Raw genomic sequence first — 115343 nt, forward strand, 5'->3', positions numbered from 1 at the left:
GCGGATCAGATCCTCGCGGCGACCGACGTTCTGGCCGAGCGCTCGCGCAAGCTGGGCGGCCTGACCTTGCGTTCCGTCGGCGAGATCGCTCGCCATCAGCGCCTGCTCGACAACGACGCCGAATTCGTCACGCCCCGCGACATGCTCGCCGAACTGGCCGAGGATAATCGTCGGCTGGCGGGCTTCATGCGCGGCGCCCATGAGCTTTGCGCCGAATATGGCGACGTCGCTTCGACCAGCGTGCTGGAGGTCTTCATCGACGAGGCCGAGCGTCGCGCCTGGTTCCTCTTCGAAACGACGCGCTCCAACGAAGCCTGAAGCGCCCCCACTAGGAACGGCTCTCGCAAGAACGGCTTGCCTTGACGGCTGAAATCCTGAGACTCGCCCCTTCTTCCCGAAGGGGCGGGTTTTTCACATGAGGAGCGGCGGATGGCGGGCGTTTTGGGAACGGCGGCGCTGTGGATCGCCGCAGGGCTCGGGGCGCTCTGGACGGGGCTCGCGGTCTGGCATCAGATCGCGGCGCCTTGGCGCTGGCTGGCGCTCGCGGGATTGATTCTGGCGCTGATCCTGCTGCTGAGGCTCAACGCCGCGCGTCCGGCTCTGGCTTGGGGCGGGCTGCTGACGGCGGCGCTCGGCGTCGGGCTGTGGTGGGGCTCGATCCGCCCGAGCAATCAAGGCGACTGGCGGCCGGAGGTGGCGCGTCTGGCGCGGGTCGAGGTCGAGGGCGCGCGGGCGACGATCCATAACCTGCGGAATTTCACATGGCGCGCGCCGAACGATTTCGACGAGGCTTGGGAGACCCGCAGCTATGACCTCGATCAGCTGACGTCGGCGGATTTCATCAGTTCGGTCTGGGGGAATCCGGCCATCGCCCACACCTTCCTCAGCTTCGGATTCGCCGACGGATCGCGCGTCGCCTTCTCCGCCGAGGTGCGGCGCAAGAAGGGACAGATCTTTCGCGGAGTGGACGGCGCCTTCAAGCGCTTCGAATTGGCGCTGGTGGCGGCGACCGAGGAGGACGTGATCCGCCTGCGCACCCATGCCCGGAGCGAAGAGGTTTCGATCTATCCTTTGCGGGTCTCGCAAGAGCAGATGCGGGCGATGTTCCTCGCTTATCTCGGGCTGGCGGAGGAGCTGGCCGAGAAGCCGCGCTTTTATCATACGCTGCTGACCAACTGCACCACCGAGATCTTTCGTCTGGCGCGGATCGTGGCGCCGGGCATTCCGCGCGATTGGCGGATTCTCGTCTCGGGCCATGTGGCGGATTACCTCCATGACCATGGGATGATCGACCCGGCCCGGCCCATGGCGGAGATCCGGGCCGAAGCCGCGATCAACGCGCGGGCGCTCGCGGCGCCTCCGGAGGCGGATTTCTCGGCCGCCATCCGGGCGCCGATCCGGGGGGCGCCTTAGCTCTCCGCCGGGTTCACCAGTTTGATGTCGGCTTTGGCGGCCCAGAGCCCCATATCCTCGCGGCGCAGGGCGCAGGCCATCATGTCGGGGAATTTATCCGGCGTGCAGGCGAAGACCGGAGCCCCCAAAGCCGCCACCTGAGCCGCCATGTTCGGATCATAGCCCGGACGCCCCGTGTCGGTCAGAGCCAGCAACACGATCACGTTGATTCCCAGCCCGATCATCCGCGAGAGCCTTGCGAGCAGCTCCTTGGAGTTCCCGCCCTCATAAAGATCCGTGATGAGGATGAAATGGGATTTGGTCGGGCGCTCGATGCGCTCGGCGCAATAGGCCACCGCGTGATTGATGTCCGTGCCGCCGCCCAATTGCACCCCAAAGAGCACCTCCACCGGATCCGAAAGCATCTCCGTCAGATCAAGAATCGCGGTGTCGAAGCAAACCAGCTTGGTGCGCACCACCGGCAGCGAGGCCATCACCGCCGCGAAGATCGAGGCGTAGACCACCGAACTCGCCATGGAGCCTGATTGATCCACGCAAAGCGTCACCTCGTCGAGATCCACCAGCCTTTTCTGACGCCGCTGGAAGCCGATCAGAGTCTCGGGCACGATGGATTTATATGCGGTCTGATAATGCCGCAGATTGGCGCGGATGGTGCGGTCCCAATCGATGTCGGCGTGGCGCGGACGACGCGTCTTGCGCGAGCGGTCCACGGCGCCCCGAATGGCGTCGGCCACGCGGCGCTCAAGGCGCTCCATCAGCTGCTCGACCACCTTGCCGATCACCTCGCGGGCGACGGTCTTGGTCTTTTCGGGCATCACCCCGCGCATCGAGACCAGATCCGCCACGAGATTCACGTCGGCCTCGACCGTGGCGAGGAACTCCGGCTCGAGCAGCATGCTGCGCAGGCCCTTGCGCTCGAAGGCGTCGCGCTGGATGACCTGAACCACGGGCGTCGGGAAGTAATTGCGGATGTCGCCGAGCCAGCGCGCCACGCGGGGCGCCGAGCCTCCAAGCCCGGCCTTGCGGCGGCCGGTTCCTTTCTCCTCGCCGTCGTCGCTGTAAAGGGCGCTGAGGGCTTCGGAGAGGCGGCGGTCCTCCGCGCCGAGCTTCTCCTCCTCCAGACCCACGGCCAGACGCCAGCGGCGTTCACGGCGGGAATCGCCCAGATCCTCGGAATCAAGCGGCTGAAGATCTTCGGTCATGCGCCTTGTCCTCCGGAGAGAATCCCTAAGATCCGCGCTTCATGCTCAGGCCAGATCGCGGCGAGATCCGGCGCGGGCGCGAGTCCCGTCGGGCCGCTCGGACCCTTGCCGAAGAGCGCCGAGAACATCCTTCGGCGCTGCGCCGAATCCATATCCGAGAAGACGCGCCGCATCAGCGGCAGGCTTTCGACGAAGGCCTCTTCTTCGAGGCCCATCAGCCAACCGTCCACGGCGGCGCGCAGCGGCGCGTCATGGATGAGCCTTTGCGCGCCGCCCCCGAGGAAGAAGCCCTCGAAGAAGCCCGCCCCCCGCGCAGATCCACCCGGAGCCGATCCGCCCGGCGATAAAGCCGTCTCCAGCCGCCGCGCGGTCTCTTCGGCGTCGAGGATTCCCGCTTCGGAGAGGATCTGCGTCGCGGTTCCGGCGATGAGCGGCGTGGTCTCGGCGTGGTCGGCGGCCTCGCGCAGCGCCTTGAGCCAGATTTCGCGGGTTTCGGCGTCGATCTCCGCGAGCTTCAGAGCTTCTTCGGCGGCGCGCAGTCGGTCGCGGAAGTCGCGGGCGGCCTCGGAATCGAGATTCCGCGCCGAATAGGAAAGGCCCAGAGCCGCGCGCAGAGCCATGGCCCGCAAGAGCGTCTCCAGACGATCCGTCGCCAGCGCCCGCGCCCCGCCATAACGCAGAGCGTCGGCGAGGGGCGGCAGAGCCTTCATCAGCCCGAGGGCGTCGCCGGTCTCGGCGGCGCGGCGCTCCAGAACCTCGACGCCCCGCGCGGCGGCGGCGGGCGCCTGAATCACCAGAGCCTGCATCACCAGATCCGCGAGGTCGGAAAGATCCGTCGCCTCCTCGAAACGCTCCATGAGCCGCCCCGCGGCGGCCTCGGCGATGGTGGAGCCATAGGCCAGAGCCTCGACCAGACGCACCGCGAAATCCGGCTCCCAGCGCAGACGCCAGTTCTCGCGGAAGGTGCCCCGGCTTTTGCCCGCGCCCTCCAGACGCCCCCAAGGCGCGTCGAGGACGTTCAGCCGATGCAGAAGCGTCGAGCGGGCGAGGCCGTTCTCGCTGCGCAGATCCACCGGCAATTCGCGGTCCAGAGCCTCGGGCTTGAGCTTGAGCGCCTTTTGCTGGCGCTGAAGATCGGCGATCAGCGGCGTGAGCGGCGCGTCTCCGGGAATCTCGCCGACTTCGGCGCCGATGAGCAATTCCTCGGCGATGAGGCCCCATTGCTCGCCGCGCCCTTCGCAGAGGCAGGCCACGGCGGCCTCGCGCATCTCCTCGAAGCCGGGGGTGGGGCGCTCGCGTAGAGCCGCCAAGGCCGTCGACAGCCGCAGAGCCTCGATCACCGAAGCCGTGGAGATCACGCGCCCCTCCGCGCGCAAAGCCGCCGCGATCTTCGCGATCCATGCGGCGTCGGCCCGCCCCGGCGGCGATTCCCAAATATGTTTGAGCCAGCCCGGCGCCTCGACGCCCGCCGAATAGCCCCGGCTGAAGGCGAGGCGGGCGGAGCTCCAGGGCGCCCAGGCGGCGGCGGTCCTGCGTTTCGGAGCCTTCGGAATCAACGCCTTGTCGGTCTTCTGAGCAGAGGTCTCCAGCAGCGCCGGGACATGCCATGCGCCGCAGACCACCGCCACGGGCTTTCCCTCGGCCGCTTTGACCGCCTCGGCCATGGCGAGCCGCATATGGGCCTCGCGGGCGGCTTCATGGGCGTCGGGCGGCGGCGCGGCGGCGCGCAGGGCGCTCATGGCTTCGGCGATGGCCTCGAAGAGCGGGCCGGGGGCGGGATTCTGCTCAATCAGATCCTGCCACCAGCTTTCGCCGTCCTGATAGCCCGCCGCCTCGGCCAAGGCGCCGATGGGATCGCGGCGGAGCTTCAGGGCTTCCGGGTCAGGCTCGGTTTCGGCGGGCGCGGTCTCGTCGGCCTGAGCGGCGGGCGGCTCCTCGCTCGTTTCGGAGATTTCGGGAGGCGCCTCCGGAAAGCGCGCCGCCAGAGCCAAGGTCGAAGGCAGATCGATGAAGCGGACGGGAACGCCGCGTTTCAGCGCCCAGAGCGCCGCCTGATATTCCGGCGAGAACGTCGCGAAGGGCCAGAAGGCCGCCTGAGCCGGATCGGCCTCGTCATAGGCGAGCAGAGCCACCGGCGGAACCATCTCGGGCCGCGCCAGCATAGGCAGAAGCGGCGAGAGATCCGCAGGCCCCTCGATCAGCACCTCGACGGGCTGAAGCGCCTCCAGCGCGCGCAGCAGATCCCGCGCGCAGCCCGGCCCGTGATGGCGCACGCCGAAGACATGCGCGCCGCCCGACGTCTTGCTTTTCGCCTCCTCCGCCATGGCGTCAGGCCAGCCGCGAGAGGGCTTTGTAATAGGCGGAATCCGCAGGGCGCTTGCGGAGGACGGTCTCCAGATATTCCGAGAGGACGATCTTATCCTGCAACGGATCCTTGACGATGGCGCCGATCAGATTGGCCCCGAGGCTCTCCGCGTCGAGCTTGCCGTCGTTGAAATAGGCCGCCTGAGCCAGACCGCCCACCACCACGCCGATGGCCTCCGCCGTGGAGAGCGAGCCGGAGGGCGTCTTGAGGGTGGTCTTGCCGTCGGCGCTGCGTCCGTTGCGCAATTCTCGGAAGATCCCGACCACGCGGGCCACCTCCTCGGCGACGTTCTTGGGCGCGGGCAGCTCCAGCGCGGCGGCGCTTTCGCCCACGCGCTTGACGACGATGGCGATCTCCTGATCCAGATCGTCGGGCGGCGGCAGCACCACCACGTTGAAGCGCCGCTTCAGCGCCGAGGACATTTCATTGACGCCCTTGTCGCGGTCGTTGGCGGTGGCGATGACGTTGAAGCCGCGCGAGGCGTAAACCGCCGTATTGAGTTCGGGAATCGGGAGGGTCTTCTCCGAAAGCACCGTGATCAGGGTGTCCTGAACCTCGGAGCCCATGCGGGTGAGTTCTTCAATCCGGCAGAGCTTGCCCGTCTCCATGGCGCGCAGCAGCGGCGTCGGGGTGAGGGCCTCGCGGCTCGGGCCATGGGCCAGAAGCTGCGCGTAGTTCCAGCCGTAGCGGATTTGATTCTCGTCGGTTCCGGCGGTGCCCTGAATCACGAGGGTGGAATCTCCGGCGACGGCCGCCGCCAGATGCTCCGAGACCCATGACTTCGCCGTGCCCGGCGAGCCGATCAGCAAAAGCGCGCGATCCGTGGCGAGAGTGGCCACGGCGGTTTCGATCAGCTTGCGCTCGCCGACGTATTTCGCGCCGATGACGGTTCCGTCCGCCGCCTTGCCGCCGAGCAGATAGGTCACGACGGCTTTGGGCGTCAGGCGCCATCCGGCGGGACGCGGGCCGTCGTCTTTGGCGAGGGCCGCGAGTTCGGCGGCGTAGCCCTGTTCGGCGGGCAGACGAAGGGGATCGCTCACGGGTGGGCCTCCAGAAAATCGGCGTTCAAGTCGGCGTTGAGGGTGAGAAGGTCGAGGCGCGGATCAGCGGGCGAAAGGCCCATCCGCGCGAAGTCGTCGAGCGCCTCGCGGGCGCCCGCCTGATCGAACATGCCGCCCAGAATCCGCAAATGCTCGGGGAGCAGGTGGGGCGGGAGCTGGGTCAGGGGGCCCTGGCCTTTGAGTTCGGCGTCGAGCATCGCCACGCTCTGACGCCAGAGCCTGCTTTCGCGAACCAGAGCCATCGGCGCGCGGCCGATCCAGAGGCCCAGATTGCTCAGATGCTCGTCGAAGGAGAGTTGTCCGCGCTGAAACAGGACCGGCAGAAGCTCGAATTGTTCGGCTTCCGTAAGGCGCTCCATCATTTCGGGGACGAGATGAGTGGAGGTCTGGCGCTGATCCATGCCGAAGATCTCCGCGAGAAAAGCTTTGATCTCTTCGGGGCGGCCCTGCTCCAGCAGCAGCGGGCGGAAGAACGGGCCATACAGATGATCGTCATGGGGCCAAGCTTTGACGAGCTCCAGCCGCGAGCCGCCCGCCTTGGCGGCCAGCGCCTCCAGACCTGCGGCCTCGATGAGCGCGATGAAGCGCTCGCGGGCGGCCTCTTCGCGCTTCTTCTTGAAGGAGAGAGTCAAGGCGCGCTTGAGGATCCCCTTGCGCTCGGTCTTGACGAATTCCTCAAAAAGCTGAGCGGCGGCGGCCTCCGGCGTCGCCTCGGCGCGCATGTCCAGACGCGCGAGGAGGGCCGTCGCCAGTTGTTTGACGTTGGGCGCGCGGTCCTTCGCCTGAATTCCGGTGAGGAAGGCGCGATCCGCTTCGGAAAGCCCCTGACGCAGGAGATCCGCGAGATCCAGCCGGTCCTCGGCCTTGAGCGCGGGGAATTTCGCCTCCAGCAAGGCGAGGGCGGCGGCGGACTCCGCCCGACGCAGATCGGCGAAGGCGGTTCGGCGGCCCGCGCGGGTCCAGTCCTCCCAATTGGCGGCGCTCAGAGCCTCTTCGGGCGGGGGCGCATGGCCCGCCGCCCAATCGCGCCAAGGGGCGTAGACGGCGGGGATTTCGTCGTCGTTGGGGCCGGGCGTCCAGTCGAGCGGATGGGCGACGCGTCCGCGCGCGGCCAGAAAGCGCAGAAGCTGATGGCGGTCGCCGCCATAGCTCATGTCTTTGAGCAGCCGCCGAAAGCGCAGACGATGGGCCTCGGTGAGGAAGGGCAGGCTCAAAGCGGGCAGGGGGCGGCTCTCGGTCAGCGGGCCGGAGGGCAGAGGCCGGAAGCCGACCTCCAGCGCATGGCCCGCCAGAGCGATCAGCCGCAACTCCGCCTCGACGCCGCCCGGCGCGAGGGCTTCGGCCCAGCGGGCCGGGGCGGAGGCCAGCGCAGGCCCCGAGGCCCAAGCGCTCATCAATTCGCCTAAAGCGAAATCCGGTTGGCCGCTCACGAAACGCTCTCCCATTCCGGCGCGGCGGCCAGCATCTCCAGCCGCGCTCCGTTCCAGAGTCCGGCGGCGGCGGTCAGACGCAGGCCCATCAGCGGCTTCTCCGGAGCTTCGCTCAGAGGCAGAACCGCGCCGCCCTGCTCGGCCTTCCACCAGACGCGCCCGCGCGCGTCGGAGAGATAGCGGCCCGGCCCGAGCAGGATCGGCGAATCCAGAGTCCAAGGCGCCGCGAGCAGCCGCTCCGTCGCTTGAGTCAGCGGATCGGCGGGCGCTGCGGGCCATGAGGCGGGCGGCGGCTCCTTCGGATCGCGCTGCGAGATCACCGCGCGCAAGGGGCGTTTCGCGGGATAGAAGAGCATCTCGCCTTGAAAGCGGTCTCCGGCGGAGAAAGGCGCGCTGCGGCGTCCGGCGGAGGCGGGAAACACGTCCTGAAGCGCCGCGAAGCGCAAGGCCGGATCTTCGGCGGTGAGATTCAAAAACCAAGAGGTCTGCGCGATCAGCCCATCCTTGCGGGTCCGCGTGATCACCGCCAGAGCCTCCCAGACGCCGGAGGAGCGCGGCGCTTCGGCGGAGTCCAACAGCGAATCCCGAGTTTCGGCGGTCGCCATTTCTCGGCGCAGTTCGGGATCTTCCGGCGCCGCCTTCCAGGCCCGCGCGAGGAGCAGGAGCTTGCCCAATTCCTTCACCGCGCCTTCGAGCCGCTCCTCCGTCGGCAGAGCCATGAGCCGGGCGGGCGCTTCGTCGATGCGGCTGGCGAGGGCGGCGGCTTTGGCGTCGGCCATGCGGGCCGCGATGCGGCGGCAACGGCTTTGCGCGTCGTCGAGGAAGAGCGTCAGGCCGCCGCGGATCTGATCATGGATCCAGCCCTCCAATTCGGCGCAGGCGCCTTCCAGCGCGAGGCGGTTGGTCTCGGCGAGCTTGGCGGCGCGTTTGGCGGCGGCTTCGGCTTTGGCGAGGGCTTTCGGGTCGTTGGGATCAAGCTCCGGCTCGGCGGGGACGTCTTCGGCCGGCGCGACGGGCGCCGCCGAAATCGCCGCAGAACTCGCCGCAGGCTGAGGCGCGGCGGCGGGCGCTCCGCCCGAGCCCTTGCGGCGACGCCCGACCCAATCCGCGACCCAATCGGGCGGTTCGGCCTCGGCGAAGCCGGAATCTCCGGCGGCCTTCATGAGCATCAGCGCGATGGAGTGCTTGCAGGGGAATTTCCGCGAAGGACAGGAGCATTTCGCTCCGAGATCCGTCGTGTCCGCGACGACGCGATAGGGGTTCGCGCCCGATCCCTGACATTCGCCCCAAATGAGTCCGCTGGCGGCGTTTGAAGCGCGAAGCGGCCATTTGGCGGGTTTCACCAGCCCTTGCCCGGCCTTGAAGGAGGCGGGATCAGGGGCCGCCGACTGGATCGCTTGAGCGTCAAAGGCCATGCTCGCCCTCTTGTTGCGGAGAGACGAGCGGGAGAGTCCCGCAATCGGACGCTTTTGTCCAGCGGAGATTTGTGACCGTTGTTCATCAATTCTTGACCTTTCTTCATGAAGCCTGAATCCGGCTTCTGGGGCCTTGATCGACGAAGTCGGGCCGTTCGAATTCGAGAGGACGCGGCGGCCCCGGAAACCATGAGGCCGCCGCGCGGTTTCTTCAGAGATCAATAGCCGCGGGCGGCTCCGGCCGAGGCGCGGCTGTCGATGGCGCCGAAATATCCGGTCCCGTCGCCCGCCTCGATTTCAGCCAGACTCCGCCCTCCGACGAGGATGCCCGCCGCTTCGCCCCAGATGGGCCAATTGGCGTCCTCGCGCACGTCGTAGCCCATGCCGACGAGGATGCGCCGCGTGTCGGGCGAAAGCGCGTAGGGCTCCATGAAGACGCGGTCGGGCAGCCATTGATGATGGATGCGCGGCGCGTCCACGGCTTCTTGGATGTTCATCCCGAACTCCACCACGTTCAGAATGGCTTGCAGCGTGATGGTGATGATCCGCGAGCCGCCGGGGCTGCCGATCACCATGAAGAGCTCGCCGTCCTTCGAAACGATGGTCGGGCTCATGGAGGAGAGCGGCGATTTCCCCGGCTCCACGGCGTTGGCCTCGCCCTGCACCAGACCATAGAGGTTCGGCACCCCCGGCTTGACGGTGAAGTCGTCCATTTCATTGTTCATGAGGATTCCGGTCCCCGGCGCCACCACGCCCGCCCCGAAGGAGCCGTTGAGCGTATAGGTGACCGCCACGGCGTTTCCGGCCTCGTCCACGATGGAGTAATGGGTGGTTTCGGGGCTTTCGGCGGGGGCGGCCGTGAAGTCGGGCGGGGTCAGGTCGCTGGAGACTCCGGCGCGGTAAGGGTCGATGCGGCCCCGGATCTCGGCGGCGTAGCCCTTATCCAGCATGCGCTCCAGCGGGTTCTCGACGAAATCCGGATCGCCGAGATTGGCGTTGCGGTCGACGAAGGCGTGGCGCATGGCCTCGACCATCAGCCGCGTGGTCTCGGCGGAGCCTTGGCCGAAATAGGAGAGCGGATAGCCCTCCAGCACGTTGAGGATCTCGCAGATGATCACCCCGCCCGAGGAAGGCGGCGGCGAGGAGACGATTTCATAGCCGCGATAATCGCAGCGCACCGGCTCCAGCTCGCGGACGGCGTAATTTTTAAAATCCGCGCTGGTGAGGATTCCGCCGCCGGCCCTGCTGCCCGCCACGATCTTATCGGCGATGGGGCCCTGATAGAAGGCTTCCGCGCCGCCCTCGGAGATGGCTTGCAGCGTGTCGGCGAGGTCGGTCTGAATCAGCTTGTCGCCGGGCGCGAAGGGCTCGCCGCCCGCGCGGAAGAAGATCGCCTTGGCCGCCGGATCGCGCTGAAGATAGGAATCGACCTCCTCGATCATGGCCAGATCCGCCGCGTTCAGCGTGAAGCCCTCGCGCGCCAGCTTCACCGCCGGAGCCAGCAGAGCCTCGCGGCTCAGGGAGCCGTATTTTTCGCGGGCCTCCTCCAGCCCCATGACCGAACCGGGCGTTCCGACGGCGAGCCAGCCTTCGGTGCTGCGGCCCGGCGCGGGCTCGCCGGTTTCGTCGAGATACATGTCCTTCGTGGAGACGAGGGGAGCGCGTTCGCGGAAATCGAGGAAGGTGGAGGAGCCGTCCGCGAGGCGGATGGTCATGAAGCCGCCGCCGCCGAGATTCCCCGCCGTCGGATAGACCACCGCCAGCGCATAGCCCACGGCCACGGCGGCGTCGACGGCGTTGCCGCCCGCCTTGAGGATGTCCAGACCCACGTCCGAGGCGAGATGATGGGCCGTGACCACCATGCCCTTGCGGCCCTCGACGGGCGCGGGCGAGGCGGCGAAGGCGGAGCCTAAAGGCAGGCTCAGAAGCGCGGCGAGGGCCGCGCCGGAAAGCCGGAGGCGGCGCGGCTCCTCTGGATGCGGATGATGAAGCATGACGTTTTCTCCCCAGAGCATTCTCCAGCGAAGCCGGAAGGGCTTCGCGTCGTGAAAATGCGAACAGACGAAATCTGGAGCCTCCGACCGGTCTGAATCGACCGGGGAACGCTCCAGAGCGCGCCCTCGATGGAGCGCGCGATGCTTGGCGACGCTCCGGGAGCCTCGGAAGGCCCCTGCGCCGCAGGCGTCAGCATCGCGCGGCCTCCGGGCGGGCGCAAGCGGGAAGGGGAGATCTCAGCGCAGCGCCTCGACGGAGGATCTGCGATAGACGCGCCAGGCGGTCGGCAGGGCCATGAGCAGGGCGGCGGCGGCCAGCAACCCGACGCCTCCGACCTCGCGCCAGCCCGGTTGCGCGACGAAGGCGATTCCGGTCGCCCGGCCGATCGCCCCCGAAGCGAGGGCCGAGAGCCCCCAGCCCAGCGCCAGCCCCAGAACCGCCCCCGCGACCACCATGACCGCGACGTAAAGCCAGACGGTCAGCAGCACGAAGCCCGCCGGAGCCCCGAGCGCCCGCAGCATGGCGAAGCGCCTGCGCTGGAGGTCCAGCACGGCGAGCAATCCGGCGAGGATCGCCGCCGCCACCAGAATCTGCGCCGTCAGGATCAGAGCCGACATGATCCGCGTCGCGCCGCCCATGACCTCGTAGAGATCAAGCAGAGCCTCGGCGGGGAAAAAGGCCGTGGATTCCGCCGTCCGATAGCGCGCCCTCAGGCCATAGGCCGCCGGAACGCTCTCCGGGCGCATGACGATCGCCGGGACGCCCGGCAGACGCGCCGCGTCCCAAGGCGGGCCGATCCGCTCTGCGCCTGAGGCTTGGCCGTCGCCGAGGCCGTGGGTCGTCCAGACGTATTCCACCGGCACCACCACCGCCCGATCCCAAGGCGTGCCCGTGGGGCGCATCCGCCCCACCACCGCGATGGAGCCATGGGAATCGACATCCGCATGGTCATGGCCATGGTCTTCGTCGCCGTGCTCATGGTCATGGTCGTCGTGGTCTTCATAGGCGTCGGCGTCGAGACCCCCGCCGAGGCTGTCCGCGTCGCCATGGCGGATCTCCAGAGCGCCGCCCGGCCCGACCGCCACGAGAGCCCCGACCACCGCTTCCTCCTGCGCCGCGAAGAGCCGTCCCTCCGCCAATCCGCCGCTCAGATGCTCGACGAAGGCGGCGCTGGTCCCGATCACAGGAGAGCCCGCCGCCTGATCGCCGAAGGCCAGAGGCGCCGCGAAGACCGCGTCCGGATCGTTCAGAGCCTTGGCCGTCGCCTCGGGAGTCAGAAGCTCCACGGCGGAGGGCCGCAGAAAGACCGTCGAGAGCAGCAGATCCGTCCGGCCGCCCGGCGCGGCCACGATGAGGTCGAATTTATCCGCCGCCCGCGCCGAGCCTTGCCGCAAGGCGCGCTCCTGCGCCCCGACGGCCACGCCCAAGGCCGCCGCCAATGCGATCAGGCCGATGAAGAGCAGGACGGTGAAGGGATTGCGCGCGAGGCTCGCGCGAAGGATGGGAAAGGGATTCATGACAACTCCGCCTCCGCGCCGCGCCTCAGGGAAAGCCGCCGGTCCGCCAGAGCGATCAGCGCCGGATCATGGCTGGAGACGATCACCGTGCGGCCCTCTTCGTCGGCGAGGGCGCGCAGCCTGCGGGCGACCTCCGCGCCGGAGGCGGCGTCGAGGCTGGCGGTGGGCTCGTCGGCGAAGAGCGCGGCGGGCTGAGGCAGCAGCGCCCGCGCGAGCGCCACGCGCTGTTGTTCGCCGCGCGAGAGCAGGGCGGTGCGGCTGCGCGCGGGAACGCCGAGATCCTCCAGAAGCTCAAGGGCGCGTCCCCGCAGAGGCCGCGCCGAGAACCGCGAGAACCAGACCGTGGAGAGGACGTTCTCCAGCGGAGAGAGTTCGGGAATGAGGTGAAAGTCCTGAAACACGAAGCCCGCGCGCTCGCGGCGCCAGCGGTCGCGGGCGGATTCCGAGAGGGGCGCGAGATCCAGACCGTCCCAGAGAATCCGGCCCTGCGTCGGCTGAGCCAGCCCCGCCAGAAGATGCAGCAGCGTGGATTTCCCCGAGCCCGAAGGCCCGGTCAGCGCGAGCATTCCGCCGGGCTCGACATCCAGCTCAGGGAGGAGGAGCAAAGGATCTCCGGGCTTCAGATCATGGCGCAGATTCTGAACCGAAAGCGCGGCGCCCGAGGCGCTCCGGAGGGGAGGGCTCATAATTTCTCGTAGCGCGCGCCGCGCAGCCGGATGAAGCTCATGAAGCCGGTGTCGGGATCGGTCTCGAAGCCGGTCTCGAAGACGCCGGTCGCGCGGATGAGGTCGGTGTAGCGGATGGGCTCGACGGGGCGGTCGGTCAGAGCCAGCACGATGTCGTCCGGCCATTGGGCTTCCGTCTCGCAGAAGGGGCAGGTCGACATGGGCAATTTGGTCAGCACGAAGAAGTCGATCTCCGGCTTCAGCGGCGGGGCCATATAGCCGATCATCCGCACCTCCCGTCCCGCCAGAGCCTTGGCTTTTTCGGTCAGCTCGCGGCCCCGGACGTAGAGATCGCGGAATTTCAGAGCCTCGGGCGCGGCCCAGGCGGCGCGCGGCGTCAACAGAGGCGCAAGAAGCGGCGTTGTGGCGGCGGCGAGGAGCAGGCGGCGGGTCAGCATGGCGAAAGCCTCCAATCTCGGAAGAGTCGAAACGGAGAGGCCGCCGGGAGGAATCTCCCGGCGGCCCATGTTCAGCGGAAGGCGATCACGACGCAGGTCATTGGGCGGCGGCCTGACGGGCCAGAGCGGCGCGGGTCGCGAGGCCCGTGGCGTGCTCCATCACGTGATAGACGAGGTTCTGCTCGACCACGCCGTGGAAGAGATGCGCCCAAGGGCCCTGAGCGAAGATCACGACGTCGTCGCCGGCGTGGGTCTCGCTCTCGCCCAGCGGGATCAGAGCCTGCTGAAGGAAGTCGACGTCCGTGGTGTCGACGTCGGTCAGGTCGGCGCGGGGCTCGTCGAGCTTGGCGCCGGGGCCGTTCTGATAGCCGAGGGTGGTGTAGGGCTTGCCGTCGTCGGCCTTTCCGGCGATCCCGAGGATCGGGTTGCCGCGCGTCGGATAGCCCGCGATGCTGAACACATGGCTGTGGTCAGCGGTGAGGATCACCAGAGTCTCCGCGGGATCGATCTTCTCGAAGACCGCTTCGACGGCCTCGGCCACCGCGATGGTGTCGGTCAGGGCGCGGGCGGCGTTGCCCGCGTGATGGGCGTGGTCGACGCGGCCGCCCTCGACCATCAGCACGTAACCTTCCTCGTTTTTGTCGAGGAGGTCGATAGCCTTGACGGCCATTTCGGCCAGCGAGGGCTCGCCGCCGGCGTCTTTCGCGCGGTCGGCTTCATATTGCATGTGCGAGCGGTTGAAGAGGCCGAAGGCGCGGTTCACGTTCGCCGGGTCGATGGCGTCGAAGCCTTCCTTGTTCCAGACGTAAACGCCGTCGTTATGACGGGCGGTCCATTCGCCGACGAGGTCGCGGCCGTCCTTGCGCGATCCGGTGCGGCCCTCGTCCTCGGGATCGGGCTGATCCACGGTCAGGAAGTTGCCGCGGCCGCCGCCGAAGATCACTTCGAAGCCGTCGCCCGCGGGCCAGTCGACGAGCTGCGCGGCGATGTCCTTGCAGCCGCCCGCCACGGCCTCCTCAGGAAGGTTCGCGTCGTTCTCCCAGTCGCGCCCGGCCACTTTGGCGTAGGTCGCGGCGGGGGTGGCGTGGGTGATGCGCGCCGTGGAGACGACGCCCGTCGCGAGGCCCGCCTGTTCGGCGAGTTCGAAAAGGGTGGTGACTTCGGCGCCCTTCTGGCTGGCGCAGTCGTTCAGCTTGATGTCCTGAGTCACGCCGATGGTGCCGTTCACCGACTTCACGCCCGAAACCAGAGCCGTGGCGGTCGGCGCCGAGTCGGCCACCTGTGAATCATGGGTGTAGGTCTTGGAGAGGGCGGTGTAGGGGAGCAGGCGCTCGAAGGAGAGCACGTTCGACTCGCCGTCGACGCCGCGCAACTGGCCTTCATGAATGCGCGAGGCGGTGATGGTCGGCACCGAGAGGCCGTCCACCACGAACAGCACGACGTTCTTCGCGCGGGCGACGTTCGGCTGGCTGGCGATCTTTTCGGCCAGCTGCGCCTGACCGGCGACGTAATAGCTGTCGGCGGTTTGCTGCACGGCGCTTTGAGCGCTCGCGGCGGAGGCCAGCGCCAGCGACGAAGCGCCGAGCGTCAGCAGGGTGATGATGCGGTTCATGACGTCCCCCGGAAAGGCTGTTTTGGGATCGAACGGGCGCGAGGCTAGGCCGGGCCTGTAACCTCGGCATGTCGGTTTCATGACGAATCTGTTGCAATCCGCTGCGGCCGCGCTGAAAAGCTCGGGCGCGCGGCCGCATGGCGGCAAGAAAAATTTGCGCCGCAGCAAGAAATCCGGAGTGGCCGTCCTTTGGCGTGAAACCGTCACAGAACGAAGGTTACGAAAGCCGGAAGCGCAATCCTTATGAGAGGACGCCATGGACGCCAGACCGCGATTCTTCGCTTATATGACGGGCTCGGAGGAGTATCCGGCTCTCTTCGCCGACCTGTTCGTCGAGCCTTTTGGACGGGATGGACGCTTCTGGACCGCGACGGTCTGGATGCAGGGCAACGCTTCGGAGACGCCTGACTTTCTCTCCGGTCCTTGCTGGAGCGCGGAGGCGGCCCTTCATTTGGGAAAACGCTGGCTCGACCAGCGCGTCAAGGAATCGGGCGTCCGGGGCGGCCGTCTTGTGCGCGAAGAGCCGTCTTCCTCAGCTTCGGAGGCCGCGCCGGAAGAGCGAAGCGGCCCGGAGTCTCTGCGGCGCGTCGGCTGACGCGCCGTTTCGCGCCGCCTTCGTCCGGCGGCTGAACTCCGCGCCCTTTTGCGGAGGCGCCTTCTTCATCGGCTTGCGCCCGCCGCGCGTCCGGCGGGGAGCGCGGGCCGCTTCGTTCTTCCGGCGCACAGATCCGCCCAAATCCCCTTCGCCGAAGCGGCCGGAGCTTCCGTCCATGCGCAAGCCCAAGGCCGCGCCTGGGCATCGCTCAGAATCGGCGGTGAAAACCTATGCGAGGAGCGCGGATCGGCGTCGGCTGGCGTCCTTGGGATCGTAAGATTATGGTGACCCCGACAGGACTCGAACCTGTAGCCTATCCCTTAGGAGGGGATCGCTCTATCCTTTGAGCTACGGGGCCCCGCTGCGGCCCGGAACGAAAACCCTCGCGCCGCAGGCTCTCGTGGTAGCCGCTCCTCGCGCCGGACGCAACCCCGACGGCCTCAATCTTCGCGAGGGGCTTCATGAGACGATTCATGAGCGGCCTCCGGCGCCGCGCTGCGCAGCCGCTTGATCACCGCGCTCGCCGGCGCCAGAGCCACAGGCGCCGCCTCCGCAGGGCCGCGCGACGCCAGCCAGCCGCGCAGAGCCTCCAGACTCTGAGGCGTCAAATCGCCCATCGCGATGGCCGTGCCCCAGACCGCCGCGCGTCCCTCCGCCTCCTCCAGCCGCCCGACCATGGCCTCGGCTCCTGCGCCCTCGTCGAAGCGCAGGGCCACGTCGCCCGCCGGAGTCCCCATGCGCCGCGCCGCCGCGCCCGCCAGACTTTCGGGATGCGCCCGCGAATCGATGAACAAAGCGCCCGCCTTGCGGATCTCCGACATGGCGGCCTCCATCAGCTTGAGGTCGCGCGTGACCTGTTCGCCGCCCACGCCGAGCACGCCCACCGCCGAAGGCGCTTGTCCGAGCCGCCGCCGCAGACGCCGCAGATTCTCGTCGAGCGGCAGATTGGACATCAGCGCCCCGCCCGCCAGAACGCCCGGAGGATCGCGGTCGAAGGGCAGGGCGATCAGCCCCTCATGTCCGCCGCGCCGCAGGCCGGAGAGGCGCAGGTCGAGATTCTCCAGATGCGCCCCCACCGCGATGTTCAGAGGCCCTGGCAGGCGCATGGCCGCCGCCGTGAGCGAGGGGTCGCCGCCCTGATCCACGAGGATCACCGCCAGACTCGGGCGCGGGTCCGGTCCGAAGGGAACCGCGTTGCGGATCCAGAGCGCGTCCGGCGAGACGGGCGGAGCGGGGCGGTGAGGCGTTTCGGCGAGGGCGGCGGCCGGCGAGGGCGGCTTGATCGGGCTGCGGGCGGGCTCCGGCGCCCGTCCGTCGAGGACCAGAGCCCCGAGGGCGCCCGCTCCGAGGCCGAGGCTGATCAGCAGGGCGCCGAGCAGCGCCCAGGCGGGCGAGCGGGAGCGCTTGCGCCGTTTTGAACGCGGGGCCGCTTTGCCGGAGGGCTTGCGTGAGGCGCGCGCAGGGGCTTTTCGGGGAGGCTCGCCCGGAAGCTCGTCGACCGTCATTGCGCTTCCATCCCTTACCTGCGCGTCCTCGCGAGCCGGATGAAATCCGCCGCCGCGCTTGACGCCGAGCCCCCGCCTTCGCCATGTTGGGCCGCGCGCGCCGCTGCGCGCCTCTCGCCTTCAGGACGCCCGCCATGATCCTGCTGATCGATAATTACGACAGCTTTACTTACAATCTGGTTCACTATCTTGGAGAACTGGGAGCTGAGACCGACGTCCGGCGCAATGATTCGCTGAACGTCAACGAGGCGCTCGCGCTGGGGCCGAAGGCCATCGTCCTTTCGCCCGGTCCCTGCGATCCCGACGACGCGGGCATCTGCCTCGATCTGGTGAAGGCCGCCGCGCCTCATGTGCCGATCCTCGGGGTCTGCCTCGGACATGAAGCCATCGGGCAGGTCTACGGCGGCAAGATCGTGCGGGCGCCCTCGCCGATGCACGGCAAAGTCAGCCCGATCCGGCATAAGGGCGACCGGCTTTTCGAGGGATTGCCGCAGGATTTCCTCGCCACGCGCTATCACAGCCTGATCGTCGACCGCGAGAGCCTGCCCGAAGAGCTTGAAGTCACCGCCGAGACCGCCGACGGAATCGTCATGGCCGTCTCCCATAAGACCCATAACGTGCATGGGGTGCAGTTCCATCCCGAGAGCATCGCCTCCGAGCACGGCAAGGAGATCCTGATGAACTTCCTGCGCATGGCCAAAGCCCAATGAGCGCCGAGACTCCTTCGCCTGAGGCCCCGTCCCCTGAGACCATCGCCGAATTCCGCGCTCTGATCGCCAAGGCCGTCGAGGGCGAGCTGCCGCACGCCGACGCTCTGCGGGCTTTCGGCATCCTCATGTCGGGCGGCGCGACGCAATCTCAGGTGGGGGCCTTTCTGATGGCCCTCCGGATGCGCAGCGAGTCCTTCGACGAGATCGCCGCCGCCGCCCAGTCCATGCGCGAGCGCATGCTGCGGATTCAGGCGCCTGAGGGCGCCATCGACATCGTGGGCACCGGAGGAGACGGCCGCAAGACGCTGAACATCTCCACGGCGGCGGCCTTCATCGCGGCGGGCGCCGGGGTTCCGGTGGCCAAGCACGGCAATCGCGCGGTCTCCTCGATGTCGGGCGCCGCCGACGCTCTGAGCCTGCTCGGAATCGACCTCAACGCCAAGCCCGGGACCATCGAGCGCGCTTTGCGCGAAGCCCGGATCGGCTTCATGATGGCGCCCAACCATCACAGCGCCATGCGCCATGTGATGCCCGCGCGCCGCGAGATGGGCGTGCGCACCATCTTCAACATCCTCGGGCCTTTGACCAATCCGGCGGCGGTCAAGCGGCAGCTCAGCGGCAGCTTCTCGCCGCATCTGCTGCTCTCCATGGCCGAGACCTTGCGGAGCTTCGGCTCCGAACGCGCATGGCTGGTCCATGGCGGCGACGGCACGGACGAGATCTCCATCTCCGCCGACACCGAGGTCGTGGCGCTGGAGGAGGACGGCGAAATCCGCCGCTTCACGGTCTCGCCCGCCGAGGCCGGGTTGGATTCCCACAGCTTCCTCTCGATCCGGGGCGGCTCGCCCGCCGAGAACGCCGCCGCCCTCGAAGCCGTGCTGAAAGGCGCCCGCAACGCCTATCGCGACGCGGCTTTGCTCAATGCGGCGGCGGCTCTGCTGGTCGCCGGGAAGGCGCAGGATCTGCGCGAGGGCGCGGCGCTCGGGGCGAAAAGCCTCGATTCCGGCGCGGCTCTGGAGGCTCTGGAGGCGTTGCGGCGCATCGCTCCGGCTCCGGCGCCCGCCGCTTAGGCGGCATAAGCATATCTCGAATCCTCGCGAGCGCCGGAGGCGGCGCTCTGTTAAAACGCGTGAAACGAACCTTCGCGGAGGAAGATCATGAGCGGTTTCACCAGCCGGGGCCGAATCTACGACGACGTCACCCAGACCATCGGCGCCACGCCTCTGGTGCGCCTCGCGCGCTTCGCCGAGGCCAAGGGCGCCAAAGGCGAGATCCTCGCCAAGCTGGAGTTCTTCAATCCGCTGGCCAGCGTCAAGGACCGCATCGGCGTGGCGCTGATCGACGCGCTGGAGGCTTCGGGCAAGCTCAAGCCGGGCGGGACCATCATCGAGCCGACGTCCGGCAACACCGGCATAGCTCTGGCCTTCGTGGCGGCGGCGCGGGGCTATCAGCTGATCCTGACCATGCCCGAGAGCATGTCCCTCGAACGCCGCAAGATGCTGGCGCTGCTCGGCGCGCGGCTGGAGCTGACGCCCGCCAGCGCGGGCATGCGCGGCGCCATCGCGCGGGCTCAGGAGCTGGAGAGCGAGATCCCCGGCGCGGTGATCCCGCAGCAATTCGAGAATCCCGCCAATCCGGCGATCCATCAGGCCACCACCGCAGAAGAGATCCTCGCGGACACCGGCGGCGATTTCGCGGCCTTCGTCGCGGGCGTGGGCACGGCGGGCACCATCGCGGGAGTCGGCCATGCGCTGAAGGCCAAGGGCCATCCGGCGAAGGTGATCGCCGTCGAGCCCGCCGACAGCCCGGTGCTCTCGGGCGGACAGCCCGGCTCGCATAAGATTCAGGGCATCGGCGCGGGCTTCCAGCCGGCGAATTACGATCCCGCCGTGGTGGACGAGGTGATTCAGGTCGCCAACGACGCCGCTTTTGAAAACGCGCGGCTCGTGGCGCGTCTGGAGGGCGTGCCGGTGGGCATTTCGGCGGGCGGCGCGCTTTGGGCGGCTTCGCAGGTGGCCTCGCGGCCGGAATACGCCGGAAAGCGCGTGGTGGTCATCATCCCGAGCTTCGCGGAGCGCTATCTCTCCACGGCGTTGTTCGAGGGGATCGGCTGATCCTTCATGGCGTGGACCGAATCCGATCTGGAGCGTCATGCGCGACATCTGGTCCTGCCGGATCTCGGCGGGCCGGGGGTGGGGCGCATCCGGGCGGCGAAGGTTCTGATTTTAGGCGCGGGGGGCCTCGGCTCCCCGCTGGCCTATTATCTGGCGGCGGCGGGCGTGGGGCGCATCGGGCTGTGCGACGACGATCATGTGGACCTCAGCAATCTGCAACGCCAGATCCTGCATTTCACCGCCGACGTCGGGCGCTCCAAGCTGGAGAGCGCCGCCGAAAAGCTGACGGCCCTGAATCCGGGCGTCGAGATCGCGCTCCATCCCGAGCGCCTGACGGAGGCGAACGCCGAAGCGATCCTCCGCGGTTCTGATCTTCTCTGCGACGGAACCGATAATTTCGAAACCCGCGCCTTAGCGAACCGCACCGCCGCGCGGCTGAGGATTCCTTTGGTCTCGGCGGCGATGGAGCGCTGGTCCGGCCAGATTTCGGTCTATCGGCCATGGCTCGGCGGACCTTGCGCCGCCTGCGTCTTTCCGACTCCGACCGCGCCGGGGCTGGCGCCGGATTGCGCGACAGGGGGCGTTCTGGGGCCTTTGCCGGGAGTCATGGGCTCGCTCATGGCGGTGGAGGCTCTGAAGCTGCTCTCCGGCGCGGGCGAGCCTCTGGACGGGCGCATGCTGCTCTACGACGGACTCGACGCCCGCATGCGGGTGGTGGGGCTCGCCAAGCGCCCCGATTGCCCGGTTTGTTCGGGGCTGGGTTGAGCGAATCGATTCGCGCGGGAGGCCCGCCGATTCGGGAGCGCGGCGCGAATCAAAAGGCGGACTGAGGCAGGTGGTCCGTATACGTCGCCGATTCTCTCAGGATTCCGCCCCCTTGGCGTCAAGGAATCCTCCCTTGAAAGGGGCGGACGCCTTGCATTTCCTCCGGCGCGGGCGTTAGCTGAGGCCGCGCGGCGCTCATCGCGCGTTTCAGATTTCGGATCTCCGCTATGCCCGGCTCTTCAGGCGCTTCCGCGCCCGCCCGCGCGCATCCGCGCGCGGAGCTCACCCCGCAACTCGTCACCTCTCTGCGCGAAGGCTACCGACTCGGCGATCTGCGCGCCGACGCTCTGTCCGGCCTCACAGTGGCCATCGTGGCCTTGCCCTTGTCGATGGCGCTGGCCATCGCTTCGGGCCTTCCGCCGGAGAACGGGCTTTACGCCGCCATCGTGGGGGGCTTCCTCATTTCGGCGCTGGGCGGCAGCCGCTATCAGATCGGCGGCCCGGCGGGAGCCTTCATTCCGCTGGTGGCGACCTGCGTCGCGGAGCATGGCGTGGACGGCCTTTTGCTGGCCACGGGCATGGCGGGCGTCTTTCTGACGATCATGGGGCTTTTGCGCTGGGGCTCTTATGTGAAATTCGTGCCTTATCCGGTGACGGTGGGCTTCACGGCGGGAATCGCGGTGGCGATCTTCGCCACTCAGCTGAAGGAATTGCTCGGCCTGACGCTCGACGGCCCCGAGCCCGCTCATTTCCTGCCCAAACTCGGCGTGTTGTACGAGGCCCTCCCCACGGTGAGCTTCGGCGCGGTGATGATCTCGGCGGCGACCATCGGGATCATCCTTGCGGTGCGGCGCTGGCGTCCGGGCTGGCCGGCCTTTCTGATCGGGGTGGTCGGGGCGACGCTGCTGGCGCAGATTTCGCCTTTCGAGGTCGCGACCATCGGCAGCCGTTTCGGCGAGTTGTCCGGAGGTTTGCCCGCGCCGCGCCTGCCGGAGATCTCCTTCGCGGCCATGCGGGACGTGCTGCCCGAGGCTCTGACCTTCACCCTGCTCGGCGCCATCGAGTCGCTGCTCTCGGCGACGGTGGCCGACGCCATGACGGGGCGTCGCCATCGCTCGAACATGGAGCTGGTGGCTCAGGGCGTCGCGAATATGGCGGCGGCGGTCTTCGGCGCGATGACCGTCACGGGGACCATCGCCCGCACGGCGGCCAATGTGCGCTCAGGCGCGCGGACGCCCATATCCGGGATGCTGCATGCGGCCTTCCTGCTGGCGATGCTGGCTCTGGCGGCCTCATGGCTGGCCTATGCGCCTTTGGCGGCTCTGGGCGGCGTGCTGGCGGTGGTGGCCTGGAACATGGCCGAGAAGCATGAATTCTCGGCTTTGCTGCGCAGTTCGGGTTCGGACGCGACGGTGCTGCTGACGACCTTCTTCACGACGGTGGTCTTCGATCTGACTTGGGGCATCCTCGTCGGCTTCTCGCTGAGCGCGCTGTTGTTCCTGAACCGCATGGCGGAATCGGCGCAGGTGGAGTCGCGGCCTCTGGAGGAGGCGCCGGGCTATGATCCTGCGGAGCGGACTCATCCGGATTTGGTGGTGCACCGGATCACGGGGGCTTTTTTCTTCGGCTCGGCGCAGAGCGTCGGGACGGTTCTGGATCGGATGGGGGATCCGCGGCGGGCGGTGATCTACGACGTCTCGGCTCTGCGCGAGATGGATTCCAGCGCGGCGCACACCTTGGTCGAGGCGGCTCTGAAGGCGCAGCGACGGGGCAAAAGGGTGCTGGTGGCGGGAGCTTCCGCGGCGACTCAGCGGGCTTTGATGCGGGGCGGCCTCTCCTCCTCGGTCGCGAGCTACGCGCCGAGCGTGGAGGCTGCGGCGCGTCTGGCGCGTTCGGAGCTGGAGGAGGAATCCGCGGTCTCGCCGGATGAGAATTTAGGTTGAGGGGAAGAAGCTCCGCTTTGCTGTTGACAGCCTGCGGGGCGTCGCCTAAGAACGCGGCACGCAGCCGAAAGCCTTGCGACAGCGAGGCTCTGAGGCGAGCGCCGGAAGGGTGGCTGAGCGGTCAAAAGCAACGGACTGTAAATCCGTCGGGGTAACCCTACACAGGTTCGAATCCTGTCCCTTCCACCAAATTTCCTCTGCCCGACATTGGCTGAAGACGGAGATTTGGAGAGCGCGAAAATCGCTCCGCAGCGCGATATGAAGAATCGCTGAAAACGACGCCACACCGGAAGATTTTCACCTAACTCCGCTTCCGGCGCGCAAATCCGCAGATTTAGATTGCGGCCTTCCGAGTTTAGATTCGCCGCTTCCGAGTTCGATGGTTCTTCCTGTCGCGTCGCGGCCGCGCTCGCGGCGGGGCGCCTTTCGACGCCTCGCCGCGATCGCCTCTTACTTGAAGCGCTTGATCTCGCCGGATTTCAGACGGGCGAAATAGCTGACCATCTCCGCCTTCACCACCGGCATCAGAATATAAAGGCCGACGATGTTGACCAGACCCATCGCGAAGATCGCGGCGTCCGAGAAATCGACCACCGGCCCCAGATTCATCGCCGCGCCGATGATCACGAAGAGGCAGAAGAGCAGCTTGAAGCTGATCTCCTGAGCTTTCCCCTCGCCAAACATATAGGTCCAGGCCTTCAGCCCGTAATAGGACCAGGACAGCATCGTGGAGAAGGCGAAGAGAATCACCGCGACCGCCAAAACATAGGGGAACCAGGAGATCGTCGACCCAAAGGCCGCCGAGGTCAGCTGCACGCCTCCGGCGTCTCCGGTCGTCGCGATGCGGCCGAGTTCGGCGTTCCAGACATAGCGTCCGGTCTCAGGGTCGATTTGCAGCACGCCGGTGATGATGATCACGAGCGCGGTCATGGTGCAGATCACCACCGTGTCGATGAGAGGCTCCAGCAGAGAGACGAAGCCCTCGGTGATCGGCTCCTTGGTGCGCACGGCGGAATGGGCGATGGCCGCCGAGCCGACGCCCGCCTCGTTCGAGAAGGCCGCCCGGCGCAGACCCTGAATCAGCGCGCCGACCATGCCGCCCGCGATTCCGAGATCGGTGAAGGCGCCGGCGAAGATCTGGCCGAAGGCCCAGCCGATCTTGTCGTAGTTCATCAGCACGATGATCAGGCCCGCGCCGCAATACAGCACGCCCATGAAAGGCACGACCTTCTCAGTCACCTGAGCGATGGACTTCAGGCCGCCGACGATCACCGCGAAGACGATGGCGGCGAAGATCACGCCGGTGATCCAGCCCGGATAATCGCCGACGATTCCGGCGATCTGGGCGTGGGCCTGATTGGCCTGAAACATATTGCCCCCGCCGAGGGAGCCGAGCACGCAGAAGATCGAGAACATGATCGCCATGAATTTTCCGAAGCCGGCGTAGCCGCGTTCGGCCAGCCCCTTCTTCAGATAATACATAGGACCGCCCGACACCGTGCCGTCGGGATATTCATTGCGGTATTTCACGCCGAGGGTGCATTCGGTGAATTTCGAAGCCATCCCCAGAAATCCGGCGAGGATCATCCAGAAGGTGGCGCCCGGTCCGCCGATGGACATGGCCACCGCCACGCCGGCGATGTTGCCCAGACCCACCGTGCCGGACAGCGCCGTGGCCAGAGCCTGAAAATGGCTGACCTCTCCCGCATCCTTGGGATCGGAGTATTTCCCCGAGACGAGCGCCAGCGCATGGCCGAAGGCGCGGATCTGCACGAAGGAGAAGTAAAAGGTGAAAATCAGCGCGGCGCCCAGCAGCCACAGCACGATCCAGGGGAAATTCGTGCCGGGAATGGAGGAGAAGATGAAATTGACGAAGGGCGCGGTGAATTTCTCGGCGACGGCGTTCACGCGCGCGTCGAAACTATCGGTTTGAGCGGTCTGAGCGACGGCGGCGGTCGCTGCGAAGCTCGCCGCCATCGCGACAGGAAAGATGGTGATCCTCATGGATTCGGGCCCTTTCACGGAACGATGACGGTGGGGACCGGCGCGATCTGCGCCAGAGCCAGCGGAACGGAGCCGAAAATCCGCGCCGCGATGGAGCTCGACCCCGCGCGCCCGACGAAGATGAGGGCGGCGTTCGTCTCTTTGGCGATGTCGACGATCAATTCCGGCACCGAGCCGTATCGCAGCTCGGCTTGAGCTTCGAGGCCGGCGGCCCGCACCTTCTCCACCGCCGGAGCGAGGATCGCCTCCTGAGCGCGAGCCATCTCCTTTTTGCGGCGGGCGTGGCGTTCGGCCAGCTCCTCCTGAGTGAGAAACGCATAGGGCGACCATTCGAGGATATGCGCCAAGACGAGCTTGGCCCCTCCTCTTTGCGCCCGCGAGATCGCATAAGAGAGGACGCGGTCTGAATCCGCGCCCCCTTCATATGCGACGACGAAGGTCTCTTGCGTCATGTCGGATTTCCTTTCCTGACGGTCCCAGGCCTTTGGCCTGAGGGCTTTGACGCCGGTCCGGTCGAAAGGATTTCCGTCGAAACAGGAGCGTTCGAACAGACAGGCGATGTTGTCCGCAGTCGCGGAACCGTCACGATTGCGGAGACGGCTCCCAATGTCGACCTATATCTGGGGAATATTCGCAATGAGGGCGGAGAGCGCCATGCGCCGGAAAGAGCCGCGGCGTCTTGAGCAGGGTTCGCCGATTCCCTCCGGCGCCCGACAGGAACCCTCAGGAAGAAGCGGGCGCTTGCCTTGCGCCGAAATCTGGAGAATGGATCCGGGAAAGCGTCCGCATCTTTCGGACCGCGCTTCAGGAGGCCTCGACGCTCATGCGCCGGATCGCTCTTTTCGCTCTTTGCTGCGGCTTGCTCGCTCCCTCCTCCAGAGCCGAGGAGGCGAAGGGTCTCAGCGAGGAGGCTTTCGCCTATGTGGGCGGCGCGACCCTCTCCATGTTCTATCATGAACTCGGGCACGCCCTGATCGACACGATGGATCTGCCGCTTTACGGCCCCGAAGAGGACGCCGCCGACACGCTCGCGGCCGTGATGTCCCATATGATCTGGAACGAGGACGGCGCGCGGCGCAATGCGCGGGCCTTCGCGCAAAGCTGGCTGGCCTCCGCGGCCGAAAGCGAGGTCGGGCCTGAGGATTACGCGAACGCCCATGCGTTGGATCTTCAGCGCCATTACCGGCAAGTTTGTTTGTTCTACGGGGCCTCGCCCGAGACGCGCGCCGATTTCGCCGAGGAATTCGCCTTGCCGCCCGCCCGCGCCGAAAACTGCGAGGAGGAATATGCTCAGGCCGACCGCTCTTGGGGAGAGCTTCTGCGCGAGCGGGGCGAGGTCGAGGGCGAACGGCTGGTCTGGAGCGGCCCGACCGCGGATCTCACCAAGGATCCCATCGCCGCGCTTCTGGCGCAGGAGGTCGAGGATGTGAACGAGGTCTTCAGCCAGACCGAAGAAATCTCGGTTCGGATTCAGGCCTGCGGCGAAGCCAACGCCTTTTATAAGCCCGAGGAGAAGTCCGTCGTCATTTGCCGGGAGTTCGTCGATTATCTGACGGATCAGGCCGAGGAGATGGGGTTTTAGCGCGCTTCATGACGAGGGCGGTCGGAACAAGATCTCAGAGCGCCTCTAAGAACCGAACGAGCGCCTTCCGCTCGTCCTCGGTCAGATCCAGCGGGCGCAGATGCGGGGAGCTCGTCGAGGCCGGGCCGAGCAGATCGGCGCGCTCCTCCGGCAGGCTCCGCGCATGAGAGGCCCCGCCGCCTCCATCGTAGAAATTCACCACGCCGCGCAGATGCGGCATCAGGCCGTTATGCATATAAGGCCCCGTCTGCGCCGCATGGCGCAGACTCGGCGTGAGGAATTTTCCGGCGTCCTCCGGATCTCCCGTCGCCCCATAGCGCCCGAGATCCTCAAGGCCGCGCCCGATGAAGGACAGCCCAAGATTATGAAAGCGGCCGTCCGTCAGATCCGCTCCGAAATGGCAATTGGCGCAACGCGCCTTGGTGCGGAAAAGATGGAGCCCAAGGATCTCTTCATCCTCCAGCGCCTCCGACCGCCCGAGCAGGAAGCGATCGAAGCGGGTGGGGCGGTCCAGCCGCGCCTGAAACTCGGCCAAAGCGTCGAGCGTCTGCTCTAAAGCGATCTCCGACCCGCCATAGGCTGCGGCGAAGAGCGCCGGATAATCCGGCGCGGCGGCGAGGCGGCGGGGGATCTCCGAAAGATCGGCGTTGGCCATCTCATGCGGCGCGGTCAGAGGCTCCAGCGCCTGAGCTTCGAGGCTCTCCGCGCGCCCGTCCCAGAAAAGCCGCGCGCGCCGCGAGGAGACGAAGAGCGCGGGCGCGTTGCGTCGCCCCTCGGTTCGGCCATGTCCGAAGGAGCGCGGCAGGCCGTCGCCCCAGCCGAGCCGCCGATTATGGCAGGATTCGCAGGAGAAATGCCCCGAGCCCGACAAGGCGGGCTCGGCGAAGAGCCGCGCCCCGAGCGCGCCGCGCAGAGCCTCGGGGCTTCCCGCCTCGGGCGCCGGGGGCAGGTCCGGCGCCGCCAGCTCGACGAAGGCCACGCCCTCGTCGATCCAGGGCGCCGGCCAATCTTCAGAGGGCCCGGAATAGGCCCGGCGCAGATGGGCGGGATTCGTCGGATCGAAACGCAGCGCCTCGGCGACCCCCACGGCGAGAACCGCGCAGGCCCCCGCCGCCAGCCAGAGCCGCCAGAAGCCCGCAAGCCTCGTGATCAGAGGTTCCGCCTCGCCGCCGTCCATCTCCCGCCTTCACCACTCCACGGAGGTTCCCAGCCAGAGCGACCGCCCTTGAATCCAAGGATTGTCCTCCGTCGAGATCCGGTTTCCGGTCTCATTCAGCAGATTCGCGACGTGCAGATCGACATAGACGGGATTCCCCGCCACCTCCGCCACGCGCGCCCGGCCTGAGAAATTCAAAGTCACGACGGGCTTATAGTCGAATTCCTCATAGAGGTAATGCGGCTGAGAGCCATGGATGGGATTGACCCGGTTCGCTTCGTCTCCGGTGTAGCGGGCGCCCTTATAGCCGAAGATCACGTCGGCCGAGAGCCCCGCCTCAAGCGCGCCGTCCAGCCAGCTTGTGTTCAATTCGGCCGAAGCGCGCACGGGGATGTCGAAATTGCCGGTCACGACGTCGAATTCCGGGCGGGTGTAGGAGGCGTTCTGATACCAGAAGAACTCCTCGGGCGCGTCGATCCCGGCGCCGAAATAGCTTTCCGCCGAGATCTTGCGGTCGGCGAAGGCGGTCGAGAGCCCGAGGCCGATGCGGTCCATGCGCGGCATGAAGCTCGGCGCATCCCATTCGCGCTCATATTCCAGCGTATAGGAGCGATAGCTGCTTTCGCCGTCATTGGTGAGGCGGCGCTCGATGGAGCTGTCGCCCCGCACGCCCGCGAATTGATCGCGGCCCTGACGGTCGATCATGCGCGCGCGCCAGGTTCCGCCGGTGAAGTTCTCTTTGAAGACCAGACCGAGGCTCAGCTCGTCGGTGTAGGGCGTCTTGAGATCGCCCTGATTATAGCGATAGGGCGTGAGAACGATGGCCGTGGTCCAGTCGCCCACCACGTCGCCCGTCGCGGTCCGCCGCTGGTTCTCGCCGCGCGGCACGGCGTCGTGAATGGCGTAGGTGATGTAGTCGTCGCTGTAATAGCGATTGGCGCCGGCGGTGAAGGTCAGGCCCTCCAGCGGCTTCCACGTGCCGACGAGGCGCGGCGAGAAATCCAGATTGCGCAGATAATCGTTATAATCGGCGCGCAGGCCCGCGCGCAGGCCGAAGGCGCCCCATTCCTGAGAAAGCTCGGCGTAGGCGTCCGCCCGCGTCGCGTCGACCGAGACGTCGTAGGCGGGCTGGACGATGCGGATGTTGAAGAACTGATCGGAAAGGCAATCCTCGGCGCCCGCAGGGCAGACATAGCCGCCCGCCAGCCCCATCGGCCTTTGCGTCGTGACCGAATTGAAGACGAAGCCTTCGCCCTGACGATCCGCCTCGGTGCGCTCGACCGAGGCGCCGATCTTGAAATCGCCCGCCCAGACGTCGCCCTTCAGCTCGCCCGAGAGGGCGTAGCGGCGGTCTCCATAAGCGCGGTCGCCCATGCCGCCCTCGCGGCAGGAGACGAGCGATCCCGCAGAGAGGCGCGTGGGATCGCACCAATCCTTGAGCGCGGTGGTGGACCAGCCCGCCCGCGTCGCGCCGGTCCAGAGCGACATCACATTGCCGTCGCTGAGGTTTTCGGTCTTGTTGTCCTGAAGCGAGCCGCTGAGCTTGAAATCCAGCCCGCTGAGCGCCACGCCGCCGAGGCTCCGATCCGCCAATTCGCCCTGATAATAGGCCGAGAGGACTTTGCCGACGTTGGTCTGCTCGACCTCCAGATCGCGATAGAAATTAGAATCCCATTTCTGATCGTAATCGGACCAACTGCCGATCAGCCCGACCTCATGGCCGTTCGCCAGCTCATGCTCGACGCCGAGGCGGAAATAATCGCTCCGCGACCGGCTTTCGACGCGCTCGCGCACATATTGCGGATCTTTGTCTTTTTCGGTCTCGGCGCGGCGGGTGGAGTAGCCGAGCACCAGCCCGGTGTTCTCGGTGAGCGGGTGCGTCAGCTCCAGCGCGAGGTTTTGCTGAGACCATTCGGGCTTGGCGACCTCCAGAGGATTTTGTCCGTCCTCGGTGCCGAGTTTATATTGCGTCAGCGCGTCCGACCGGAAGGAGGCGGTGATCGAGCCGGAGGATTCCCGCTTCGGCGGCGTCAGCTCGTAATCGACCACGCCGCCCTGAAAGCCGCCATATTGCGCGGAGGCGTTGGAGTCGATCACGGTGGCGCGTTCGATGAAGCTCGCCGGGGGGAACTGGGTCTGCGAATGCAGGCCGTAGATCACGTAGATTCCCGGCTGTCCGGTCTCGCGTGAGAGGTCGTCGGCGCCGAAGGGATCTTCATTGCCGGTGATGGAGTTCACCGCCACGCCGTCGACGATGAAGCTGTTCTGATCGGTGCGGCCGCCCGAGATCGAAATCTCCTTGGGGCGCAGATTCAGCATGTCGTCTCCGTTCACGCCCGCGTCGACGGAGCTGTCTCCGGCGGTCTGCACCGTGGGCAGGGCGGTCAGAGCGGCGTTCGGATCTCCGCCGCCGTCGCCGCGCGTGCGCAGCGAGGTCGCGCCGATCACGGTGGTTCCGGTGTCGGCGGGGTCTTCGGTCTGGATCGTGGTCAGGTCGGAGCGGAATAATTCCTGAAGCAGGATCGGCTCCAGCAGAATCGGCTTTTGTCTGATCGGCTCGGCCGTCTGGGCCGGGGCGGAGATTGAAGTGAGAAACGTCGAGCATAAGAGGACGAACACGCCGCCGGCGTGCTTTGAAATTTGCGGAGCCACGATCCTGATCCTGAAAAGGGCGGCTGTGGCTGGCGCTTCGCTTGCTGATCCGCCGTGATGATTTCGATTCGCGAATAAGGATGATTTCAGGAGCCTGTCAAGGCGCTGGCCTCCGGTTTTCGCAGTGCGGAAACAAGACGTGGCTTCACGGCGACGCCGACGAATGCGGGTTTTCAGCCCCGAATTGAGGCGGGGCGATGAGACGGGCCGATGAGGAGGGCGCTTCAGGATCGGTCGAATGAGCCCGGCGATTTCCGGCGCCGCGCCGAGGGAGAAAATCGCGAGATCCTCGAAGCGCGCCGCCTCCGCCCGGTCGGCCGCGGAGCCGCGCGGGGGGATGAATTCCGCCCGCCAAGGCCGCACAGAGGAGCCCGCCGCACAGGAGCCGCCGCACAGGAGCCGCCCCCTTGCGGGTTCATTCGGCCGGGGTCATGAGATCCCGCATTCTGAAACGCTCCGCAGGCTCTGTCTTCATCGCGGCCGCCGTCCATGCTTTCCGCAACTCCGCCTCCACCTGACCTTTCGTCCGGTCGCGGCTTTCGTCCACGACGCTTCGCAACTCCGCCTCGAAATGCACGCGCTGGGTTCGTTCGGCGTTCAGAATCCGGGCGTAGTGGAGCCCTGCGCCGATGAACAACAGGGCGAGCAGGAAGGCGCCGAACGCCTCCCCTCCGGCGTCGCCGCCCAAGACGACCAGCGCGATCAGGACGGAGACGGCGAGCCCCGTCCAAACGGCCCGCCACCAGCGGCCGACGGCGTCTTGACGAGCCATGGCGCTCATCTTCGCCGCATCGCGGCCGACCGCCTGAAGGATTCCCCCCTCCAGCTCGCTCGCCTGCGACGCGGAGGCGGCTCCGCCGCCCCTCGCGGATCCGCGGAGAAGCGGAAGCGCGGCGACGGATAAGGCTTCCGTCATGGGCTGGACGCGCTCCTCGAAACCTTGGAGCATCCTGCCGGACAGAGCTTTCACTCCCCGCCCTGAGCCGAGAATCTGCGCATATTGGCCCGGCAAGGAGTAATGGAACGCGCCGTAAGCGGGAATGCTCGCATAGACCGGAGCGTAAGCCGCCTGAACCATCGCGTCGACGCGCTGCGCGATTTCGGCGTAGGCTTCGCCTTGGGCTTCCAGCCGCGCGGCGTCCCGTCGGGCGGATTCGCTTCGGGCTGCGGAGGCCGCTTCGGTTCGCCCGGCGGCGCTCGGGACGGCTGCGGTCCGGATCAGAACGCCCGCCTCCTGCGTTTTCTCCTACGAGGAGAGCAAAAGCCTTTCGGTGAGGGTCATCGCCTCGGCTTCATTGGGATTCGACCTCCCGACCGCCCAGATGGCCAAGGTCAGGATGAGCGCGACGGCGCATAAGACGACGGTTCTCATTCTCGCGGAAATCCTCGATCAGAAGCAGGTCACGTCGCGTGTTTGGGGCGCTTCTTGGGGCTTGCGGAGAGAGGAGGCTGGTCCGTCATCTCGCCCATCCGCATGCTGTTCGTGAGCCAGAGAGCGACGCCCGCTCCGCTGCGCGCGACCAGAAAGGCGATCAGGGTCTTTTCGGCGCAGAACAGAAAGACGATCCAATGGCCGCCCCATGTTTGTTCGGAAGCCTGCAGGACGAGCCAGAACTTGAGGATCTCCAGCGCGTAGAAAGGCGCGAGCAATTCGGCGACGAGCCCTTTGCGGTCCGGCAGCTCCAGAAAGCCGAGCGTGAGCGCCTCCTGCAGGCTGACGGCGCGGAACTCCCCCGCATAGGTGATGAGGTCGCGATTCATCCAATAGAGGAAGGGAATGGAGATCAGAGCCGTCAGGACGGGCCCGCACATCAGGCTGATCGCTCCCTGATAAGCGTCCTGCATATGGCGCGCGGCCCAGGCGAAAATCCACAGAGTGATCAGAGCCGAGGCGAAGGCGACGAGAATCAGCGCGAGGATCTCCATCCGGGAGGCGTTCACGGCCTGCCAGGCGAGGATGGGAACGGCGACGAGCATATAGAGCGTCGTGCGGATCCCGGCGCCCAGCCGACCTGTCATGAGGAGTTTTTCGCCGCTTTTATAGCCACATCCCTCTTTGAACATCTCCATCCATCTTTGTCGGGAGATCCGCGAATCCGGCGCGAAGAAGCTGATCCAGAGGAGCAAGCCCAGAGGGATTAAAGCGAAGAGGGAGAAATCAGTATACTGATAAACCAGACGCCAAATCAGCAGCGGCGCGAGGATGATCGGCACGGAGAGCGCAGCGGCCGCAAATCCTGAAGCCGGCGCTTCCTCTGAATTCGACATGACGGACGTGCATTCTGAACATTCTGAATCAGGCGCAGCAGACGCATTCGACATGGCGGGCTCACATGCTGGAGGTTGCGGATCCCGCGCAGATTGAACCGATAAAAGAAAAACAATTCTGAACGCCGTCTTCTGGAAATATTTGCGCGGCTCTGAACGACGACAGGAAATCATCAACCATTTCCCCATTCAAATGCGCGCGCCGAAGAAAAAACTCGCCTCGTGGGCCGGACGCGCGGGCGGGAGCGGGGCGCGGCGGATGAGGATGAAACCTGAGGCTTCATCGGAGAAGCCCGCCTTCCGGGGCGCCGTCCCAGCCCGCCGTTCAGGCCGCGAAGGCGATCTTTTCGGCGCGCGTTTGGGAGGCGAGGCCGCCCGCGCCTTTTGGGCGAGGCTCTGGCTTTCCGTCCTGCGTCCTGCGCTCCTCCGCCGCCCCGATGAACGCGTCAGAGGCGAGATTTCTTGAAAATCCCGCTTCCTGCGTCCATCCTCCCGGCTTCGGCGCGCCGTCTGCGCCGAGGTCGTCCCCGCATAACGGAGAAGATGGATGAGACCCGTCTCGAAGATCGGCGCATATCTTCCCGCGTTTCCCGAGCTCCAGCCCTTCAAGGCCGCGCCCCTGTCATGAAGCGCTTTCTGGAGGGCGAGGCCTTTGGCGGAATCCCGCCGAGGCCCGTCTCGCTTCCGGCGGTCGGCGGAGGCGGCTCCGCCTCCGCTTAAGGGAAGGGGGCGGGCGCTCCGCCTCCGATCCGAGTCAGAGAGAAACCCATGCAGAAGAAAAACAGGAGCTTCGCGGTCATCGGCCTCGGCGCTTTCGGGAGCACGGTCGCCGGAGAGCTGGCGAAATCCGGCCGTCAGGTGATCGGCGTGGATCTGGATGAAAGGCGGGTGGCGCAGATCGCCTCGCTGCTGCATTCGGCGGTGATCCTCGATTCCACCGACGAGGGCGCTCTGCGCGAGGCGGCCATAGATCAATATGACGCCGCTCTGGTCGCCATAGGCCACGACATTCAGGCCAGCATCCTGACCACGATGAATCTGCGGATGCTGGGCGTCAAAACCATCTGGGTGAAGGCGGCGAACAAGACCCATCACCGGATTCTCGTCAAGCTGGGCGCGGATCGGGTGATCCTGCCCGAGCAGGAGATGGGACGGCATATCGCCCAGATGCTGAACAACCCCATCGTTCAGGATTATGTGAGCCTCGGCAACGGCTACAGCTTGGTGAGCGTCGCGATTCCCGAGCGCCTGAAAGGGCGCACGCTGGGCGCTCTCGAAGTGGGCTCGACTCACGATCTGAAGATGCTCGGCCTGATGCGCGGCACGGAGTTTCATTCCTGCGAGGCGCCGGATCTGCGCCTTGAAACGGAGGATAAGCTGATCCTCCTCGGCAAAAGGCCGGAGCTGCGCCGCTTCGGCGACGCGCTCTGAAAGGCGAGGAGAGGCATGTCAGCCCGTCTTGAGAATGTGGCGCGCCGTCTCGCGCGCCTTCCGCCGCCTATGATGCTGGCTTCGCTCTACGCCGCGCTTATCCTGATCGGGGCCTTGCTGCTCAAAACGCCCCTTGCGCGGAATATTCCGCTGAGCTGGTCGGAGGTCTTCTTCACCGCCACCTCCGCCGTCACCGTGACCGGGCTTTCCGTCTTCGACGTGAGTTCCGGCCTCACGCTCTTCGGACAAGCGACGCTCGCCGTTCTGATTCAGCTGGGCGGGACCGGGTTGATGGTCTTCGCCGTGCTCATTCTCAATTCTCTGGGACTGCCTGTCGGCATCACCGGCCAGATTTATCTGCGCGAGGATCTCAATCAGCATTCGCTCGGCCAATTGGCGGCTCTGGTCCGGACGATCCTGAAGATCGTGCTGCTGTGCGAGGCGCTGGGCGCCGCCGTTCTGATGCTGAGCTTCGGGCTGGACTTCGGCTTTTGGCCGGGCCTTTGGCATGCGGTGTTTCATGCGGTTTCGGCCTTCAACAACGCGGGCTTCACGACCCTACCCCAAGGGCTGACGCCCTATATCGTTGATCCGGCGGTGAATCTCGCGATTCCTCTGCTGATCATCTTTGGCGGGATCGGCTATGTCGTGATTCAGGACGTGGCGCGTCAGCCGAACTGGCGCGCCTGGTCTCTGCATACGAAGATCATGCTCGTCGGAACGGCCGTCCTGCTGCCTTGGTCGGTGGGCATGTTCGCGATCCTCGAATGGACCAACCCCCTGACGCTCGGCGCTCTGGAGTCTCCGGCGGCGCGCTTGGTCGCCAGCTGGTTTCAGGGCGTCACGACGCGCACCGCGGGCTTCAACACGGTGGACGTCGCCGGAATGCACGACAGCACCTCGCTGATGATCATCTCTCTGATGCTGATCGGCGGCGGCCCGACCTCGACGGCGGGCGGCCTCAAGGTGACGACGATGGTGGTGATGGTCATCGCGACCGTGGCCTTCTTCCAACGACGCTCCCAATTGCACGCCTTCGGGCGCGGCATCGAGCTGGAGCAGGTTTTGAAGGTCATGGCTCTGACGGCCATTTCGCTGATGCTGGTGTTTCTCGGCGTGTTCGTGCTGACGATCTCCCATGACGGCCATTTTCTGGACGTCAGCTTCGAGGTGGCCAGCGCCTTCGGCACGGCGGGGCTGTCGCGCGGCTATACGGCGGAGTTGTCGGGCTTCGGGCGGATCGTGATCATGGCGATCATGTTCATCGGCAAGGTCGGCCCTCTGACGCTCGGATTTTTCCTCGCGACCCAGATTCCGCCGCGTCTGCGCTATCCGGCCGGCAAGATCCATCTCGGATAAGAAGCAGGCCCCGTTCTCCGGGGCCCGTCTGGGGATAAAGAAGCAGGCCCCGTTCTCCGGGGCCCGTCTGGGGATAAAGAAACAGGCCCCGTCTCCGGGGCCTGTCTGGTCTCAGAAGAGCGCGGTCAGGCGCTTAGTTCCAGATCTCCCGATCGACGCCTTTCGCGATTTCAGGATGCTCGGAGGCGCGGAATTTCGGCTCGACTCCGGCCTTGCGCTGCTCGAAATAATTGCGCGTCAGCGCCACGACGGTTCCCGAAAGCGCGAGGATGGCGATCAGGTTGATGGTGGCCATCAGCCCCATGGAGGCGTCGGCGAGGTTGAAGACCGTGGCCACCGCCTGAAGCGCGCCCCAGATCACCATGATCAGCACAAGCCCGCGCAGCGCCATGAGGCCGGTTTTATTGCCGATCCCGAGGAAGGACAGCGCCATTTCGGAATAGGCGTAATTGCCGATGATCGAGGTGAAGGCGAAGAAGAAGATCGCGATCGCGACGAAGATCGGGCCGACGGCGCCGACATGCTCGGCCAGAGAAGCCTGCGTCAGCTGCGTGCCGGTCAGCTCGCCCCCGGGCGCATAGACCCCCGCGAGCAGGATCATCAGCGCCGTGGCCGTGCAGACCAGAATCGTGTCGATGAAGACGCCGAAGGCCTGCACGAAGCCCTGACTGGAGGGATGATGCGGATTCGGCGTGGCGGCGGCGGCGATGTTGGGCGCGGATCCCATGCCCGCCTCGTTGGAGAAGAGCCCGCGCTTGACGCCGTTCAGCATGGCCGCCGCGACGCCTCCGGCGATTCCGCCCGCCGCCTCGGAGAGTCCGAAGGCGTTGGCGACGATGTGCCAGAGCATGCCCGGCACTTCGCCGATGTTCATGATCACGACGATGATCGCCATGAGCAGATAAAGCGCGGCCATGAAGGGCACGACGTAGGAGGCGACCGTGGCGATTTGCCGGATGCCTCCGAAGATGACGACGGCGGTCAGCGCGGCGAGCGCGAGTCCGGTCGCGATCTTGGGCAGGCCGAAGGCTCCTTCCATGGCGTCGGCGATGGAGTTGGCCTGAACCGCGTTGAAGACCAGCCCGAAAGACAGGATCAGACAGACGGAGAAGACTCCGCCCAGCCAGGGCATGCCCAGCCCGCGCGCGATGTAGAAGGCGGGGCCTCCGCGATAAACGGCTTCGGCGTCGCTGGAGTCCTTGACCTTGTAAAGCTGGGCCAGAGTGGATTCCGCATAAGCCGTCGCCATGCCGACGAAGGCCACGACCCACATCCAGAAGATGGCGCCCGGCCCGCCGAGCACCAGCGCGACGGCGACGCCTGCGATGTTGCCGGTTCCCACCCGCGAAGCGAGGCTGGTGCAGAGCGCCTGAAAGGGCGAAATTCCTTGTCGATCCGTCGCGGGGGCGGCGGTGATCGACCTGATCATCTCGCCGAAATGCACGACTTGCAGGAAGCGAAGCCGAATTGTGAAATAGATTCCGACGGCGATCAGCCCATAGATCAGGACGTAGCCCCAGAAGACATTATTCAGAAAGTCGATGATTGCGGTCATATTCCCTCTCTCGGTGGGTTCACCTCTAAACTGAGACCAGTTCCGGCCAAACCGATTTGATGACCTTTTTCCGCTTTCCGCAAGACGGCCCTGTCCAGAGAGGCCGCGCCGGGGAATCCGCGCTCGGCTCGATAGTTCATGGCCTTTCGCCTGCGCGCTGTTTGAGCGAAAGAGAGCAGACTCCGCAACTTCTCCGTTCCTGAGTTCGCCGCTCCTCCGCCGCGTCGACGGCGGAGCCGAAGCGGCCTCGCCGCCTTTTCGCCGAATCTTCGGCGATTTCACAAAATCCGACGCCGCCGCGCCCTGAGATGCGGATCTCCGCGATCTGCGGCCTTGGCGTCATCGCGAGGCGCCCACCCCGACATGTCCGAACCCTTGACGCTCCGCCTTGGCCTGCCCCTGATCGAGGCGGCCCAGAGCCAGAAGCATGTTCCCCTGAACGAATCCCTCACCCGCCTTGACGCTCTGCTTCATCTGGCGGTCTCCTCCCGCGCCGAGAACGCGCCCCCCGTCTCGCCCTCCGAGGGCGAACGCTGGATCGTCGGCCCCCTCCCGACCGGCGATTGGCTGGGCCATGCGGGCGAGATCGCGATCTTCCAGAACGGCGGCTGGGCTTTCGCCGCGCCGGTCGAGGGCATGATCGCCCGCATCTCCGCCGAGGAGGCCGCCTTCCTGCATGACGGCTCTGGCTGGACGCCTCTCGCTTCGGGCGGGGACGAACTCGCCCCGGCTCTCGCCTTGCTTCAGCCCCTGACCCCCGCCGCCGACCAGCTCGCCTATTACGACTCGGCTTCCTCCGCCGCTCTGACCATGCTTTCGGAGACGGGCCGCGAGATCATCGGCGCTTCCGACGGCCTTTCCGCCCGCGAATTCCTCGGTTTGGGGGCGGTCCAAAACGTCGAGTTCGGCGGCCTTGGCTTGGGCGGCTCCACGCCCGACGCGACGAACCGGCTGTCCGTCTCCTCGCCTGCGGTTTTGTTCACGCACGCGGGCGCGGGGGTTCAGGCCAAGCTGAATAAATCCGCCGCCGCCGAGACCGCGAGCCTTCTTTTTCAGAGCGACTGGTCCGGCCGCGCCGAGATGGGGTTGAACGGCTCCGACGACTGGAGCCTCAAAATCTCCGCCGACGGCTCTTCATGGGCGGAGGCGCTGAAAGTCTCGGCGGCGACCGGCTCCCTGACGCTCGCGCAGCCTCTCGGCGTGGCTCAGGGCGGCACGGGCGCGACCACGGCGGAGGCGGCGCGGACGAACCTCGGCGCTGCTGCGGGCATCCTGCGCCAAGGCTCGGCCACGCTGACGGCTCCGGCGAGCGACGGCTGGACGACGCCCATGCCGGGCTTCGCCATCGTCCCGCTCTCTCCGGCTCTGCCCTCGGCGGATTACGCCGTCCATCTCGACGTCGTCGGCGCGACCAATCCCGCCGCCCTCGGCGCGCTCGAAGTCTACGACAAGGCCGTCAACGGCTTCAAAATCCGCCAATCGGGCGGCGGCGGCGCGACCCTCCGCTGGACCCTCCATCACCTCTGAGGACCATATGAACATCATCGACATGAGCGCAGGCTCCGCGATCGCTTGGACCCTCGACGGGCTCCTCCTGACCTTCGCGGGCGGGCTGACCATCGACCTCGACGCCGAGACGCAGGACGTCGGGCGGATGCTCGACGTTTATCTCGACGCCTCCGGCGATCCGACGCTGGATGGCGGCGGCCTCTACGCCGCCATCCTGGTCCTTCTCCCGCGCTTCTACGCCAAGGGCGGCGAGGACGCCCCTTTCGAGCCTCTGCCGCCCAATCCGCGGAGCGCGACGCTCTATCTCTTTCCTCTCCGACGCGAGGCCGCGCAATGACCTTCGTCCTTTCGATTCCCGACGCCCTGCGCCAATCCGTCGAGGCCGCCACCGGCGGACGCAACACCGTCCTCTATGACGACAAGGGCCTCCCCTCGGTCATGGTCGTGGTCCCCGCCTTCAACGTCGAGGACGTCGACCCGGCGCTCGGAAGCGGCCTGCACCCGGCCTTCATCGTCAACGGCGTCGCCAAACGCGAAATCCTCATCGGCAAATACCCCGCCTCCATCCATGACGGGCGGGCGCTCTCCCTGCCGGGCATGGACCCCGCAACGGGCGTCAATTTCGAGACCGCCCGCGCCCGCTGCGCCGACAAAGGCCCCGGCTGGCACCTCATGACCAATGCGGAATGGGCCGCCGTCGCCCTCTGGAGCCATAAATACGGCCCCGAGACCAGAGGAAACGCCGATTACGGCCGCGACCACCTCGCCAAACATGAGACCGGCCGCCGACAGGACGGCGCCGCTCCGGGGGCGACCTCCGGCAACGCCCGCATCCTGACCGGCTCCGGCCCCGCGAGCTGGAGCCACGACGGGACGTCCGCCGGTATCGCCGATCTCGTCGGCAATGTGTGGGAGTGGCAAGGCGGGCTGCGCCTCCTCGACGGCGAAATCCAGATTCTCCCCAACAACGACGCCGCCGCGACGGGGGCCGACCATTCCGCCGCCTCGGCGCTCTGGCGGGCGATCCTGCCGGACGGATCTCTGGTCGCCCCCGGAACGGCGGGGACGCTGAAATACGACGCCTCAGGCGCAAGCGGCGCAGGCGCGCCGGTCCTCGCGACCGCCGTGACCAGCCAGAGCAACGGGAGCAGCTTCGCCAATCAGCAATACGCCGCCCTGACCGCGACGGCCTCCGTCCCGCCCCTCGTCAAGCTCCTCGGTCTTTATCCTCATACGGCGAGCATGACGCGCGGGAGGCTCTATATGCGCAATGCGGGCGAGCCTTTGCCTATCCGCGGAGGCTTCTGGAGCCTCGGCGGCTCCGCAGGGCTCTTCGCCCTTAATCTGATCAACACGCGCGCCCACGCAAGCCTGAGCATCGGCCTCCGCCCCGCCTTCGTCGCCTGAGCCGATCCTCCGCCCCGCCTTCGTCGCCTGAGCCGATCCTCCGCCTGAAACAAGCTCAGAGCTCTTCGGGGACCACCATGGGGGTTTGCGCGACGGGGTCGCGCAGAATCCGCGCCCTCATGCCGAAAGCGTCTTCGACATGCTCCGGAGTCAAGACCTCCTCCGGCGTCCCCTGCGCCACGAGCCTTCCCGGCGCGAGCAGGACCAGATGATCGGCGTGGCGGGCGGCGAGGTTGAGATCATGCAGCACCGCGATCAGGCTGCGCCCCGCCTCCCGCCGCAGCCGCGCCAGAAGCCGCAGGATCTCGATCTGATGCGGCAGATCGAGCCATGTCGTCGGCTCGTCGAGGAGCAGATGCTCCGTCTCCTGCGCCAGCGCCAGAGCGATCCAGACTCTTTGCCGCTGGCCGCCCGAAAGCTCGGAGAGCGGGCGCTCCGCGAATTCCGCGACTCCGGTCGCGCGCATGGCCTCGGCGCGGGCGGCCTCGTCGGCGGGGCTCCAGCCGGAGAGCAGTCCCCGCCAGGGCGCCCGGCCCCGCGCCACCAGATCCGCGACCGCGATTCCCTCCGGCGCGAGCGGCGCCTGCGGCAGCAGGCCCAGCCGCCGCGCCAGAGTCCTCGGCGCGAAGCTTTGGAGATCCTCGCCGTCGAGCGTCACGCGCCCGGCTTCGGGCCGGATCAGCCGGGCCAGCCCGCGCAAGAGCGTCGATTTCCCGCAGCCGTTCGGCCCGAGGATCGCCGTGAAGCGCCCCGGCGGAAAGCTCAACGTGAGGCCGGAGACCACCCGCCGCCCACGATAGCCGAGGCTCAGGCCCTCGGCGGATAAGCCTGTCATAGCCGCCCCTCCTTCATCTCGCGCGAGATGCGCCAAAGCAGCCAAGGCCCGCCCAAAAGCCCGGTCAGAGCGCCGACGGGAAGCTGCGTCCCGCCGATCCCCGAACGCGCGATCAGATCCGCCAGAACCGCGACCATGGCCCCCGCCAGAGCCGCCCCCCCAAGCCGCGCGCCCGTTCCCGCCGCGCCGAGGAAGGCCCCGGCCAGAGGCGCCGCCATCAGCGCCACGAAAGGCAGAGGCCCCGCGGCCGCGGCTCCGGCTGCGGCGGCCAGAACCCCCGTCAGCGCCAGAGCCGCCCGCGCGGACTCCACCCGCGCCCCGAGGCCCGCGGCCAGATCCTCGCCCAGCTCCAAAAGCTCCAGGGAACGCGTCAGAAGCGCCGTCATGAGCGCCAGAACCGCCAGAGATCCCCCGATCTGCGCCGCATGGCCCCAGTCCCGCCCGGCCAGAGATCCCGCCAGCCATCTTTGCGCGTCTGCGGCTTCGGCGAGGCTCATGCGGCTGATCGCCATGGCGCAAAGCGCGCTCAGAGCCGCCGCCGCGCCTATGCCGACCAGCACCATGCGCAAGGGCTCTACGCGGCCTCCGCGCCGCGCCAGAAGCCCCACCGCCAGAGCCGTGGCCAGCCCCCCGAGCGCCGCGCCGAAGCTCACGCCGAGGCTCGCCGCTCCGCCCGCGCCCAAAGTCAGGATCGCCCCGAGCGCCGCCCCTGAGGTGAAGCCCATCACGTCGGGCGAGGCCAGAGGATTGCGGAGCAGAATCTGAAAAATGGCCCCCGAAAGCCCGAGCGCCGCGCCTGCTCCGGCTGCGGTCAGCGCGCGCGGAAGGCGCAATTCGAAGAGGATCAGCGAAGCCGCCTTGCTTTCGCCCCGCAGCGCCGCCAGCCAGTCGGCAAGCCCAAGCCGAACCTCGCCGAAAGCGATCCCCGCGAGAAGGCTCAGCACCAGCAGAATCGCAAGGCGTCTCATGAGGAGGCCCCCAAAGAGGCCCGCCGCGCCACGAGGATGAAGGCCAGCCCGCCGATCAGCGCCGTCATGGTCCCCGCCCGCATCTCGCCCGGCGGCAGGACCACCCGCCCCGCCACGTCGCAGAGGATCAGGACAATCGCCCCGATCAGCCCCGAAGCGAGGAACATGGGCCGCGTCGTCGGCCCGGCGAGCAGCCGCGCCAGATGGGGCGCCATCAGCCCCACGAAGATCAGCGGCCCCGCGACCGCCGCCGCCGCCCCCGCCAGAAGCGAGATCAGCGCCAGAGCCCCCAGCCGCACCGCCCCGAGCCTCAGACCGAGGCTGCGGGCCGCCTCGTCGCCCAGAGCCATGACGTCGAAGGCCGGCGCCATGAGCAGCGCCCCGATCAGCCCCGCGCCGATCAGCCCCGCCATGAGCAGGAGCGGCCGCGCCGAGGCGTCGGCGAGCGTGCCGATGGTCCAGAAGCGGAATTCGTCGAGGGCCGACAGGCTGGTCAGCACGAGGGCCGTCACCGCCGAGAGCAGGAAGGCGTTCAGCGCCATCCCCGCCAGAGCCAGCCGCGCCGGGCCGGGCCCTCCCGCCCGTCCTCCGCCGAGCAGCAGAACCGCCAGAGCCGCCGCCCCCGCTCCGGGAAAGGCCAGCAGAGCGGGCGAGGCGCTCCAGCCGAGGCTCGCGCCGAGGACCACCGCCAGACCCGCCCCGGCGTTGACGCCCATCAGCCCCGGCTCAGCGAGGGGATTGCGCGTCACGGCCTGCATCAGAGCCCCCGCCACGCCGAGCGCCGCCCCCGCCGCCAGACCCGCCGCCAGACGCGGCAGCCGCATCTCCCGCACGACCACGTGGACCGGATTCCCCGGCTCAGGCGCGACGAACGCCGCCCAGACCTCCGCCAGCGACGTCGGGCGCGCGGCGATGGCCAGAGCCGCCAGAGCCGCCGCCGCCAGAGCCAGAACCAAAGCCGCCCAGAGCCTTCCCCCCTTCATGGCGCGATCCCCGCCGCGACCGCCGAAGGAACTTTCGTCGCCGGATCTCCGTCCGCAGCGGCCTCGATTTCGGCGGGCAGGCGCTCCAGCACGAAGGGCAGAGACAGCGGCGTGGCGTGGCCGAGGGCGCCCGCCATGATCTCGTCGGCCCAGATTTCGCGGCCTTCCCGCGCGGCGCGCATCCCCGGACGCAGCTTCAGCGCCGCCAGCGCCTCGCCGCCCGGAGTCCCCCCCACCCAGAGCAGGACATCCGCATCCAAAGGCGCCAGATCCTCAGCCGAGAGCGGCAGAAAAAACCCCTCTCCGCGATGAGCTTCGAGAGCGGGCGGCGTCTGAAATCCTAAAGAGGTCAGCAGATCCGCCCGCGCGTCGCCGGGCAGGAAGACCGCGGGCTCGCCGCCGAAGACCGAGGCCGCCACGGCGGTCATGTCCGCCCATTCCGGATGCGCCGCGCGGATCTCCCGCATCTGAGCATGGATCTCCTCGATCAGGCCGCGCGCCTTGGCTTCTCGCCCGACCGCCCGGCCTATGGTCGCCAGCTGGACCTCCCAAGGCGTGTTATAATCGCCATAAGCCGCCTCGGAGGCCACGACCGGCGCGATGCGCGAGAGCATGCGATAATCCTGCGCGCCGATCCCCGAGGAGACCGCGAGGATCAGATCCGGCTCCAGAAGCGCGATGCGCTCGAAGGAGATCTCGCCGCGCAGAACCACCGGCCGGGCCTCCCCGAGCAAAGGCGAGGCCCAGGGCCAGACCCCCGAGGCGTATGGCCCATACCAATAGCGCAGCCCGACCGGGACCATCCCGAGCGCCAGAAGATGGTCATGCCCCACATAGCCCAGCGAAACCACCCGCTCCGGCTGAGCTTCAAGGATGGTCTCGCCGTAGAGATGGGCGAAGCTCTGAGGAAAATCCTGCGCCCCTGCAAGGCCGGGCGATACGCCGAGAGCCAGCGGAAGCGCATAGATTCTCCTCATGCGGCGCTCAATCTTGCGTAACGCCCGCCATTGGCCGAGAGCGTGGCGTGGTCGCCCGCCTCCACGATGCGGCCTTCCTCCATGACGATGATGCGGTCGGCGTCGCGGATGGTGGCCAGCCGATGGGCGATCACCAGAGTCGTGCGGCCCTCCGCCAGAAGTTCGAGCGCGGCCTGAATCTCGCGTTCGGTCTCGGTGTCGAGCGCCGAGGTCGCTTCGTCGAGGATCAGGATGGGCGGGTTCTTGAGGAACACCCGCGCGATGGCCACGCGCTGCTTTTGTCCGCCCGAGAGCGTCACGCCGCGTTCGCCCACCACCGTATCCAATCCCTCGGGCAGACGCTCGATCATCGAGGTCAGCTGCGCATGTTCGGCGGCGGCTCGGATCTCGGCCTCCGTCGCGTCGAGGCGGCCATAAGCGATGTTCTCGCGGAGCGTCCCGCCGAAGAGGAAGACGTCTTGCGAGACCACCCCGATTTGACGGCGCAGGCTCTCCAGCGTGAAGCTCCGCAGATCATGGCCGTCCGCGAGGATCCGTCCTGAGGTCGGATCGTAAAAGCGCGGCAGCAGCGCCAGAAGCGTCGTCTTGCCCGCCCCCGAGGGCCCCACGAAAGCCAGAGTCTCGCCAGGAAGCACCTCGAAGGAGACGCCTTTCAGCACAGGCCGCTCCGGATCATAGCCGAAGCCGACGTCTTCAAAGCGCAGCGCGCCGCTGAGGGCGGGCGCAGGGCGGGCGTCGGGCGCGTCGGCGATGTCGGGCGTGATCTCCAGAAGCTCCAGATAGCGCCGGAATCCCGCTATGCCCTTGGGATAGGTCTCCAGCACGGCGGCGATCTTCTCCAGCGGCCGGAAGAACACCCCGGAGAGCAGCAGAAAGCCGACGAATCCCCCCGCCGTCAGATCGCCCTTGAGCACATAGCCCGCGCCCGCCACCATGATCAGCACCTGCACGCCGCGCATGCCGATGTAGTTCAGCGCCTGAGAAGCCGCCATGATGCGATAGGCGTCGAGTTTGGTCTGACGATAAAGGGCGTTATCCTGCGCGAAGCGGGCGCGCTCATGGTCTTCATTGGCGAAGGCCTGCACCACCCGGATTCCGCCGACGTTTTCTTCGAGCCGGACGTTGAAATTCGCCACCCGGCCATAGATCGCGCGCCATGTGGCGGTCATGCGCCCGCCGTAGAAGCTGACGATTCCCACCGCCACAGGCACGATCAGCGCCGTCAGAAGCGCCAGAGGCGGATGAATCCAGAGCATCAGCGCGAAGGCGCCGACGAAGGTCATGACGGCGGTGAAGAGGTCTTCGGGGCCGTGATGAGCCACCTCGCCGATTTCTTCGAGGTCTCGGGTCACGCGCGAGACCAGATGTCCCGTGCGCTGGCGGTCGAAATAGCTCCAGGAGAGTTTCTGCACATGGTCGAAGGCGCGGCGGCGCATCTCGGTCTCGATGTTGATGCCGAGCATATGCCCCCAATAGGTCACGACGGCCATCAAACCGGCGTTGAACAGATAGACCGCCAGAAGCCCCGCCGCCGCCAGCAAGGTCAGAGTCCAGTCGCCGCGCGGCAGCAGCACGTCGATGAAGCCCTTCACCGCCAGAGGAAAGGCCAGCTCCAGCAGGCCGAAGAGCACCGCGCAGCTGAAATCCAGCCAGAACAGCGCCTTCCACGGCTGATAATAGGCGAAGAACCGTCTCAGCATCTCATCTCCCCCGAAGCCCCCGAAGGGCCCCGTCCTGCGGACGGAGCCCTGTTCTGCGCGCGGGCTTCGCGCTCCCGGAGGCCAAGGTCAAGAGGCGTCTGGTCAAAAGCTCTTGCGCAGGCTGAGGCTGGCCGTGCGTCCGGCGCCGTAATAGCACCAGTAAGCGGTCTGGCAGCTGGCGACGTAATCCTCGTCGGTCACGTTCTCCACCGCGAGATTGGCCTCCCAATCCTCGCCGAAGCGATAGGTCGCCCCGAGATCCAGCAGAGTGCGGCCCTTGACCTTCAGGGTGTTCTCATTATCGGCCCAGCTGTCGCCGACCCAGCGGACCGCGCCGGTCAGAGTCAGGTCGGGCATGGGCTCGGGCGTCCAGCTGACCTGCAGCGAGGCGGTTTTCTCCGGGATGGAATAGGGCGTCTTGCCGATCAGGGCGGCGTTCGCGTCGTCGCGGATCTCGACGTCCATCAGCGTGAGCGCGCCGCGCAGCGCCAGACCATGGCCGAGCTTCCCTTGCGCCTCCAGCTCGATTCCGCGCGAACGGACCTCGCCGAGCTGGTTATAGGTTCCCGCGGTCACCGATTGCGTGATGTCCTCGCGCTTGAGGTCGTAGGCCGAGAGGGTCACGAGCAGATCGTCGTTGGGGGCCCATTTCAGGCCGCCTTCGAACTGGCGTCCGGTCTCAGGCGGGAATTCGGTTCCGGTGGCGTCGGCTTTGATCTCGGGATTGAAATAGGTCGAGGCCGAGGCGTAGGCGGTCAGGCCGCCCGGAAGCTCCTTGGCCAGACCGACCCGCCAGCTGAATTCGCCGTCCGTGCGGTCATAGCCCGGCGCCGGGCCGCCCCAGGCGGCGTAATTGGTCCCCACGTCGGTCTTGACCCGGTCGTAGCGCAGGTTCCCCGTGCCGATCCAGCCGTCGCCGAATCGGATCTGATCCTGAACATAGAAGCCGACCTGAGTCTGAGACATCTTCTGATCGATATAGGGCGAGGCGGCGGGCTGAGCCGCCCCATAGACCGGATTCGCGAAGCTCAGCGGCGTTCCCACGGCGCTGGACTGCACCTGATCCATGGCGAAATATTTCACGTCGACGCCGAGCATCAGCCGATGATTGGTCCCGGCGACGTCAAGCTCGCGCTCCAGCCGGGCGTCGTTGAGCAGGGTCTTGGCCTCGGTGGAGTGGTCGAAGACGAGGCGCGACATGGTCCCGACGGCGTCTTGCGGCGTGGTCGAGAAGCCGGAGTAGCCATAGGCGTAGACGGAATCCTCCTCCACCTTCGACCAGGCGGCGCGGGCGGTGTTGGTGAACTCCCAATCGCCGATGGGCCGATTCCAGACCAGACGCGCGGCGATCTGATCGCGCTCATAGCGGTCATGCTTCGGCTCGCCGGTGTTGAACTCGCGGGAGATGAAGCCGAAGGGCGCGGCCACGACGGTTCCCTCATAGGGCAGCCAGGACGAACCCACATGGGTCTCGTCGATCTTCATAAGATCGAGGCCCAGCGTCAGAGAGCCGCCGCCGCTCAATTCGCGCCGCATCGACCCCGATCCCACTCCATGAAAGCCCGCGTCGAAGGCGCCGTTTCCGTCCACCCGCTCCAGCTTGCCGAGGATGCGATAATCCGTGACGTCGGAGAAACGGCCCTGATGATCGGCGGAGGCCCAGACCCGGCCATGCTCGTCGGCGCCGACCTCCAGATCGGTTCCCGGCTCTCCGGTGGGCGTCTTGCTGGCGTAATTCACGAGGCCGCCCGGATTCGACCCGCCGTACAGCGCCGAAGAGGGGCCTTTCAGCACCTCGATCCGCTCGACCATGAAGGGATCGACGTAGAAGCCGCCGAAGCCATAGGCGAAATTCGGCAGGCCGTCCTGATAGCTGCCCGTGGCGGTGGCGGCGAAGCCGCGGATGAAGATCCAATTGGTGTCGCTGTCATAGCCGTAGGGCTGGCCCAGCACGCCCGCGCTGAAGGCCAGAGCCCCGTCGAGCTTATTCGCGTTGGCCGTCTTCAGATCCTGCGCGGAGATCACGCTGACCGACTGCGGAATCTCGGTGACGAGCGCGGCGGTCTTGGAGCCGGTGAGCGTTTCGGGATCGGCGCTGCGGACGGGGCCTGCGGGATCGGCGCGGCCTTCGAGAGTGATTTCCTCAAGATAGATCGTCCCCGCCTCCTGCGCGAGAAGGGGCCCGGTCAGAAAAGCCTGACAGGTCAGCAGGGCGGTGGTCATGGAGAGGCGGAAGCGGGTCATCGGCGGATCCTGATGCGAAGCGTCTCAGCCCTCTGGCGAACGGGGCGGCGAACGGAATCGAGGCGGTTCGCGCCATATGTTCGCCTGAGGCGGTGAAAATCTTGACGGATTCTGTCGTGAATTGTCGGATCCTACGGAAAAGAACTCAGGCGCGGGTCTCGTCGCGGCGCCATGCGCCGGGAGTCCGGCCGGTCTGAGCGCGGAAGGCCCGCGTCAGATGGGCCTGATCGGCGAATCCCGTCAGCGCCGCCGCCTCCGCGAGGCTCAGGGCGGGATCGCGCAAAGCCTCCTGCGCCCGCTCGACGCGCAGCCGCAGCCGCCATTGCAGAGGCGTCTCTCCGGTGGCCTGCTTGAAGGCGTGGGCGAACCAGCTTTCAGAGAGCCCCGCCAGTTGGGCCAGTTCGGCGGTGGCCACGCGGCGATGAAGATTTTGCGCCATATGCGCCCTCAGCCGCCGCAATTGCGCCGCCGTCAACCCGCCCTGAGCCGCGGTCTCGGCGGGCGAGGCCATGAGCGCCGCGAGAATCGCCTGAACGAGGCTCTCTGGGAAAAGATCATGCTGGACGGGCTGCGCCACCTCCGCTGCGAGCAGCCGCGCCAGAGATTCGACCGGGGCGGATTCGTCCTGCATGGAGGGGCGCCGCACCGCTTCGGCCGCCGCCGCCGGGCCGAGGCTCCGGGCGAGCCGCCTTTCAAGGGCGCGGGCGTCGAAATGCAGGTCGAGATGGCTGAAGCGGCAATCCTCCGCCAGCCGCGACCAGAGCGGCATCCCCGCCGGAACGTAGATGATGCGCGCATGAGGCCCCGCGCGGTCGAATCCGTCGGGGCGGTCGGCGAAGCGCATGCTTTTGCTCACGTCGTCGAAGAAGACCACCAGACGCGGATCCGGCGAGAGATAATAGCCGCCGCCGCCCGCGCGGCCCTCTGCGTGCCAGAGATCCGCGACGATTCCGTCGAGCGCCCGCCATTTCAGCGGCAGACGCGCGCTGACTCCGTCGATGATGGCGGTCATGCGCGGGCGAAAGGTCATGCGGCCCTCCGGCCTTGGGCGGCGATCTTGGGACAGAGCCCGCCGCAATCCGCCGCGCAGGCCAGCCGATAGCGCAGACAGCATGTCTTGCGGCGCCGGGTCTCCGCGGAGGGCTGGCCTCCGCCGTAATGAATGGCCCCGGCGAGAGGATTGCGCCGCCCGTCCGGCAGAAGGGGGCGTTCGAGGAAATCCCGGGCCTCTTCGACGAGGCCGGGGTCTGCGCGGCCCTCCGCCGCCATCCAGCCGACGAGCCATTCGAGATAATGCGCGGCGTTGCCCCAGAGCACTCGCTCCGCCAGAGGCCCCGCCTGCGCGAAAGCCGCGACCGCCGGGCGCAGATGATCTTCGAGCAAGCCGTCGAGCAGTCCCCGGCCCGGCTTGGCCCAGAGTTCGGTCCCGATGCGGAAGGCGGCGGGCATGGCTTCGGCGTTCGGCGCGAAAGCGCAGGCCGTCAGAGGCGCCGAGACGGCTCGCCCGGTCAGCAGGGCGCAGGCCGCCACGGGCAGGCAGAGGCTTCCGAAGTAATATTGCGACCAGAAGGAAAGCTTGGCCGCCCGGACTTCGTCGGGCGCCAGACAGGGCGCGAAGAGGGCTTCAAAACGCGTCGGATCCAGAAGATCCGCACAGGGCGGCGTTCGCCGCGCGTCTTCGGGCGCGACGACCATCTCGCCGATCCATGCGGGCAGGTCGGCCAGAATCCGGCGCATCTCCTGTGAAGTGGCGTCGTCCTGCGTCGTCAAGGCCCAAGGCTCCATCGAGATCGCCAATCGACGCCGCTCCTCCGAGGCGACGCTTCTAATTCCTACAAAAACAATCGGAAAATATCAACTCTTCTCGCGCCGCCCCGAAACCGCGATCCGGCGAGGCTGGAGCGGCCATGCGGATCGATCGCGCGACTGTGCAAGGCCAATGAGGTCGAGAGCCCTCGACCCCCGATCACGGAGGCTTCCATGAGGAAAAACCGCATCGCGAGGCTCTCGGGCGGGCTCAAGGAGAGGGCCGGACGCAGACTTGATTATTGGGGGCGTTTCCCGTCAGATGCTCGCTTGAGGCGTGGCGGCTCCGTGAAGCTCCGCCTGACCGGAAGGTCGGCGTCGGGCGCGACGACATGGTCTTGAGGCCCCCCTTTTTCGCAAAGAGAAGAGGGCGATCATCCCCGGAATTCTGAAGGCGAGAGGACGACGACTATGCCGACTGAAGGCGAAGAGGGCGACGGCGTGATTTACGGCACTTCTGGAAGCGACGAAATCCATGGCGGCGAGGGCGACGACGAAATTCGCGGCCTCGGGGGTCATGACAGGCTTTATGGAGAGGGCGGCGACGACAGGCTCTATGGAGAAGACGGCGACGATCTGCTGGACGGCGGCGAAGGCGCCGACATCCTGAGAGGCGGTCGGGGGCTGGACATTCTGGATGGCGGGGCCGACGACGATTATCTCTATGGAGACCTCGAAGCGGACATTCTCCGGGGCGGCGCGGGACGCGACGGCCTCTATGGCGGTGAAGGCGACGATTATCTGGATGGAGGGGAGGACGGCGATTATCTGGCGGGCGGCGCCGGAGAGGACGAAATCCACGGCGGCGATGGGGAGGACATCCTTCTCGGCGAGGCCGGAGACGATCGACTTTATGGCGGCGGCGATTATGATTTGATCGTCGGCGGAGAGGGGAACGACCGGCTCTATGGCGGGGAGGGCGACGACACGCTCGTCGGAGAGGGAGGCGACGATCTCCTCGTCGGCGGCGCGGGGAGGGACCAACTCGACGGCGGCGCGGGCGTGGACCGCGCCTCCTACGCCGATGCGGCGGCCGGAGTGACCGCAGATCTCGCAACCTCCTCCGCCAACGCCGGAGAGGCGCAGGGCGACCGCTATATCCTCATCGAGGATTTGGAGGGCTCGCGGTTCAACGATAATCTGCGCGGCGACGAGGGCGTCAACCGGATCTGGGGCGGCGACGGCGGCGACGTCATTCGCGGACGCGGCGGAAACGACGAGCTTTATGGTCAAATCGGCGCCGACATCCTCAGCGGCGGCGCGGGCGCCGACCTCCTCGACGGCGGCGAAGGCGTCGACCGCGCCTCCTACGCCGAATCCGCCACGGGCCTGACCGTGGATCTCGCCGACGCCGCCGCCAACACCGGCGAGGCCGCCGGAGACACCTTCGTCTCCATCGAGAATCTGCAGGGCTCGCAAAAGGCCGACAACCTGCGCGGCGACGAGGGCGCCAACGTCATCTGGGGCGAAGGCGGGAACGACGTCATCCGCGGGCGCGGCGGAAACGACAAGCTTTACGGCCAAGGCGGCAACGACATTCTCAGCGGCGGGCTCGGCGCCGATCTCCTCGACGGCGGCGCGGGAACCGACCGCGTCTCCTACGCCGAATCCGCCACGGGCCTGACCGTGGATCTCGCCAACGCCCGCGTCAACACCGGCGAGGCCGCCGGAGACACCTTCGTCTCCATCGAGAATCTGCAAGGCTCGCAAAAGGCCGATAATCTGCGCGGCGACGAGGGCGCCAACGTCATCTGGGGCGAGGGCGGCGGCGACGTCATCCGCGGACGCGGCGGCGACGACAAGCTGTATGGCCAATCCGGCAACGACATCCTCAGCGGCGGCGCGGGCGCCGACCTCCTCGACGGGGGCGCGGGAACCGACCGCGCTTCCTACGCCGAATCCGCCACGGGCCTGACCGTGGATCTCGCGAACGCCCGCGCCAACACCGGCGAGGCCGCCGGAGATTCCTTCGTCTCCATCGAGAATCTGCAAGGCTCGCAGCACGCCGACGTTCTGCGCGGCGATTCAGGCGCCAACGTCATTTGGGGCGAAGGCGGCGACGACGTCATCTCCGGCGGCGGGGGCGGGGACCGCCTCTATGGCGGCGGCGGGAACGACCATCTGACGGGCGGCGCGGGCGCCGATCTCTTCGACGGCGGCGCAGGCGTGGATCTGGTCTCTTATCTCGAAGCGTCCGCCGGCGTGACGGTGGATCTGGCCAACGCCGCCGCCAACAGCGGCGAGGCCCAAGGCGACAGCCATATCTCCATCGAGAGCGTGCAGGGAACTTGGTTTGACGACGATCTTTCCGGCGGCGGCGACGGCGACGTGCTGTGGGGCATGAGCGGCGACGACGTGCTTTTAGGTCGCGGCGGCGCCGACTGGCTCTCCGGAGACGACGGAGACGACGTCATCGAGGGCGGGGCGGGACTGGATACGCTCGTGGGCGGGGCCGGCTCCGACGTCTTCGTCTTCCGCAGCGCTTCAGAAACCGGATCTACGGTTGGGGGCGCCGATTCCATCCTGGACTTCACACGCGGCGAGGATCTCATCGATCTGTCCTGGTTCGACGCCAATCCCGCCGCCTCCGGCCGCCAGAGCTTCACCGGCCTGATCGCGGCTAATGCGAGCTTCACGGCGGCGGGACAATTGCGCTTCGACGCCGCCGCCAACACGCTCTTCGGCAATACGGACGCCGACGCCGACGCCGAATTCGCCATTCGGCTGGATGGCGTCGCGGCGCTGAACGACGGCGATTTCCTCTTCTGAGCGGAGAAGGGGCGATCAAGACGGACTCGGAGGCCGCGCCCGCGCATGGCGGTCTCCGGGTCCGCCGCCGCCTCATCGCCACGAGCAAGGCTTTCCTGCCGCGCCGCAACCGGAAAGGCGAGGCTCGGCCGTAAAATTACTTGAGAAAAAGAGTCGGAATCCATAGAAGCTGCTTGAACGCTCTTCCGCCAGCCTTTCTTCATCGGCCGCGCCGTCGTCTCCGACGCTCCCACGAAGCCTGAGCAAGCCCTCGGAGCTTCGTGGAGAAACCAGCCTCGCCGCGGACGAAAGCCGCGAGGCCTTGAAGCTCGTCCGCCCGACGAGTCCGGAGCCGCGCCATGATCCAGATTCCGACCCCCGCCCAAGGAGTCCTCAATCCTGCGCGGAGAACCCGCGCGCTTCGGGGAGCTTTGGCGCGCGGCTGCGCGCTTTGCGCCGTGATGGCTGCTTCTCCGGTCTGGTCGCAGGAGCCGCCTCCGTCGCCTGAGGAGAACGCGCTCCTGCTGGAGGCCATCTTCCTTCAGGGCTCCGCCTATGAGACCGAGCAAAGCCCCTCCTACGCCGCCGATCTCCTCAGCGTCGGCGACAAGGACACGCGCTATCCCCGCGAGATTCCACAATCCACCACGGTTCTGACTCATCAGCGCCTTGAGGACGGCGGCTTCACCTCGCTGGATTCCGCCATGCGCAAGACTCCGGGCGTCATGCCGCTGGTCAACGACGACGGCCGCTCTTCGATCTATTCGCGCGGCTTCGAATTCGACGCCTTTTCGATGAACGGCCTCGCGACGCCTTTGTCGAGCCTTTACGGCCTCCAGCCGGATATGGTGGTGGTGGATCACGTCGAGATCCTGCGCGGCCCTGCGGGGCTTTTCGCGGGCAGCGGCGAGCCCGCCGGCGCGATCAACATGCGCCTCAAGCAGCCGACCGACGAATTTCAGCTGAAGTTCAGCGGCCTCGTCGGCTCATGGGACAATCGCCGCGTCGAGGGCGACGTGGGCGGCCCGCTGAACTCCTCAGGGACGATCCGGGGGCGCCTGATCGGCGCCTATGGCGCGCGCGACAGCTGGGTTGACCATCTCGATAATAAGGTGGGCGTCCTCTACGGCGTGATTCAGGCCGACGTGACGCCGGACGCCACCGCGACTTTGTCGATCCATCGCCGCGTCCGCGACATCACTCCGAGCAACGGCCTGCCGACCTACGCCGACGGGACTCTGATGGATCTGCCCGTCTCGACCTTCACCGGCGCCGACTGGAATTACTTCGATAATCGCGTGACGGATTACATGGCCGAGGTCGAGCATAAATTCGAGGACGGCGGCCACGCCAAGGTTTCGGGCGTCTACACCAAGGCCGACGCCGACATGCAATACGCCTTCACGGGAACGGCGGCCTCCGCGACGGGCGAGGTGACGCGTCTGGGCTGGCTGGCGCGCGATTACGATCAGACCTCGATGGCTCTGGACGCCCATGTCAGCAAGCCTTTCGATCTTTTCGGTCTGGAGCAGAATCTGATCCTCGGCGCGGATTACCGCTCCAACGAGACGACCATCCTCAATCAGCAGGGCCAGATCGCGGGCTCCTTCAATCTCTGGAGCTGGGACGCCGCCATTCCGCGCCCTGCGGTCTCCTACGTCACCCGCGCCGAAGCCGACGCCGATCAATATGGCGTTTACGGCCAATGGCGCGTGAAGCCGCGTCAGGATCTGACGGCCATCCTCGGCGGACGCCTGAGCTGGTACGACAATGAGGGAAGCACGGTCCAACTGGCCACGGGCGCCGTCTCGGCGCAGAACCACGAGAAGATCAGCGCGGAGTTCACGCCTTATCTGGGCGCGATCTGGGATTTCCACGACCGCGCTTCGCTCTACGGCAGCTTCACCGAGATCTTTCAGCCTCAGACCGACCTCACCGCCTCCGGCGACACGCTCAAGCCGCGCACAGGGAGCCAATATGAGATCGGCGTGAAGGCCGAACCTCTCGACGGCGTGAACGCCACTTTGGCCTATTTCCATATTCAGGACCGCAACCGGGCGGTGCGCGACCCTCTGGCGGTGGGCTCGACGGCCGCCGCGGCTCTGGGAGAGGCGACTCAGCGCGGCGTCGAATTCGAGATTTCGGGCGCCGTGACCGACAGGCTCCAGCTTTCGGCGGGCTACACCTACACCGACAGCAGCTACGCCGACACCGAACGCCCGACCTCGAATATTCTGGAATATCACGCGCCGCATCACATGGCGCAGCTTTGGGCGAAATACAGCTTCGACGAAAGAGACGGCTGGCTGGACGGCCTTTGGCTGGGCGGCGGCTTCCGGGCCTTCAGCGATTATTCGAGCCTCGTGCGCTTGGCGAACGGCTCTTCGACGCTGGTGCGCGCGCCGGGCTATATGGTGGCCGATCTGGCGGCGGGCTATCGGATCAACGAGGATTGGAATCTGACCCTGAACGTCAACAACGTCTTCGATAAGAAATATTACGAACGCGCCCATGGCCCGACCACCTTCAATTTCTACGGCGAGCCGCGCAACGTCCAGCTTCGCGTGAACGCCGAGTTCTGAGCCGCTATGAGATCGGCCAAATTCATCGGCTCCATCTTGAATTTCTCCTGAGCGCTCAGGAGCATGGAAGCTCTGCCCGCCTCCCGCCTCCCGCCTCCCGCCTCCCGCCGACGTCGAGTCGGCGGGAGGTTTTTTTCGCTCCGGCGCGACGCCTTATCGGTCGAGTCAGGATCGGGGGAATATTATTTATGGTATATATTGATCGCCGTATTCTCCTTTTACGTTTTCTTGTCGCCTGTCCTCTAAAACCTCCGCATATATCGAGGCCGTCGCTTGCGGAGACCAATATGAGAGCGCTTTTCCTCGCCTGTCCTCTGGCGATCCTGACCATGAGCGAAGCTTTGGCCGGAGGCGCCGCCGGTTGGAGCGGCTCCAGAACGATCTGGACGGGCCCTTATATCGGCGCTCAGGCGGGCTATGCGCACGCCGAACTCGACGAACGCGTCCGCTTCTCCGCTGCGGATCGCCAGGAGCTCGAACTCTCCACGGGAGCCAACGCCGTCTACAACGTCTCCCGCGATTTCGGAAACGTGAGCGGCGGATTCTACCTCGGCTATATGAAGCAGCTGGACAGCGGCCTCGTGGCCGGCCTTGAGGCGGATCTGAACGTGACGAACCTGCGCCGCACCGGTCATGAGCTTCCGGTTTATCTCGGCGGCGAAGAGACGGATCTGGCCGCGAGCGTCTACGACCGGATCAAATGGACCGGCGGTCTGCGCGGCCGCCTCGGCTACGCCGCAGGGAATCTGCAGCCCTTCGTCTCCGGCGGCGTGGGCGTCGCGAAATATCGCTCGGAGACGCCTTATGGCGCGAATAAGAAGCTCTATGGGTGGAGCCTCGGCGCGGGCCTCGAATACGCCGTGACGGAGCGTCTGATCGCCCGCATGGAATATCGCTACTCCGATTACGGCGACGTGGAGGAGTGGAAAGGCCCCTCGACCGACCAGAGGAAAGAGACCACCGACGTCTCCATCCATGATCTGCGGGTCGGCCTCGGCCTGAAGTTCTGACCTTTCCGGCTTTTTCGAAATAGGGGGCGCGCTTGATCTCGGCGGATCAGGCGCGCCTTTTCTTTCTTTTGCGCGGCGGGCATGATCGGGCTCTCTTTCCTTCAGGAGCCGCCTTGATGGAGCCGCAGGACCGCGCTTTTCTGACTCGCCTCTTTCAGGCCGCCGTGAAGGCCGTCGATCCCGAATCCGCCTTGCGCGCCGCTCTGCCTGAGCCGCCGAAAGGACGAACCGTGGTCGTGGGAGCGGGGAAGGGGGCCGCGCAGCTCGCGGCGGCCTGCGAAAAGCTCTGGCCGGGGCCTTTGGAGGGCGTGGCGGTCACGCGCCATGGCGGCGGCGTCGAGCCGCCCTTGCGGCGCATCCGGGTTCTGGAGGCCGCCCATCCCACGCCCGACGCGGCGGGTCTGGAGGCTTCGCGGGCGCTGAAGGCGGCGGTCTCCGGCCTGACCGGGCAAGATCTCGTCCTCGCGCTGATCTGCGGCGGAGGCTCGGCGTTGCTGCCCGATCCGCCTGAAGGGCTGACCCTTGAGGATGAAATCGCGCTGAACAAGGCGCTGCTCGCCTCCGGCGCGCCGATTTCGGTCATGAACGCCCTCCGCAAGCAGTTCAGCGCGATCAAGGGCGGGCGTCTGGCTTTGGCGGCCTATCCGGCGCGGGTGGTCTCGCTGGTGGTCTCCGACGTCCCCGGCGACGACCCGGCGCAAGTCGCCTCCGGCCCCACCATCCCCGACCGGACCACCCGCGCCGAGGCCCGCGCTTTGGCGGAGATCTGGCGCATCGCGCTTCCGCCGAAGCTGGCGGCGCGTCTGGCCTCCGACGAGGATCTTGCGCCCGATCCCGAAGATCCGCGTTTCGCCCGCAACGAAGTCCATGTGATCGCCTCCGCCCGCATCGCTCTGGAGGCCGCCGCCGCTCAGGCCGAAGCCGAGGGCGTGACGGCGGCGATCCTCTCCGACGCCCTCGAAGGCGAGGCCTGCGAGGCGGGACGCTTTCATGCGGCCCTCGCGCGCGAGATCGCCTTGCGGGACCGGCCCTTCGCAAAGCCCGTGGTCCTGCTCTCAGGCGGCGAAACCACCGTCACCCTCCGCGAGCCGGGCGGCAAAGGCGGGCGCAATAGCGAATTCGCCTTAGCTTTGGCTCTGGCGGGCGAGGGCCTGCCCTTCGCGGCTCTGGCGGCCGACACCGACGGGATCGACGGCTCCGAGGCGAATGCGGGCGTTTTTCTCGACGGCGCGAGCGCGGCGCGGCTGCGGGCCTTGGGCCTCGACGGGCGCAGCCTCTTGGCGCGCCATCATGCGTGGACGGCCTTCGAGGCTTTGGGCGACCTCTTCACGACCGGCCCGACCGGGGTGAACGTCAACGACCTCCGCGCGATTCTGATCCGCTAAACCTCAGCGGATTAGCGTCGCCCCGAAGGACCAGGCCAAAGGCAGGCGCTTCGTCCCTTCCGGCAATCGGTAAAGCCCGTCCTCGCCGCGGATCATCTGCGGGAAGAAGCGCCAGGCCAGAGCCTCATGCTCATGGAGGAAATCCAGCCGGAAGCCCGCCTTGAGCACGGCGCCCAGCACGCGCGAAACCGGATGCAGCCATTCATAGCAGAGCGGATTGGCGATTTTCGCGCTTGAGCCGTCATAGCTGGTTTCCTCGGCGGAGGAGATGGGCGTCTCGCGCGGCGTGCCATAGTCGAAGCCCACGCGCGGCTCCTGCGGCGAGGAGGCGCCGTCGAAGAGCATCAGCGTCGGGTGGCCGTCGATGAAGTACAGCCTGCCGCCCGGCTTCAGCACGCCCGCGACCGCCTGAGCCCAGAGGTCGAGATCGTCCAGCCAAGGGATCGCGCCCCAATTCACGAGAGCGAGGTCGAAGCCTCCGCCGAGCAGCGCGGGGGCGTCATAGACGCTCCCCTCGACGAAGCTCGCGCCCGAAAGCCCCGAGCGCCGCGCCAATTCTCGCGCATGGAGGATCGCGCGCGGCGAGAAATCCAAGCCGACCGCCTCCGCCGCCCCGAGATGCGCTAAAGCCAAAACGTCGGCGCCGATGTGGCATTGCAGATGCGCGGCGCGCAGGCCCCTGAGGTCGCCGATCTCCGCAAGCTCAATGGGCGTGAGCAGGACGTCGCCCCGCACCGCCGCTTCGACGCCGTAGAATCCGGTTTCGTCGCGGATATGGATGTCGGCGCGGTCGTCCCAGTTGCGCCGGTTGGCCGCGAACCATTCCACGCGGCCTTCGTCGGCTTTCGCGCTCATGTCAGAATCTTTCCTCGATGACGTAGAAGGTCTTGCGCTTCACGCTGATCATCTCGCCGCGCCAGCCCCCGGAGCTCAGAGCGATCCGCCAGACATGCCACATCTCCGGATCGGCCTCGGTGATTTCGCCCCAGACGGAGATGAAATCCGGCTGCTCTTCGGTCGGATGCCCGATTCCCGCGAGGAAGCGCGTCGAATCGTCGAGTCGGGATTTCAGCTCTCCCTTGGCCGGATTCAGCCCCGCCCGCGTCGCCGACCAAGGCCCGCCGCCGAATTGGCGGATTCCATTCCGATCGTCGCGGCGCCATTGCCGGGCGTTCTGGAGATAGGAGAGCGTCAAATCCGGATGGAAGGTCAGGCGCGGCGAGATCATTCCGGCGTGGACATGCCCCACCAGCACCCCGAGCACGTCCCGCGCCCGCTTTTGCAGGACCGGCCAAAGCGCGTCGCGCATCACCCCCGCCTGAGTCGGCGGATCGCGCATGCTGAAGCCCTGAAGCCGGAAGGCCGGGGTATGGCCCGCCACGAGGATCTTGCCGCTCCATGAACGCAATTGCGCCTCGACCCAAGGGATTTGGTCGATCATCGGGACGCTGTGGTCGGTGTTGAGCATGAGGATTTTGAGATCCTCGCCGACCCGCACCGCCATGACGCCGTCGGCGAAGCGATCCGGCTGGTTGTCCAGATAGCCGCAGGTCATGATCTGCTTGATCGGCCCGATCTTGCCGTCTCCGCCGGAGGAGGCGCTGGCCGTATCGGCCGTGTTGCGGGCCTCGTGATTGCCGATCCCGGCCAGAATGGGCACCATCGCGCCCTCGTGGCGATAGGCGTCCGAGACCCATTTCAGGAAGTTGAACCAGCGCTCGCCCATCATGGTGGTCCAGCGGCCGTCGTCGTTGATGTAGTCGCCGACGAGCAACAGCAGATCGGGCCGCCCGTCGGAGACGATTTCGCCGAAGCGGGCGATGCGTCCGCGCTCGTTCATGCCGCCCGCGTTCTGGAAGTCGCTCATGCCGTAGACCACGGGATCATGCAGCGGCGCGGTGCGGAAGCTTTCCTGACGGTCCGAGCCGGGCCACGTCAGTTCATAGACCGCGCCCGGCGGCATGCCTTGCACCAGCACGGTGTGGATGAACAGCGCCTCGACGCCCGGCCAGGGGCGGCTGTTGACGGAGGGCAGCCGGAGCCAGCCGCCGGACTCCGCATGGCGGCAGACGACGACGGCGTCCTCTTCTTGATTGGTCACCCAGGAGATCGCGCTCGTGGTGGCGGCGTCGGTCCAAGGCTCCACCCAGACCAAGGCGATTTCAAGCATGCCGCGCGCTCCCGTTCCGAGACGGCCCTGCGCAGGCCGACCGCCAGATTCCGCAGCGTTTTCGCGTCGATCCCCGGGATCGGCGGCTGAAAACGCGCCAAACCGAAGATATAGAGCGGTTTCGCCCGATCTGGGAAGGGTTTAGGAGAAGTTTGCAAAAGGCGGGGATCTTGGTCGTCCGCCGGGGCGTTGCTTTATGAGGTTTTCGGCGGCAGCCTGCGCGAAGGTCCGATCCTGTGGAGGAAATCATGGCCGCTTCTGTGTGGAATCCCGATCTCTACGCGGCTTTTCGCGGTCTGAGGCTGCGTCCCGCGCTGGATCTGCTGGCCCAGACGCCGGAGCCGCAAGCGGAGGGAGCCGTGGCGGATCTCGGCTGCGGCGACGGCGCCGTCGCGGGGGCGCTGAGGGCGCGTTTCCCGGATCGCCTCTTGATCGGCCTCGATTCAAGCCCCGAGATGCTCGCCAGAGCGCAGGGCTATGATCGGCTGGAGCAAGCCGACTTCACCTTATGGACGCCTGAGACGCCGCCCGCGCTGATCTTCTCCAATGCGGCGCTGCAATGGGCGCCGGATCATGCGGCGCTCTTGCCCCGGCTGGCGCGATTTCTGGCGCCGGGCGGAGTTCTCGCGGCGCAGATGCCGATGAATTTCATGGCGCCCTCGCATGTCCTTTTACGCCGAACGGCTGCGGAGCTGTTTCCGGGCCGCTTCCCTGACGAGCGCTCCGCGCCGCCGGTTCATCCGGCGCGGAGCTATGACGACTGGCTGTCGCCTCTGGGGCGGGTGGAGCTTTGGGAGACGGAGTATATGCAAAAGTTGGCTCCCGACGCGACGGCGCATCCGGTGCGCCGCTTCGCCGAGGGGACGGCGATGCGGCCCTATCTCGGGGCCTTGTCCGCAGAGGAGGGCGAGCGGCTGACCGCCGCTTACGACTCGGCGCTTGGGGAGGCTTATCCGCTGGCGCGGGACGGCGGCGCGCTGTTTCCCTTCCGCCGCCTGTTCATGGTTCTCCAGACCCCGGCCTCCGGCTCCTGAGCCGGGTCGTCGGAGGGGCGCGTTCCGCGCGTCGGGCGGTGGAGATCATGGTGGGTCCGGAGGGATTCGAACCCCCAGCCAAGCCGTTATGAGCGGCCTGCTCTAACCGTTGAGCTACGGACCCATCGCCCTGCGGATAGCTGAGAGAAACGCACGCGTCAACGATGCGTTCACGGCTTCTTCGCGTTCCAATGTTCATGCTCGCGGCGTTCGGTGGGCGTGGCCATGCCCGCCTCCACCATGGCCGCGCCGTAGTCGCGGCCGTCGGGCAGCCGGACCACCGCCGCGGGACGTCCGAATCCGCCGTCTTTCCCCGTCAGACAGAGCGCGCCGCCCCGGGCCAGCAGCTTGCGTCCGTAAGCCAGAGACTTCGCGCCCCATTCCGCTTCGCGCTGGGTGACCGTCGCGCCCGCCCGTCCCGCCGCGCCCGCCCGGGTCTCCGGAGCGTTGAGCGGCGTCTCGGCGCCGGTCAGCCGATAGGAGCGGCCCGACACCCGCGCGGAATCGCCGTCCGTGAGGTCGGCGGCCTGAATCCTCAGGCAAAGCGCCCCTCCCTCGATCTTGTCGCAAGAGGCGACGATTCCGGCGGCGGCGGCCATGGCCAAGGGAAAAGCGAAGAAGATCGCGACGGAAAGACGGTCGGGCATGGGCGGGCGGTCCTTGGAGGCTCGGAGTTCCGAAGCGGATAAGCGAAGCCGGGGGCGAAGGCGAGCCCGCAGGCGCAAGATCGAGGATTTCCGCAAAGCCCGCGGCTCGGGCGACGCCCGAAAGCCGCAGGGGCGGGGAGGAGGGCGGAAAATCTGGAGGGCGCCGCGCCGCAGGGCTGGACTTTCACGTCTTGTTTGGGTTTGAGTGCGCTCCGTCTCCGCTCCGGCGTTTTGAAGAGGATCTCGTCATTTCCGCCTCAAATTCTCCGCGAATCGTCGCCGTGGACGGCCCCGCCGCCTCCGGCAAGGGCAGTCTGGCGCGCCGGATGGCTCAAAAGCTCGGCTACGCCCATCTGGACACCGGCCTGATCTATCGCGCCGTGGGCGTGAAGCTGATCGAGGCGGGCGGCGACCTCGCGCGGGCGCCGGAGATCGCCGCCGCCCTCGCGCCCGAGGATCTGGCGCGCGCCGATCTGCGCAGCGCAGAAGCGGGGTCGGCGGCTTCGCGCGTGGCCGTGATTCCCGAAGTGCGCGCCGCTCTGCTGGATTGGCAGCGCCGTTTCGCCCATCGGCCGCCCTATGGCGCGGCGGGGGCGGTGCTCGACGGGCGCGACATCGGCACGGTGGTTTGTCCTGAGGCGCCGGCGAAGATCTTCGTCGTGGCGGACCCCATGGTGCGGGCGGAGCGCCGCTGGAGGGAGCTGCGCGAAACCGACCCCTCCGCCGATCTGAAGACCATCCTCGAAGATCTGCTGCTCCGCGACGCCCGCGACAGCGCCCGCGCCGCCGCGCCTTTGAAGCAAGCCGACGACGCGCTCTTGCTTGACACGACGAATCTGACTATAGACGAGGCCGTCGCGCAGGCGCTTTCCTTCGCCGCTCCCCGCCTCTCCGGAGGCCCGGAGGCTTCGGATCCCGTCGTCTGACGCTTCGCTCAACGCCTTCGTCGCGTCCGCCTCTCCGCCAGAACGGGGATTCGGGCGCATTGAGGCGTCCGTCAATTCCCAGACCGCCGGAGACAACCGGTCGGCCCGTAAAAGATGAACCTCTAGGAGTAGATATATGGCTCACGCCGCCAGCGCTTCCCCCTCCATGGACGAATTTGAGGCGCTTCTGAACGAATCTCTGGGCGAAGGCCCGGTCGAAGGCTCGGTCGTCAAGGGCAAGGTCATCGCCGTCGAGAACGGCCAGGCGATCATCGACATCGGCTTCAAAATGGAAGGCCGCGTCGATCTGAAGGAGTTCAACACCCCTTCGAAAGCCGCCGATCTGCAGCCCGGCGACGAAGTCGAGGTCTATCTCGACCGCGTCGAGAACGCCAAGGGCGAAGCGGTTCTGAGCCGCGACAAGGCTCGCCGCGAAGAGGCTTGGGACCGTCTTGAGAAGGGCTTCGAAGCTCAGGGCCGCGTCGAAGGCACGATCTTCGGCCGCGTCAAGGGCGGCTTCACGGTGGATCTCGGCGGCGCGGTGGCCTTCCTTCCGGGCTCTCAGGTGGACGTGCGCCCGGTGCGCGACGTCGGCCCGCTGATGAACACGCCCCAGCCTTTCCAGATCCTCAAGATGGATCGTCGCCGCGGCAACATCGTCGTGTCGCGCCGCGCCGTCCTCGAAGAGACCCGCGCCGAGCAGCGCAGCGAGATCGTCGCGAAGCTCGCCGAGGGCGACGTCGTTGAAGGCGTGGTCAAGAACATCACCGATTACGGCGCCTTCGTGGACCTCGGCGGCGTGGACGGCCTGCTTCATGTCACGGACATGGCTTGGCGCCGCGTGAACCATCCTTCCGAGATCCTCACCATCGGCCAGACCGTTCAGGTTCAGGTCGTGCGCGTGAACAAGGACACCCAGCGCATCAGCCTCGGCATGAAGCAGCTGATGTCCGATCCTTGGGACGGCGTGGACCGCAAATACCCGGTCGGCGGCAAGTTCACCGGCCGCGTGACCAACATCACCGATTACGGCGCCTTCGTGGAGCTGGAGCCGGGCGTGGAGGGTCTGGTCCATGTCTCCGAAATGAGCTGGACCAAGAAGAACGTCCATCCGGGCAAGATCGTCTCGACCTCTCAGGAAGTCGAAGTGATGGTGCTGGACGTCGATCCGCATAAGCGCCGCATCAGCCTTGGTCTGAAGCAGTGCCTCGCCAATCCGTGGGAGGCCTTCTTGGCCGAGCATCCCCGCGGCTCGACCATCGAAGGCGAAGTCAAGAACATCACCGAATTCGGTCTGTTCGTCGGCCTCGACAACGACATCGACGGCATGGTCCACCTTTCGGATCTCGACTGGAACCGTCCGGGCGAGCAGGCTCTGGCCGACATCAAGAAGGGCGACGTCATCCGCGCCAAGGTGCTGGACGTCGACGTGGAGAAAGAGCGCATCAGCCTCGGCGTGAAGCAGCTCGATTCCGATCCCTTCGAGGAAGGCGCCTCGGGCCTGAAGAAGGGCGACGTCGTGACCGCCGTGGTCAGCGAAGTCAACGACGGCGGCGTGGAAGTTCAGGTCGACGGCATGAAGGCCTTCATCCGCAAGGCCGATCTCGCCCGCGACCGCGGCGACCAGCGCCCCGAGCGCTTCTCGGTCGGCGACAAGCTCGACGCCAAGGTCTTGGGCGTGGAGAAGGCTTCGCGCCGTCTCTCGCTCTCGGTCAAGGCGCTGGAGATCGCCGAAGAGAAAGAGGCCGTGGCTCAGTTCGGCTCCTCGGACGCCGGCGCCTCGCTCGGCGACATCCTCGGCGCGGCTCTGCGCAAGCGCGAAGAGCAGTAAGCCTTTTCCAAGGCTGCGTTCTGAATTCACGGAGGGCCGTCCCGCGAGGGGCGGCCCTTTGGCTGTTCAGGGCTCCGGCGGGCGGCTCTCCCGCAAGGAGAAATCCCGTTTTGACCATCTCCTGAAAAGGATGTATGTATGAACGGCGTTCATGCGCACCCCGTTTTCAGGAGATCCCTATGTCCGGACCTGTGTTCGGCTCTCTCTCCGGCGGCGCCCGAGCCGCCTTCCTCGGCCTCGCGCTGACGTCTTCGGGCGGGGCTCCCGCCGCGCGGGCGCAAACGGAGGATCAGGCGCGAAGGCTCGCCGAGATGGTGGCGACCCTCGGCGGCGGCCGCATCGGGCGTTCGCGCGGCGGCTTCGTGGCGGGGCATGTGGCGGGGGGCTTCCTGACCGTGGTCGGCCCGGATCAGCCGATCCTCAAGGGGCGCTATCGCTTCGAGGATTTCGCCCTCGTCGTGCAGGGCGAGGATGGGCGCGAGGATCGCGTCTTCTTCGGCGTTCCTGAGGGCGAAGACCTCTCCGATCCGGACGAGGCGGTGATTGGCGGCGAGATCTATTGGACCAGAAAAGAATAAATCCGGCTCCTCATGAAAAACGCCCGTCCAGGGTGCGGACGGGCGTAAGTTTGGGGAGGAACGCAGGAGCTTTCGCAACCGCCGCCATCTTGCGGATTCCCGCAGGCGCGCAAAAGCTCCGGAAATCATGCTCCTCACATCATGGAGCCTTCAATTCGGCCTCCCGGCGCGTCTCCTCGGTGCGGGCGGCGAGGTCGACGATCTGCTGAATCCGCGCCGCATGGCGGAAATCCGGATCATCGCCGAGGCCGCTCCGCACGGCTTGGGCGAAGCGTTCGTAGGTGGTCGGAGTCTTGGGGGCCTCCAGATCGCGCCAAACGAAATCCTCCACATCCGCCCCAAGGCAGCCCCGCAGCCCGGAGCCCTCCTTATTGCTGTGATTGACCTCCAATGCGCCTTTATCGCCATAGATCCGCAAGCGCAGATCGTTGGAATGGCCGGAGGCCCAGCGCGTCGCATGGATGACTCCCGCCGCGCCATTGGCGAATTGCGCGGTCATGACGAAGCTGTCGTTGGCGTCGAGGGGATATTCCCCGATCCGTCCGCCGGGGGCCTTGTCGAAGGTCAGCAGCCGCGCGAAGGCCTGAGACACATCCGCGCCCGCGCCATAGACGGCGAAATCGAAGATATGCACCCCCACGTCGCCGAGCACGCCGTTGGAGCCATGGCTCTTCGAGAGCCGCCAGAGCCATTGCGTTTCCGTCTTCCAATCGCCCCAAGCCTTCGAGACCAGCCAGCTTTGCAGATAGCTCGCCTCGATATGCTTGACCGCGCCGATCTCGCCCGCAAGGACGCGCCGCCGCGCCTCCTGAAGCTGCGGCACGTTGCGATAGGTGAAGTTGACCATATTAATCAGCCCCGCCGCCTCGGCGGCTTCGGCCATCTCAAAGGCTTTTTCGGCGTCGGTGGCGAGGGGCTTTTCGCAAAAGACATGCTTGCCCGCTTTGATCAGCGCCATGGTGGTGGCGTAATGCACGGCGTCGGGCGTGACGTTGGCCACGGCGTCGAATTCGCCCCAGTCCAGCGCCTCCTCCAAAGAGAGGAAACGCCGCCCCACGCCATGTTTCGCCGCGAAGGCCTCGACGCGCGTCGGATCGCGGTCGACCGCCGCGACCATCTCCACGCCGGGGAGGACGGCGAAATTCTCGGCGTGGGTGTTGGCCATGCCGCCGGTTCCGAGGATCAAAAGCCGCATGGCGCTCACCGATATCCCGCTTCGCCGGGGGCGTGGAGCTTCGGCCCACGCTCCACGAGGGGCTCAAGGGCCTTCTCCACCGGCACGTTGGGGGCCTCGTGGATCGCCTTATAGGCGCCTTGCGGATTATAGGCCCAACGCACCGCATTGCGCAGGACTTGGCGCACATTGGCGTCGTGATAGCTCGGATAGGTCTCATGGCCGGGGCGGAAATAGAAGATGTTCCCCGCGCCGCGCTTATAGGTCAGGCCGGAGCGGAAGACCTCGCCGCCCTGAAACCAGGAGATGAAGACCGTCTCCAGCGGCTCCGGCACGGAGAAATGCTCGCCATACATCTCCTCCATCTCCAGCTCGAAATATTGCGGCAGGCCCTTGGCGATAGGGTGATGGGGCGCCGTGACCCAGAGTCTTTCGCGCTCTCCGGCCTCGCGCCATTTCAGCGCGCAGGGAGTCCCCATCAGTCGTTTGAAGATCTTCGAGAAATGGCCGGAATGCAGCACGATCAGCCCCATGCCCTCATGGACGCGGGCCGCCACGCGCTCGACCACGGCGTCGGCGACGCCGCCATGATCCTGATGGCCCCACCAGAGCAGGACGTCCGTCTCGGCGAGCTTGGCCTCGGTCAGGCCATGTTCGGGGTCCTGCATGACCACCGTCGAGGCGGAGATCTCCGGATCTTCGCGCAGAGCCCCGGCGATGGTCTCATGCATGGTGTCGGGATAGACCTGAGCGACGGTCTTATTGGTCCGCTCATGGATGTTTTCGCCCCAGACGAGCGCGCGGATGGGCATGGCCCGAACTCCTCATGAAGTGAGAGGGGCGAGCCCGTAAGGCCCGCCCCCAAAGGAAAATCTAGACGGGACGCCCCGCCTCGTTGAAGCGATGGACGTAATGCGGCGCCATAGGCGTCAGGGCGATCCGGTCGCCGGGGTTGCGTCCGGAGATCCCCGTCTCGCGGAGCGTGATCAGCTCCGGCCCGCCGACGTCGATATAAAGGTAAGTGTCGGAGCCCATGACCTCGCGATGGGCCACTTGGCCGCTCCATGTCCCGGCGCTTTCCGGCGCCGCGAGGAGATGCTCAGGCCGCACGCCGATGGTGTGCGCCCCCAGAGGCGAGGCATGGGCGCCGGAGAAGAAATTCATCTTGGGAGAGCCGATGAAGCCCGCCACGAAGACCGAAGCGGGCTTTTCATACAGCTCCAGCGGCGTGCCGACCTGCTCGACCAGCCCGTCGCGCAGGACGCAGATGCGATCCGCCAGAGTCATGGCCTCGACCTGATCATGGGTCACATAGATCATGGTGGCCTTGCCCATGTCGTGATGCAGCTTGGCGATCTCCAGACGGGTCGCCACGCGCAAGGCCGCGTCGAGGTTGGATAAGGGCTCGTCGAACAAGAACACCTGCGGATCGCGCACGATGGCCCGCCCGATGGCGACGCGCTGACGCTGGCCGCCCGAAAGCTGCTTGGGCAGACGATCCAGATATTGCTTGATCTGAAGCATCTCCGCCGCCCGCTCGACGCGTTTGCGGGTCTCGGCCTCCTCGCCCTTCGCGAGGCGCAGGCCGAAGGCCATATTATCATAGACGCTCATATGCGGATAAAGCGCATAGCTTTGAAAAACCATGGCGATTCCGCGTTCGGATGGCGTCTTGTCGTTCACGCGCTGGTCGTTGAAGCGCATCTCGCCGGAGGTGATGTCCTCCAGTCCGGCGATGAGCCGCAGCAGCGTCGATTTTCCGCAGCCCGAAGGCCCCACGAAGACCATGAATTCGCCCGCGCGGATGTCGAGATCCACGCCCTTGATCACATGCACGTCGCCGAAGCTCTTGCGCACGCCGTTCAACTGGATGCGAGCCATCTCTTATCCTTTCACGCCGCCGGCGGTCAGGCCGGACACGATCTTGCGTTGGAAGGCCAGCACGAGGAGGATGATCGGCAAAGTCACGATCACCGAAGCGGCCATGATGTTGCCCCATGGAACCTCGTATTGGGTCGAGCCGGAGAGCAGCGCGATTCCCACCGGAACCGTGCGCATGCTGGCCGAAGAGGTGAAGGTCAGCGCGAAGAGGAATTCGTTCCAGGCCGCGATGAAGGCGAGCAGCCCCGTCGTCACCAGAGCGGGCCACATGAGCGGCAGAAAGACCTTGCTGACGATCTGCCAAGGGGTCGCGCCGTCGACGATGGCGGCTTCTTCGATCTCCATCGGCAGATCGCGCATGAAGGTGGTCAGCACCCAGACCGTGAAGGGCAGGGTGAAGATCGTATAGCTGAAGACGAGCGCCCAATGGGTGTTGGAGAGGTTGATCCCCAAAATCCGCGTCCCGAAGTTATTGACGCCGCTGACCAGCTCGAAAAGGCCCGAGAGAACCGCCACCTGCGGGAACATCGAGACGCCGAGGATGATCAGCAGCAGAGCGCCCCGGCCCCTGAAGCGCACCCGCGCCAGAGCATAAGCCGCCGTGATCCCCATGAGCATGGCCAGAGCCACCACCGAAACCGCCACCACGATGGAGTTCCAGATGTTGCGCAGGAAATCCCCGGAGGTCAGGACGCTTTTATAATTCTCCAGAGAAAAGGAGGTCGGCCAATAGCTGACCTGAAAGATCTCGCTCGGCTTTTTGAAGCTGGTGACGATGGCGTAATAGAAAGGAAACACCGACATGAAGACGATGAAGGCCACCAAGAGCCAGAATCCGATCCGCCAGATGATTTTCGGAACCGCCATCACTTGCCCCCATCGAAGCGCACCCGGCCGAGGGTGATGTAGAGGATGGTGATCAGCGCGATGATGAAGAACAGCATCGTGGCCTGAGCCGAGCCATAGGCGAAGTTGTCGAAATCGAAGAGGTTCTCGCGCACCGCCACCGACATGGTGCGGGTCTGGGCGTTATTGGGCGTCAGCACATAAATCAGATCGAAGATGCGCAGGGCGTCGAGCAGGCGGAAGATCACCGCCACCATCACCGCAGGCCAGATCAGGGGCAGGGTGATCTTGAAGAACTGCTTCACCGGATGCACGCCGTCGATCTTCGCGGCCTCATAGATGTCCTTGGGGACCATCTGAAGCCCCGCGAGGATGAGCAGCGCCATGAAGGGCGTGGTCTTCCAGATGTCCACGATGAGCACGGCGGTCATGGCGGTGTCGGGCGAGGCGGTCCAGGCCACCTTCTCCGAGATCAATCCGAGCTTGAGAAAGACGTCGTTGATCACGCCGAACTGGTCGTTGAGCATCCAGGCCCAGATCTTCGCCGAAACGATGGTCGGGATGGCCCAAGGCACCAGAACCGCCGCCCGCACCAAAGCGCGGCCTTTGAATTCGGCGTTCAGCACCAGCGCCACGATCAGCCCGAAGACCGTTTCGAAGCCCACCGAGAGGAAGGCGAAGCGCAGGGTGTTGCCCACCGCGCGCCACCATTCCGGGTCGACCAGAAGGCCGGAGGTGATTTCGCGGCCGCTCGGGAGCGTGATTTTGGAATAGTAATTATCGAAGCCGATCCACTGCGCCGCCCCGAGATTGGTCAGAGAAGCGTCGGTGAAGGAGAAATAGATGTTGCGGAACAAAGGCCAGCCCGCGACCAGCGCCAGAGCCAGCATCATGGGCGTGAGGAAGATCCATGCGGATCGGATGCGCTGGGCCGTCAGGCGCGAGCGCCGCGTCGCCTCTGGGGGCGGCGCCTGAGAAAAAGAGGTCTCCGCAGTCATGGGAATCCCGACGAAGCGGGCGTCCGGGGCCGCAGACGGAGCATGAAGACTCCGCCCGCAGCCGCGCCGAACGCGATGCGGATGCCGCGCGCGCACGCGAGGCGGCGAATTTGGGGAAGTCGGGAGCGCTCAGGCCTTCAGAGGCGCGGGCGCTCCGGTCGGATCACCAGCCGCGGCCTTGCAGACGGGCGAGGGTCGTCTCCAGCTCCTCCAGAGCGGCGGCGCCGGTCTTCTGACCGGAAAGCACGCTATGGGCGGCGTTCCAGAAGCGCGAAGAGACCTCGTTGTATTTCAGCTTGGTCGGCGCCGAGGGGCGCGGCACGGCGTTGGTGAGGATGTCCTTCCACATGATGGTGACGGGCTGCTTCTCGGCGAGTTCGGCGTCGTCATAAAGCGCCATGACGGTCGGGAATTGCGAATTCTCGATGGCGCGGCGTTTCTGAGCTTCGGGCGAGGTGAGGAACAGCACCAATTCCGTGGCGGGCTCCTGAACCCGCGAATGGCGCGAAACCGCGAGATTCCAGCCGCCGAGCGTCGCCGCCGAAGCCTGACCCTCGACCGAGGGCAGGGGAATGGCCGCGAATTTCCCTTTGACGGCGGAATCGTCGCTGGAGCCGAGGCCATAGGCGTAGGGCCAATTGCGCATGAAGACCGAATTGCCCAGCTGCCAGACGCCCCGCGCCTCCTCCTCCTGATAGGAGAGCACGCCCGGCGGGGTGATCCCATCGACGATCCAGCCGCGCGCGCGGTCCAGAGCCCCCGCCGCCTCGGGATTATTGATCGAGATGGTCCCGTCCGCCTCGACGATCTGGCCGCCGCCCGAGGACTTCACCCATTCCAGCGCATTGCAGGTCAGGCCTTCATAGCTCGCGCCCTGCCAGACGAAGCCCCACATGTCCTTATGTCCGGCGGCGCGCTCGCCCTCGACGATCTTCTTGGCCGTGGCGGCGAGCTCATCCCAAGTCTTCGGCGGCTGCTCGCCGTATTTCTCCAGAAGATCGGTGCGGTAATAAAGCCCCGGCGCGTCGGTGAAGATGGGCAGCGCGACCAGCTTGCCGCCGACGGTCTGCGATTCGATGATGGCGGGGAAATGCGCCCCGACCACGTCTTTGGCGGCCTCGCTCAGATCCAGAAACTGATCCGCCAGCTGCGGCGCCCAGATCACGTCGGTCTGATAGACGTCGATGTCGTTTTTGCCCTGCGCCAGCCAGAGCCGGTATTGCCCGAATTGATCGGTGGTGGAGGCGGGCATGGGAACGATGGTCACCTTATGGCCGGTCGCCTCTTCGAAAAGCTTGACCTCCTTGGCCATGAAGGCCGCGTCCTGACCCACCGAGCCGAGGACCATCGAGATGTCGGCCGCGAGGACCGGAGTCGCCGTCAGGACTCCGCCCGCGACGAGGGCGGCGAGAGAGGGGGCGGCGAAGGCTGCGCGAAAATTCATGAACTCCTCCCTGGAGCGTTTTCATTTTTATCGGCGGCCCTCTCATGGGCGCCTTGGGGCGCGGGGGCCTGCAAGCGTCCTTGCGCGGAATCCGGAGGCGCGAGGCGATTCCGGAGGCCGCTTGTCAAAACGCTTTGAGAGTAAAAATTCCTGAATCCCCGCGATGTGTCAAGGGGCGCCGGGGGTCAAGGGCGGGAAATATTCAAAGCGGTTTGAGAAGCGAGCTTCCGGAAATCGCCCCCTCTGCGCCCCTCGCGCGGGATGGAAAAGAAAAGCCCGCCCCTTCATGCGAAGGCGCGGGCCGTTGAAAATTCTGCAGATCGGCGCGTCTCAGGCGACGCGAGGAGTCTCCGCTTCGGGAAGCCAGCCCGCCATCTCGCGCTCGACGACGGCGAGCAGCGCCGCGATATGGGCGTCCTCGGCGTTGAGGCAGGGGATATAGTCGAAGCGCTGTCCGCCCGCATGGAGGAAGGCTTCGCGGATCTCCTCGTTGATCTCCTCCAGCGTCTCGACGCAATCGGCGGAGAAGGCGGGGGCGAGAATCGCGATGTCCGTCGCGCCGGAGCGGGCCAGCTCCGCCACGCGCTCCACGGTGTAGGGCTTGACCCATTCCTCTTTGCCGAAGCGCGATTGAAAGGCGCTCTCCACCCAGCCCTCCGGCCCGCCGAGGGCTTCGGCCAGCAGACGGGTGGTTGCGCGGCATTGGTCGGCGTAGGGGTCGCCCGAGGCCACATAGCGCTCCGGCAGGCCGTGATAGGAGCAGAGGATGCGCTGAGGCGCCGGAGCGCCTTCCGCTGTGCGGGCCTCCAGATGGCGCCGCACGCTTCCGGCGAGGGCCTCCATATAGAGCGGGTGGTCGTAATAGGCCGGAACCGTGCGGATCGCCGGCTGACGCCGCAGCTTCATCAGGCCGCGAAAGGCTTGATCATTGGCGGTGGCGGTGGTGGCGGCGGCGTATTGCGGATAAAGCGGAAAGATTAGAATGCGCTCGCATCCGGCTTCGCTCATGCGGCGGATGGCGTCGGGGGTGTTGGGCTCGCCGTAGCGCATGGCGAAGTCGAAGACCACGTCGGCGCTATGCTTCGCCGAAAAGGCCTCGAAGAGCTTGCGCGTCTGCTCGCGGGTGACGGTGAGCAGAGGCGATTCGTTCAACTCGTTGTTCCAAATGCCCTTATAGGCTTTGCCGGAGGAGAAAGGCCGCTTCGTCAGGATGATTCCATTGAGGATCAGCCACCAGAGCGCCCGCGAAGGCGGCGGCTCGATCACGCGAGCGTCCCAGAGGAACTCCTTGAGATAGCGCCGGACGGACCAAAAATCCGTCCCGGAGGGCGTGCCGAGGTTCAGCAGCAGAACCCCAAGGCGGGAGGCGTTGGGCGAAGTCATGGCGGCGCTCCAGATCATCAGAGGGGTTCGGGTTCGTCGTTCAGAGGAAGCTCGGGGGTCTTCAACGCCTCCGCGAGGCGAAATTGCGCCGAGCCGGGCTTGAGCGGCTTTTGTTGGCTTTCATGGGGCGCCCATCCGGTCAGAAAGGCGACGTCGAAGCGGATCTTCAGCGGCGGATCCAGAGCGAGGATCTCCAGCGCCCTGAGCAGAGTGTCGCGGCGCAGGAAAGCCTTTCGGCGCTCGCGTAGCGGATTGGATTCGCCCATGGCCTTCAGATCGCGCAGCAGCCGCAGAGGTTCGCGATAACTGGCTTCGATGCGGTCGAGATCGGCGGCGGGCAGAGCGAATCCCGCTCTTTGCAGCAGGCCCCCGAGGCTGCGCAGATCCGCGAAAGGCGCCACCCTCGGAGACAACCCCCCCGCGGTCTGAATCTCGGCTTCGGCGAAGGCGGAGCGCAGGTTGTGCAGGCTCTCGCCCGCCAGCATGGCCCCGAGGAAAAGCCCGTCCGGCTTGAGGGCGCGGCGGATCTGGGTCAGAGCGCCGGGCAGATCGTTCACGGCGTGCAGGGTCAAAGGCGCGAGGATCAGATCGAAGCTTCCTTCGGCCAGAGGAGGCGCCTCCTCGTCGGCGACGACGACCGGGCCGAACTCCGCCGCGCGGGCCGCCATGAGGGGCGAGGACTCCACCTGAATCAGGCTCTCGATTCCGAAGCGTCCGGCGAGGATCCGGGCCGGAGTCCCGTCCCATGCCCCAAGGATCGCGACTCGCGGAAAGCCGCGCAAGACGTCCTCCAGCCGCTCGGCCAGTCGCTCCGAGACCTCCGCGAGCAGAAAATCCGCTTCGCGTAAGCTTTGCGCGGCGCGGTCGCGCCTCAGGCGCCGGAGGGCGGGGTCGAACAGGGAGGGAGCTGGGGACATGAAGGCTGGGGGCTTCTCTTGGCTGAAGACGGCGGCTTAGAATGGTTCTCAGGTTTATTCTTCGGAGGCCGCCTTGACCAGAGCCGCCGTCTGGCGCCTTTTGACGCCCCTGTCCGATTTGCTCTTTCCGCATCTCTGCCCGATCTGCGAGGCGGAGACGGAGAGCGAAGGGCTCTGCGGCGCCTGCTGGCGCGAGGCGCGGTTTTTCGAGGGGCCGGAGCTTTGCGATTCCTGCGGCGTTCCCGCCGGAGATCCCGTCTGGCCCGAGACGCGGCGGCTCTGCCTCGACTGTCTGAAGCTTCCGCCCCCTTGGGCGCGCGGCCGCGCCGCCATGGCCTATCGCGGAGCGGGGCGGTCTTTGGCTCTGGCGCTCAAGCGGGCGGATCGTCTGGAGGCGGCGCCGCTCATGGCCCGCTGGATGGCGCGGGCGGCGGGGCCTCTGCTGGAGGATTGCGAGGCGGTGGTCCCGGCCTCGGCCCATTGGCGCCGGACCTTGCGGCGGCGCTTCGATCCGGCGGCGGAGCTGGCGCGGGCTCTGGCGCGGCTCGGAGGCAAGCCCTATCGTCCCGCATGGCTGAAGCGTCTGCGCGCGACGCCCTCGCAAGGCGGCTTGACCGCCAGAGAACGACGGGCGAACTTAGTCGACGCCTTCGCGGTCCCGGAGCGTTTCCGGGCGGAGATCGAAGGACGGCGCCTGCTGATCGTGGACGACGTGAGCACCACCGGCGCCACTCTGGGCGCGGCGGCTCAGGCGATGATCGCGGCGGGGGCGAGGGTCGACGTCCTCGCCTTCGCGCGGGTCTGGGACGTTGAGGAAGACGCGGAATGAAGGAGGCGCCCATGGCGCGAGTCGAGATCTACACCGGACCCGCCTGCATGTATTGCATGGCCGCCAAGGCGCTGCTCAAGCGCAAGGGCGTCGCCTTCGAGGAGAAGGAGGTCGGCGGCGATCCGGCCTTGCGCGAGGAGATGATCCGGCGCGCGGGCGGCCGCCGCACCGTGCCGCAGATCTTCATCGAGGGCGAGCATGTCGGGGGCTCCGACGATCTGCATGCGCTCGACCGGGCCGGGAGGCTCGACGCGAAACTGGGGATCGGCGCATGATGAGCGAGAGCAAGATCCTGCGCGTCGGGCTGATCCAGATGCAGGGCGGCCCCGAGGAATCCGCCAATTTCAAACAGGCCGAGGCTCTGATCCGCGAAGCGGCGGGGAAGGGCGCGCGGCTCATTCTGACGCCGGAGGTGACCAACCGCATCGCCGCCGCCGGATCCGGCGTTTCGGCTCTGGCCAAGCCCGAGGTCGAGGACGGCTTCCTCAAGGCGACGCGGGCGCTGGCGGAGGAATTGGGCGTCTGGCTTCTGCTGGGTTCTCTGATGCTCAAAGCGGAGGACGACCCTTCGCGGGCGGCGAACCGCTCGATCCTCATCGACGAATTCGGCGAGATCCGCGCCCGCTACGACAAGATCCATACTTTCCGCGCCGATCTGCCCGGCGGCGAGACCTATGACGAGGCCAAAAGGGTGCGTCCCGGCGCGAAGAGCGTCGTGGCCGAAACCCCTTGGGGCGGGCTCGGCATGACGGTGTGCTATGATCTGCGCTTTCCGCAGTTATATCGGAAGCTCGCGGCCAAGGGCGCGCGCATTCTGAGCATCCCCGCCGCCTTCACCGTGCCGACCGGAAAAGCCCATTGGCGCACGCTGATGCAGGCCCGCGCCATCGAGACCGGCGCCTTCGTGCTGGCGCCGGCGCAATGGGGCGAGCATGGCGGCGCGGATTCCGGCACCTTGCGCGCCAGCTACGGCCATTCTCTGGCGGTGGGGCCTTGGGGCGAAGTCCTCGCCGACGCGGGCGAGGGCGTTTCGGCGACGGTGGTCGATCTCGACCTCGCCGCGGTGGACGAAGCGCGGCGGCGGATTCCCGCCTGGGGCCATGAACAGCCCTTCGATTAGGGCGTCGGGTCAGGCGCCGGGGCGCGGCGGAGCTTGTCAATCCGCGGGATCTCGGGCTAGTTGCCGCATGACCGGCGGATGATCTGTCCGGCAGGTCGTCGGGAGAGCCGCATGAAGGAACCAGCCAAGCCCGCCCGCCCGCGCGGAGAGGAGTCGCTCGTCTCGCAATTGGCTCAGGCTCTGCGCAAGGAGCTGGAGGCGGGCGCCTTCCGTCCCGGCGAGAAGCTGCCGAGCGAACATGAGCTGACGCGGATCCATTCCGTCAGCCGGGCCGTGGTGCGCGAGGCCGTGGCGACTCTGCGCGCCGACGGGCTGGTCGAGGCGCGCAAAGGCGCGGGCGTCTTCGCGCTCGACCCCGCCGACCGCCCCGCGCGGCCTTTCGACGATCTGACCAGTTCGCGCATCTCCTCGGTGATCGAGCTTCTGGAGCTGCGCACCGCCTGCGAGATCGAAGCGGCGGCTGCGGCGGCGACGCGGCGCTCTCCGGCGCAACTGGAGGCGATCCTCGAAGCCCACGCCCGAATCGGCGCGCTTCTGCGCGCGGGCGAGCCCACCCGGGACGCCGATTTCGCCTTTCATCTCGCCATCGCCGAGGCGACTCAGAATCGCCGCTTTCCGGAGTTCCTGCATCTGATCCGGGCGGGAGTCATTCCCCGGGGCGAATTGCAGGGCGCGGAGCCGGGGGCGCGTCCCAAGGATTATAATCTGCATTTGCAAGAGGAGCATGGCCGGATCGTCGACGCCCTCATCGAAGGCGACGCCGATCAGGCCCGCGAGCGGATGCGCGCGCATCTGCGCGGCAGTCTGGAGCGCTATCAGGCGCTCTTGCGCAGCGGGCGCAGCCTGGCTGAGAGCTGATGCGGTCTTGTCAGACATGATAGGCGGATATATAGGGCGATCTCCCCCATGATGGAGATTTCTCATGACCAAAGCCGAATCTTCGCCTGAATTCCCCGTCCGTCGGCCCGATTCCGGCGTCGAGCGTCAGGTCCTGTCTGAAAACCCGGATCTGATGGTGGTGTCCTTCCGGTTTGAAAAGGGCGCGGTGGGCGCTCTCCATAGTCATCCGCATGTGCAATCGACCTATGTGGCGCGTGGAATCTTTGAATTTCAGCGTGATGGCTTAACTTACCTGCTCAAAGCCGGGGACAGCCTCGTCATTCCTTCGGGCGTCGAGCATGGCTGCCGCTGCCTTGAGGCGGGCGAGCTGATCGATAATTTCACCCCTCGCCGCGAGGATTTTCTCTGAGGATCCGCTTGACAGGCGGTTTGTCATGTGACAGTGCTTCTTTACTTGTCATACAAATAGTCGCTTCTGTCAGCCTTGTCGCAAGGCAGGCGGGAAAAGAGCGCGTCAGGGAGGAAATATGTCCAAAGGTCGTCGGCGCTTCAGACGCGCCGCCGGGCAGGCCGTAAGCGTCGCGGTCACGCTGCTCGGACTTCTGATGCTTACGTTCTTCATTGGGCGCATGATGCCCGCCGATCCGGTGCGGGCCATCGTCGGCGAAGACGCCACGCCCGAAACCTATGACATGGTTTATAGCCAGCTCGGCTTGGATCGCCCCCTCTGGGCGCAGTTCCTGCGCTATATGGGCGACGTGCTGACCGGGAATTTCGGCCAGTCCATCCGCACCGGCCAGCCGGTGATTCAAGACATCCTGCATGTGATGCCCGCCACCATCGAGCTGGCCACCTTCGCCATCGTGATCGGCGCGGGCCTTGGGGTTCCGCTCGGAGTGCTGGCGGCGGTGAACAAGGATCGCTGGATCGACCACGCCGTGCGGGTCTTCAGCCTCTTCGGCCATTCCATGCCGATCTTCTGGACCGGCATGATCGCTCTGCTGATCTTCTACGCGGGATTAGGCTGGGTCGGCGGCTCGGGGCGGATGGATTATTTCTATATCGGCATGGTTCCGAGCCGCACGGGCTTTCTGCTGATCGACAGCCTTCTCGCGGGCGAATGGCGGGTCTTCTTTTCGGCGATCAACCATTTGATCCTCCCGGCGACGCTGCTTGGCTATTCCGCTTCGGCCTACATCACCCGCATGACCCGCAGCTTCATGCTGGATCAGCTGAATCAGGAATATATGACCACCGCCCGCGTGAAGGGCCTCTCGCGCGGCCAGACGATCTGGCGGCACGCCTTCAGCAACATCCGGGTGCAGCTGGTGACCATCGTGGCGCTCTCCTACGGCGCCTTGCTGGAGGGCGCCGTGCTGATCGAGACCGTCTTCGCCTGGCCGGGTTTCGGGCAATATCTGACGAACAACCTCGTCATCGGCGACATGAACGCGGTGATGACCTGCGTTTTGATCGTCGGCGTGATCTTCATCGCGCTCAATCTGCTCTCCGACATTCTGTATCGCCTCTTTGATCCGAGGACGAAATGACCGACGCCGCATATTCTCCTGCGCGCCTGCCGGGATGGCTGTCGGCGCTGCGCAACATCTTCGCTTATCTTCTGCGTTCTCCGACTTCGGCCTTCGGGCTGGCGGTGATCGCGATTCTGGTCCTGACGGCGATTCTGGCGCCTTGGATCGCCACCCATGATCCTTTCACGCAGAATCTGGACAACGTGCTTCAGCCGCCGGGGAACGGCCATCTCTTCGGCACCGACGAACTCGGCCGCGACATCTTCAGCCGCCTCGTCTACGGCGCGCGGATCACCTTGCGGATCATCTTTCTGGTGAGCGTGGTGGTGGGGCCCATCGGGCTGATCGTCGGGGCGACGGCGGGCTATGTCGGGGGCTGGATGGACGCCGTGCTCATGCGCGTGACGGACATCTTCCTCGCCTTTCCCTCGCTGATCCTTTCGCTGGCCTTCGTGGCGGCTCTGGGGCCGAGCCTCAACAACGCGATCATCGCCATAGCCCTGACCTCATGGCCGCCCATCGCGCGTCTGGCGCGGGCCGAGACTATGACCTTCCGCAAGGCCGACTACATCGCCGCCGCGCGGCTTCAGGGCGCTTCGCCGATGCGGATCATCCTGAAATCCATCATTCCGATGTGTCTGCCTTCGGTGGCGATCCGGCTGACGCTGAACATGGCCACGGTGATTCTGACCGCGGCGGGCCTCGGCTTTCTGGGCCTCGGCGCTCAGCCGCCCGAACCCGAATGGGGCGCGATGATCGCCACGGGCCGCCGCTATATGATCGACAGCTGGTGGCTGGTGGCTTGTCCGGGCGTGGCGATCCTTTGCGTGAGCCTCGCCTTCAACCTCCTCGGGGACGGCCTGCGCGACGCGCTCGACCCCAAGCAGATGAACCGGAGGTGAGGCCATGCAAGATCCTATTCTGGAAGTCTCCAATCTCTCCATCCGTTATCCGGGCGCGCCTGCGGATTCGGTGCGGGGCGTCTCCTTCGTCTTGGGCCGCGAGAGGCTCGGGGTGGTGGGCGAGAGCGGTTCGGGCAAATCCACGGTGGGGCGGGCTTTGCTGAAGCTTCTGCCCGGCGCGCGGATCACGGCGGATCAGCTCCGTTTCGAGGATCTGGACCTGCTCGCGCTCTCCGAAGCCGAGATGCTCAAGGTCCGGGGACGGCGCATGTCGATGATCCTTCAGGATCCGAAATTCTCGCTGAATCCCATCCAGCGCGTCGGGCGCCAAGTGGCGGAGACCTATCTGCGCCATTTCCCCGTCAGCCGCGCCGAGGCCAAAGCCAAAACCCTCGAAATGCTGGCGGCGGTGAACATCCGCGATCCCGAGCGGGTGCATGAGCTTTATCCGCATGAGATCTCCGGCGGCATGGGCCAGCGCGTGATGATCGCCATGATGCTGCTGGCGGATCCGGATCTCGTCATCGCCGACGAGCCGACTTCGGCGCTGGACGTCACGGTGCGGCTTCAGGTGCTGAACATCCTCGACGGGCTGGTGCGCGATCGCGGAATCGGGCTGATCATGATCAGCCACGACCTCAACCTCGTCCGCAATTTCTGCGACCGCGTGCTGATCATGTATGCGGGCCGGGTGGTCGAGACCCTGAAGGCGGGCGAATTCCATAAGGCTCAGCATCCCTATACGCGGGGACTTCTGGCCGCCCAGCCGCGCATCGGCGGGCCGCGCAAGCCGCTCGCCGTGCTGGACCGTCGCCCCGAATGGACAGAGGAGCAGCCCGCATGACCGCCTCCCTTGAGATCCGCGACCTCTCCATCACCTTCGGCGAAGGCCCGGACGCGGTGAAGGTTCTGCCTTCGGTGAGCTTCTCCGTGGCGCCGGGCGAATGCTTCGGGCTGGTCGGCGAGAGCGGTTCCGGCAAATCCACCGTGCTGCGCTGCGTCTCGCTGCTGACGACCATCTGGAGCGGCGAGGTGAGGATCGACGGCCGGGATCTGCGCGGATTGCCGCTCAAACAGCGCTGCCGCCTGATCCAGATGGTGTTTCAAGACCCCTATGGCAGCCTGCATCCGCGCCAATCGGTGCGGACGACCCTCGCCGAGCCTCTGCGCATCCATGGGCTGGACGATCATGAGGGCCGCATGAAGCGGGCCATGATCGACGTGGGCTTGCCGGTCGACTTCCTCGACCGCTTTCCGCATCAGCTTTCGGGCGGACAGCGTCAGCGCGTGGCCATCGCGCGGGCGCTGATCCTCGAACCGGCCCTGCTGCTCCTCGACGAGCCGACTTCGGCGCTGGACGTCTCGGTGCAGGCGGAGATCCTCAATCTTCTGGCGCGTCTGCGCGAGGAGCGGGGGCTGACCTACGTCATGGTGACCCATGACCTCGCGGTGGTGGACCATATGTGCGACCGCTTCGCGGTGATGCTCCATGGCGAGATCACCGAGATCCTGCCCCGCGAGGCCATCCTTGGAAATCAGGCGACGCATCCTTACGCCCGCGAATTGATCGCCGCCTCGCTGGATTACGAGGGGCGGGCTTAAGCCTCTCGTTCTCTCTTGATTTTAAGGCCGCGCTTCCCGCGCGGCCTTTTTCATGAGATCTGCGCAGATAAAAAGCAGACATAAAAAGGCGCGCTCCGCGAGGGAGCGCGCCAGTTCGCCGCTGGGGAGGAAGCTTCAGCGGTTCTTCGTGACGCCCTCGAAGCGCGAAACCCAGGGGCTGACGATCATGCCCTCGATGTCGGCGCGATAGGCGGCGGTGTCCACGACCTCGGAGAAAGGCATGATCGGCGCGGCGACTTCATCCATATGGATCTGAATCGCCTCGTAATCGCGGATCTGAGTCTCCGGATCGCGCTCCAGAAGGGCTTCTTCGATCATCCGGTTCAGCGTGGCGTCGTAGAAGCTCACGCGCCAGCTCTGGTAATTGGTCAGGCGGGCGGCGTCGGAATTATCGGGGTTATAGGCCATGGAGCGCAGATTGCTGTCGGGATGGGGCTGCTGTCCGCCGCCGCCGCGCCCGATGAGCAATTCGAATTTCCGGTCGCGCATGGCGCCGTAGATCTGATCTCCCGAGCCGGTGATCAGCTCCACCTGAAGCCCGCCTTGGGTCAGCGTGTTCTGAATGGCGGTGGCGGCCTTCATGAAGGGATCCTCCGACAAGGCCCGCAGAGTCACGCGGAAGCCGTTCGGATACCCCGCCTCCGCGAGCAGCGCCTTGGCCCGCTCCACGTTCAGCCGATAGCCCGGATCAGGCAGAAGCCCCATGGCGCCGGTGCTGATCGGCCGCTGATGCAGCTTGCCGTAATAGGGCATCACGGCGCGGTCGAGGCCCTCATAGTCGATGAGCAGGCGCAGGGCCTCGCGGACCTTCTGGTTTTGGAAGCGCTCGTCCTTCATCGACATGGCGAGATAATAAAACCCCGAGCCCGGCGTCGAGGCCACGGCGATCTCGTCGTCGGCGGCCAGAGCCTTGAGGTCGGGCGCCTGGAGCGAATAAGCGACGTCGATGTCGCCGCGCCGGAGCATCAGGCGTTGAGTCTGGGATTCCGGCAGATGCCGCACGATGATCCGCCACATGGCCGGAGCCGGGCCCCAATAGCCGTCGTTGCGCAAGAGGAGGATATGCTCGTTCGAGGCCCATTCCCCAAGCAGGAAAGGTCCAGAGCCCGCCGCGTTCAGCGTCAGCCAGCCCGCGCCGAGATCCTCGCCGCGCGCATGGCTCCGAACCACCTTGCTGTCGAGGATGGTGCCGGGGCCGTTCTGCGCCAGCAGCATGAGCAGCATCAGAGGGTCGTTAGGCTCGGGCAGGGTCAGCAGGAAGGTATGGTCGTCGAGCGCCTGAAACTGCCGCTCCGAGCCCTCGGCGGAGAAGCCGCGCGACTTGAAGAAGGAGGATTGCGCGAGGTTGATCTTCATCAGCCGCGTGAGGCTCCAGACCACGTCCTGAGCCGTGACCGGATTCCCCGAGGCGAAAACCGCGTCCTTGCGCAGATGAAAGGTCACCGACATGCGGTCTTCGGCGATCTCCCAGCTTTCCGCGAGGCGGGGGAGGATGCGCTTCTCCTCGTCGAGGATGACCAGCGTGTCATAGATGTTGTTGAGCACCTGCACGGTCTCGCGCCCGGTGATGGCGGCGGGATCGAGGGTCAGGATGTTGTTCATCGTCGTGGCGACGACGAATTGATCCTCCGGCGTGCGCGCCGAAGCCGGAGCCGTCAGACAGGTCGCGACGGTCAGGGCCGCCAGAGCGGCGGATGCGCAGAAGCGTCTCATGATCTCCTCCCAATCCCGCCTTTTCGGCGGGCGCCGCTTGCGATGCGCGGCTGTTTCAGCGCCGTCCCGCGGCGTTTGATTTGACGAATTCAGTTAATCCAGCAGGGCCGCGACCGGCCCCGCCAAAGCCCGTCCGAGGGCCGCCGTGGCCTCGGCCTCCAGATGGACGCCGTCGGCGGGCGAGGGATCGGCCAGGCTGGCGGCGTCGAAGAAGCCGCAGCCCGTCGTGGCGGCGAGTTCGGCGTAGAGCGGAGCCAGAAGCCGGGATTCCGCAATCTCGCGCCCGCCCGCCGGAGGTTTCCCGCCGCTTCCCTCGCCGCAGAGCGGCGGCGCCACGATCAGAATCTTCGGTTTGGCGGAGCGGGGCTTAAAGGGGAAAGTCTCGACGATCTCGATCAGCCGCCGCATCCCGGCTTGAGCCGAGACCGCGCGTCCGCCATGGATCGCCTTCAGATCGTTCGTCCCGAGCAGGAAGATGACGAGATCCAACGGCATATGCGCCGCCAGAGCCCCCGGCAGCGCCTTGGCGCCGTTGCGGCAGGCGGGGCCGCCATGATCGTCGCGGCAGGTGGTCCGCCCGCCGAGGCCGTCGGCGACCACCCGCGCGGCTCCGGCTAATTCGGCCTCCAGCGCGTGGGGCCATTGAAAGGCCGGAGGATGACGCAGCCCCGTCGAGGGATCCGCGCCCCAGGTGAGGCTGTCGCCGAAAGCGAGGATCTCCTTCATGCCGGTTCGCTCCTCAGGAGATGCGGTTGTTTTCGATGAAGTCGAAGTCGATCTCCTCGCCCAGACCCGGACGATCCGGCACATGGACGAAGCCTTCCCCATCCATCGGATCGGAGAGCGATTTCAGATAATCATGGCCGTCGTCATATTCGAGGAAGGGATGGAGCAGCCCGCGCTCATACCAGCGGCAATTCTTCACGGCGGCGACCACATGCAGATTCATGGCCGTGTTGCCATGGACTTCGCAATCCATGCCGAAGCTCTCGGCGAGATGCAGGGTCTTGAGCGCCGGCGTGATCCCGCCCACGTCGTTGACGCCGGTGCGGAGGATGTCGCAGGCGCCGCTTTTGATCCATTCGGCGCGATGCCAATGTTTGCCCGCCGCGCTCTCCGGCCCGATCACCGGGATGTCGAGGTTCTCGGCCAGCCATTTGTAGGAAGACATGGATTGCTCGTCCATGGCCTCCTCGATCCAGTCGAAGCCGAGCTTCTCCAGCCCCTTGCCGAGCGCGAGGGCGTCGCTGCGGGAATACCAGTGGAAGGCGTCGATCATCAGGCGGACGTCCGGCCCGACGGCCTCGCGCACGGCGGCGCAGGCCTTCAGATCCATCTTCACGTCGGGCGCCCAGCTCACTGGAGGCATCCAGGTGTGCAGCTTGATCCCCTGATAGCCGCGCTTCACGAGGGTCTCGGCGAAGCGGCCGTAATCCTCGGGGGTGGCGAGGCCGCCCTCCATCTCGTCGCCGCACATGATCGAGCCATAGGCCGGGACTTTATCGCGATAGGCGCCGATGAGCTTATAGACCGGCTGGTTCAGCGTCCTTCCGGCGAGATCCCAGAGCGCGCAATCCACCACGGCCAAGGTGCGGTCGGTCAATTGCGCCGCTGAGCCGCGCTGCCAATGCGCGAGATCCTGCCAGAGCCTTTCACGGTCGCGGTGGTCCTGTCCGATCAGCACCTTCTTGACGAATTTCTCGATCACATGCGGACGAACGATCTCGGGGGCGGTGAAGGAATGGCCTTCATGGCCGTCCTCCGTGCGCAGGGTGAGCATGGCCTGAGGAACCTGATGGGCCGGACCCGGATGGGCGTGGCCCGCGCTGTCGGAGTGACGGCGGGTCGTGGTGCGGAAGACCCGGACCTCGACATCGGTGATGATCATGCTCGCTCCCTGAAGCTTCGAAAGGCGTTTTATGCGGCCGGATTTTTGAATCGGACCGGTTTCGGCCGGAAGTAAGACATCAGAGCGGTTTTATGTCAATATATGTCTGACAAGTTGTCAGATAGATTTTCCTCCTTCCCCGGAAAGCCGGGAGGCTCAAGCCGGATTCCCCATGCCTGAAAAGCGGTTTCCAGTTTTCGGATTGCGCTCTACTATGCCGGAGATCGGCGCGCGGAAGGTCTGAGGGGGAGGCTTTCGGGGGCGGCGTCCGACCGTTTCAACGCGCTCGAACGATCAATTTCAGGGCGCCCAGACAGAGACATGAGGGGACCGAATGCCGGGGAATCTGAGCTTCGACGCATTGCGCGAGGCCGTCGAGGCCGGAGAGATCGACACGGTGGTCGCCGCCATCGTCGACATGCAGGGCCGTCTGATGGGCAAGCGCTTCCATGCGCGCCATTTCGTCGAGAGCGCCTTCGAGGAGAGCCATTGCTGCAATTATCTCCTCGCGACCGATCTGGAGATGAACACGGTCGCGGGCTACCTCTCGACCGGCTGGCGCGCGGGCTACGGCGACTACATGATGAAGCCCGACCTCGCCACTCTGCGCCGCATCCCTTGGCTGGAGAAGACGGCGCTGGTCCTCTGCGACGTGCTGGACCATCACGGCGATCATGAGATCGCGCATTCGCCGCGCGCCATGCTCAAAAAGCAGATCGCCCGTCTGGAGGCCATGGGGCTCAAGCCCATGATGGCGACGGAGCTTGAATTCTTCCTCTTCGACCAGAGTTATGACCATTTGCGCGATCACGGCTTTCGCGATCTCAAGCCGGTGAGCGGCTATAACGAGGATTACGCGATCTTCCAGACCACCAAGGAAGAAGACGTGATGCGGGCCATCCGCAACGGGCTTTACGGCGCGGGCCTGCCGGTCGAGAACTCCAAGGGCGAGGCCGAGGCGGGGCAGGAGGAGATCAACATCCGCTATTCCGACGCCCTCGACACCGCCGACAACCATGTGATCGTCAAGAACGGCTGTAAGGAGATCGCCTGGAGCAAGGGCAAGTCCATCACCTTCATGGCGAAGTGGAATCACGCCCGCGTCGGCTCCTCCAGCCATATCCATATGTCGCTTCAGGACGCCAAGGGGAATCCGGCCTTTTACGATCCCAAGGCCGAACACGGCATGTCCAAGCTCATGCGCGCCTTCACGGCGGGGCAGATGGCCCATACTCATGAGCTCATGATCTTCCTCGCGCCCTATGTGAACAGCTATAAGCGCTTCGCGCGCAGCAGCTTCGCCCCGACCTCCGCCGTCTGGTCTCCCGACAACCGCACCGCCGGATATCGGCTCTGCGGCGAGGGCACGAAGGCCGTGCGTATGGAATGCCGCATCGGCGGCGCCGATCTGAACCCCTATCTCGCCATGGCGGCCCTGATCGCGGCGGGAATCGCGGGCGTCGAGAAAAAGCTGAAGCTCGGCGCGCCCTTCGCAGGCGACGCCTATGACGGCGACGCGACGCCTCTGCCGCGCACGCTCAAGGAGGCCGCCGAAGCCCTCGACGGCTCGGCCCTGATGCGCGCGGCCTTCGGCGGGGAGGTGGTCGATCATTATGTCCGCGCCGCCCTCTGGGAGGTGGAGGAGCATGAGCGCGTCGTGACCGACTGGGAGGTCGCGCGCGGCTTCGAGCGCTGCTGAGCCTCGCCGGGAAGAATTTCTGAGGAGACGAAGAAGATGACGACCATTCTGAAATGCGTCTCGCCCGTGGACGGCTCCGTCTACGCCGAGCGCCCCGCCGCCAGCCGCGCCGAGGCCGAAGCCGCCGTCGCCCGGGCGCGCAAGGCTCAGGCCGCTTGGGCCGCGCGTCCGCTGGCGGAGCGCGTGGCTCTGGTGAAGCGCGGAATCGAGATCCTCGGCGAGCGCAACGCCGAGGTGGCGGTGGAGCTGGCTTGGCAGATGGGCCGCCCCTCGCGCTATGGCGGCGAATATGGCGGCGTGCGCGACCGCACCGCCTATATGGCCGAGATCGCCGCCGCGACCCTTGCGCCCATCGAGATCGAGGAGAGCGCGAAATTCATCCGCCGCATCCGCCGCGAGCCGCATGGCGTGGTTCTGGTGGTGGCGCCGTGGAATTATCCCTTCCTGACCGCGATCAACACGGTGGTTCCGGCGCTGATGGCGGGCAATGTGGTGATCCTCAAGCCCGCGACGCAGACTTTGCTCACCGGCGCGCGGATCGTCGAGGCGCTGCATGCGGGCGGCGTGCCGGAGGATGTGGTTCAGAATCTCTATCTCGATCATGAGACCACCAGCGGCCTGATCGCCGCGCGGGCCTTCGACTTCGTGAATTTCACCGGCTCGGTGGCGGGCGGACAGGCCATGGAGCGCGCCGCGGCGGGCACCTTCACGCCGCTCGGGCTGGAGCTGGGCGGCAAAGACCCCGGCTACGTCATGGCCGACGCGAATCTCGACGCGGCGGTCGAAACGCTGGTCGACGGCGCCATGTATAACGCGGGGCAATGCTGCTGCGGCATCGAGCGGATTTACGTCCATGAAAGCCTCTATGAGGATTTCCTCGACAAGGCCGTGGCGCTGACCCGCGCTTATAAGCTCGGGAATCCGCTGGATCAGACGACCACCCTCGGCCCGATGGCGCATAAACGCTTCGCGGCGCTCGTGCGCGCCCAGACCGCCGAAGCCGTGGCGGCGGGCGCCAAGGCCCATATCCCCACCATGGCCGAGGACGACGGCGGGGTTTACCTCACGCCGCAGATTCTGACCTATGTGAATCACGACATGCGCGTCATGCGCGAGGAGAGTTTTGGGCCGGTCGTCGGGATCATGAAGGTGAAGGACGACGAAGAGGCCCTGCGCCTGATGAACGACAGCCCTTATGGCCTCACCGCCAGCCTCTGGACGCAAGATCCTGAGCGCGCCCAGCGCCTCGGCGCCCTGATCGAGACCGGCACCATCTTCATGAACCGCGCCGATTACCTCGACCCGGCTCTGGTCTGGACGGGCCGCAAGGACACCGGACGCGGCGGCGCGCTTTCGGTGATCGGCTACCATAATCTGACCCGTCCGAAATCCTACCACCTGAAGAGGCTCTGATCATGACGCGGGCGAATTGGTCCTATCCCACCGCCGTTCGTTTCGGCGAAGGCCGCATCTCCGAGATCGGCGAGGCCTGCGCGGCGGCGGGGCTCAAGCGGCCTCTGTTGGTCACCGACCGGGGGCTGGCGGCTCTGCCTATCGTGGCGAAGACTCTCGGACTCATGCGCGAGGCGGGCCTCGGCGAGGCGATCTTTTCTCAGGTGGATTCCAATCCCACGGAAAAGAACCTCGCGGCGGGCTTGGAGGCTTACAAAGCGGGCGGTCATGACGGCGTGATCGCCTTCGGCGGCGGCTCGGGGCTGGATTTGGGCAAGGCGGTGGCCTTCATGTCCGGCCAGACGCGGCCGCTCTGGGATTTCGAGGACGTCGGCGATTGGTGGACCCGCGCCGATCCGAAGGGAATCGCGCCCATCGTGGCGGTTCCGACCACGGCGGGCACCGGCTCCGAGGTGGGGCGCGCCAGCCTCATCACCGACACCGTCACCGAGATGAAGAAGATCATCTTCCATCCGAAGATGCTCCCCGCCGTGGTGATCGCCGATCCGGGCCTGACGCGCGATCTGCCGCCGAACCTCACCGCTTGGACGGGCATGGACGCTTTCGCCCATTGCCTCGAAGCCTATTGCTCGCCTTTCTTCCATCCGATGTCTCAGGGGATCGCGCTGGAGGGTCTGCGCATCGTGCGGGACTATCTCCCCCGCGCGGTGAAGGACGGCGGCGATATGGAGGCCCGCGCGCAGATGCTCGCGGCGGGGGCCATGGGCGCCGTGGCCTTTCAAAAGGGCCTCGGGGCGATCCATGCGATCAGCCATCCGGTCGGCGCGATCTACAACACCCATCACGGCGCGACCAATGCGGCGGTCATGGCGGCGGCGCTGCGCTTCAATCGTCCGGCGGTGGAGGGGCGGCTCGCTCAGGCGGCGGCTTATCTCGGAATCTCCGGGGGCTTCGACGGCTTTTACGAAGCCGCGCTGAAGCTCCGCGACGAGGTGGGGGCGCCCAAGAACCTGACCGAACTCAGAGTCCCGCAGGATCGCCTTGAGGAGCTGACCGCCAAGGCCCTCGAAGATCCGAGCGTGGGCGGAAATCCCGTGGCCATGACCCCGGAGAACACCCGCAAGCTCATCGAGGATTGCTTTATCTGAGCCAAGCGCAATCCGAAAAGTTGGCAGAATTTTCGGATAAATTGCGCGCAAATCTAAAGACGAAATCAGGCGTCACGCTTTGAGCGTGGCGCCTCCGTCGACATAGATCTCGGCCATGGTCACATGTCCGGCCCGATCCGAGAGCAGGAAGGCCGCCGCCTCCGCCACATCCTCCGGCGTGGCGAGTTTGCCAAGCGGAATCCCGACCTTATATTGCTCCGGGAAGCCCGCGATCACCCGCGCGGCGCCCTGATCATCGGCCCACATGCCGGTTTGCATCGGCGTCAGCGTCGAGCCCGGCGCGACGATGTTCGCCCGGATTCCGAAAGGCGCCAGCTCCAGTCCAAGGCAGCGCGTGAACATGGCCGAGGCCGCTTTCGAGGCTCCGTAAGCCGCCATGGCGTGACGCGGCACGCCCGCCGCATTGCTCGCCACCGTGACGAGGGCGCCGCTTTTGCGCGGCTTCATGCGTTTCGCCAAAGCCCGCGAGACATGAAACACCCCGTCGACGTTCACCGCGAAGACCTGACGCCAAGCCTCGTCCGTGGTCTCCTCGACGAGGCCGGTGGTCAGGACTCCCGCGACGTTGGCGCCGTAAGCGACGGGCGCCCAAGCCTCGGCGGCCTCGACCGCCGCCTCGACCGCCGCCGAATCCCGCACGTCCAGCGGATGAAGCCGCAGATTCTCGCCCGCCAGCGCCTCGATCTCCGGCGAAAAGCCGAGATCCGTCGCGAAGACCCTCGCGCCCTCCTCCAGCAGCAGCCGCACCAGAGCCGCGCCTATGCCGCGCCCGGCGCCGGTCACGAAAGCGAGCTTTCCCTCAAAGCCGGAAGGGCGCATTCAAACCGTCTCCTGATCGAATTGGGCGAGCCGCTCCGCCAGCAGAGGCGCGATCACGGCCACGGCGGCGGGCGAAACAAGCTGAGGATGGAGGAAAGGCGCCTCCAGCTTCTCCAGCGCGGCGCAATGGGCCAGCCAGAGATCCGCCTGCAAGCCGGGATCCTTCTGATGGTCCAGTCCGGCGCGGATATGGGTCAGGCGTCCGGGGAAGGGCCGATGCTCATGGCCGCGCACGAGGGCGTTCGCCCCGAGCGCCACCTTGACCACGCCTTCCAGAACTTCGGGCGGCAAAAGGGTCATCGGGCCGCCGCCTTTCTCGCGCAGATAAGCCAGAAGCTCGGCCCGGTTCGCCAGAGGCGGCGCCTCGGTCGGGTCCAGCCCCGCGATGGCCACGAAGGCCCGCAGAGCCTCGGCCTCGCTGGGTTCGGGGCGACCGCGCCAGACCTCGGCGGGATAGGAATCGAGCAAAGCCGCAAGCCCGACCTCGCGCCCCCGCTCCGCGAGCTTCGCCGCCATGGCCTGAACGATCACCCCGCCCACCGACCAGCCCGCCAGATGGATCGGCCCTTGCGGAACGGCCTCCGCGACGCGGGCGGCGTAATCCTCGGCGAGGGCGTCGAGGCTGGCGAAAGGCGCCGCTCCGGTGAGGGAAGGCGCTTGCAGCGCATAGACCGAACGCGCGGGCGCGAGGGCCTTGGCCAAAGCGCGATAGCCCCAGCCCAAGCCCCCCGCCGGATGGGCGAGGAAGATCGGCGGCGCTTCGGGGTCGCCTTTAGCCAGCAAGAGCAGAGGCTCCAGACCTTCGGCGGGGCCCTCCGCCGCGAGGACGCGGGCCGCGATTTCAGCCAGAGAGGCGGAATCGAAGATCGCGCCCACGCCGGGATCTTTGCCGAAGACCTCGCGGATGCGCAGAGCAAGGCGCATCGCCAGAAGGGAATCTCCGCCGAGGCGGAAAAAGTCGGACTCCGGGCCGGGGGCGTGGGGAAGCTCCAGAACCTCCGCCACGAGACCTGCGAGCTTCGCCTCCTCCGGAGTGGCGGGACGGCTCGGGCCGCCCTCCTCAAGAGCGGGAGCGGGCAGGGCGGCGCGGTCCAGCTTGCCGTTGACGTTCAGCGGCAGGGCGGGCAGGGCGAGGAGATGGCTCGGGATCATGGCGGGAGTCAGGGAAGCCGCCAGAGCCGCCCGCAGCTGTTCGGCCTCATAGCCCGTCGCCGGGACCACATAGGCCGTCAGACGCTTGACGCCCGGCTGATCCTCGCGGGCGATCACGGCGGCCTCCCGCGCGAGGCCCGTCCCGAGGATCGCCGCTTCGATCTCGCCGAGTTCGATGCGCTGGCCGCGGATCTTCACCTGATGATCCGAGCGCCCGAGGAACTCCATGGCGCCGTCGGGCCGCCAGCGGGCGAGATCGCCCGTCGCATAAATGCGTTCGCCGGGGCGGAAGGGATCGGGCGGGAAGCGCTCCGCCGTGAGGTCCGGCCGCCCGAGATAGCCGCGCGCCAATTGCACGCCGCCGAGATAGAGGTCTCCGGCCAGCCCGGCGGGCAGAGGCCGCAAACGGGAATCCAGAGCGTAAAGCCGCGTGTTCCAGACCGGAAAGCCAATCGGCACCGGCGAGGAATGATCTTCGGGCGTCGCGGGCCAGAAGGTCACGTCCACGGCGGCCTCGGTCGGGCCGTAGAGGTTGTGGAGTTCGCCGGAAATCCGCGCATGGAAGCGTTCGCGCTGATCGGCGGTCAATTCCTCGCCGCTGCAAAAGACGCGCTTGACCTTGAGGCCCAGAGATTCCGGCGCCGCCAGAAAAGCCGAGAGCATCGAGGGGGTGAAATGCAGCGTGTCGATGCGTTCATCCCGGATGATCCGCGCCAAAGCCGAAGGGTCGCGATGGGCGCCGGGGGGCGCGACCACCAGAGTCTCGCCGCTCAGGAAGGCGAGGAAGAACTCCCAGACGGAGACGTCGAAGACCGCCGGAGTCTTTTGCAGGATGCGTTCTCCGGGGGCGAAGCCGTAATATTCGCGCATCCAGATCAGGCGGTTGACGATGGCCCGATGCTCGATCATCACGCCCTTGGGCTCGCCCGTGGAGCCGGAGGTGAAGATCACATAGGCGAGGTTCTCCGGCCCTGCGGCAGGCGGCGGGGCCTCGCCGGTCCTCGGCCATTGGTCGGGCGTCAGGGCGGGGAAGCCCGCGAAGGCCTCGGCGTCTTCGGCGCGGCGAAGCGTCAGGACCGGGGCCGCAAGATCCAGCACGCGTTTGCGGCGGGCGGGGGGATGCTCAAGGTCGATGGGCAAGTAAGCCGCTCCGGCGCGCTGAATCGCCAGAAGCGCCACGATCAACTCCGTCGAACGCGGCAAAGCGACCGCCACCACCCGATCCGGCCCCGCGCCCAATTCCTTCAGCTTCGCCGCCAAGGCGCCTGTGCGGGCGTCAAGCTCGGCGTTGGTCAGGCTCTCGCCTTCGAAGCGCAGAGCCTCGGCTTGGGGGCGCTCACGCAGCTTCTCAAGGATCAGGCCGATCAGGGTCGCCTGATCAGGGAAAGGATGCTCCGTGGCGTTGGCCTCGACGAGGAAACGCCGGGCCTCGGCGGGGCTGGCGGTCGGCAGGTCCGCGAGGCGCTCCGCCTTGAGCGCGCCCTCCAGAAAGGCGAGGAAGCGATCCGCATGGGCCTCGGTCTCTTCGGCGGAATAAAGCGCGGGATTGGAATCCGCCTCGAAGATCGCGCCTTCATGAGCGTCGCCCCGGAAGCTGAAGGTGAAGTCCTCCACCGCGCCCGCGCTGAGGATATGGAGGCGCGTCTCCAGCCCCGGCATCTTCGGCGCCGAGTCGAAAGGCTGGATGTTGATGAGCGGCCCATGCAGCCGCCTGCCTCCGCCGATGCGGCCGAGATCGCGGCGCAGAGCCTCGGCGCGATAGCGGCCATGGCGACGCAAGGCGATCAGGCTTTTCGAAACGCCCTTGAGCCAATCGCCCAAAACCGCTTCTTCATCGGGGATCATCCGCAGAGGCGGCACGTTCATCGCCATGCAGGGCAGACGCGCCAGAGAACCGCCCAGCCGCGCCATGAAGGGGACGCCGAGCACCGCCTCCGGGCCGCCCGTGAAGCGCTGGACATAGGCTCCGGTCAAAGCCGTGACGAGATCCGGCCAAGTGGCGTTCTGGTTGCGGGCGAAATCGCGCAGGCGGGCGAGGAATTCGGGCGGCAAAAGCCGCGTCGCGCGATGGAAGCCATGGCCCGAGACGGCGCGTCCGGGCTTCATCCCGAGAGCTTCGGGAGCGCCCGCCATCGCCTCCCTTCCCCATGCGGCGTCCTGCGCGCGGCGGGCGGAGGCGCGATATTCGGCGTCGGCCTCCAGAGCCAGACGCAAAGGCCCGAAATCCGGACCCGCCGCCGGGCCGCCCTTCAAGGCCGCATAGCGCTCGGCGGCGCGATCCGTGATTAGCGCCACGCCATAGCCGTCGAGGCAAAGATGATGCACGCGCTCATACCAGAAGGCGCGCTCCGGCCCGAGGAGATGCAGATGAAAAGCAGCCGCGGCGTCGCGCGCCAGATCCAGCGGCTTGTCCGAATCCGCGCGCATCATGGCCAGAGCCGCCGCCTCGGGATCGGGGGCGCGACTATGGTCGGAGACCGCCATGGCGGGGAATTCCGCCGCGAGGCGCTGGCGCGGGCCTTGAGGCGTCTCCCGAAAGCGCAGGCGCAGAGCCTCGGTTTCGGCGATCATGCCCCGCACGGCCTCGGCGAAGGCCGCGACGTCGAGAGGACCGAGGATCTCCAGATATTGCCCCGCGTTGAGGATGGGATTATCCGGATCCATCGCCTGAAAGCGCCAAAGCCCTTCCTGAGCCTCGGTCAGGGGGACGCCTTCGGGGGCGGTCAGGTCGAAAGGATCCGCAGCCATGTCAGGCCGCCTTCGGGCGCGCTTGGACCAAAGCCCACCATTCCGCCAGCGTCGATTTCTCGGCGAATTCCGCGAAGCCCGCCGCCGTGCCCGCCTCGCGCCAGAGGAGCGTCAACTCCATCAGCCGCATGGAATCGAGGCCGAGATCCATCAGGTTCTCGTGATCGCCCACGGCCTCCGGCTCTTCGTGGATCTTGGCGGCGACGTCGGCGCGCATGCGCTCAAGGGTTAAGGCCATGGCGGCGCTCCTGTTCAGGCGAGGCGGTTCAGAATCTGAGCGGTCGAGAGGACGCCCGCGCAGCGTCCGGCGGTCCATTTCAGCGCCATATCCTGCTCTTCGCAGGAGAAATCGGCGAGGGCGTCGGCGATCATGAAAGCCTCGACGTCGCGCTGGAAGGCCTCGACGGCGGTCGCCATGCAGCCGATATGGGCGTAGATCCCTGTGATCAGCAATTGATCCCGGCCCCGGACCCTCAGCAGATGCTCAAGATTGCTCCGCTGAAAGGCGCTGTAGCGATGCTTCACAAGGGTGAAGTCGCCGGGTTGGGGCGCAAGCTCGGGGAGGATCTCCTCATGCTCGGGCGTATGGGACATGCCCGGCCCCCAGAGATCGGCCTGAAGGCCCCGGTCGCGGCGATCCTGATTTCCGATCTGGGCGGTGTAGAAGACCGGAATCCCCTTCGCCCGGCAATGAGCCGCCAAACGCGCGATGTTCGCCACGGCGGGAGCCAGAGGCGACTCGCCGGCGGGGAAGATCCGCGCGAAATAGCGCTGCATGTCATGGATCAACAGCGCCGCGCGGGCGGTCTCCGGAACCCAAGGCCCTTTCGCCGCTGGAATTTCGGCTTCGCCCGGCAGAGGATAGGGCGCGATCTGCGGCAGACTCAATTTTTGGCCTCTTGTTCAGCGAGATAACGCGCGCGGAGCGCCGCCCGCAGAGCCTTGCGGCTGATCTTGCCGACGGCGGTGGTCTCGAAATCGGGGACGAAGACCACCTGATCGGGAATCTTGAACCCCGCGAGCTCGCGGCCCCTCATGAAGGCTTTGACCTGCGGTCCCTTCAGAGCCTCGGCGCCGGGATTGCGGATGACGAAGGCGCAGATCCGCTCTCCGAGGGAGGGATCCGGCAGAGACACCACCGCCGCGTCGAAGATCTCGGGGTGGGCGAGGAGATGATCCTCGATCTCCTCGGCGGAGATCTTTTCGCCCGCGCGGTTGATGTGGTCCGTGGCGCGGCCCTGAACCACGAGGTTCCCCTCAGGCGTGCGCTTGACCACGTCGCCGGTGCGATAAAAGCCGTCGGGGGTGAAGCTGCGGGCGTTGGCGGCGGGGTCGTCGTGATAGGCGCGGATGGTGTAGGGGCCGCGCGTCAGCAGATTCCCCGGCTCGCCTTCAGGGACTGGATTCCCCGCGTCGTCGAGGATCAGAATCTCGTCGTCGGGGCTGATGGGGCGGCCTTGGGTCTCCAGCGCGACGGCTTCGGGATCGTCGAGGCGGGTGTAGTTCACCAAGCCCTCGGCCATGCCGAAGACCTGTTGCAGCTTGCAGCCGAGGGCCGGGCCGATGCGCCGCGCCGCCTCCGGAATGAGCTTGGCGCCTCCGACCTGCAAGACCTTCAGCGAGGACAGATCCTCGGTCGCGGCCCCCGCCGCCTGAGCCCAGAGCAGCGCCAGAGGCGGCACCAGCCCCGTGATCGTCACGCGCTCGCGGGCGATGAGGGGAAAGGCGGCCTCCGGGCTGGGGCTCGGCGCGAGGACCACCTTCGCCCCGACGGAGAAGGCGCCCATAAAGCCCGGCGAGGACATGGGGAAATTATGCGCCGCCGGAAGCGCGACGAGATAAACGCTTTCAGGCGTCAGGCCGCAGATTTCGGCGCTGGCGCGGAAGCTGTAGATATAATCGTCATGGGTGCGCGGAATGAGTTTCGACAATCCCGTGCTGCCGCCGGAGATTTGCAGAAAAGCGACATCGGAAGGCGAAGGCTCCGGCTCGCCTTTGAGCTTCTCATCCGGAAAGGCGCGGAAATCGGCGAAGTCTTCGGCCTCGCCGAGAATCACGGCCTTGATCTCCGGCCGCTCCTCGCGCAAAGCCCGCGCGAGGCCGCGATGATCGAAGCCGTCCCAGCGATCCGCCGCCACATAGCCCACGGCCTCGCTTTTCGTGGCGAAATGGCGGATCTCCGTCAGGCGATGGGCGGGCAGGGCGTAGACCGGAATCAGCCGCGCCAGAAACAGCCCGAAGATCACGCTGAAGAATTCGGGGATGTTGGGCAGATGGACCACCACCCGGTCCCCCGGCTCCCAGCCGAGCGCCCGAAAGCCCGCCGCCGCGCCTTCGGCGCGGGCGAGCAATTCGGCGTAGGTCCATCTCTGATCGCCCCCAACCACGGCCTCGCGGTCGCCATGCTCGGCTGCCAAAGCCCGGAGCATCTCTGGGAAGCTCTCGCCGCGCCAATAGCCCTTGGCGCGATAGAGCGAGGCGAATTCCTCCGGCCAGATTTGCTGAGGTCTCACGCGGCCTTCTCCGTCAGATGGCGGCCCGTCTCGTCCACGCCGAGCGCCCGCAGCATGGTCACCAGCTTGGCGGAGGTCTCTTCGGCCTCGGCCTCCGGCGTGGAGCCCGGCACCACGCCCGCCCCGGCGTAGAGCCGCGCCTTTTCGCCCGCGATCTCGGCGCAGCGCAGCGAGACGAACCATTCGCCGTCTCCCGCCTCGTCGAGCCAGCCCACGGCGCCCGCGTAGAAGCCGCGGTCATAGCCCTCCAGTTGGGCGATGGCCTGCGCCGCCGCTTCGCGGGGCAGGCCGCAGACCGCCGGAGTCGGATGCAGCCGCGCCAGAAGCTCGGCGACGGGAACGTCCTCCTTCAATTCGCCCTCGATCCGCGTGCCGAGGTGCCACATGGCCGCCGTCGCGCGCAGAGCGGGGGTTTTCGGAACCGTCAGCCGCGCGCAAAGCGGCGCGAGGGCCTCGGCCACGGCCTCGACGACGGCGGCGTGTTCGCGCTGATCCTTCTCGGAGGCGAGCAGCCCCTCGCCCTGACGGCGATCCGCCTCGGGATCTCCGCCGCGACGGGCCGAGCCCGCCAGAGGATGCGAGGCCACCAGCCGCCCCTTGCGCGAAACGAGCAGCTCCGGCGTCGCGCCGAGCAGCGCGCGCGGCGGTTCTCCGAGTCCGGAGAGCGGCGCGCAGAAGACCGTCACGCTGGGGTCTTCGCCGAGCCGCGCGAGCAGGGCTTCGCGGTCGATGGGGCGATCCGCCAGAATGGCCACGCTCCGCGAGAGGACCACCTTGCGCAATTCGGCGTCCTCCTCGCGGCGGAGGATCTTCAGCGCCTCGGCCACGGCCCGCATATAGGCGGCGCGGGTCGGCTCCGGCGAGACGCCCCAAGGCGAACCGCCCTCCGCCAAGGCCGGAACGGAGCCGCGCCGGAAGGCCGGGCCTTCGAGCGCGCGGATCTTTTCAGGCTGATGGAGCCGGTCATGGGCTTCGCGGTCGAAGGGCAGGGCGCCGACCAGCCGCCTCGGGCCTTCGGGCTCGGCGGCGAAGAACTCCGCCGCCCGCGCCGCCAGAGTCTCGACCGGGCCGCCCGGCAGCAGCCGCCGGAAGCCCCGCGCCGCCAAACCGCCTTCGAGATTCTGCAAGGCGAAGGCGGTGGGATCCTCTCCGACGACTCTGCGGAAGCCGCCTTCGGAAGGCGGGAGGGAGGAAAGCGGGCTTGAGGCCATGGCGGAAATCCTGAAAGCTCCGCCGCAGCGCGAAGCTTGGGCGTTCTTATCTTTTGACTAGTCTATCCGAGAATTTCGGTCAACTATGCGGCGCGGCTCCTCTCCGCTCCGTGATTCGGCGTCGTGACCGGCGGCGTAAGGGCGTGGAATCTCCGCAGATTCGCGCGGCTTTCCCGGTGAGGGAAAAATATCTTGACAGAATCCGTCAACTTTAGCTCTAAGGCGTTCACGACCCCGGCCCGGCTTCCGGCGCGGGCCTGAAGACCGGCGAAGGCGCGGGGCGTCGGCCTCCCTTCGTCGAGCGGATAAGATCATCAGGGAGATTCGAGCGATGGCCTCCAGACTCAAGACGTCTTTCCGGGGCGCCGCCCTTGCGGCCCTTCTGCTCGGCGTGAGCGCGCCCGCCGTTTCGGCTCAGGACGCCGGACCCAAATTGAGCGCCGGGCCCGCCGCCGCGGCCTATTCCGTGATCGCGGGCGGTCAGGCGAAGGTGAGCGGAGCCGGCCTTCAGCCCGGACAGGCCGTCAGCCTGACGAGCTCCGCTTTGGGCGGGGCGGCTCTGGGGGGCGGACTCGCGGACGCCGAGGGCAAATTCGAGGCGGTCGTGACCGTGCCCGCGGGAACCGCGCCGGGGGATTATCCCGTGCAGGCGGCTCTGAGCAATCCGGCGGGCGCCGCCCAGCTGACTCTGCATGTCTCGCCCTATCTGGAGTTCTCCGGACAGGAGGCTTTCGACCTCTTCGGCCGCAAGACCTCGCGCGGGCTTTATCAGACCGCCTATAGCCCCAAGACGGGCAAGCTCTTCGCCACCTCCGCCGTGGGCCGTCCGCCGGTGAAGGAATCGGAGCTTCTGCGCCTGAATCCCGAGACGCTCGAAGTCGAGGCCCGCGTCACGCCCGCCGAGGCGCCCGCCCGTCCCGACGGCTCGGCCTGGGGCCTCTACGCCCTTTACGGCTTGGGTCTGGACGACGCCAACGGCAATATCTGGACGACCAACACCCGTCAGGACACGATCGCGGTCTATCGTCAGTCCGATCTCTCGCTGGTGAAGCAATTCCCGCCGGGCGCCGTGACCCACGCCCGCGACGTGGCCGTGGACGAAGAGCGCGGCCGGGTCTATATCTCGACGGCGCGCGGCGCCTCGACGCTGGAGGTCTTCGACGCCAAGACTCTGGAGCATGTCGGAACGGTGGCCCTCGTCTCCAAGACCGAAGGCAAGGAATTCGTGCCGATGAGCCTTGAGCTGGATCCGGTCAACGACCGCCTGTATACGGTCAGCATGCCGAGCGACGAATGGGCGGCGGTGGATCTGCTGACCAGCGAAGTCGCTTATGTCGGCCCGGTGCCGGGCGCCAAGGGCGCGAGCGGCGTCGCTTTCGATCCCCAGACCAACCGTCTTTACGTGGCCTCGCAGCAGAGCGACAATCTGGTGATCCTCGACACGACCACCAACGCCGTGGTGGCCGACGTGCCGGTCGGGGCCATTCCGCTGAACGTGGCTTTCGAGCCGAAGAACCGCCTTATCTATGTGGCCAACCGCGGCGCGGGGACCATCGCGATCCTCAATGCGGAAGGCGAGATCTTGGGCAATCTGCCGGGCGGCGTCTACGCCAATCATGTGGCCGAGGACGGGCTTGGAAACGTCTATACGACGGATCGCGCCATCAACGACGAGGATCCGGCCGGAGACATGGTCCGCCGCATCTCGCCGAAGGCGGCGAGCCGTTGAACCTGAATCGTTGACCCCTTGAGCGAAGTTTTCCTTCCTCGGACGAAACTGCTGGATCTCCCCCGTTCAGGCGGGGGGGATCTTCGCGCTTTCGTGGGGTGGCCTGAAGAGCCTCCGCCGCCTGAGGGCTGGCCGGTGGTCTATCTGCTCGACGGCGAGACGTATTTCGCGCCCATGCTGGCGGCGGCGCGCTCCTTGTCGCATCGCCCGAAGACCACGGGCGTCGCGCCCGCGCTGATCGTCGGGATCGCGCCCCATGAGGACGAAACCCGCGACGAGCGCGAATTCCGCCGCTGCCGCGACTTCACCCCGCCCGCTCCGCGCGAGCTTCTGCCGGAGCGGCCCCATGGGCGGCCTTGGGGCGAGACGGGCGCGGCGGGCCGGACGCTCGACTGGCTGGAGGAGGCGGTCAAGCCGCTGATCGAGGCGAAATTCCCGGTGGACCGCAGCCGTCAGACGCTCTTCGGCCATTCGCTCGGGGGGCTTTGCGCGCTTTACGCCGCCTTCCGCGCGCCGGAGCGCTTTCAGCGCTACGCCGCCTCCAGCCCCTCCATCTGGTTCGCCGAACGCTGGATTCTCAAGGCCGAGGCCGAATTCCCGGCGCGTCTGCGCGCTTCTCCCCATCCGATCCTGCTCAGCCTCACGGTGGGCTCGCTGGAAGCGGAGCCGCCCGAGCATCTGCGCGCAGGAACCGACCCTTACGCCCATTGGGTGCGCAAGAACCGCATGGTCGAGAACCTCATGGAGATGGGGCGTCGGCTCGCGGCGCTGGACCCTGAAAAGCTTCAGGTGGTTCAGGCCGTGCTGGAGGGCGAGAATCATCCTTCGGCGGCCTTCGCCGCTCTGAGCCGCGCTTTGCGCGCGGCGCTCCGACCGGAAAGGGCCTTGACGTCATGACGAATTGGGGACGGGCGGCTTGCGCCTTGGCTTTGGCGCTTTGGGCGGCTTCTCCGGCGGCGGCGGAGGTCCGGGCGGAGGATCTCACCGGGCGCGAGGTGGTCCTCGCCGAACCGGCCAAGCGGATCGTCCTCGGCGAGGGGCGTCATCTGGCCGTGCTGGGCCTGACTCATGAGGATCCGGTCGCGCTGGTGGCGGGCTGGCGTCTGAGCAAGGCGCTCGACGAGGGCACTTTGGAGGCCTATCGGGCGAAATTCCCCGAAATCGACGCCATCCGCGACATCGGCGGGACGGGGCGGGATCTCTCGGTGGAGGCGATTCTCGCCGTGGATCCGGATCTGGTGGTGCTGCCTCTGGCGGACGCCGGAGCGCCGGGGCTCCTGCGCGCCCGCGAGCGCTTGGAGAAGGCCGGGGTTCCTCTGGCCTATGTGGATTTCTTCACGCATCCCGAATCCAACAGCATCCCGAGTCTGCGCATTCTCGGAGCGCTCACCGGCTCCGAGGCGAAGACGGAGGAGTTCATCGAATTCTACGAGGGCAAGCTGAAGGCGGTGCGGGCGGCGCTCGACGACCCGGAGCTTGAGCGCCCGAGCGTGTTTTTTCACGTCCATGCGGGCGGCGAGCGCTGCTGCTCGACGGCGGGCGGCGGCGTCTTCAACGACTTCATCGAGATGGCGGGCGGCGAGAATCTCGGGGCGCAGCTGGTGAAGGGCGTGGTGGGCGACGCCAGTCTTGAATCTCTGCTGCTGGCCGATCCGGATTTCTACGTCGCGACGGGCGGCGCCCATATGGCGGCGCGGGGCGGTCTGGTGCTGGGGCCGGGGATCTCCGAGGAGACGGCGCGGGCGGGGCTGAATAAGCTGCTCGCCTCGCGAGGGATCGCGCAATTGACCGCCGTGGAGCAGGGGCGGGCGCTCGGCGTCTGGCATCTCTTCAACGATTCGCCCTTGCACGTCGTGCTGATCGAGCTTCTGGCGAAGACTTTCCATCCCGAGCGGACGGGGGATCTCGACCCCGCCGCCACCCTCGCCGAGATCGAGGCGCGGTTTTCGCCCGTGCCCACGCCGGGGATTTACTGGCTGAAGCCGTGAGCGCCCCCGACATGACCGCCGCCCCGACCTCCGCCGCGGATCAGGCCCTCGCGGCCTGGAGCCGCCGCAATCGCCGCCGGGCGCTTTGGACGGCCGCGCTCGGGCTTTTGGCTCTGGCGGCGCTGACGCTGGACTTCTTCCTCGGGACCGCCATGAGCCTCGGGGAATCGTGGAACGCGCTCTGGGGGATCGGCGGGGCCAGCTCGCGCCAGAGCTTCATCATGCATGATCTGCGCGCGCCGCCCGCTCTGATGGCGGGCTTAGTGGGGGCGGCTCTGGCTCTGGCGGGCGCCGAGATGCAGACGCTGCTGGACAATCCCCTCGCCGAGCCCTTCACGCTGGGAGTCTCCGGCGCGGCGGCGCTCGGGGCGGGGCTGGCTCTGGCTCTGGGTCTGCGCCTGCCTTTCATCCCGCAGGAATGGGCCGTTTCGGCCAACGCCTTCGTGATGGCCTGCGCGGCTCTGGCGGCGCTTCAGGCTCTGACGCGCTGGCGGGCGGGGGGGCCTCAGACGCTGATCCTCTTCGGGGTGGGGCTGGCCTTCGCCTTTTCGGCCATGGTCTCGCTGACGCAATATCTCGCCTCGCCGGAGGATCTTCAGCAGCTCGTCTTCTGGACGCTCGGCAGCGTGCAGGGCGCGACTTGGGCGCAGGCGGGGCTGATGGCGCTGGTGCTGGCGCTCTGCGTTCCCTTCTCGCTGCGGGCGGCTTGGCGTCTGACGGCCTTGCGGCTCGGAGCCGAGCGGGCCGAGGGCTTCGGCGTGGACGTCGGGCGTTTAAGGCGCGGGGCTCTGGCGCGGGTGAGCCTGCTCGCGGCGGCGGCGGTCTCCATGGCGGGGATCGTGGGATTCGTCGGCTTGGCGGCGCCTCATGTGGCGCGGCGGATCGTCGGCGAGGATCACCGCTTCCTTTTGCCCGCGAGCATGTTTTGCGGGGCGGCGCTGATGTCCTTCGCTTCGGCGGCGATCAAGCTCATGGCTTCGTGGAACGGCGTGGGGCTTTTGCCCATCGGCCTGATGACCACCCTGATCGGGCTGCCGGTCTTCTTCGCCCTGATTCTGAGGAGGCGCGCGGCGTGAGGGCTTCCGGAGATCTGGCCGCTCGGGGCCTGCGGGTGCGTTATGGGGCGCGGGAGATCCTCAAGGGTCTGGATCTGCCGCCGCTGCGGCCCGGCGAATTCGTCGCTCTGGTGGGGCCGAACGGCGCGGGGAAATCGACGCTGCTGCGGGCTTTGGCGCAGCTCATTCCCTATCAGGGCGAGGTTCGTTTAGGCGCGGCCGATCTGAGGAAGATGAAGCCCGCCGAGCGCGCGCGTCTGATCGGCTTCATGCCGCAGAGCCTCTCCGCCGCAGAGGGTCTGAGCGTTCTGGATTCGGTGGTGGCGGCCATGCGGGCGGGGGGCGAGACGATCCCCGTCGCGGAGGCGGCCCGCAGCGCCTTCGCCGTTCTGGAGCGGCTGAAGATCGGCCATCTCGCCTTGTCGGCGCTCGATCAGCTCTCCGGCGGACAGCGTCAGATGGCGGGATTGGCGCAGGCTTTGGCGCGGGATCCGGAGGCTTTGCTCCTCGACGAGCCGACCAGCGCTCTGGACCTCGCCAAGCAGATTCAGCTTCTGGAGGAGGCGCGGCGGCTCGCGGGAGAGGGGCGGATCCTCGTCGCGGCGCTGCATGATCTGACCATGGCGGCCCAGTGGGCGGACCGCATCCTCATCTTGCGCGAAGGCGAGCTTTGGGGCCATGGCGCCCCGGCTGAGGCGCTGACCCCCGCCATGCTGGCGGAGGTCTACGGCGTTTCGGGCCGCGTCGAGCGCTGCGCCAGAGGGCGGCTGCTCGTGCTGGCCGACGGGCGGCTCTGAGCGCAATCCGAAAATTTGCAAGATTTTCGGATAAATTGCGCGACCGGAAAACGACTTAGCGTCCCTCGCGCCGCCAGGCCGCGACCAGCAGGCCCGCCGCGATGAGCAGCGCCAGCCAAGCGGGCGGCAGAGGCGTCAGGCTGGCCGCGCGCAGGACCGAGGCCTCGCGCTCCACCAGACCGATCCAGCCCCGGCCTTCGGCGGGGCGGCCCGCCTGCACGCGGCGGATGTCCGGCAGGCCCTCGGCGACGCGCAGAGAGGCGCCCCCCGTGGCGTCGAGAAGCGGGCGGAAGATCTCGTCCGTGGCGACGGCGTTTTCGAATTCGCGCGGGCTCGCGCCGCCCACCGCCGCCAGAGTCCGCCATTCGCCGTCCGTCACCACATGCACGCCGAGCTCCGGCGTTTCGATCTCCGCGCGCCAGAGTCCGGGGCCCGCCGCCTCGAAAGGCGCGAGAAGCTCGATTCCCGAAGGCGTGACCACCCGCGCCCGCTCCGGCCCCTCCTCGGCGAGGCTGCGGCGCGTGACGCCGATCCGCGCGCCCACCACCTCGGCGACCAGCGCGTCTTCTTCAAGCTCCGGCTCCTTCATGAGCCAATGGGCCAGCCGCCGGAACAACTCCGCCTGAGGCCCGCCGCCCTCGAAGCCGCGCGCCCAGAGCCAGATCGTATCCGAAGCGAGCAGCGCCACGCGCCCTTGTCCCACGCGGTCGAGGATCAGCAGGGGCTCGCCTTCGGGCGATTCCATCAGGGCGTTGGCCTCCTCGCGGGGATCCACCTGCACGATCCGCAGCCATGAGCCCCAGCTCGGCGCCTCCGCGCTCTCCTCCGAAGGCGGATAGGCGCGGGCGAGATCCGCCGTCACCGGATGGCGCCCGCCGAGATCGGTCACCCGGGGGCGGAAGGCGCCTTCCAGAAGCCGCCCGGTCGGGCGCGCGGGCAAAGTCGCGCCGAGGGGGCTGCGCTCAAGGCTGTCCACCCCCGCGAACTCCGGTCCCGCCGTGATCAGCGCCGCGCCGCCCGCGCGGATGTAGCGCGCCACGTTCATGATGTAGGTCGGATCCAGAATATCGCGCTCGGCGTAGCGGTCGAAGATCACGAGGTCGAAATCGTCGAGCTTCTCCATGAACAATTCCCGGGTGGGGAAGGGGATCAGCGACAGCTCGTCCGAACTCGCGCCGGGGTCTTTCTCGATGGGGCGCAGAATGGTGAAATGCACCAGATCCACCGCCGGATCCGCCTTGAGCAGATTGCGCCAAGCGCGTTGCCCCGCATGAGGCGCGCCCGAAACCAGCAAGACCCTCAGCCGCTCGCGGGCGGCGCGCAAAGTGAAGGCGGCGCGGTCGTTGCGCCCCGTGAGCTGCCCCGCCAGAGGCTCCACCGAGACCTCCACCGCGGCGAGGCCCGGCGCGTTCACCGTGGCCATGATCGTCTCGGAGACTCCGAGCGTCACGCTTTGCTGAACCGCGATCTCGCCGTTGACCCGCACGTTCACCAGCACGCTCTGGCCGGGCCGCGTCGGCGCCGCGCCAAGATCCTCCACCCGAATGCGGATGGGGATGTTCTCGCGGACCACGGCGAAGCTCGGGGCGCTCTCCAGCAGGAGGCGGCGGTCGTATTCGCCCTCCCGGCCCGTCGAGAGCAGATGCACGGGGGCCGGAAAGCCCGCCAGAGCCGCATCATGGGCGCGGCCGTCCGAGACCACCACCGCCCCGGCGATGCGCTCGGGGTCGGTTTCCGCGAGGATTTCATTCAGCGCGCCGAAGATCGGCGAGCCGAGATCATGGCCCGCCGCGTTCATCGCCGATTCCACGCGGATCACCTTCAGCTCCATGGGGCGCTCGAGGTTCATCCGCTCGACGGCGGCGCGCATGGCGGCTTCGGCGGCGGCGAGCCGCTCGGGGCGGCCGTCCACGCCGTCGCTGGCGGTCTCGTCGAGGATGAGCGCCGCCACCGAAGCCCGGGGCTCGCGCAGCTCCTTGACCAGCGAGGGCCCCGCCAGAGCCGTCAGCACCGCCAGCCCCGCCGCGAAGCGCAGCCAGACTCCCGGCGCCCGCCGCCAGAGCCCCAGCGCCAGAAGCGCCAGAACCAAAGCCGCCAAAAGCCCCAAGGCCCAGAGCGGGACCAAAGGCGCGAAGCGCGCGCCGGTCCAGGTGAGTTCCGCGTCCAAGCTCGCGCCCCCTTATCTTCCGAGCCGCTCAAGCAGCATGGGAATATGGACCTGATCCGACTTATAGGAGCCGGTGTAGGCGTACATGGCGACGTTCACGCCGAAGCGGACCGCCGTCTCGCGGCGGCGCTCGCCGCCTTCGGGCATGGGAAGGACGGGATCTCCCGCCCCCCAGCCGTCGCGGCTCGGGCGGAGCGCCCAAGCGCCGGCCCAGTCGCGCCCGCCGACGATCACCGGCGAAACCCCGTCGTTGGAGAAGCCGAGGGCTTCGGCGTCCTCCAGTTCGGCGGCGTTGGGCGCGGCCTCCACCCAGACCTCGCCGCCGTCCCAGCGGCCCGGAAACTCCTTCAGCAGGAAGAAGCTCCGCGCGAGGACATGGCGCTCGTCCAGCGGCGCGAGCGGCGGCAGATCCAGCCCCTGAGCCACCCGGCGCAGAGCCTCCGCGCCCGGCGTGGGGCGTCCGTCGAAGGCCAGATGCGCGTCGCGGGTGTCGAAGAGGATCATCCCGCCTTGGCGCAGATAGGCGTTGAGCTTGGCCACCGCCGCCGAACTCGGCGTCTCCTGCCGCGCGGTGATCGGCCAATAGAGGAAGGGATAGACGTTCAGCTCGTCCCGCTCGACGTCCACGCCCTCCGGCGGGCCGGGCTCGATGGAGGTGCGGGCGGTCAATTGCTGCGCCAGCCCGTAGAGCCCCGCGCGGCTGATCTCGTCGATCTGGGAATCTCCGGTTAGCACATAGCCGAAGGAGGCCTCCAGCGCGGCCTCTTCGGCCTTGGCCAGAGTCTCGGCGTCGAGGCGTTCGGGGGCGCTTTGGGCGAAGGCGGAGCCGCCGCCTCCCAAAGCCAAGCCGAGCGCCAGAAGCGCCGCGCCCGCCGCCGCGCCGCGCGCCGGGAAGCGCAGACGCCCCGTCACGAGCAGCGTGCCGAGGGCGTCCGCCGCCAAAAGCAGCAGCGCGAGGGTCAGCAGCAGCGGCTTCAGCGGGCGCTCGGGCGCGCCGCCCAGAGGCTCCTGAACCACATTGGCGGGGAAGGCGGGCAAAGGCGCGAGGCGCGCGCCGGGCGCCATGAGGTTCGAAGCGATCTGCGCGCCGTCGCGGGCGTAGATTCCGGGAGGCGCGTCATGATCGGGGCGGTTCTCGGCGAGCCGCGCCCCGGTCGCGGGACGCGCCGCCGCATCCGCGGTCTGGGGGACGCCCCAAGCGTCGAGGAGGGTCGTGGGCGTCCAAAGCGCCTCCGCCTCCGAGACGAGATTTTGCGCGGCGCGGCCGTCGAAGGCCGCCGCCCGCTCCAGCGTGCGCCCGAGCATCTCGATGAACAATCCCGAAAGCGGCAGGCTCGACCATGAAGGCTCCGCGCTGACATGCAGGAAGACCACGCCGCCCTCGCCGCGCCTTTCGGCGGTGACGAGCGGCGAGCCGTCGGCGAGCCCGGCCCAGACCTTGGGCGGCAGATCCACGTCCGGCTCCGCGAGGATCTGGCGGGAGATCAGCACGTCGGCGGGGGGCGTCAGGCCGAAGAAGGGGCTGTTTTCGTCGAAGGGCGCGATGGGCTGAGGCTCGCCCCAGCTCATGGCGCCGCCCAAGGTCCGGCGTCCGGGCCGCAGCCGCACCGGCAAAAGCGGATCGGGCGTCTTGAAGCCGCTCTGATCGTCGGCGGCGGCCAGAGTGGCCGGGCCGGCGAAGCGGATCAAGGTGCCGCCCTTGCGCACCCAAGCTTCGAGCGCCGCGGCCTCCGAGGGCGCGAAGGCGCCGACGTCCACCAGAATCACGGCGTCGAAGGCCGCGAGTCCGGCCCCGTCGGCCTGAGTCAGGGTCATAAGGTCGACGTTCTGGGTCTCGGCCAGAGGCGCCAGAGCCTCGCGGAGGAAATAGCCGCCAGAGAGCAAAGGCTGATCCTCGCGCGCGCGCTCGCCGCTGACGAGGGCCACGCGCTTGCGTTTGAAGCGATTGTCCAGAAGGGTCGCGCCGCCCGCGCTGCGGCTCTCCTCGAAGCTGAGGAAGGCGACGCGGTTCAGCAGATCCAGCGGCGCCTCGATCTCGGCGGCGGCGCTCGTCTCGCCCGCCGCGAAATCGGCCTGAGCCGAGGCCAGAGGGCGCGGCGCGGCGTTCTCGGGGGCCTCCCAAGCGAGGATGCGCCGGGTCTCCGGGCCGGAGGCCTCGGCGCGCAGGGCGGTCAGCTTCAGCTTGCCGGGCTCCTCGCCGGGGGGCTCGGCCCTCAGGCCGCGCGCGGTCTCCAGCGGGCCGACGGCGCGCGCGGAGAGTCCCGCCAGCCGCGCGGCGAACTCCCCGGCGCCGGGGCCGTCGAGCCCGTCGTGAATCCAGACCAGATAGGAATCCGCCGGAAGATCGGCGACGGCCAGAGCCTCGCGATGAGGCGCCCAAGGCTTGGGCCGCATCTCCTCCAGCAAGCCGAGCGCGTCGGCGGCGGGGCGGGGCTCGATGAGCAGGCGGCCTTCGGAGAGAGGCGGCTCCGCCAGACCGATCAGCGCGGCGGGGCGTCCGGCGCGCTCGGCCTGAGCGAGGATCTCGCGGGCGGCCTCGCGGCGGGCCTCCCAATCGGGCGCCGAGGCCCATCCGTCGTCCAGAACGAGGATCGCCGGGCCTTCGCCCTCGGAGAGCCGGGGGCGCGGATCGAGCACGGGCTGCGCGAAGGCGAAGATCAGCAGAGCCGCCGCCAGAATCCGCAGAGCCAAAAGCCACCAAGGCGTGCGCTTGGGGGTCTTCTCCGGGGGCTCCACGCCGAGCAGGATCGCCACGCCGGGGAAGCGCTCGCGCAGAGGCGCGGGCGGCGTCGCGCGCAGCAGCCACCAGAGGATCGGCAAGGCCGCCAAAGCCGCTAAAAGCCAAGGATTCAGAAAGGCGAGAGAGCCGATGCTCAGAGAGGGGATCATCTGGGCGCGCTCCAGCTTTGCGAGGCGGCGCTCAGGGCGCCATGCAGCGCCAGCAGCAGAGGCGCGGGAGATTGGTCGGTGCGATGGAGGAATAACCGCCATCCGGCGCCGCGCGCCAGATCCTCAAGACGGGCGCGGCGTTCGGCGAGCTTGTCTTGATAGGCGGCGTTGAGGGCCTCGGCGCGGTCGGCTTCGTAATTCAGCAGGCCGCCCATGCTCTCGAAGAGCAGCCGCCCGCGATAGGGGAAGGCCTCCTCGGCGGGATCGAGGATCTGCACCAGAGCGCCCCCCGCCTCCTGAGCCGCCGCCGAGGCCAGACGCCGCGCCAGAGGCTCCAGAGGGCCGAAGAAATCCGAAAACAAAGCCACCCGCGCCCTGCGGCCGAGCGGCGCGGCGGGCGGAGCGCCGTAATCGGGCGGAGTCTCCTGATCCGTCGCGGCCAGAGCCAGGGCCATGCGCCGCAGCCCCGTCTCGCGGGAGGTCGGGGCCAGAGGCGGAGCCAGCAGAGCGAAGCGCTCGCCGCTGCGCGCCGCCAGAGCCGCCAAAGCCAGAGACAAGAGCGAAGCCCGCTCCGCCTTGGTCGAGGGCGCGCCCTTCGAGCGGAAGCGCATCGCCGCCGAGCGGTCGGGCCAGAGCCAGAGCGTTTGCGCGGCCTCCCACTCGGTTTCGCGGACGTAAAGCTCGTCGGCGCGGGCGGAGCGGCGCCAGTCCATATCCGACAAGGCGTCTCCGGGGAGCGCGCGGCGATATTGCCAGAAGGTCTCCCCCCGCCCCGAGCGGCGGCGCCCATGAGCGCCCGTCACGAGGCTCGCGAGGCGCTCGGCGGCCAGCAGCAGCGGCGGCAGAGCCGAAGCCGCGCCCTCCGCGTCGCGACGGAGGCGCGCGGCCTCCGCGCCTGACGAGAAGGCCGCCTCCGGGCGGCGCGGCTCGCTCATGCTCCGGCCTTGGGAAGAGCTCCGGCCTTGGCGAGGGCTTCGGCGATCACGCCGTCGAGGCTGACGCCCTCGGCGCGGGCGGCGAAGCTCAGGGCCATGCGGTGGTGCAGGGCGGGAATCGCGAGATCCGCCACATCCTGAAGATCCGGCGCGAAGCGGCCTTCGAGCAGAGCCTTGGCGCGGACGGTCAGCATCAGCGCCTGAGCCGCGCGCGGGCCGGGCCCCCAAGCCACATGGCGGCGGGCGCTCTCCAGAGCCTGCGGGTCGCCCGGACGGCAGCAGCGCACGAGGGTCAAAATCGCCTCGGTGACCTTCTCGCCCACCGGAATGCGCCGCACCAGCCCTTGAAAGCGCTGAAGCTGCTCGGCGGTGATCGCGGCGTGAGGCGTCACGCTTTCGGCGCCGGTGGTGGCGAGCAGAATGGCCCGCTCGGCGTCGCGGTCGGGATAATCCACGTCGATCTCGAAGAGGAAGCGGTCGAGCTGGGCCTCCGGCAGCGGATAGGCGCCTTCCTGCTCGATGGGGTTGCGCGTGGCCAGCACATGGAAGGGCGCGGGCAGGTCGTGGCGCTCGCCGGCGATGGTGACGTGCTTCTCCTGCATGGCCTGAAGCAGCGCCGATTGCGTGCGGGGGCTGGCGCGGTTGATCTCGTCGGCCATGAGCAATTGCGCGAAGATCGGGCCCTTCACGAAGCGGAAGGCCCGCGAGCCGTCGGCGCCCTGCTCCAGCACCTCGGCGCCGAGGATGTCGGAGGGCATGAGGTCCGGCGTGAATTGGATGCGCCGCGCGTCCACCCCGAGGACCACGCCGAAGGTCTCGACGAGCAGCGTCTTGGCCAGCCCCGGCGCGCCGACCAGCAGCGCATGTCCGCCCGAGAGGATCGCCGCGAGGGTCAGATCCACCACGCGCTCTTGTCCGATGACGCGGCGGCCGATCTCGGCGCGCGCCTGAGCCAGAGCTCCCTGCGCCTCCTCGACGATTCGCAGAAGGGCGTCCTCCTCCGCGAAGCGGGCGGAGGAGCCGGAGCCGGAGTCGGCGGCGAGGCTGTCGGCGGGTGCGGTCATGCCGGATCCTGTCGTTTTTGAGGGGCCATCCGGCCCGAAGCGCGGCGGAGAGAGGCGGAAGGCCTTGCGTCGAAGGAGCTGCGCCCTCATCTCTGGGGGGCGAAGGTTATATTAAGCTATATCGCCGAGATTAAACCCCCGCCCTCCGTATTGTCGCACAAGAGCTTGTGAGCCGACGCGGGAGGCGGGTCGGCCTGAGAGGAGTCATGTCGGAGCCCCCCCGTTCGCCCGCAAACGCCCTTCCGAACTCCGCCCCCGGCCTCGCCGGTCTGGGCGAGGCGAAGAAGACCCGCCTGCCCAAACATCTTTGGAATCCTGCGATCTGCGGCGAGATCGACATCGCGATTCGCCGGGACGGGACGTGGATCCACGAGGGCCGTCCCATTTTGCGCCGCGAATTGGCGAAGCTCTTCGCTTCGGTCCTGCGCCGCGAGGGCGAGGATCATTATCTGGTCACGCCGGTCGAGAAAATGAAGATCCGCGTCGAGGACGTCCCCTTCCTCGCCGTGGAGATGCGCGCGGAGGGAGAAGGCCGGGAGAGGCGCCTGATTTTCGTCACGAATCTGGACGAAGAGGCGGCGCTCGATTCGCCCGGGGGCCTGCGCGCCGCGCGCGGCGCCTCGGACGGCTTGACGCCCTATCTGCGGATGCGGGATGGTCTGGAGGCGCGGCTCGACCGCAAGACGACCTATCGGCTGATCGAGTTGGGGGAGACGCAGGGCGAAGGCGAAGAGGCGGCCTTCGGAATCTGGTCGGGGGGAATCTTCCACCCGCTGGCCCCGGCCTCGGAGGCGGAGCCATGAACATGACGACGAACGCCTTGCGGTCTTTGCGAAGCCCGCCGGGACTTTTCCCCCCCGTCGAGCGCGCCGAGCTGCGGCGCGCCGTAGCCCAGACCTTGCCGCTCGCGGCGGGCGGCGACGACGTGGCGCCGGACGCCGCGCCCCGCATGGCGGCGGTGCTCTGTCCGGTGGTCGAGCGCGAAGACGGGCTTTGGGTCTGGATGGTCCGCCGGGGCGACCATCTGCGCCGCCACGCCGGACAGATCGCTTTTCCCGGCGGCAAGGTGGAGGAGGAGGATTCTTCTCCTCTGGCGGGCGCCCTGCGCGAGACTCAGGAGGAGATCGGCCTCGACCCCGGGCGGGTGGAGGTGGCGGGGGCGCTCGCGCCCTATCTGACCGTGACGGGCTTCCTCATCATCCCCTTCGTGGGCTTCGTGGACGCCGAATTCCATCCCGAGCCCGACGGCGACGAAATCGCGGAGGCCTTTCAGGCCCCGCTCGACCTTCTGCTCGATCCTGAGAAAATCCAGCGCCTCCAGCGAGAATACGCCGGTCGTCAACGCTTTTATTACGCCATCGACTATAATGACCGGAACATATGGGGCGCCACGGCGGGGATGTTGAAATCCCTATCGGAACGCGTGCTCGCCCTCCGCGAGAGCGAAGGGCGGTCCGTGGGCCCCGAGGCGGGATCGGGAGGCGCCGGGTGGGACGCATCCTGATCTTGATTTTCGCCCTAGGCGCCTCGCCCTTCGTGGTGGCCGCCTTCTACGAATGGCGTCGGGATCAGGGCGGCTGGCGTCGCCGGGGGCTCTGGGCGCGGGAAAGGCTGCTGAAGCTCGCCCTTTGGGGATTGCTGCTGGCGGCGACGGGATCTCTGGCCATGGCGCTCGTCATGGACCCGGGCGGACAAACCGGTCGTTACGAGCCGGCGCGATTTGAAAACGGACAGGTGACGCCGGGACGGATCGTCCCGGAGGAGCCCCAGCCGCGGAGCAGATAGGGGTGGGCAGATGAGTCTGGAGATTCGGGCGCCATGGCTTGAAGCCGAGACCACGAAGGCCGTCTGGTCGGCCCTGACCGCCGACGGCGCCTTCGTGCGCTTCGTCGGCGGCTGCGTGCGCAACGCGGTGATCAACGGTCCGCCCACCGACGTGGATCTGGTGATCGACCGCGCGCCCGAAGGCGCGGTGGATCTTCTGGACCGGGCGGGCATCCGCGTCGAGCCCACAGGCTTCGATCATGGCGTGGTGATGGCCGTGCTGGACGGCCAGAGCTTCGAAATCGCCTCCATGCGCCGCGACGTGACCCCCGACGGGCGGCGCTCCAAGGTCGAATTCGGCGCCGATATTCTGGAGGACGCCCAGCGCCGCGACTTCACCATCAACGCCCTTTACGCCGACGAACACGGCCATGTCGAAGATCCCATAGGATGGGCCCTCTCCGATCTGGAGGCCCGGCGGGTGCGCTTCATCGGCTCGCCCGCCAAACGGATTCAAGAGGATTATCTCCGCATTCTGAGGCTCTTCCGCTTCCACGCCTGGTATGGCGAGGGCGAGATGGAGCCGCCGGGCCTGGTCGCCTGCGCGGGTCTGGCCGGGGGTCTGGAGCGCGTGTCCCGCGAGCGGATCGGCGCCGAGATCATGAAGCTTCTGGCCGCGCCGGATCCCTCCATCGCCCTGAAGGCCATCGAGGAGACCGGAGTCATGGAGCACGCCTTGCCCGAGGCGCGCCGCAACGGCCCTTTCGCGGCTCTGGTCGCTCTGGAGCGCCGTTACGGCCTTCAGCCGGTGGATCCTCTGCGCCGGCTCGCGCTGCTCACGCGCGGCGCGGCCCCCGAGGAGGTGATGGAGCGGCTGCGCCTGTCGCGGCATACGGCCAACGAACTGGCCGCGCGCAGCGTCTCTTATCCGATCACGGATTCCTCCACCGCGCGCCGCCTCGGCTATGAGCGCGGCGCCGAGGCCGCCCGCGACGTGATGCTCATCGCCGCCGCCGACGGCGGCCCCGCCATCCACGCCCGCTGGGTCGGCGACATCAACGAAGGCGCCCGCCAAAAGCTGCCGGTCACCGCCAACGACCTGATCGACGTCGGATTCACGCCGGGGCCGCGCTTGGGGGCCGCTCTGGCTTCGGCCGAGCGCGACTGGGTCGCCAGCGACTTCGTGCTGGACCGCGCCACGCTGGTCTCGCGCGCTTCGGAGATGCGCGAAGCGGGCTGATCCCGCCCGTCTTCTGCGAAGCTTATGCGGAAATCTTCTTTACAAAGCCCTTCGGACCTTGTCCGGAGGGTTTTCTCATTGCGAAAACGCCGCTTGAGCGCTCCGCCCGCCTTTTCTAGGCCGGGTTCCGCGACGAAAGGATGACGGAGACTCTTGCGCGGGGCGGCGGCCTCTGCTTAGTCTGAGGGCATAAAAGGCGCGAGCCGCCCGTGAAAACAGACGACCCGTCAGGAGAAGATTTATGAAAATCCAACGCTTCGCGGGGCTTGCCGCTCTGCTCGCCTCGACCCTCATGGCCTCCTCGGCCATGGCCGAGACCTTGCGCTGGGCCCGCGCCAGCGACGCCTTGACCCTTGATCCTCATTCGCAGAATCAGGGCGTGACTCATAACTTCGCCCATCATATTTACGAAACTCTGGTGGATCGCGCCGTGGACGGCTCGCTCACGCCGCGCCTCGCGACCGAGTGGTATGTGAAGGAGGACGATCCCAACGTCTGGGTCTTCAAGCTCCGCCATGACGTGAAGTTCCACGACGGCGCCGACTTCACCGCCGAGGACGTGGTCTTCTCGCTGGATCGCGCGCGCTCCGAAAACTCCAATATGCGCCAGCTGCATTCCGCCATCGCGAGCGTCGCGGCGGTGGACGACCACACCGTCGAAGTGACGATGACCGGCCCTTCGCCGCTCTATCCGAACAACCTGACCAACACCTTCGTCATGGACAAGGGCTGGTCCGAGGCCCACAGCCTCCAGAGCGTGCAGGATTACGCCGCCGGAGAAGACAACTACGCCGTGCGCAACGCCAACGGCACCGGCCCTTATATCCTCGAATCCCGCGAAGTGGACGTGCGCTCGGTGCTCAAGCGCAATGAAGCCCATTGGGCCGAAACCAAGCCGCAGGTCACTGAAATCATCTATCTGCCCATCGCCGAGAACGCCACGCGCATCGCGGCCTTGCTCTCGGGCGAGGTGGATCTCGTGCAGGACGTGCCGGTGCAGGACATCGAGCGCCTCAAGAACACCGCGGGTCTGAAGGTCGAGACCGGCCCCGAGAACCGCATCATCTATTTCGGCTATCGCATGGACGACAAGCCGCTGAAATCCTCGAACGTCGCGGATAAGAACCCCATCGCCGACCCCCGCGTGCGCGAGGCCATGCATCTGGCCATCGACCGCGAGGCCATCAAGCGCGTGGTGATGCGCGGCAATTCGCTGCCGGCGGGCGTGGCCATGCCGCCCTTCGTCCATGGCTGGACCCCCGAGCTCGACGCCTTCCCGGCCCCCGATCCCGAGCGCGCCAAGGCTCTGCTCGCGGAAGCGGGCTATCCGGACGGCTTCAGCGTCACGCTCGACACGCCGAACAACCGCTACGTCAACGACGAGGCGATTTCTCAGGCGGTGGTCGGCATGCTGGGCCGCATCGGAATCAAGGTGACGCTGGCTTCGCGCCCGGTGGCGCAGCATTCGCCGCTGATCACCGGCGACAACACCGATTTCTATCTGCTCGGCTGGGGCGTGCCGACCTTCGATTCCGCCTATATCTTCAACGACCTGATCCACAGCCGCAATGGGCATTTCGGCGCCTATAACCCCTCGGGCTACGCGGATCCGGCGCTCGACGCCAAAATCGAGGGCCTCGCCACGGAGATCGACGTCGAGAAGCGCGACGCCGACATCGCGGAGATCTGGGCGCAGGTCCAGCGCGACCGCGTGCTGCTGCCGATCCATAACCAGCTTCTGGCCTACGCCATGAAGGACAATCTCACGCTGGCGGTTCATCCTGAGAACCAGCCTCTGATGACCATGGTCACTTACGGCCAGTAAGAATCTTCGGCGGGAGGGCCGGGGGCGTCCTGCGCCTTCGGCCCCCTTCGTTTCGACGGCGGACGCGAGGCCGGCGACGGCCCCGCGCCTCTCCTCATAGCCCGGAGATCCCATGCTCGCCTTCATTCTCCGGCGGCTGCTGCAATCGCTCATCGTGATGCTGGCGGTCGCGTTCATCGCCTTTCTGATGTTCCGTTTCGTCGGCGATCCCGTCGAGGGCATGATGGGCGTGGACGCCCGCCTCGCCGACCGCGAGGCTCTGCGCGACAGGCTCGGGCTCAACGACCCCTTTTATATGCAGTTCTGGACCTTCGTGAAAAACGCGGCCCGGGGCGAATTCGGCATCTCCTACCGGCTTCAGCAGCCGGTGACGCAATTGATCCTCAGCCGTCTGCCCGCCACCATAGAGCTCGCCGTCGTCTCGGCGAGTCTGGCGCTGATCGTCGGGGTGACGCTGGGCGTCTTCACGGCCATTCACGGCCGCCTCCCGCCTTCGAGCCGCGAGACTCTGACCGCTCTGGCGGCGATCATCCTGCCCGCTCTGGCGCTCTGGTTCTTAGGGCGGGGCCTCCTCTGGAGCTTCGGCGCGGCGGCTCTGATCTTCGTCTCGACGGCCTTTTGGGCGAAAAGCTTCTTTTCTCAGGCGGTGATGGCGGTTTCGCTGGTGGGCGTCTCGCTGCCGACCTTTCTGATCGGCATTGGGCTGATCTTCGTCTTCGCGGTGGAGCTGAAGCTTTTGCCCTCTTTCGGGCGCGGCCAGACGGTCGAGCTTTGGAAGGGTTGGAGCACCGGATTCCTGACGAAATCGGGTTTGCTCTCGCTGATCCTCCCGGCGGTGACGCTCTCGTTGTTTCAGATGACGCTCATCATGCGGCTCGTCCGCGCCGAGATGCAGGAGGTCTTGCGCAGCGACTATATCCGCTTCGCCCGCGCCCGCGGCCTGCCGGAATCGACGATCAATTTCCGCCATGCTCTGAAGAACACCATGGTTCCGGTGATCACCATCACGGGCCTGCAACTGGGCTCGATCATCGCCTTCGCCATCATCACCGAGACGGTCTTCAACTGGCCCGGCGTGGGCTCGCTGTTTGTGAACTCGGTGCAGGCGGTGGACGTGCCGGTGATGGCGGCCTATCTGCTCTTCGTGGCGCTGGTCTTCGTGGTGATCAATCTCATCGTCGATCTTCTTTATTACCTCGTCGATCCGCGCCTGCGCGTGGACGGCCGTTCCGGGAGGGCCTGAGCCATGACCGAAGCTCCTCCTCCCGAAGCGCCCGTCGAGGCCGCCGCTCCCGCGCGGGGCTTTTGGGCGCGGTTCTGGGACAGCGACGTCTTTTGGTCCTATCGGCATAATCCGGTGGCGGTGGTCTCTTCGCTGGTGGCTCTGACGCTGATCCTCGCGGCGGTCTTCGCGCCCTGGATCGCGCCGCATGATCCCTTCAACCCCGCGACGCTCCAGCTCATGGACGGCTTCACGCCGCCCGGCGAAGCGGCCATGTCGGGGACGGTCTATCGCTTCGGCACGGACGACCAAGGCCGGGATCTGCTCTCGACCATTCTGTATGGCTCGCGGGTTTCGCTCTTCGTGGGCTTCGCGGCCACGCTCTTCTCCATGACTCTGGGCGTGAGCTTGGGCCTCTTCGCGGGCTATCGCGGCGGCCTCGCGGATACGATCATCATGCGCGTCGCCGACGTGCAATTATCCTTCCCGGCGATCCTCATCGCCTTGCTGATCTTCGGCGTGGCGCAGGGCGTCATCCCGCCCAATAAGCAGGAAAGCATGGCGATTTGGGTGCTGATCCTCGCCATAGGACTCGCCAATTGGGCGCAATTCGCCCGCACCGTGCGCGGCGCCGCCATGGTCGAGCGGCAGAAGGATTACGTCTCCGCCGCGCGGATCATGGGCGTGCCGGGTCCGGCCATCGCCTTCAAACATGTCCTGCCGAACGTCCTCGGCCCGGTGC

At 66.9% G+C, this 115343-nt stretch carries 96 protein-coding genes and 3 tRNA genes (2 of these 99 running past the window's edge); 46 read left to right on the plus strand and 53 right to left on the minus strand.

The annotated features are described in order from the left end of the window. Together B161_RS0106150 and B161_RS17040 are read left to right on the plus strand one after the other, a co-directional pair. Positions 1-318 carry the 3' portion of a Dps family protein gene (locus tag B161_RS0106150; protein ID WP_018632492.1) on the plus strand. 228 nt of this gene lie to the left of the window's left edge, so 318 of the gene's 546 nt are visible here — the last part of the coding sequence; its start codon lies off the left edge, out of view; its stop codon occupies positions 316-318. Between the two features lie 111 nt (positions 319-429). Further along, positions 430-1413: an Lnb N-terminal periplasmic domain-containing protein gene (locus B161_RS17040; protein WP_018632493.1), complete on the plus strand. Its 984-nt coding sequence runs from the start codon at positions 430-432 to the stop codon at positions 1411-1413. On the opposite strand, the gene B161_RS0106160 is transcribed toward B161_RS17040, so the two are convergent. From B161_RS0106160 to B161_RS0106220, 12 genes are all read right to left on the minus strand, one after another. Next, positions 1410-2615: a VWA domain-containing protein gene (locus B161_RS0106160; protein ID WP_018632494.1), complete on the minus strand. Its 1206-nt coding sequence runs from the start codon at positions 2613-2615 to the stop codon at positions 1410-1412. The genes B161_RS17040 and B161_RS0106160 overlap by 4 nt on opposite strands. Beyond that, positions 2612-4939, minus strand: coding sequence for a DUF5682 family protein (locus tag B161_RS0106165; RefSeq protein ID WP_018632495.1), 2328 nt, complete (start codon positions 4937-4939; stop codon positions 2612-2614). The genes B161_RS0106160 and B161_RS0106165 overlap by 4 nt, the downstream gene beginning before the upstream one ends. A gap of 4 nt (positions 4940-4943) precedes the next feature. After that, positions 4944-6020 (minus strand): ATP-binding protein, encoded by a 1077-nt coding sequence (locus B161_RS0106170; RefSeq protein WP_018632496.1) that lies wholly within the window; start codon positions 6018-6020, stop codon positions 4944-4946. Beyond that, on the minus strand, positions 6017-7471 hold the full coding sequence (locus B161_RS18695; RefSeq protein ID WP_157755544.1) for a DUF5691 domain-containing protein: 1455 nt from the start codon (positions 7469-7471) through the stop codon (positions 6017-6019). The genes B161_RS0106170 and B161_RS18695 overlap by 4 nt, the downstream gene beginning before the upstream one ends. Further along, a complete protein-coding gene (locus B161_RS0106180; protein ID WP_018632497.1) occupies positions 7468-8886 on the minus strand; it encodes an SWIM zinc finger family protein in 1419 nt (472 codons plus the stop codon). The genes B161_RS18695 and B161_RS0106180 overlap by 4 nt, the downstream gene beginning before the upstream one ends. Positions 8887-9104: 218 nt before the next feature. Beyond that, entirely contained in the window at positions 9105-10880 is a 1776-nt protein-coding gene (gene ggt, locus B161_RS0106185) for a gamma-glutamyltransferase (RefSeq protein ID WP_018632498.1), read from the minus strand. A 237-nt stretch (positions 10881-11117) separates the two neighbouring features. Continuing rightward, on the minus strand, positions 11118-12398 hold the full coding sequence (locus tag B161_RS17050) for an FtsX-like permease family protein (RefSeq protein WP_018632499.1): 1281 nt from the start codon (positions 12396-12398) through the stop codon (positions 11118-11120). Then, entirely contained in the window at positions 12395-13084 is a 690-nt protein-coding gene (locus B161_RS0106195) for an ABC transporter ATP-binding protein (RefSeq protein ID WP_018632500.1), read from the minus strand. Before B161_RS0106195 ends, B161_RS17050 begins: the two co-directional genes overlap by 4 nt. Further along, complete coding sequence (locus B161_RS0106200) at positions 13081-13521, minus strand: hypothetical protein (protein WP_026310230.1); 441 nt, start codon at positions 13519-13521, stop codon at positions 13081-13083. The genes B161_RS0106195 and B161_RS0106200 overlap by 4 nt, the downstream gene beginning before the upstream one ends. A gap of 97 nt (positions 13522-13618) precedes the next feature. Beyond that, on the minus strand, positions 13619-15133 hold the full coding sequence (locus tag B161_RS0106205) for an alkaline phosphatase (RefSeq protein WP_018632502.1): 1515 nt from the start codon (positions 15131-15133) through the stop codon (positions 13619-13621). Positions 15134-16010: 877 nt separating this feature from the next. After that, a tRNA-Arg gene (locus tag B161_RS0106215) sits at positions 16011-16086 on the minus strand. 82 nt (positions 16087-16168) lie between these two features. Beyond that, positions 16169-17233, minus strand: coding sequence for a divergent polysaccharide deacetylase family protein (locus B161_RS0106220; RefSeq protein WP_026310231.1), 1065 nt, complete (start codon positions 17231-17233; stop codon positions 16169-16171). 134 nt (positions 17234-17367) lie between these two features. On the opposite strand from B161_RS0106220, the gene B161_RS0106225 reads away from it, so the two are divergent. The 6 genes from B161_RS0106225 (at position 17368) to B161_RS0106250 (ending at position 22954) form a co-directional block, all read left to right on the plus strand. Beyond that, on the plus strand, positions 17368-17943 hold the full coding sequence (locus B161_RS0106225; RefSeq protein WP_026310232.1) for an anthranilate synthase component II: 576 nt from the start codon (positions 17368-17370) through the stop codon (positions 17941-17943). Further along, a complete protein-coding gene (gene trpD, locus B161_RS0106230; RefSeq protein WP_018632505.1) occupies positions 17940-19013 on the plus strand; it encodes an anthranilate phosphoribosyltransferase in 1074 nt (357 codons plus the stop codon). The genes B161_RS0106225 and trpD overlap by 4 nt, the downstream gene beginning before the upstream one ends. An 87-nt stretch (positions 19014-19100) precedes the next feature. Beyond that, the gene (gene cysK, locus B161_RS0106235; protein ID WP_018632506.1) at positions 19101-20057 is read left to right on the plus strand and encodes a cysteine synthase A; all 957 of its coding nucleotides are present in this window, start codon (positions 19101-19103) and stop codon (positions 20055-20057) included. Between the two features lie 6 nt (positions 20058-20063). After that, a complete protein-coding gene (locus B161_RS0106240) occupies positions 20064-20822 on the plus strand; it encodes a HesA/MoeB/ThiF family protein (RefSeq protein WP_018632507.1) in 759 nt (252 codons plus the stop codon). 227 nt (positions 20823-21049) lie between these two features. Further along, a complete protein-coding gene (locus tag B161_RS0106245; RefSeq protein WP_018632508.1) occupies positions 21050-22765 on the plus strand; it encodes a SulP family inorganic anion transporter in 1716 nt (571 codons plus the stop codon). Between the two features lie 103 nt (positions 22766-22868). Next, positions 22869-22954 (plus strand) — tRNA-Tyr (locus B161_RS0106250). Between the two features lie 261 nt (positions 22955-23215). Here B161_RS0106250 and B161_RS0106255 read toward each other — a convergent pair. Continuing rightward, the gene (locus B161_RS0106255; RefSeq protein ID WP_026310234.1) at positions 23216-24769 is read right to left on the minus strand and encodes an alanine/glycine:cation symporter family protein; all 1554 of its coding nucleotides are present in this window, start codon (positions 24767-24769) and stop codon (positions 23216-23218) included. A 14-nt stretch (positions 24770-24783) separates the two neighbouring features. Next, the gene (locus tag B161_RS0106260; protein ID WP_018632510.1) at positions 24784-25221 is read right to left on the minus strand and encodes a universal stress protein; all 438 of its coding nucleotides are present in this window, start codon (positions 25219-25221) and stop codon (positions 24784-24786) included. Positions 25222-25592: 371 nt separating this feature from the next. Here B161_RS0106260 and B161_RS18700 point away from each other — a divergent pair, with 371 nt between their 5' ends. Next, a complete protein-coding gene (locus B161_RS18700) occupies positions 25593-26351 on the plus strand; it encodes a DUF4344 domain-containing metallopeptidase (RefSeq protein ID WP_018632511.1) in 759 nt (252 codons plus the stop codon). 34 nt (positions 26352-26385) lie between these two features. Here B161_RS18700 and B161_RS0106270 read toward each other — a convergent pair whose 3' ends face one another. The 5 genes from B161_RS0106270 to B161_RS0106290 form a co-directional block, all read right to left on the minus strand. Beyond that, the gene (locus B161_RS0106270) at positions 26386-27528 is read right to left on the minus strand and encodes a cytochrome-c peroxidase (protein WP_018632512.1); all 1143 of its coding nucleotides are present in this window, start codon (positions 27526-27528) and stop codon (positions 26386-26388) included. A 9-nt stretch (positions 27529-27537) separates the two neighbouring features. Beyond that, on the minus strand, positions 27538-30159 hold the full coding sequence (locus B161_RS19720) for a TonB-dependent receptor (protein ID WP_018632513.1): 2622 nt from the start codon (positions 30157-30159) through the stop codon (positions 27538-27540). Between the two features lie 415 nt (positions 30160-30574). Next, positions 30575-30931 (minus strand): hypothetical protein, encoded by a 357-nt coding sequence (locus B161_RS19560; protein WP_157755545.1) that lies wholly within the window; start codon positions 30929-30931, stop codon positions 30575-30577. Between the two features lie 474 nt (positions 30932-31405). Beyond that, complete coding sequence (locus B161_RS20175; protein WP_018632515.1) at positions 31406-31531, minus strand: hypothetical protein; 126 nt, start codon at positions 31529-31531, stop codon at positions 31406-31408. 29 nt (positions 31532-31560) lie between these two features. Continuing rightward, positions 31561-32427, minus strand: coding sequence for a hypothetical protein (locus tag B161_RS0106290; protein WP_018632516.1), 867 nt, complete (start codon positions 32425-32427; stop codon positions 31561-31563). 768 nt (positions 32428-33195) lie between these two features. Here B161_RS0106290 and B161_RS0106305 point away from each other — a divergent pair. Beyond that, positions 33196-33858: a potassium channel family protein gene (locus B161_RS0106305; RefSeq protein WP_018632519.1), complete on the plus strand. Its 663-nt coding sequence runs from the start codon at positions 33196-33198 to the stop codon at positions 33856-33858. 15 nt (positions 33859-33873) lie between these two features. Beyond that, the gene (locus B161_RS0106310) at positions 33874-35217 is read left to right on the plus strand and encodes a TrkH family potassium uptake protein (protein WP_018632520.1); all 1344 of its coding nucleotides are present in this window, start codon (positions 33874-33876) and stop codon (positions 35215-35217) included. A gap of 133 nt (positions 35218-35350) precedes the next feature. On the opposite strand, the gene B161_RS0106315 is transcribed toward B161_RS0106310, so the two are convergent. Next, positions 35351-36772 carry an alanine/glycine:cation symporter family protein gene (locus B161_RS0106315; RefSeq protein ID WP_018632521.1) on the minus strand — a complete coding sequence of 474 codons (1422 nt, stop codon included), beginning with the start codon at positions 36770-36772 and terminating at the stop codon, positions 35351-35353. Positions 36773-37135: 363 nt separating this feature from the next. Between B161_RS0106315 and B161_RS18705 the strand changes: the two genes are divergently transcribed. From B161_RS18705 to B161_RS0106330, 3 genes are read left to right on the plus strand one after another with little or no spacing between them, the layout of a single operon-like run. Continuing rightward, entirely contained in the window at positions 37136-38299 is a 1164-nt protein-coding gene (locus B161_RS18705) for a DUF2793 domain-containing protein (RefSeq protein WP_026310236.1), read from the plus strand. Positions 38300-38306: 7 nt separating this feature from the next. Next, positions 38307-38618 carry a hypothetical protein gene (locus B161_RS0106325; protein ID WP_018632522.1) on the plus strand — a complete coding sequence of 104 codons (312 nt, stop codon included), beginning with the start codon at positions 38307-38309 and terminating at the stop codon, positions 38616-38618. Continuing rightward, on the plus strand, positions 38615-39688 hold the full coding sequence (locus tag B161_RS0106330) for an SUMF1/EgtB/PvdO family nonheme iron enzyme (protein ID WP_018632523.1): 1074 nt from the start codon (positions 38615-38617) through the stop codon (positions 39686-39688). The genes B161_RS0106325 and B161_RS0106330 overlap by 4 nt, the downstream gene beginning before the upstream one ends. A gap of 55 nt (positions 39689-39743) precedes the next feature. Here B161_RS0106330 and B161_RS0106335 read toward each other — a convergent pair whose 3' ends face one another. From B161_RS0106335 to fhuF, 8 genes are all read right to left on the minus strand, one after another. After that, positions 39744-40523 carry an ABC transporter ATP-binding protein gene (locus B161_RS0106335; RefSeq protein ID WP_018632524.1) on the minus strand — a complete coding sequence of 260 codons (780 nt, stop codon included), beginning with the start codon at positions 40521-40523 and terminating at the stop codon, positions 39744-39746. Further along, positions 40520-41491, minus strand: a complete 972-nt coding sequence (locus B161_RS17070) for a FecCD family ABC transporter permease (protein WP_018632525.1) — start codon at positions 41489-41491, stop codon at positions 40520-40522. The genes B161_RS0106335 and B161_RS17070 overlap by 4 nt, the downstream gene beginning before the upstream one ends. Then, on the minus strand, positions 41488-42474 hold the full coding sequence (locus tag B161_RS0106345; RefSeq protein ID WP_018632526.1) for a FecCD family ABC transporter permease: 987 nt from the start codon (positions 42472-42474) through the stop codon (positions 41488-41490). Before B161_RS0106345 ends, B161_RS17070 begins: the two co-directional genes overlap by 4 nt. Continuing rightward, entirely contained in the window at positions 42471-43451 is a 981-nt protein-coding gene (locus B161_RS0106350; RefSeq protein WP_018632527.1) for an iron-siderophore ABC transporter substrate-binding protein, read from the minus strand. Before B161_RS0106350 ends, B161_RS0106345 begins: the two co-directional genes overlap by 4 nt. Beyond that, the gene (locus B161_RS0106355; protein WP_018632528.1) at positions 43448-45151 is read right to left on the minus strand and encodes an ABC transporter ATP-binding protein; all 1704 of its coding nucleotides are present in this window, start codon (positions 45149-45151) and stop codon (positions 43448-43450) included. The genes B161_RS0106350 and B161_RS0106355 overlap by 4 nt, the downstream gene beginning before the upstream one ends. 102 nt (positions 45152-45253) lie before the next feature. Then, positions 45254-47395 carry a TonB-dependent siderophore receptor gene (locus B161_RS0106360; protein WP_018632529.1) on the minus strand — a complete coding sequence of 714 codons (2142 nt, stop codon included), beginning with the start codon at positions 47393-47395 and terminating at the stop codon, positions 45254-45256. A gap of 145 nt (positions 47396-47540) precedes the next feature. Beyond that, the gene (locus B161_RS0106365) at positions 47541-48425 is read right to left on the minus strand and encodes a helix-turn-helix domain-containing protein (protein WP_018632530.1); all 885 of its coding nucleotides are present in this window, start codon (positions 48423-48425) and stop codon (positions 47541-47543) included. After that, positions 48422-49192: a siderophore-iron reductase FhuF gene (gene fhuF, locus B161_RS17075; RefSeq protein WP_018632531.1), complete on the minus strand. Its 771-nt coding sequence runs from the start codon at positions 49190-49192 to the stop codon at positions 48422-48424. The genes B161_RS0106365 and fhuF overlap by 4 nt, the downstream gene beginning before the upstream one ends. A gap of 420 nt (positions 49193-49612) precedes the next feature. Here fhuF and B161_RS20180 point away from each other — a divergent pair, with 420 nt between their 5' ends. The 4 genes from B161_RS20180 to B161_RS0106390 all read left to right on the plus strand — a co-directional run bounded on the left by B161_RS20180 (position 49613) and on the right by B161_RS0106390 (position 56926). Next, a complete protein-coding gene (locus B161_RS20180; protein ID WP_018632532.1) occupies positions 49613-51970 on the plus strand; it encodes a calcium-binding protein in 2358 nt (785 codons plus the stop codon). A 338-nt stretch (positions 51971-52308) separates the two neighbouring features. Next, the gene (locus tag B161_RS0106380; protein WP_018632533.1) at positions 52309-54531 is read left to right on the plus strand and encodes a TonB-dependent siderophore receptor; all 2223 of its coding nucleotides are present in this window, start codon (positions 52309-52311) and stop codon (positions 54529-54531) included. Between the two features lie 287 nt (positions 54532-54818). Further along, positions 54819-55541: an outer membrane protein gene (locus B161_RS0106385; RefSeq protein WP_018632534.1), complete on the plus strand. Its 723-nt coding sequence runs from the start codon at positions 54819-54821 to the stop codon at positions 55539-55541. 116 nt (positions 55542-55657) lie between these two features. After that, positions 55658-56926 carry a glycerate kinase type-2 family protein gene (locus B161_RS0106390; protein ID WP_026310240.1) on the plus strand — a complete coding sequence of 423 codons (1269 nt, stop codon included), beginning with the start codon at positions 55658-55660 and terminating at the stop codon, positions 56924-56926. A 3-nt stretch (positions 56927-56929) separates the two neighbouring features. On the opposite strand, the gene B161_RS0106395 is transcribed toward B161_RS0106390, so the two are convergent. Continuing rightward, positions 56930-57781: a class I SAM-dependent methyltransferase gene (locus B161_RS0106395; RefSeq protein WP_018632536.1), complete on the minus strand. Its 852-nt coding sequence runs from the start codon at positions 57779-57781 to the stop codon at positions 56930-56932. A 1-nt stretch (position 57782) separates the two neighbouring features. After that, positions 57783-59096 carry a metallophosphoesterase family protein gene (locus B161_RS0106400; RefSeq protein WP_018632537.1) on the minus strand — a complete coding sequence of 438 codons (1314 nt, stop codon included), beginning with the start codon at positions 59094-59096 and terminating at the stop codon, positions 57783-57785. A 248-nt stretch (positions 59097-59344) separates the two neighbouring features. On the opposite strand from B161_RS0106400, the gene B161_RS17085 reads away from it, so the two are divergent. Continuing rightward, positions 59345-60130 carry a methyltransferase domain-containing protein gene (locus B161_RS17085; RefSeq protein ID WP_040789460.1) on the plus strand — a complete coding sequence of 262 codons (786 nt, stop codon included), beginning with the start codon at positions 59345-59347 and terminating at the stop codon, positions 60128-60130. A gap of 48 nt (positions 60131-60178) precedes the next feature. Here B161_RS17085 and B161_RS0106410 read toward each other — a convergent pair. Together B161_RS0106410 and B161_RS0106415 are read right to left on the minus strand one after the other, a co-directional pair. After that, positions 60179-60254 (minus strand) — tRNA-Ile (locus B161_RS0106410). Between the two features lie 46 nt (positions 60255-60300). Next, a complete protein-coding gene (locus B161_RS0106415) occupies positions 60301-60777 on the minus strand; it encodes a hypothetical protein (protein ID WP_018632539.1) in 477 nt (158 codons plus the stop codon). A gap of 281 nt (positions 60778-61058) precedes the next feature. On the opposite strand from B161_RS0106415, the gene B161_RS0106420 reads away from it, so the two are divergent. The 3 genes from B161_RS0106420 to B161_RS0106430 all read left to right on the plus strand — a co-directional run bounded on the left by B161_RS0106420 (position 61059) and on the right by B161_RS0106430 (position 64112). After that, positions 61059-61703, plus strand: a complete 645-nt coding sequence (locus B161_RS0106420; RefSeq protein ID WP_018632540.1) for a (d)CMP kinase — start codon at positions 61059-61061, stop codon at positions 61701-61703. A 136-nt stretch (positions 61704-61839) separates the two neighbouring features. Continuing rightward, the gene (gene rpsA, locus B161_RS0106425) at positions 61840-63534 is read left to right on the plus strand and encodes a 30S ribosomal protein S1 (RefSeq protein WP_018632541.1); all 1695 of its coding nucleotides are present in this window, start codon (positions 61840-61842) and stop codon (positions 63532-63534) included. A gap of 179 nt (positions 63535-63713) precedes the next feature. Further along, on the plus strand, positions 63714-64112 hold the full coding sequence (locus B161_RS0106430) for a hypothetical protein (protein WP_018632542.1): 399 nt from the start codon (positions 63714-63716) through the stop codon (positions 64110-64112). A 139-nt stretch (positions 64113-64251) separates the two neighbouring features. Here the strand turns inward: B161_RS0106430 and B161_RS0106435 are convergent, their stop codons facing one another. From B161_RS0106435 to B161_RS0106470, 8 genes are all read right to left on the minus strand, one after another. After that, positions 64252-65307 (minus strand): Gfo/Idh/MocA family protein, encoded by a 1056-nt coding sequence (locus B161_RS0106435; RefSeq protein WP_018632543.1) that lies wholly within the window; start codon positions 65305-65307, stop codon positions 64252-64254. A gap of 5 nt (positions 65308-65312) precedes the next feature. Further along, a complete protein-coding gene (locus B161_RS0106440) occupies positions 65313-66098 on the minus strand; it encodes a ThuA domain-containing protein (RefSeq protein ID WP_018632544.1) in 786 nt (261 codons plus the stop codon). 61 nt (positions 66099-66159) lie between these two features. Continuing rightward, positions 66160-67167 (minus strand): ABC transporter ATP-binding protein, encoded by a 1008-nt coding sequence (locus tag B161_RS0106445; protein WP_018632545.1) that lies wholly within the window; start codon positions 67165-67167, stop codon positions 66160-66162. A 3-nt stretch (positions 67168-67170) separates the two neighbouring features. Further along, the gene (locus B161_RS0106450) at positions 67171-68034 is read right to left on the minus strand and encodes a carbohydrate ABC transporter permease (protein WP_018632546.1); all 864 of its coding nucleotides are present in this window, start codon (positions 68032-68034) and stop codon (positions 67171-67173) included. Then, positions 68034-69011, minus strand: a complete 978-nt coding sequence (locus B161_RS0106455; RefSeq protein ID WP_018632547.1) for a carbohydrate ABC transporter permease — start codon at positions 69009-69011, stop codon at positions 68034-68036. The genes B161_RS0106450 and B161_RS0106455 overlap by 1 nt, the downstream gene beginning before the upstream one ends. A 163-nt stretch (positions 69012-69174) precedes the next feature. Next, positions 69175-70455 carry an ABC transporter substrate-binding protein gene (locus B161_RS0106460; RefSeq protein WP_018632548.1) on the minus strand — a complete coding sequence of 427 codons (1281 nt, stop codon included), beginning with the start codon at positions 70453-70455 and terminating at the stop codon, positions 69175-69177. 330 nt (positions 70456-70785) lie between these two features. Then, a complete protein-coding gene (gene hemH, locus B161_RS0106465; RefSeq protein WP_240471585.1) occupies positions 70786-71838 on the minus strand; it encodes a ferrochelatase in 1053 nt (350 codons plus the stop codon). A gap of 17 nt (positions 71839-71855) precedes the next feature. Then, complete coding sequence (locus B161_RS0106470; protein WP_018632550.1) at positions 71856-72755, minus strand: methyltransferase domain-containing protein; 900 nt, start codon at positions 72753-72755, stop codon at positions 71856-71858. 73 nt (positions 72756-72828) lie between these two features. On the opposite strand from B161_RS0106470, the gene B161_RS17090 reads away from it, so the two are divergent. The 9 genes from B161_RS17090 (at position 72829) to B161_RS0106515 (ending at position 79580) form a co-directional block, all read left to right on the plus strand. Next, positions 72829-73584 (plus strand): double zinc ribbon domain-containing protein, encoded by a 756-nt coding sequence (locus B161_RS17090; RefSeq protein ID WP_018632551.1) that lies wholly within the window; start codon positions 72829-72831, stop codon positions 73582-73584. Positions 73585-73595: 11 nt separating this feature from the next. Then, positions 73596-73859 carry a glutaredoxin 3 gene (gene grxC / locus B161_RS0106480; protein ID WP_026310243.1) on the plus strand — a complete coding sequence of 88 codons (264 nt, stop codon included), beginning with the start codon at positions 73596-73598 and terminating at the stop codon, positions 73857-73859. After that, entirely contained in the window at positions 73856-74704 is an 849-nt protein-coding gene (locus B161_RS0106485) for a carbon-nitrogen hydrolase family protein (RefSeq protein WP_018632553.1), read from the plus strand. Before grxC ends, B161_RS0106485 begins: the two co-directional genes overlap by 4 nt. Positions 74705-74815: 111 nt before the next feature. Next, on the plus strand, positions 74816-75562 hold the full coding sequence (locus tag B161_RS0106490; RefSeq protein ID WP_018632554.1) for a FadR/GntR family transcriptional regulator: 747 nt from the start codon (positions 74816-74818) through the stop codon (positions 75560-75562). Positions 75563-75626: 64 nt separating this feature from the next. Beyond that, positions 75627-75953 carry a cupin domain-containing protein gene (locus tag B161_RS0106495; protein ID WP_018632555.1) on the plus strand — a complete coding sequence of 109 codons (327 nt, stop codon included), beginning with the start codon at positions 75627-75629 and terminating at the stop codon, positions 75951-75953. A 118-nt stretch (positions 75954-76071) separates the two neighbouring features. Next, positions 76072-77094, plus strand: a complete 1023-nt coding sequence (locus B161_RS0106500; protein ID WP_018632556.1) for an ABC transporter permease — start codon at positions 76072-76074, stop codon at positions 77092-77094. Then, complete coding sequence (locus B161_RS0106505; RefSeq protein WP_018632557.1) at positions 77091-77978, plus strand: ABC transporter permease; 888 nt, start codon at positions 77091-77093, stop codon at positions 77976-77978. The genes B161_RS0106500 and B161_RS0106505 overlap by 4 nt, the downstream gene beginning before the upstream one ends. Before the next feature lie 4 nt (positions 77979-77982). Next, the gene (locus B161_RS0106510; protein ID WP_018632558.1) at positions 77983-78822 is read left to right on the plus strand and encodes an ABC transporter ATP-binding protein; all 840 of its coding nucleotides are present in this window, start codon (positions 77983-77985) and stop codon (positions 78820-78822) included. Next, positions 78819-79580 carry an ABC transporter ATP-binding protein gene (locus B161_RS0106515; RefSeq protein ID WP_018632559.1) on the plus strand — a complete coding sequence of 254 codons (762 nt, stop codon included), beginning with the start codon at positions 78819-78821 and terminating at the stop codon, positions 79578-79580. The genes B161_RS0106510 and B161_RS0106515 overlap by 4 nt, the downstream gene beginning before the upstream one ends. Positions 79581-79715: 135 nt before the next feature. Here B161_RS0106515 and B161_RS0106520 read toward each other — a convergent pair whose 3' ends face one another. The 3 genes from B161_RS0106520 to B161_RS0106530 all read right to left on the minus strand — a co-directional run bounded on the left by B161_RS0106520 (position 79716) and on the right by B161_RS0106530 (position 83202). Next, positions 79716-81314 (minus strand): ABC transporter substrate-binding protein, encoded by a 1599-nt coding sequence (locus B161_RS0106520; protein ID WP_018632560.1) that lies wholly within the window; start codon positions 81312-81314, stop codon positions 79716-79718. A gap of 93 nt (positions 81315-81407) precedes the next feature. Then, the gene (locus B161_RS0106525) at positions 81408-82040 is read right to left on the minus strand and encodes an SGNH/GDSL hydrolase family protein (RefSeq protein WP_018632561.1); all 633 of its coding nucleotides are present in this window, start codon (positions 82038-82040) and stop codon (positions 81408-81410) included. Positions 82041-82053: 13 nt separating this feature from the next. Then, positions 82054-83202: a mandelate racemase family protein gene (locus B161_RS0106530; RefSeq protein ID WP_018632562.1), complete on the minus strand. Its 1149-nt coding sequence runs from the start codon at positions 83200-83202 to the stop codon at positions 82054-82056. A gap of 334 nt (positions 83203-83536) precedes the next feature. Between B161_RS0106530 and B161_RS0106535 the strand changes: the two genes are divergently transcribed. The 3 genes from B161_RS0106535 to B161_RS0106545 are packed head-to-tail and all read left to right on the plus strand — an operon-like array spanning position 83537 to position 87462. Further along, the gene (locus B161_RS0106535) at positions 83537-84901 is read left to right on the plus strand and encodes a glutamine synthetase family protein (protein ID WP_018632563.1); all 1365 of its coding nucleotides are present in this window, start codon (positions 83537-83539) and stop codon (positions 84899-84901) included. 36 nt (positions 84902-84937) lie between these two features. Beyond that, positions 84938-86314, plus strand: a complete 1377-nt coding sequence (locus tag B161_RS0106540; protein WP_018632564.1) for an aldehyde dehydrogenase family protein — start codon at positions 84938-84940, stop codon at positions 86312-86314. 2 nt (positions 86315-86316) lie between these two features. Further along, on the plus strand, positions 86317-87462 hold the full coding sequence (locus tag B161_RS0106545) for an iron-containing alcohol dehydrogenase (protein ID WP_018632565.1): 1146 nt from the start codon (positions 86317-86319) through the stop codon (positions 87460-87462). Positions 87463-87534: 72 nt separating this feature from the next. On the opposite strand, the gene dhbA is transcribed toward B161_RS0106545, so the two are convergent. Genes dhbA through B161_RS17095 form a run of 6 tightly spaced genes read right to left on the minus strand, consistent with a single transcriptional unit; the run spans position 87535 to position 95926 of the window. After that, complete coding sequence (gene dhbA, locus B161_RS0106550; RefSeq protein WP_018632566.1) at positions 87535-88302, minus strand: 2,3-dihydro-2,3-dihydroxybenzoate dehydrogenase; 768 nt, start codon at positions 88300-88302, stop codon at positions 87535-87537. Continuing rightward, positions 88303-92202, minus strand: a complete 3900-nt coding sequence (locus tag B161_RS0106555; RefSeq protein ID WP_018632567.1) for a non-ribosomal peptide synthetase — start codon at positions 92200-92202, stop codon at positions 88303-88305. A 1-nt stretch (position 92203) separates the two neighbouring features. Then, positions 92204-92440, minus strand: a complete 237-nt coding sequence (locus B161_RS0106560; protein ID WP_018632568.1) for a phosphopantetheine-binding protein — start codon at positions 92438-92440, stop codon at positions 92204-92206. Between the two features lie 14 nt (positions 92441-92454). Beyond that, entirely contained in the window at positions 92455-93090 is a 636-nt protein-coding gene (locus tag B161_RS0106565; protein WP_018632569.1) for an isochorismatase family protein, read from the minus strand. After that, a complete protein-coding gene (locus tag B161_RS0106570; protein ID WP_018632570.1) occupies positions 93087-94715 on the minus strand; it encodes a (2,3-dihydroxybenzoyl)adenylate synthase in 1629 nt (542 codons plus the stop codon). The genes B161_RS0106565 and B161_RS0106570 overlap by 4 nt, the downstream gene beginning before the upstream one ends. Continuing rightward, the gene (locus B161_RS17095; protein WP_018632571.1) at positions 94712-95926 is read right to left on the minus strand and encodes an isochorismate synthase; all 1215 of its coding nucleotides are present in this window, start codon (positions 95924-95926) and stop codon (positions 94712-94714) included. The genes B161_RS0106570 and B161_RS17095 overlap by 4 nt, the downstream gene beginning before the upstream one ends. A 331-nt stretch (positions 95927-96257) precedes the next feature. Here B161_RS17095 and B161_RS0106580 point away from each other — a divergent pair, with 331 nt between their 5' ends. Genes B161_RS0106580 through B161_RS0106600 form a run of 5 tightly spaced genes read left to right on the plus strand, consistent with a single transcriptional unit; the run spans position 96258 to position 101495 of the window. Beyond that, the gene (locus B161_RS0106580) at positions 96258-97655 is read left to right on the plus strand and encodes a YncE family protein (RefSeq protein WP_018632572.1); all 1398 of its coding nucleotides are present in this window, start codon (positions 96258-96260) and stop codon (positions 97653-97655) included. Positions 97656-97673: 18 nt separating this feature from the next. After that, the gene (locus tag B161_RS17100; RefSeq protein ID WP_018632573.1) at positions 97674-98552 is read left to right on the plus strand and encodes an alpha/beta hydrolase; all 879 of its coding nucleotides are present in this window, start codon (positions 97674-97676) and stop codon (positions 98550-98552) included. Continuing rightward, positions 98549-99643 carry an ABC transporter substrate-binding protein gene (locus tag B161_RS0106590; RefSeq protein ID WP_018632574.1) on the plus strand — a complete coding sequence of 365 codons (1095 nt, stop codon included), beginning with the start codon at positions 98549-98551 and terminating at the stop codon, positions 99641-99643. The genes B161_RS17100 and B161_RS0106590 overlap by 4 nt, the downstream gene beginning before the upstream one ends. An 11-nt stretch (positions 99644-99654) precedes the next feature. After that, positions 99655-100719 (plus strand): FecCD family ABC transporter permease, encoded by a 1065-nt coding sequence (locus B161_RS0106595; RefSeq protein WP_018632575.1) that lies wholly within the window; start codon positions 99655-99657, stop codon positions 100717-100719. Continuing rightward, entirely contained in the window at positions 100716-101495 is a 780-nt protein-coding gene (locus B161_RS0106600; RefSeq protein ID WP_018632576.1) for an ABC transporter ATP-binding protein, read from the plus strand. The genes B161_RS0106595 and B161_RS0106600 overlap by 4 nt, the downstream gene beginning before the upstream one ends. A gap of 55 nt (positions 101496-101550) precedes the next feature. Here B161_RS0106600 and B161_RS0106605 read toward each other — a convergent pair whose 3' ends face one another. Genes B161_RS0106605 through B161_RS0106620 form a run of 4 tightly spaced genes read right to left on the minus strand, consistent with a single transcriptional unit; the run spans position 101551 to position 108550 of the window. After that, complete coding sequence (locus tag B161_RS0106605; RefSeq protein WP_018632577.1) at positions 101551-103662, minus strand: hypothetical protein; 2112 nt, start codon at positions 103660-103662, stop codon at positions 101551-101553. 12 nt (positions 103663-103674) lie between these two features. Beyond that, positions 103675-106551 (minus strand): DUF4159 domain-containing protein, encoded by a 2877-nt coding sequence (locus tag B161_RS0106610; protein ID WP_018632578.1) that lies wholly within the window; start codon positions 106549-106551, stop codon positions 103675-103677. Continuing rightward, positions 106548-107486 (minus strand): DUF58 domain-containing protein, encoded by a 939-nt coding sequence (locus tag B161_RS17105; RefSeq protein ID WP_018632579.1) that lies wholly within the window; start codon positions 107484-107486, stop codon positions 106548-106550. Before B161_RS17105 ends, B161_RS0106610 begins: the two co-directional genes overlap by 4 nt. Next, positions 107483-108550, minus strand: a complete 1068-nt coding sequence (locus B161_RS0106620; protein WP_018632580.1) for an AAA family ATPase — start codon at positions 108548-108550, stop codon at positions 107483-107485. Before B161_RS0106620 ends, B161_RS17105 begins: the two co-directional genes overlap by 4 nt. A 206-nt stretch (positions 108551-108756) precedes the next feature. On the opposite strand from B161_RS0106620, the gene B161_RS0106625 reads away from it, so the two are divergent. The 7 genes from B161_RS0106625 to B161_RS0106655 form a co-directional block, all read left to right on the plus strand. Next, complete coding sequence (locus B161_RS0106625) at positions 108757-109353, plus strand: DUF1285 domain-containing protein (protein ID WP_018632581.1); 597 nt, start codon at positions 108757-108759, stop codon at positions 109351-109353. Then, positions 109350-110054: a CoA pyrophosphatase gene (locus tag B161_RS17110; protein ID WP_018632582.1), complete on the plus strand. Its 705-nt coding sequence runs from the start codon at positions 109350-109352 to the stop codon at positions 110052-110054. Before B161_RS0106625 ends, B161_RS17110 begins: the two co-directional genes overlap by 4 nt. Beyond that, positions 110039-110335, plus strand: a complete 297-nt coding sequence (locus B161_RS0106635) for a hypothetical protein (RefSeq protein ID WP_018632583.1) — start codon at positions 110039-110041, stop codon at positions 110333-110335. Before B161_RS17110 ends, B161_RS0106635 begins: the two co-directional genes overlap by 16 nt. A 10-nt stretch (positions 110336-110345) precedes the next feature. Next, positions 110346-111554, plus strand: a complete 1209-nt coding sequence (locus B161_RS0106640; RefSeq protein WP_018632584.1) for a CCA tRNA nucleotidyltransferase — start codon at positions 110346-110348, stop codon at positions 111552-111554. Between the two features lie 241 nt (positions 111555-111795). Next, positions 111796-113379: an ABC transporter substrate-binding protein gene (locus tag B161_RS0106645; protein ID WP_018632585.1), complete on the plus strand. Its 1584-nt coding sequence runs from the start codon at positions 111796-111798 to the stop codon at positions 113377-113379. A 112-nt stretch (positions 113380-113491) separates the two neighbouring features. Further along, the gene (locus B161_RS18715; protein WP_018632586.1) at positions 113492-114622 is read left to right on the plus strand and encodes an ABC transporter permease; all 1131 of its coding nucleotides are present in this window, start codon (positions 113492-113494) and stop codon (positions 114620-114622) included. A 3-nt stretch (positions 114623-114625) separates the two neighbouring features. Next, positions 114626-115343 carry the 5' portion of an ABC transporter permease gene (locus B161_RS0106655; protein WP_018632587.1) on the plus strand. Its footprint extends 248 nt past the window's final position, so 718 of the gene's 966 nt are visible here — the first part of the coding sequence; its start codon is at positions 114626-114628; its stop codon lies beyond the right edge, outside the window.

This window comes from Neomegalonema perideroedes DSM 15528, from assembly GCF_000374145.1.
GTDB lineage: Bacteria > Pseudomonadota > Alphaproteobacteria > Rhodobacterales > Rhodobacteraceae > Neomegalonema > Neomegalonema perideroedes.

Coding starts and splice junctions, on each gene's coding strand:
- B161_RS17040 (WP_018632493.1), top strand. CDS start 430: ATGGCGGGCGTTTTGGGAACGGCGGCGCTGTGGATCGCCGCAGGGCTC.
- B161_RS0106160 (WP_018632494.1), bottom strand. CDS start 2,615: ATGACCGAAGATCTTCAGCCGCTTGATTCCGAGGATCTGGGCGATTCC.
- B161_RS0106165 (WP_018632495.1), bottom strand. CDS start 4,939: ATGGCGGAGGAGGCGAAAAGCAAGACGTCGGGCGGCGCGCATGTCTTC.
- B161_RS0106180 (WP_018632497.1), bottom strand. CDS start 8,886: ATGGCCTTTGACGCTCAAGCGATCCAGTCGGCGGCCCCTGATCCCGCC.
- ggt (WP_018632498.1), bottom strand. CDS start 10,880: ATGCTTCATCATCCGCATCCAGAGGAGCCGCGCCGCCTCCGGCTTTCC.
- B161_RS17050 (WP_018632499.1), bottom strand. CDS start 12,398: ATGAATCCCTTTCCCATCCTTCGCGCGAGCCTCGCGCGCAATCCCTTC.
- B161_RS0106195 (WP_018632500.1), bottom strand. CDS start 13,084: ATGAGCCCTCCCCTCCGGAGCGCCTCGGGCGCCGCGCTTTCGGTTCAG.
- B161_RS0106200 (WP_026310230.1), bottom strand. CDS start 13,521: ATGCTGACCCGCCGCCTGCTCCTCGCCGCCGCCACAACGCCGCTTCTT.
- B161_RS0106205 (WP_018632502.1), bottom strand. CDS start 15,133: ATGAACCGCATCATCACCCTGCTGACGCTCGGCGCTTCGTCGCTGGCG.
- B161_RS0106220 (WP_026310231.1), bottom strand. CDS start 17,233: ATGACGGTCGACGAGCTTCCGGGCGAGCCTCCCCGAAAAGCCCCTGCG.
- B161_RS0106225 (WP_026310232.1), top strand. CDS start 17,368: ATGATCCTGCTGATCGATAATTACGACAGCTTTACTTACAATCTGGTT.
- trpD (WP_018632505.1), top strand. CDS start 17,940: ATGAGCGCCGAGACTCCTTCGCCTGAGGCCCCGTCCCCTGAGACCATC.
- cysK (WP_018632506.1), top strand. CDS start 19,101: ATGAGCGGTTTCACCAGCCGGGGCCGAATCTACGACGACGTCACCCAG.
- B161_RS0106240 (WP_018632507.1), top strand. CDS start 20,064: ATGGCGTGGACCGAATCCGATCTGGAGCGTCATGCGCGACATCTGGTC.
- B161_RS0106245 (WP_018632508.1), top strand. CDS start 21,050: ATGCCCGGCTCTTCAGGCGCTTCCGCGCCCGCCCGCGCGCATCCGCGC.
- B161_RS0106255 (WP_026310234.1), bottom strand. CDS start 24,769: ATGAGGATCACCATCTTTCCTGTCGCGATGGCGGCGAGCTTCGCAGCG.
- B161_RS0106260 (WP_018632510.1), bottom strand. CDS start 25,221: ATGACGCAAGAGACCTTCGTCGTCGCATATGAAGGGGGCGCGGATTCA.
- B161_RS18700 (WP_018632511.1), top strand. CDS start 25,593: ATGCGCCGGATCGCTCTTTTCGCTCTTTGCTGCGGCTTGCTCGCTCCC.
- B161_RS0106270 (WP_018632512.1), bottom strand. CDS start 27,528: ATGGACGGCGGCGAGGCGGAACCTCTGATCACGAGGCTTGCGGGCTTC.
- B161_RS19560 (WP_157755545.1), bottom strand. CDS start 30,931: ATGGCTCGTCAAGACGCCGTCGGCCGCTGGTGGCGGGCCGTTTGGACG.
- B161_RS20175 (WP_018632515.1), bottom strand. CDS start 31,531: ATGAGAACCGTCGTCTTATGCGCCGTCGCGCTCATCCTGACCTTGGCC.
- B161_RS0106290 (WP_018632516.1), bottom strand. CDS start 32,427: ATGTCGAATTCAGAGGAAGCGCCGGCTTCAGGATTTGCGGCCGCTGCG.
- B161_RS0106305 (WP_018632519.1), top strand. CDS start 33,196: ATGCAGAAGAAAAACAGGAGCTTCGCGGTCATCGGCCTCGGCGCTTTC.
- B161_RS0106310 (WP_018632520.1), top strand. CDS start 33,874: ATGTCAGCCCGTCTTGAGAATGTGGCGCGCCGTCTCGCGCGCCTTCCG.
- B161_RS0106315 (WP_018632521.1), bottom strand. CDS start 36,772: ATGACCGCAATCATCGACTTTCTGAATAATGTCTTCTGGGGCTACGTC.
- B161_RS18705 (WP_026310236.1), top strand. CDS start 37,136: ATGTCCGAACCCTTGACGCTCCGCCTTGGCCTGCCCCTGATCGAGGCG.
- B161_RS0106325 (WP_018632522.1), top strand. CDS start 38,307: ATGAACATCATCGACATGAGCGCAGGCTCCGCGATCGCTTGGACCCTC.
- B161_RS0106330 (WP_018632523.1), top strand. CDS start 38,615: ATGACCTTCGTCCTTTCGATTCCCGACGCCCTGCGCCAATCCGTCGAG.
- B161_RS0106335 (WP_018632524.1), bottom strand. CDS start 40,523: ATGACAGGCTTATCCGCCGAGGGCCTGAGCCTCGGCTATCGTGGGCGG.
- B161_RS17070 (WP_018632525.1), bottom strand. CDS start 41,491: ATGAGACGCCTTGCGATTCTGCTGGTGCTGAGCCTTCTCGCGGGGATC.
- B161_RS0106345 (WP_018632526.1), bottom strand. CDS start 42,474: ATGAAGGGGGGAAGGCTCTGGGCGGCTTTGGTTCTGGCTCTGGCGGCG.
- B161_RS0106350 (WP_018632527.1), bottom strand. CDS start 43,451: ATGAGGAGAATCTATGCGCTTCCGCTGGCTCTCGGCGTATCGCCCGGC.
- B161_RS0106355 (WP_018632528.1), bottom strand. CDS start 45,151: ATGCTGAGACGGTTCTTCGCCTATTATCAGCCGTGGAAGGCGCTGTTC.
- B161_RS0106360 (WP_018632529.1), bottom strand. CDS start 47,395: ATGACCCGCTTCCGCCTCTCCATGACCACCGCCCTGCTGACCTGTCAG.
- B161_RS0106365 (WP_018632530.1), bottom strand. CDS start 48,425: ATGACCTTTCGCCCGCGCATGACCGCCATCATCGACGGAGTCAGCGCG.
- B161_RS20180 (WP_018632532.1), top strand. CDS start 49,613: ATGCCGACTGAAGGCGAAGAGGGCGACGGCGTGATTTACGGCACTTCT.
- B161_RS0106380 (WP_018632533.1), top strand. CDS start 52,309: ATGATCCAGATTCCGACCCCCGCCCAAGGAGTCCTCAATCCTGCGCGG.
- B161_RS0106385 (WP_018632534.1), top strand. CDS start 54,819: ATGAGAGCGCTTTTCCTCGCCTGTCCTCTGGCGATCCTGACCATGAGC.
- B161_RS0106390 (WP_026310240.1), top strand. CDS start 55,658: ATGGAGCCGCAGGACCGCGCTTTTCTGACTCGCCTCTTTCAGGCCGCC.
- B161_RS0106395 (WP_018632536.1), bottom strand. CDS start 57,781: ATGAGCGCGAAAGCCGACGAAGGCCGCGTGGAATGGTTCGCGGCCAAC.
- B161_RS0106400 (WP_018632537.1), bottom strand. CDS start 59,096: ATGCTTGAAATCGCCTTGGTCTGGGTGGAGCCTTGGACCGACGCCGCC.
- B161_RS17085 (WP_040789460.1), top strand. CDS start 59,345: ATGGCCGCTTCTGTGTGGAATCCCGATCTCTACGCGGCTTTTCGCGGT.
- B161_RS0106415 (WP_018632539.1), bottom strand. CDS start 60,777: ATGCCCGACCGTCTTTCCGTCGCGATCTTCTTCGCTTTTCCCTTGGCC.
- rpsA (WP_018632541.1), top strand. CDS start 61,840: ATGGCTCACGCCGCCAGCGCTTCCCCCTCCATGGACGAATTTGAGGCG.
- B161_RS0106430 (WP_018632542.1), top strand. CDS start 63,714: ATGTCCGGACCTGTGTTCGGCTCTCTCTCCGGCGGCGCCCGAGCCGCC.
- B161_RS0106435 (WP_018632543.1), bottom strand. CDS start 65,307: ATGCGGCTTTTGATCCTCGGAACCGGCGGCATGGCCAACACCCACGCC.
- B161_RS0106440 (WP_018632544.1), bottom strand. CDS start 66,098: ATGCCCATCCGCGCGCTCGTCTGGGGCGAAAACATCCATGAGCGGACC.
- B161_RS0106445 (WP_018632545.1), bottom strand. CDS start 67,167: ATGGCTCGCATCCAGTTGAACGGCGTGCGCAAGAGCTTCGGCGACGTG.
- B161_RS0106450 (WP_018632546.1), bottom strand. CDS start 68,034: ATGGCGGTTCCGAAAATCATCTGGCGGATCGGATTCTGGCTCTTGGTG.
- B161_RS0106455 (WP_018632547.1), bottom strand. CDS start 69,011: ATGACTGCGGAGACCTCTTTTTCTCAGGCGCCGCCCCCAGAGGCGACG.
- B161_RS0106460 (WP_018632548.1), bottom strand. CDS start 70,455: ATGAATTTTCGCGCAGCCTTCGCCGCCCCCTCTCTCGCCGCCCTCGTC.
- hemH (WP_240471585.1), bottom strand. CDS start 71,838: ATGACTTCGCCCAACGCCTCCCGCCTTGGGGTTCTGCTGCTGAACCTC.
- B161_RS0106470 (WP_018632550.1), bottom strand. CDS start 72,755: ATGTCCCCAGCTCCCTCCCTGTTCGACCCCGCCCTCCGGCGCCTGAGG.
- grxC (WP_026310243.1), top strand. CDS start 73,596: ATGGCGCGAGTCGAGATCTACACCGGACCCGCCTGCATGTATTGCATG.
- B161_RS0106485 (WP_018632553.1), top strand. CDS start 73,856: ATGATGAGCGAGAGCAAGATCCTGCGCGTCGGGCTGATCCAGATGCAG.
- B161_RS0106490 (WP_018632554.1), top strand. CDS start 74,816: ATGAAGGAACCAGCCAAGCCCGCCCGCCCGCGCGGAGAGGAGTCGCTC.
- B161_RS0106495 (WP_018632555.1), top strand. CDS start 75,627: ATGACCAAAGCCGAATCTTCGCCTGAATTCCCCGTCCGTCGGCCCGAT.
- B161_RS0106500 (WP_018632556.1), top strand. CDS start 76,072: ATGTCCAAAGGTCGTCGGCGCTTCAGACGCGCCGCCGGGCAGGCCGTA.
- B161_RS0106505 (WP_018632557.1), top strand. CDS start 77,091: ATGACCGACGCCGCATATTCTCCTGCGCGCCTGCCGGGATGGCTGTCG.
- B161_RS0106510 (WP_018632558.1), top strand. CDS start 77,983: ATGCAAGATCCTATTCTGGAAGTCTCCAATCTCTCCATCCGTTATCCG.
- B161_RS0106515 (WP_018632559.1), top strand. CDS start 78,819: ATGACCGCCTCCCTTGAGATCCGCGACCTCTCCATCACCTTCGGCGAA.
- B161_RS0106520 (WP_018632560.1), bottom strand. CDS start 81,314: ATGAGACGCTTCTGCGCATCCGCCGCTCTGGCGGCCCTGACCGTCGCG.
- B161_RS0106525 (WP_018632561.1), bottom strand. CDS start 82,040: ATGAAGGAGATCCTCGCTTTCGGCGACAGCCTCACCTGGGGCGCGGAT.
- B161_RS0106530 (WP_018632562.1), bottom strand. CDS start 83,202: ATGATCATCACCGATGTCGAGGTCCGGGTCTTCCGCACCACGACCCGC.
- B161_RS0106535 (WP_018632563.1), top strand. CDS start 83,537: ATGCCGGGGAATCTGAGCTTCGACGCATTGCGCGAGGCCGTCGAGGCC.
- B161_RS0106540 (WP_018632564.1), top strand. CDS start 84,938: ATGACGACCATTCTGAAATGCGTCTCGCCCGTGGACGGCTCCGTCTAC.
- B161_RS0106545 (WP_018632565.1), top strand. CDS start 86,317: ATGACGCGGGCGAATTGGTCCTATCCCACCGCCGTTCGTTTCGGCGAA.
- dhbA (WP_018632566.1), bottom strand. CDS start 88,302: ATGCGCCCTTCCGGCTTTGAGGGAAAGCTCGCTTTCGTGACCGGCGCC.
- B161_RS0106555 (WP_018632567.1), bottom strand. CDS start 92,202: ATGGCTGCGGATCCTTTCGACCTGACCGCCCCCGAAGGCGTCCCCCTG.
- B161_RS0106560 (WP_018632568.1), bottom strand. CDS start 92,440: ATGGCCTTAACCCTTGAGCGCATGCGCGCCGACGTCGCCGCCAAGATC.
- B161_RS17095 (WP_018632571.1), bottom strand. CDS start 95,926: ATGGCCTCAAGCCCGCTTTCCTCCCTCCCGCCTTCCGAAGGCGGCTTC.
- B161_RS0106580 (WP_018632572.1), top strand. CDS start 96,258: ATGGCCTCCAGACTCAAGACGTCTTTCCGGGGCGCCGCCCTTGCGGCC.
- B161_RS0106590 (WP_018632574.1), top strand. CDS start 98,549: ATGACGAATTGGGGACGGGCGGCTTGCGCCTTGGCTTTGGCGCTTTGG.
- B161_RS0106595 (WP_018632575.1), top strand. CDS start 99,655: ATGACCGCCGCCCCGACCTCCGCCGCGGATCAGGCCCTCGCGGCCTGG.
- B161_RS0106610 (WP_018632578.1), bottom strand. CDS start 106,551: ATGATCCCCTCTCTGAGCATCGGCTCTCTCGCCTTTCTGAATCCTTGG.
- B161_RS17105 (WP_018632579.1), bottom strand. CDS start 107,486: ATGAGCGAGCCGCGCCGCCCGGAGGCGGCCTTCTCGTCAGGCGCGGAG.
- B161_RS0106620 (WP_018632580.1), bottom strand. CDS start 108,550: ATGACCGCACCCGCCGACAGCCTCGCCGCCGACTCCGGCTCCGGCTCC.
- B161_RS0106625 (WP_018632581.1), top strand. CDS start 108,757: ATGTCGGAGCCCCCCCGTTCGCCCGCAAACGCCCTTCCGAACTCCGCC.
- B161_RS17110 (WP_018632582.1), top strand. CDS start 109,350: ATGAACATGACGACGAACGCCTTGCGGTCTTTGCGAAGCCCGCCGGGA.
- B161_RS0106640 (WP_018632584.1), top strand. CDS start 110,346: ATGAGTCTGGAGATTCGGGCGCCATGGCTTGAAGCCGAGACCACGAAG.
- B161_RS0106645 (WP_018632585.1), top strand. CDS start 111,796: ATGAAAATCCAACGCTTCGCGGGGCTTGCCGCTCTGCTCGCCTCGACC.
- B161_RS18715 (WP_018632586.1), top strand. CDS start 113,492: ATGCTCGCCTTCATTCTCCGGCGGCTGCTGCAATCGCTCATCGTGATG.